Origin of the sequence: Streptomyces fractus (assembly GCF_049844455.1) — a bacterium.
In the GTDB taxonomy this organism is placed as follows: Bacteria; Actinomycetota; Actinomycetes; order Streptomycetales; family Streptomycetaceae; genus Streptomyces; species Streptomyces fractus.
The window spans coordinates 1,250,413-1,364,640 of sequence record NZ_JBMYHI010000002.1 but is presented as its reverse complement, the minus strand read 5'-3'; the positions used below and the strand labels follow the sequence as shown (position 1 = coordinate 1,364,640).

The following is a 114,228-nucleotide window of genomic DNA, read 5'->3' as shown; positions in this document are numbered from 1 at the left end:
GAAGCGTTCCACGGCCGTCGCGACCGCGCGCTCGACGTCCTCGGGACGCGTCACGTCGCCGACGCTGTGGGCCGCCCGCCCGCCGGCCTTCCCGATCTCCTCGGTGAGGGATGCGAGCTGGTCCTCGCGGCGTGCCATGAGGACGACGGCCGCCCCCTCGGAGGCGAACAGTCGCGCCGCGGCCGCGCCGATGCCGCTGGACGCGCCCGTGATCATCACGGTCCTGCCGGTGATCAGGCCGGCGCCGGGCGCTCCGGGCGCTGGAGATGTCGGATGATTCATGTCGCCGAGTAAACCCGAACGACGGCTCCGGACGGTCGGGTTCGGCGGTTTCCCGACCGCTCCCGCGCGATGGCGGTCAGTTCGTGCGGTCGGACCAGCCCTTGGGGAGGTCGCCGGGGGCCACCGAGACCACGGTGTCGTCGTCGGCGCCGACGTACTCGTAGCAGGTGATCTTCGCGAACTCGGGGACCACGTAGATCGGGTAGGTCGGGCCCTCGTCGCGGTACTTGCGCATCTCGTCGAGGTGCTCGTTCTGGAAGAGCACGGTCCGCTCGCCGTGGTCGCGGATCCAGTCCGGGAAGAAGATGACGCCGTGCAGCCGGCGCTTGCCGGGCAGGACGTTGACGGCGACGGACGTGCCGGTCGGCTCGGTCCAGGACACCTTGTACACGTCGTCGTCGAGCTGGACCAGGTCGACCTCCTGGTCCTTCACCCAGCGCCCGCCGACGTGGCCGGTGTGGATCCGGTAGTCGATGGTGTGGTCGTTCTTCACGTACATCTCGTACTGCCAGCCGTTGGCGTACGTGTAGATGAAGCGGTGGCCGACGATCCCGGACAGGTCCTGCGGCGGGACGGGCTGGGCGACGGTGGTCTCGAATGCGTCGGTGACGGTCATGGGGTGCGGCTCCTTGCTGATACTCGGGGCGCCGGTGGGTCGTGGCGTCCGTGCATTTGATTTTGCCACAAAATAGTTTTGCGAGCAAAACGACTGAGCCGTCACAATGGATCCCATGGACTCGCCCGCCCCGCAGCACGCCGCCACCCCGCCGGATCTCGCCACCGAATTCGGCCGCCTCATCGGCCCGCTCCGCCGCGCGGTCCTGCGGTCCCGCCAGAGCGTGGGACTCCCCGACCTCCCCGAGGCGCAGATCGAGCTGCTGCGCGTCCTGGCCGGCGCCGACGAGGAGGGGATCCCCCCGCGCGCCGTCGCCGAGCGACTGCGGGTGGCCCCCTCCACGGTCAGCAACCTCGTCCGCACCATGACCGCGAGCGGCCTGGTCGAGCGCACCCCCTCGACGAAGGACCTGCGCACCGCCAGGCTCACCGCCACGCCCCGCGCCCTCGACATGCTCGACCGCTACGACCGAGCCAGCACGACGGCGCTGAACGAGGCGATCCAGCGCCTGACCCCGCGCGGCCGCGATGCCCTGGAGGCCGCCCTCCCGGCGCTGGACGATCTCCTTACGTTGCTCCAGGAAGCGGACCGGCAGCAGTAGACGCGCCCCGCACCCCGCACCCCCGTGCCACGGGCGGCGACGCGGGGGTGCGAGTCCGCGGCTACGTCACTTGTCCCGGTGCCCGCGCGACGGGTGGCAGCCGCAGGTCCGGTCATCCGCGTGGTCCACGGGTGGGGCCGGTGCTTCTAGCGTCGCAGTGGATCCCGAGCGGGATCCGGCGGTGCGGTCGCGGCGGCGCCGCTGCCGCGGGCGTGCTGCGCCGCGGCCACCCGAGGAAAGGTTCTGCACCGATCATGACGTCCGAGAGTCCGGCGCCGTACGCACCGTCCGCCCGCGACAGCCACCGGAACACGTGATGGCCGTCGTCAGCCCCCGGGGCGCGGAGTCCCGGCCCGGGGCCCGCGCCCGCTCGGCGAAGGCCACTCTGGCCGGCGCGCTGCGCGACATCACCTACGAAGTGCTGCCGTTCAAGAACGCCGAGGACAAGGTGCTCGCGCACGTTCCCACGGACGTGGGGCTCACCGTGACCACCACCGAGGCCAAGGGCCTCGGCCCGACCACCGACCTGGCGGGCCGCCTCACGCGGCAGGGTTACCGGGTCGCCCCGCACATCGCCGCCCGCCTGGTGCGCGACGAGGCACATCTCGCCGACGTCGTCGCGCAGTTGCAGGAGTCCGGGGTCGACCGGCTGTTCGTCATCGGAGGAGACGCCGCCGAGCCCGCGGGGACCTACCCGGACGCCCAGAGCCTGCTCGAGGGGCTGCGAAACCTGGGTCACCCGTTCACATCCGTCGGCATCGGCGGCTACCCCGAGGGCCACGGGAACATCCGGGACGAGCTGATCGAGCGGTCCCTCGAGGCCAAGGCCCCGCACGCGACGGAGATCATCACGCAGCTGTGCTTCGACGCGCGGACGACGGTGCGCTGGGCGTGCGGGGCGGGGGTGCGCGGAACCCGCCTCCCGATCAGGGTCGGCATTCCGGGCGCGGTCGGCCGGCAGAAGCTGATCCGGGTCTCCGCCGGGCTCGGCCTCGGGCAGTCGGCGAGATTCCTGAAGAAGCAGCAGAGCATGCTGTGGCGGTTCTTCCTCCCGGGCGGCTACCGCCCAGGCAAGCTCGTCGAGCGTCTCTCGCCCGCCTTCGCCGAGGCCGACAACAACCTGTACGGCTTCCACGTGTTCACCTTCAACGACCTGGACAGCACCGAGGCGTGGCGCCAGAACCGGCTGGCCCGACTCTGCGAGGAGACGTCATGAACCCGCCCACCGGCGCGGCGCGCGCGGTCCTGCTGCTGTCCTGCCCGGACCGGCCCGGCATCGTGCACGCCGTCACCGAACTTCTCACCCACGAGAAGTGCACCATCGTGCAGAGCCAACAGTTCGGCAGCTCCACCAGCGGAACCTTCTACCTGCGCGTCGAGTTCGCGCACATCGACGGCAGCCCGCTCGACCTCGACGCGCTCCGCCCTCCGATCGATGCCATCGCCCGGGCCTTCGGCATGGCCTGGCGGTTGACCGACGCCGAGCAGCGGCTGCGCGCGGTCATCATGGTGAGCAGGTTCGCGCACTGTCTGAACGATCTGTTGTTCCGCTGCTCGATCGGGGAGCTGAACCTCGACATCGTCGCCGTGGTGTCCAACCATCCCGAACTCGGCCGTATCGCGGACAACTTCGGCGTCCCGTTCCGGCACATCCCCGTCACCCACGACACCAAGCCCCGGGCGGAGGCCGAGCTGCTCGACCTGATGCGCGAGGAGCAGGTCGACCTGGTAGTCCTCGCCCGCTACATGCAGATCCTCTCCCGGGAGCTGTGCGAGCGGCTGGAGGGGCGTGCCATCAACATCCACCACTCGATGCTGCCGAGCTTCAAGGGCGCGAGGCCCTACCACCAGGCTCACGCCCGCGGGGTGAAGTACATCGGCGCGACCGCCCACTACGTGACGCCGGACCTGGATGAGGGGCCGATCATCGAGCAGGAACTCGTCCGCGTCGACCACTCCCTGAGCCCCGGCCAACTCGCCGCGCGCGGTCGCGAGGCCGAGACCCGCGCGCTGGCCCGCGCCGTGCGCTGGCACAGCGAGAACCGCGTCGTCGTCAGCGGCAACCGGACCGTCGTCTTCCAGTGAGGTCACCGGTCCGGACCGGCGAGGTCACCGGCACCGGACATCGGTCCCGACCGGGCACAGGACATTCGACGTAGTTCCGCCCCAGCTCCGAACGGTACGCCTCGGCAGGGGTGACGTGGACGTTTCCGGTGTGCATCCTGGTGATCACAGAAGTGCCGGGGACCGGGAGGTAGGGCCGTATGTCCAGCCGAGTCCGGGAAGCCGTCGACTGGGCCGACGTCGCGCGGCACGCGCCCGACGGACTCGCCGTGATCGACGCTCGCGGGCGCTTCGCCCAACTCAACGACGCCGCGGCGGCCCTGTGCGCCTGCCCGGCCGACGAACTCGTCGGCCGCGCCGCACCCTTCGACCTGGCCCGCACCGCGGCCGCCGACACACCGGCCCTCCTCGACGACGCCGCGGCCGCCCAGGAGCAGGTGTGCACCTGGGCGCCGAAGCCCGGAATCCACCGGGAGTTCGCCTACCGCACCCAGCCACTGCCGGGGAGCCGGGACCGTACCGTGGTGGCGTTCCGCGATGTGAGCGCGGAGCACCACAGACAGCGCCGCGTGGTCGCCATCGCCAGGACCGCGGCGAAACTCGCGTCCGAAGGCTCGATCACGACGATCCTCGACGCGCTCGCCCGCGAGGTGCTGCGCGCCGACATGCTGGCGGCGGTGCAGATCCTCACCCTCGACGAGTCCGGGAGCAGCCTGCAGATCATGGGCTCGGCCGGGTTCAGTCACCAGCCGGACTTCTTCGACAACCTCATGGAGTGCCGCAAGCGCGGAGCCACCCTGCGCATGCTCGAGGCCTTCCGGCGCAGGGAGCCCGTCGTCGTACCGGACCGTGGCGCGGCCATCCAGGCCGACCCCGCGTGGGAGCCGCTGCACGCGCACATGGGCGAGCTGGACTGGGACTGGTTCGCCAGCGTCCCGCTGATGATCCGCGGCCGTGCCACCGGCATCATGAACGCCTATTTCGCCCCCGGTCAGGTCGTCGGCCCGCGCACCCTGGAGTTCCTCGGCGCGATGGCCGACCAGGCCGCCGTCGCCGTGGACTATGTGACGCTGCTGCGCAAGGAGCGTGAGCTGGCCCGGCGCGACGAACGCCAGCGCCTCGCCCGCGACCTGCACGACTCGATCGTGCAGCAGGTGTTCGCCATCGGGATGCAGGCCAAGTCGATGGGGGTGCTCGGCGCACGGACGGGAACCGTGCCCGCGCAGAGCGTGCGGAGGATCGCCGACGAGGTCGGGGGCCTGTCGCGGACGGTCCTGACGGACCTGCGGGCCATGGTGCACGAGCTGCGGCCCGCCTCGTCCGTCGAACTCGGCCTCGAGGAGGCCGTCCGCGCGCTCGTGGACAGCACCGCCCACCGCACGAGCCTGCGCTTCGACGTCGTCACCGGCACGGGTATCGAGGCCGTCGGGGCCGAGATGGCCGAGGACGTCTACCGGATCGTCGCCGAGGCCATCCACAACGTCGTCAAGCACGCAGAGGCCACCCACGTGACGCTGCGCATGGGCGTACGGGACCGCGCGCTCGCCGTGACGGTCGCCGACGACGGCGCGGGCATGGCCGTGTCCGCCGACGAGGAGGCGCTGCCGGCCCGCGGCGGCTACGGGCTGACCAGCATGCGCGAGCGGGCCGAGCGCTGGGGCGGCACCGTGCGCATCGGCCGCCGCCCGGAAGGCGGCACGTCGGTCCGGGCGGCGGTCCCGCTGCCGGCCTCGGGCCCCGGGGCCCTGTCCGGCCGCCCCGAAGGCCCGGCACACCACGGAACCGAGCGAGCGGAGGACGGACAGCTGTGAACAGCGCAGGACGCGAGGACCACATGACCAGGGCACCGATCCGCGTGATGATCGTCGACGACCACGCGGTGGTACGTCGCGGCATCCGCGCCTACCTGGAGGCACTGGACGATCTCCAGGTGGCCGCCGAGGCCGCCAACGGACAGGAGGCCATCGACCGGCTGCGGGAGATGTCCGCACACGGCGAACTGCCCGACGTCGTCCTCCTCGACCTGCTGATGCCGAAGATGGACGGCGCCGCGGCGACCGAACACATCACCCGCACCCACCCGGACGTCAGAGTGGTCGTCCTGACGAGCTTCGGCGAGATGGAACGGGTGCATGTCGCCCTCGCGGGCGGCGCGTCGGGATACCTGCTCAAGGACAGCGAGCCGGAGGAGGTCGTCGCCGCGATCCGCGCGGCGGCCCGCGGCGACGTCTTCCTGCACCCCGCGGTGGCACGCCGACTGACCCAGGAGTTCGTCTCGCCGCCGACCGGTCTGAGCGCCCTGACCGGCCGCGAGCGGGACGTCCTCGTCCTCGTCGCCCAGGGCTGCTCCAACCAGGAGATCGCGGACGAGCTGGTGATCAGCGAGCGCACGGCCCGCACCCACGTCAGCAATGTGCTGCGCAAGCTCCAGCTGACCTCGCGCACCCAGGCGGCGCTCGTCGCGGTCCGCCAGGGGCTCGTGCCTCAACAGCCCTGAGCCGACGGGCTGTCAGGCCTGCGCCACCGCCCTGCGCCAGCCCGGCCGGTACGTGTCGCGGGCCATCGCGGTGTACGGCGCCGGGCTCACCACGGCCCGCACCGCGAACTGCTCGTGCGGCTGCACCGTGGTCTTGCGCGAACCGCCGTCCGGCTCACCCCAGACGACCTTCACCTCGGCGCCCAGCGGGACATCGGGGTTGACGGTCGCGAGGGACAGCGCCTTGCGTTCGTTGGCGCTGTACCCGGTGAACATCGACAGGCCGATGGTGTGGCCGTCCGCGTCTTGGACGTCGTCGAAGTTGGACGAGCCGTAGTTGGCGTTCGGCAGGTCGAAGAACTGGTAGCCGGGCCCCTCTTGGACGGGGGAGGCGAGCAGGGTGGCCACGTCGTCGGTGTTCCACGCCAGGGTGACCTTGCGTCGCTGGGCGGCCGGGTCGATCGCCTCCAGGGCGCTGCGGCCCACGAAGTCGTGGTCGAACTTCACGAAGCTGCCGTAGCCGAGCTCCCACGGGTTGAGGTAGTAGTCCTCGATGCGGTCCGAGACGAAGCTGCCGGCCAAGGCGTTGGACGCCTCGTAGCTGTCCGCGCCGAGCCACTCCCGGTACGGGCGCAGTTCCTCGCCGGTGTAGACGGCGGGCAGCGGCGACGGGATCCACCCCGACTCCAGGGTGTTGCAGGAGTAGGCGCGCGCACCGGCCGGCTCCAGGCCGAACTCGCGGCCCGCCTCCAGAACGGCGTCACGGATCTTGTCGTAGCTCTCGTAGGGACCCCATATCTCCAGGCCCGGCGCACCGGCCATGCCATGGCGCAGCGTACGGACCTGCTCCCCGGCGATGTTCATGTGGCCCATCCGGAAGAACTTCACCTTCTCGACCGGGCCGCCGTTGACCTTCTCGATGACGTCCCAGGCCCGCGGGCCCTGGATCTGGAAGCGCCACACATCACGGGTGACCGGCTTGCCGTACGGGCGGGAGGGGGAGCGGTCGTCCTGGCGGATGTCCACGTTGTAGCCCTTGGAGGCGTTGTACGTCAGCCAATTGGCGACCGGCGCGCGGCCCACGAACACGAACTCCTCGGCGGCCAGGCGGAACAGGATGCCGTCACCGATGACCCCGCCGTCCGGTGCCACGGGCACGAACTGCTTGGCGGAGTCGACCGGGAAATTGGCGGTGCTGTTGATCCCGGTGTCCGTGAACAGCTTCAGGGCGTCCGGCCCAGAGACCCACAGATTGGTCATGTGGTGGGACTGGTCGAACAGGACCGCGGTGTCCTGCCAGGCGGTCACCTCGCGGCGGAAGTTGGTGAACTCGGCCGGGACGACCGGATAGATGTACGCCCCGAGCTGGGAGTTGCGGAGCAGTTCGACGGTGCTGCCCGCCCGGTCCAGTACGTCCTGCAGGTTCTTGGCGCTCATCGCTCACCCGTCCTTGGCTGCGGTTGTCGGCCTCACGCTAGGGATCACCCCGCGCGTGCGGCACCGGGGAATGGCGGGACGGGGGCGGCCGGGTCCGGTCATGGGCGGCGGGTCAAATGACGTAGCCATGACGCGGCCGGCGGCCGATGGTGGGGCGCCCCGCCCGCTCTACGGTTCGGAGACGACTTGAGCCAGGGAGCACGCCATGAACGGCACCCGTAACAGCAACAGCAGCCTGGAGCCGCCGGGGACGTATGTCTTCGACGGGCCCGCCAGCCGTCGCGGCCACAGCATGAACAAGCTGTTCATGTCGCTGCGCAGTGAAGCTGCGCGCCGGGACTTCCTCGGCGACGAGGCCGCCTGCTGCCGCCGCTTCGAGCTGTCCGACCCGCAGACCGACGCCGTGCTGCGGCGCGACTGGCAGGCGATGCTCGATCTCGGCGGCAGCATCTTCTACATCTACAAGCTCGCCATGATGGACGGCCTGTCGATGCAGTACCTCGGCGGTGTGTTCACCGGCATGTCCGAGGCGGAGTTCAAGGCGGCGATGCTGGCGGGAGGACGCGGCGATGGCTGAGGTGATCTGGGGGCTCGGCACGTCACACGTGCCCTCCATCGGGGCGGCGATGGACCGCGACATGACGAAGGAGCCGGTCTGGTCCCCGCTGTTCGAGGGCTACGCGCCCGCCAGGGCCTGGCTCGCGCAGCACACCCCGGACGTCGCGATCCTCGTCTACAACGACCATGCCAACGGCGTCGACATGGACATCGTTCCCACCTTCGCCCTCGGCACCGCCGAGCGCTACCGCGTGGCCGACGAGGGCTTCGGCCGCCGCCCGGTGCCCGACGTCCAGGGCCACCCGGCCTTCTCCTTCCACCTCCTGGAGCACCTGATGGACGAGGGCTTCGACCTCACCGTCTTCCAGGAACTGGACGTCGACCACGGCTTCACCGTCCCGCTGTCGGTCTGGACCCCCGAGCCGGGCGACGCCTGGCCCTGCCCGGTCATCCCGCTCCTGGTCAACGTGATCCAGTACCCGCAGCCGACGGCCGCGCGCTGCTACGCCCTGGGGCAGGCCCTCGGCCGCGCCATCGCCGGATTCGAGGGGGTCCGCACGGTCGGCATCCTCGGCACGGGCGGCATGTCCCACCAACTGGCGGGCGCGCGCGCCGGGTTCATCAACTCCGACTTCGACCACATGTTCCTCGACGCCATCGAGAAGGACCCGCACAGGCTCGCCGCGCTCAGCCGCGAGGACTACATCCGGGCGGCCGGCGCGGAAGGCATCGAGCTGATCATGTGGCTCATCATGCGGGGCGCGCTGAATGAGCGGGTCCGCACGGTGCACACGGCGTACCACGTGCCCGCGTCGAACACGGCCGCCGGCCTCGCGCTGTTCGACAACCGCGCCTGATGAGCGTCAGGGCGGCGGCTGTCGTACGGACAGCTGCCGCCCCGCGCGCTACGTACGGCTGCGAGCGCAGCGGTAGTTGGAGCCGTCGGACGCGCTGCCGCGGCCCGTCCACCTGGCCACCTCGGGGTAGAGGCAGACCGGTCGCGTCGCGGTCACGTCTCCGTCCGAGTCGGTGACGGCCGCGTCCAGGGTCCGTGGCGCCTTGTCGTGTTCGACCCAGTTCACCAACGCGCCCAGCGGGTCCGTGAGTTGAGCGCCCGCGCCGCCGCGGCAGTGTCCGACGCCCGGCGCGAGGAACAGCCGCGCCGTCCGCCGTGCCTGCGCCGGACCGAGCTTCTCGCGGACCTTGTCGTAGTAGTCGACCGTGCCCTGGAACGGCACCCCGAAGTCGGCCTCGCCGTGCCACATCAGCAACTTGCCGCCGGAGCGGGCGTAACCGGTGAGGTCGGGATCGTCGGCGCCGAGCACGTCGTTGTACTGCGCGATCGCCTGGTCGAAGTACTTCTCGAATGAGTGGTACGAGAGCTTGGTCCAGTCCCAGGACCGGTCCTGCGCGAGGAAGAGACCGAACCACCACAGGTCGTACTGGAACGGGGCGCCCTGGAGTTTCCCGTCCTTCTCCACCGTGTCGTTGAGGCCCGCGAACGGCGCACCGGGGACGGTCCCGTACCAGAGGAAGTCGCCGTTCTCGCGGCGCGGCCCCTGACGGATCTTCTTCATGATCGCCACGTCGCCCGCGGTGATGGTGCCGCAGTCCGTCTTCTTGCCGACGAGCGTGGACAGGTCGAACCGGCAGGCGCGCGGGTCGCCGATGACGCCGTCGCGCACCCCGTCGCCGACGGTGTCGCACGCGGCGGTCTCGGCCTTGACCGCGGCCTCGAACTTGCAGGGGGCGACCGGGTTGTGGTCCGCGAGCATCGCGGTCTGGCCCCACATCTGGCCGGTCTGCATCTTCGGGTAGTTGATGACCGGCGCCCCGGAGAGAATCCCGTCGTATTCGTCCGGGTGCCGCTGGGCCTCCATCACGCCCTGACGGCCGCCGGTGGAGCAGCCGTTGAAGTACGAGTACGCGGGGGCGCGCCCGTAGAAGCTGTTCACCATGGCCTTCGCCGTGGTGGTCATGTCCTGGACGCCCTCGTGCCCGAAGTCCCTGATGGCGGGCCAGTTGAGCTTGCCGTCGTCGCCGAGCGCGAAGTCGGCGGTGGCGCCGGTGTGTCCCGCGTCGGTCGCGGCGGTGGCGTATCCCGCCCGGAGCGGGTCGATCAGGTCCTCGGGGTCGCCGCCGCTGAAGCCGCCACCGCCCACGGCCTGGAAACGCCCGTTCCAGGTGTCCAGAGGCAGGTACAGCCAGACCTTCACCCGGCCCGTGTCGGCCGGGTCGCTCACGCGCAGCGTCAGCCGGCAGGACGCCGGGGTGTGCGCGTCGCCGGGGTCCTGCGTGGCGTCGAGGACGTTGGTGCGCGGGGGCGCGGCGCCGGTCATGGCGGAGCACGTGCGTACCGGTGCGGCAGCCGACGGTGCCGCCGCAGCCGCTTGTGCCGCCGCCGGAGCCGTCAGCGGGAGCAGCGACCCGGCGATGAGCGCGGTCGACAGCGCGAGGGCCCGGCGCCGGGCCGGACGTGCGGATGGATGTCTACGCACGGTTGGTTCGCCTCTCTTCAGGTGTTCCGGTGGATCGGTGAGCGGTGGGGTCATGTGCGGCGCCCGCCTGAAGGGTGCGCCGGCCGGCCGCCACGATGGCGACCAGACTGACCAGGCAGACGGCCGCCATCAGCGCGGAGACGGCGGTCGACGAGCCGAACTCCGCGTACAGGGCCGTCGCTAGGAGCGGAGTGACGCCGCCGCCGACGACCGAGGCGGCCATGTAGCTGATCGAGGCGCCGCTGTAGCGCAGGTGAACGGGGAACATGTCGGTGATCAGCGCGGGCTGGACGCCGCCCATGATCGCGTTGCCCGCCGTGATGACGCACAAGGAAAGGACGACGAGCGGCACCGAGGCGGTGTCGATCAGCCAGAACAGCGGGAAGGCCCAGACCACCCCGAGCGCGGCACCGAACACGAAGACGGGCTTACGGGCGAGGCGGTCGCCCGCGATGCCACCGGCGAGCACCATGAGGCACCAGAAGGCGCTGACGCCGACCAGAATCCACAGCATCGTCGTCTGCGGAAGCTTCAGCGTGGCCGTCCCGTAGGTGACCATGTACACGGACGCCAGGTAGCCGATGGCCGGCGCGGCGATCGACATGACGCTGCCGACGAGCAGTTGGAGCGGGCTGCGGCGGAACACCTCGAGCACGGGCAGCCTGGCGACCTCACCCGAGGCGCGGACCCGCGTGAAGTCCGCGGACTCCTCGATACGCAGCCGGACGACGAGGCCGACGATGATCAGCAGCGCGCTGGTGAGGAACGCGAGGCGCCAGCCCCAGGCGACGAACGCCCCCTGCGGCAACACCGAAGTGAGCAGGAGGAACACCAACTGCGACAGCATGATGCCCGAGGGCAGCCCGAGCTGCGGAAAACAGCCGTACAGCGAACGCCGGCCGGGCGGCGCGTGCTCGACGGCCATGAGTACGGCCCCGCCCCACTCGCCGCCGACCCCGACGCCCTGCACGAGCCGCAGCAGGACGAGCAGCACGGGCGCCCAGCCGCCGACGGCCGCGTACGTGGGGACGAAGGCGATCGCGGTCGTCGCGACGCCCATCAGGAGCAGGGAGACGACGAGCATGGACTTGCGGCCGACGCGGTCGCCGAAGTGCCCCATGACGATGCCGCCGAGCGGACGGGCGACGAAGCCCACGGCGAAGGTGCCCAACGAGGCGAGTGTGCCGCCGAGTTCGGAGAACGCGGGAAAGAACTGGCTGCGGAACACGAGCGTCGCCGCGATGCCGTAGATGAAGAAGTCGTACCACTCGATGGTGGTGCCGATGTAGCTGGCGACGGCCACCGTGCGGGCCTTGCGGGCGTCGGTCCGGCGCGCCGGTCTGGAGGCGGACATCGGCTTCACCTCTCCTGTGGGTGGGTGGCGAGCGCCTCGACGGTGACGTCCATCCACTTCCACATGGGGAGCGAGGTGAGGGCGTCGTGGAGTGCGGCCGGGTCATCGGCCTCGTAGAGCCCGATGGTGGCGTTGCGCCCCGGCACGCGCCACAGCCGCTTCAGGACGCCGGCCTCGCGCAGCTCCATCGCGCGCTCGCGTTCGCCCCGGCGCAGCTCCTCGCGGACCTCTTCCGGGGTGTCGTTCGGCAGCAGGTTCTCGGTACGGACCAGGAATTCCACGGTGACCTCTACGTTTGGGGGCTCGGGCTTCGTCCGGGGTGCTCAGGCGGCGGCGATGTCCAGGAGCAGCGCGGCCAGTTCACCGGGCGCGGTGACCATAGCCTCGTGGCCGGTGGCGAGTTCATGGACCGGCCAGCCGCGGGCGGCGGCGCGTTCGGCCTGCGCGGTGAAGACGCGCATCCAGTCCACGCACTCGATGAACGCGGCGGGCACCTGGTCGGCCCCGCCGGTGAGGTGGAGCGGTTCGGTGTACGTCAGCCAGGGGTGCGGGGTGAGCCGGGGCGTGAGCCAGTCGAGGTCGGCCTTGTCGCTCACACCGAGCTTCTCGAGGGACCGGACGGGGACGAGCCAGCCGAATCCGGGGCCCGCGACCGACTCGCGGTAGTGCCCGGCCACCGCCTCAGGCAGCAGGTCGACGGCGGCTTCACCGTCGTCGCCCACGAACGCGTCGAGGTGGACGCGCCGGGCAAGGCGGGACGGCACGCGGTCGGCGACGCCCGTGACGACCTGGCCCGCGTAGCTGTGCCCGACCAGGATCACGTCCCGTGCGTCGTACGCCTCGAGCAGGGCGACGACGTCCTGGACATGCGTGGACAGTCCGACCTGCGGCGTGAGGAGGTGGGCGCGGTCGCTGAGACCTGTGAGGGTGGGAGTGTGCACCTCGTGCCCGGCGGCGCGCAGCGCGGGTGCGACGCGCTGCCAGGCCCAGCCGCCGTGCCAGGCGCCGTGGAGGAGGACGAATGTGCTCATGCGGGTGGGACCCTCCGGTGGGTGGGGCGGACCGCGCCGGAGCTTTGGGCCGGGACGCGGGTCGCCGGGGGCGCGACGGCACCGACGTTAGGGACCGGCGGGAGGTGGGGTAACGCGCGAATGACCGGACCCCGGCGGAGACTTGTCCGGGTCTCCGCTACGTCATCCGTCGCGTCGGCCGGACCGGTCCGCGACATGTGCCTCGACGGTTCGCCGCGCCCACGCCACCTCCAGCTTTCCCGTCGGCGTCCGCGGCAGCCGGCGGAGCACGACGACGGTGCGCGGCACCTTGTAGCCGGCCAGCGAGGCGCGCACCCAGTCCCGTACCTCCTGCTCGGCAAGGGTCGCCGGGTCGTCCGTCGCGACCACCGCGGCGACGCGTTCGCCCCAGGTGTCGTCCGGGACGCCCACGATCGCCGCGTCCGTGATGGCGGGATGCGCGAGGAGTACCTCCTCGACCTCCTGGGGATGCACCTTCTCGCCACCGGTGTTGACGACGCCCGAACCGCGGCCGAGGAACCTCAGCGAACCGTCCGCCTCCACCACCGCGAGATCGCCGGGGATCGCATGACGAACGCCACCGACCGTGCGGAACACCGTGGCGCTCTGCTCGGGGCGAGCCTTGTGATAGCCGAGCGGCATCGGTCCGCTGTACGCCAGTACGCCCGCCTCGCCGCTGCCGGGTACGACCTCCGTGCCGTCCTCGTGGAGCACCTTCGTCGCCGGGACGGGGAAGAAGCGGGCGGGCAGGTCGGCGGTGGACGCGGTGCGGGCGAAGGCGACCGGGCCGCCCTCGCTCGCGGCGATAGCGTCCGTGATCGTCACGTCGGTGCGTTCGTGCAGCGCGCGCTTGAGGTCGTCGCTGAGGGCCGTGCCCGAGCTGAGGATCTGGCGCAGTGAGGCCAAGTCGTAGGGGGAGTCGGCGTGTTCGGCCGCGAGCAGCCCGTCGACCAGGGGGCGGCAGACGGCGTTGCCCGCGACGATGAGCAGGCCGACGTGCCGGTCGGCCACGGTCCGCCAGATGTGGGCGGCGTCGAGCCGGCCGGGGCGGGCGGTGACGACGCGACCGCCGGTGAGCAGCGCGCCCATCGAGTTGAACAGGCCGGTGGCGTGCATGAGGGGGACGGCCGGCATGGTCGTGGGGGAGAGGCCGCGGTGGTGTGCGGACTCGGCGATCCGTACGGCCTCGGCCAGGTCCGCCGGTGGGGTGTCGGCGCCCACCGGCTGGAAGATCGGCACGGTCAAGCAGTGCAGCAGGTCCGACAGTTGCCAGATGACACCCTTCGGCCGGCCGGTGGTGCCCCCGGTGTACATGAAGAGCCGGTCCGTAGCGGGGCGCGGCTCGGCGGGGCGTGGCGCGGTCGCGGCGAGGAGCTCCTCGTACTCGGGCGCATCGTCCGGACCCGGTGTGCCGGCCGGTGCCTGCCCCGCCCTGACGAGCAGCCGCAGGCCCGGGACATGCCGTGCGGCGTGCGTGACCTGGCCGGCGAGGGATCCGCTGAAGACCAGGGCGGCGGCGTCCGCGTCGACGAGCAGGGATGTCAACTCATCCTGCCCGTAACGGTAGTTGACGTTGACCGGGACGGCGCCGAGCTTGAAGGCGGCGAACACCGTCTCCAGGTAGGCGGCCCCGTTGTAGAGGTAGCAGGCGACCTTGTCGCCAGGGCCGACACCGGCTCCTGCGAGCGCGGCCGCGAGGCGGGCGGCGCGGTTCTCGAACTGGGCGTAGGTGAATTCCCGGTCCGGTTCGCAGAGGGCGACGGTGTGGGGCAGGGCGCGGGCGACACCCTCCCAGACGGTGCCGAAGGAGACGTTCATGTCCGGCACCGTAGGAAGCGGACGCAGGGCCGCGCACTCTCCCTTTCATGAGGTGAAAGGCCGGTGGCCGGGTGTCGTGGCGGCCCGCACTCTTGGCAGCGATGCCGTCACGAGCCGGTCGAACGGGACGAGGGGGTCCATCGATGAGTATCACCGCACGTGCCGCGGTCTGTCGTGAGCCGGGCAAGCCGTGGGAGATCACCGAGGTGGAGGTGGACGAGCCCCGCGCGGGCGAGGTCCGCATCCGATTCCATGCGGCCGGCCTGTGCCACTCCGACGACCACATCCAGAAGGGTGCCTCACCGATGCGTCTCCCGGTCGTCGGCGGCCACGAGGGCGCGGGCGTCGTCGAGTCCGTGGGGGACGGGGTGACCCGGGTCGCCGCCGGCGATCACGTCGTCTGCTCCTTCATCCCGGCCTGCGGCTCCTGCCGTTACTGCTCGACGGGCCGGCAGAACCTGTGCGACGAGGGCAAGTACGCCCAGACCGGCCAGTTCGCCGACGGCACCTTCCGCTTCCACGAGGGAGACGAGGACCTCGGCGGCCTGTGCGTCCTCGGCACCTTCGCCCAGTACGCGGTCGTCTCCGAGTTCTCCTGCATCCGCATCCCCGACGACATCCCGTTCGAGGTCGCCTCACTGGTCGGCTGCGCTGTGCCCACCGGCTGGGGATCCGCCGTCCACGCGGCCGGGGTGCGGGCCGGGGACACCGTCGTCGTGTACGGGGCGGGCGGCGTCGGCAGCAACGCCGTGCAGGGGGCCGCCTACGCGGGCGCCAAGAACGTCGTCGTGGTCGACCCGGTGCCGTTCAAGCGGGAGATGGCAGAGGTCTTCGGCGCCACCCGCACCTTCGCCGACGCCGCCGAGGCCCACGAGTACGTCGCGGAGACCACGTGGGGTGAGCTCGCCGACCACGCGATCATCACGGTCGGTGTCCTGGACGACGAGGTGATCGCCCGCGCCGTCGACGTCATCGGCAAGAGCGGACAGGTGACGGTGACCGCCGTCGGCAACGGCTCCCTGCACACCCACCCGGGCCCGCTCATCGGCTACCAACGGCGCGTGCAGGGCGCCATCTTCGGCGGCTGCAACCCGCTCCACGACGTGCCCCGGCTGCTCGGCCTGTACCGGTCGGGACACCTGAAACTCGACGAACTGGTCACACGCACGTACCGGCTCGACGAGGTCAACCAGGGCTACCAGGACATGTGGGACGGCAGGAACATCCGCGGCGTGATCGTCCACGAGCAGGACTGAGGAGTACTTCATGGCGACCCGAATCTTGTCCGGCACGTCCGGCTCCGACACCTCCGCCCTCGTCGCGGACAACACCCACCTCGTCGGCGGCGACTGGATCCCCGCCGCCGGCGGCGAGACCCTCGCCGTCCTCGACCCCGCGACCGGCCAGGAGTTCGCGCGGGTACCCCGTGGGCGCGCCGCGGACATCGACGCCGCGGTCCGCGCAGCCGAGGCGGCCTTCCCCGCCTGGCGCGACACCAGTCCGGCCGATCGAGCCGAACTGCTGCTCCGCTGGGCCCAGTTGATCCGTGAACACGAGGCGGAGATCGACCGCCTCGAATCGCGGGAGGTGGGCCGCCCGCACTGGGGGCCGCTGCCGCTGCCCGGCATGCTCACCTTCATCGCGGGCCAGGCCGACAAGGTACAGGGCCACACCCTGCCCACCCGCAGCCCCGACGTGCTCGGCCTCACGCTGCGCGAACCGTACGGCGTTGTCGGCAGCATCATCCCGTGGAACGCGCCGGGCCCGATGTTCGTCAACGACGTCGGACCGGCCATCGCCGCAGGCAACACCATCGTCGTCAAACCCGCCGAGGACGCCCCGCTCACCCCACTCGCCCTCGCCCGGCTCGCGGAACAGGCGGGCATTCCGGCCGGGGTCGTCAACGTCGTCACCGGTTACGGATCCGAGGCGGGCGCCGCGCTGCCCGCGCACCGCGGCGTGCGCCGCATGAGCTTCACCGGCTCGCCGGCCACCGGCTCCGCCGTCATGGAGGCCTGCGCGAAGCACCTCATCCCGCTGCACCTCGAACTCGGCGGAAAATCCCCGCAGGTGATCCTCCCGGACGCCGACCTGGACGCCGCGATCCCCGCCATAGCGACCGGCATCACCCTCAACACCGGGCAGATCTGCGCCGCGGGCTCCCGCGTCGTCGTCGACCGGTCCGTCCACGCCGAGGTCGTCGAGCGGCTCGCGGCGCAGCTGGGGCAGGTGACGGTCGGGCCGGGACACGAGCAGGTGCAGATGGGCCCGCTGATCAACGCCCGCCAGCACGCCCGCGTCCTCGACTACATCCAGCTCGGGAGCAAGGAGGGCGCCCGGCTCATCACCGGTGGCGGTGTGCCGCGGGGGGACGGGTACGCCGACGGGTTCTTCGTCGAGCCCACCCTCTTCGACCTGGTCGAGCCCGGGATGCGGATCGCCCGGGAGGAGATCTTCGGCCCGGTCCTGTCGGTGATCCCCGTCGACGGCGAGGACGCGGCGCTGGCAGCCGCCAACGACACCGAGTACGGCCTCGTCGCCTCCGTGTGGACCCGCGACCTCGCCCGCGCGGTGCGCTTCTCGCGCGGGCTGCAGGCCGGCCAGGTCGCGGTGAACGCCGCACTCGGCGGCGGCGCCATCGGCGCGCCCTTCGGCGGCTACAAGGGCAGTGGCTTCGGCCGCACGATGGGCGCCGACGCCGTGCGGTCGTACACGCAGGAGAAGGCGGTGTCGCTGCGTGGCGCCGTCTGAGCGGATGGGCGCGGAGCGCGAGCGGGACAGGGCGACCGGCTCCGCACCGGGTACCGTCCCCGCGCCGGGCGTGGAGCCGGCACCCGGTGCCGGTACCGAGCCAGGCGCGGCCCCCGAACCCGTCACCGCCCCCGCCCCGACATCCGGCCTCCGTATGCGGGTGCTCATGGAGCCCAGCCACGGCGCGACCTACGACGACATCCGCGCGCTGGCCCAGGCCGTCGAGGGCGCCGGGTTCGAGGCGTTCTTCCGCAACGACCACCTCATGGGTGTCGACCCCGAGGACTCGACCTACCAGCCCACCGAGGCGTGGACCACGCTCGCCGGTCTCGCCCGCGACACCCGGCGCGTCCGCCTCGGCGCCCTCATGGGCGCGGCCACCTTCCGCGCCCCCGGACTGCTCGCGGCGATCGTCGCCACCGTCGACCAGATGAGCGGCGGCCGCGTCGAACTCGGCCTCGGCACCGGCTGGTACGAGCGCGAGCACGCCGCGTTCGGGCTGCCGTTCCCACCCACCGCCGAACGCTTCGACCGCCTTGAGGAGCAACTAGCGATCATCACGGGACTGTGGTCGACGCCGCCCGGCGACGACAAGGGCTTCACCTTCGACGGCGCCCACTACCGCATCGACGCCAACCGCACCCCGCCCCGCACCGCCCAGACCCCGCACCCGCCGATCCTCATCGGCGGCACGGGCCCCAGACGCACCCCGGCTCTCGCCGCCCGCTACGCCGACGAGTTCAACACCGCGCTCGGCGGCGATCTGCGCCGCCGGTTCGCCGTCTTCGAGCAGGCCTGCGAGGCGATCGGCCGCGACCCGGGCACGGTGCGCCGCTCCTCGGTCCTCCCCGTCGCCTGCGGCAGCTCCCGCGCCGAAGCCGAAAGCCGGGCCGCCGTCATCGGCTCCGACTTCATCTGCCGCGAGGCCGCCATCGGCTCGCCGGACGCGATCATCGAACGCCTCGCAGAGCTGCGCGAGATCGGCGCCGACACCGTCTACCTGCACATCTACGACATCCACGACCTCGACCACATCGCCCTGCTCGGCGCCGAGGTCCTCCCGCACGTCGCGTCGACACCACCAGGGGGCATCCGATGAGCAGCAGCACCCTCACCACCCTCACGACCCGAGCCGCCGTCGCCCGCGAGCCGCACAAGGGCTGGGAGCTGACGGAGCTCACCCTCGACGCACCCAAGGAGCACGAGGTCCGCGTTCGGTTCCACGCGGCGGGCCTGTGCCACTCCGACGACCACATCACCCAGGGCGACGCCCCCGTCCGCTTCCCCCTCGTCGGCGGACACGAAGGCGCGGGCGTCGTCGAGTCGGTCGGCCCGCACGTCCGCCGGGTCAAGCCGGGAGACCGCATCGTCTGCTCGTACATCCCCGCCTGCGGCGCCTGCCGACCCTGCTCGACCGGCCACCAGAACATGTGCGTCCAAGGGCTCAACGCCAGTACCGGCATGTTCCTCGACGGCACCTACCGCTTCCACCAGGGCGACGAAGACCTCGGCGGATTCTGCACCGTCGGCAGCTTCTCGCAGTACGCCGTCGTCTCCGAGTACGCGTGCATCCCACTGCCCGACGACATCCCGTACGAGATCGGCGCCCTGGTCGGCTGCGGCGTGCCGACCGGCTGGGGATCGGCGGTGTACGCGGCCGGAGTGCGGGCCGGGGACACCGTCGTGATCTACGGGGCGGGCGGCGTCGGCAGCAATGCCGTGCAAGGGGCCGCCTACGCGGGCGCCAAGAACGTCGTCGTGGTCGACCCGGTGCCCTTCAAGCGGGAGATGGCCGAGGTCTTCGGCGCCACCCGCACCTTCGCCGACGCCGATGAGGCCCACGAGTACGTCGCCGAGACCACCTGGGGCCAGCTCGCCGACCACGCCATCTGCACGCCCGGCGTGCTCACCGCGGAGATCGTCGACGCCGCCGTACAGGTCGTCGGCAAGGCCGGACAGGTCACCCTGACGGCCATGGGCAAGCTCACCGAGAAGGCCGCACATGTCCACGCCGGACACCTCATCTCCTACCAACGCCAGGTCAGGGGCGCCCTGTTCGGCGACTGCAACCCGATGTACGACGTGCCGCGCCTGCTGCGTCTCTACCGCGACGGCGACCTCAAGCTCGATGAGCTGATCACCCGTACGTACCCGCTCGACGGCCTCGACCAGGCCTGCCAAGATCTCGCCGACGGACGCAACATCCGCGGCGTCATCGTCCACGAACACTGACCGACCGGCTGCCTTCCGCCGAAAGGACCTCTGTGGCCACCCCCAGCTTCGTCGCCGCCGCCGACCGGAACGCCGTCACCGCCGCGCTGCGCGCCCAGCTCACCGCACTGCCCGACCGATCACCGTTCTACGCCGACCTGTTCGCCGAGCACGGCGTCGCGCCCGCCGCCTTCCAGACCCTCGACGACCTGCGCAAATTCCCCTTCACCCACAAACAGGCGCTGCGCGACTCGCAGGCCGCCGCGCCTCCGCTCGGCCGGCACGCGGGCGTCACGATGCGCGATGTCGTCCGGGTGCACGCCTCCACCGGCACCACCGGCAAGCCCAGTTGGATCGGAGTCACCCGGCGCGACGCCGACGCCTGGACCGGGATGGTCGCCCGCGCCTTCACCACCATGGGCGCCACCCGCGAGGACGTCGTCCTGCACGGCTCCGGGCTGACCCTCTTCGTCGGCGGCCTTCCGGTGCGCGACGCCCTGGAACACATCGGCGCGACGATGGTCCCGATCGGCACCGGTGCCTCGCAGAAGGCGCTGCTCGCCCTGGAGACACTCGGCGTCACGGCCCTGCACTCGACGCCCTCGTACGCCCGCTATCTCGCCGAGTACCTGCGCAAACAGGGCCGTGATCCAAGGGAGTTCGGCCTGAAGAAGATCTTCGTGGGGGGTGAGCCGGGCGGCGGGGAGCCCGCCTTCCGGGCGCGGGTCGAGGACGAATGGGGCGCGCCCGTCACCGAGGGCCTCGGCAACGCCGACATGGCACCCGTCCTGTTCGGCGAGGCGCCGGGCAGCGACGGGATGCGGTTCACCGGCGGCCGGCACGTCCTGGTCGAACTCATCGACCCCGACACCGGGGAGAGCGTCGGCGCCGAACCGGGCGCGAGCGGCGAACTCGTCTACACCTCCGTCGACCGCGAGTGCTGCCCGCTGGTGCGCTTCCGCACCCGCGACCGAGTGACGGTCACCGGTCTCGCAGCCGACGGAGCCCCGCTGATCCGCTGCGTGGGGCGCACCGACGACATGCTCATCGTCCTCGGCGTCAATGTCTTCCCGTCCGCTGTCCGGGACTTGGTGCAGACCCTGCACCCGCGCACCGGGGGAGCCGTCCAGATCGTGCTCCCGCAGGCGGGGCCGCGCGTCGAGCCGCCGCTGCGGGTCGAGGCCGAGTGGGGGGAGGCGGCAGTCGATCCGGTGGCGCGCGAGGCGCTGAGCGGCGAGATCGAGGACCTGATCCGCTCCCGGCTCTCGGTGCGGACCCGGGTCACCCTCGTACCGCCCGGCACCCTCGCCCGCTCGGAAATGAAGTCGCAGCTCACGCGGATCGACGACGGACCGTACGGACAGTGAGGAACCGACTGTGCTTTCCCGGGGGATAACCCCCGGACCCCCAGCCGGACAAGCGCGTCGGTCGAGGCCCTCGGCGTGGCATGCGCGAGTAGGCAGCTGAACAGGAAGGAGAGGTGGGTATGGCCGACACGGTACGCGCCGCAGTGCAAGTTGCCCCGCGGAAGCTGGAGATACGGGAGTTCCCGCGGCCGAGAACCGGGCCCGACGACGGACTGCTGCGCGTGGAGGCCAACGGCATCTGCGGCAGCGACCTGGAGATGTACAAGGGCCATCTGCTCATGGGCTCCTTCCCGTTGGTGCCCGGACACGAGCCGCTCGGCATCGTCGAGGAGGTCGGCGAGCGGGCGGCCGAGCGGTGGGGTGTGCGGCCCGGTGACCGGGTGGCCCTCGAGGTGATCGTGCCCTGCCGGGCCTGCCACGACTGCCTCACCGGCCGCTACCAGGCGTGCCGCAACAAGTCCGGCGCGCACGGCGTGACCGGACTCGACAAGCCGCCGGGCCTGTGGGGCGGGCTCGCCGAGTACCTGTATCTGCAGCCGAACGCCGTCCTGCACAAGGTGGACCGGAACATCCCCGCCTCGACCGCCGCCATGTTCAACCCCCTGGGTGCCGGGGTGCGTTGGGCCGCCCACCTCGGCGGCGTCGGCTTCGGGGACACGGTCCTCATTCTCGGCGCGGGGCAGCGCGGCCTCGCCTGCGTGATCGCCGCGCGGGCGGCGGGCGCCGGCACGATCGTCGTCACAGGCCTCGAGTCCGACGCGCACAAGCTCGCGCTGGCCCGGGAGTTCGGCGCCGACCACACCCTCGTCGTCGACGGCGACGCGGCCGAGGACCCGGTCGAGCGGATCCGCGAGATCACGGACGGCGCGATGGCCGACGTCGTACTGGAGCTGACCCCCATGGCGTCCGGACCGGTCGGCGAGGCGCTGCGTGCGGCACGGCACGGCGGCCGCGTCGTGCTCGCCGGACTCAAGGGCAACCGCGAAGTGCCCGTCACCACCGACCTGATCATCAACCGCGCGCTGACCGTCGTCGGCGCGTACGGCGTCGATGCCCGCGCCTACTCCGAGGCCATCGCGCTCATCGAGTCGGGCCGCTTCCCGCTGGAGAAGCTGCACACCCACAGCTTCGGCCTGGACGACACCGACCTCGCGTTGCGCACGCTCGCCGGCGAAGTGCCGGGCGAGGCCGCGGTGCACGTGTCCGTCCACCCGAACGACTGAGCCGACCGAGGAAGTCACGATGCTGATCGACGCCCACGCCCACCTGCTGCCCCGCGACTACCCCGCCGACGCGCCCGCCTGCTTCCCCCGCATGGAGCCCGTCGACGGAGACACCGCCCGCACCCTCCTCTTCGGCGAGATGCGCTTCCGCGCCCGCGACGTGTTCTTCGACGCCGAGCGCCGCATCGCCGCCCAGGACGCCTCCGGCGTGCACGCCGAGGTCCTCAGCCCGATGCCCCCGCTGCTCCGCTACGACCTGCCCGCTGCCGACGGCCTCTCGCTCGCCCGGCACGTCAACGAGTTCACCGCCTCGCTCTGTTCGGCCTTCCCCGACCGGCTGCTCGGCTTCGGCATGGTGCCCATGCAGGACCCCGACGCCGCCACCGCCGAGCTGAAAACCCTGCGCGAACAGGGCCTGTACGGCGTCGAGATCACCTCCAACATCCTGGGATCCTCGATCGGCGACGCGAAGTTCCTGCCGTTCTTCCAGGAGGCCGAGCGTCTCGGTCTGCCCGTCTTCGTCCACGCCATGCCCGCACCCAGCGAGCGGCTCCCCAAGTCGGCGATGGGGACGTACACGGTCGGCGTCGAGGGCGCCTACGCCGCCGCATCACTCGTCACGGGAGGCACCGCCGCCGCCTGCCCCGACCTGCGGATCTCCTTCAGCCACGCGGCGGGCGGCTTCCCGCTGATGATCCCTCGGCACCAGTACTTCTGGGGCGGCTCCTGGAACGAGGAGGAGCCGGTGCCCGAACGCGCCGTCGCCCCGGACGACGGGCCCTCACCCCTCGAGTACGCGCGCCGCTTCTACTACGACTCCCTCGTCTTCGACCGGCGCGCCCTGCGCTTCCTCCTCGAACTCCTCGGCCACGACCGGCTGTTGATCGGATCCGACTTCCCGGCGATGCCCCGGGAGGAGCCGGCCGGGCGTACCCTGCGCTCCATGGACCTGCCCGACACCGTCCTTGAGGACGTCACCTGGCACAACGCGTTCCGGTGGCTGGGTATCGAGCCGACGCGGTAGCCCGGCCGATCATGCGGCCGGGCCGAGCGACCGGGTGATCGACCGCGCGGTGCGGGTGAGCAGCGCCGTCAGCTCGCGCGGCCGTGCGGTCGCCGCGTCCACCACCACGCTGATCGCCGCCGCGGTCCGGCCGTCCGGGTCGGACACCGGCACCGCGACCACCAGGTCCGGCAGGGTGATCCGGCCGCGGGCCACCGCGACCCCGGTCCGTCGGATCTCGGCGAGCTCGGCGCGCAGCGCGGCCGGGTCGGTGAGGGTCATCGGGGTGAGGCGCTGCAACGGGGAGGCGAGCACCTCGTCCTGCACCTCCTGGGCGGCGTACGCGAGGAGCACCAGCCCGGTGCCGGTGACGTGCAGCGGCCTGCGGTCGCCGACCCGGCTGCTGAGCGGATTGCCGACCCGCGCCCGCAACGTCTCGACGTACACGACCTCATGGCCGTCGCGCACCCCGAGATGCACGTTGCCGCGGGTGCGTTCGTGCAGGTCGTCGAGGTAGGGGAAGGCGGCCTCGCGCAGCCGCAGGCCGCGGGGCGCGAGCGCGGAGAGTTCCAGGAGGCGCAGGCCCACGGTGAAGCGCCGGTCGGGCCCGCGTTCCAGGACGCCCCAGGCCACGAGTTCCCGGGTGAGGCGGTACGCGGTCGGCAGCGAAAGCTCCGCCCGCCGGGCGATCTCGCTGAGTGTGAGGCTGCGGTGGCGGGGACCGAAGGCGCTGAGGACGGAGAGCACCCGGCCCGCCGCGGTAAGGCGCGGCTCGTCGGGCGAGGGGGCATCGGGGAGTGCAGGTGTCGCGGCTCGTGCGGGCATGTCGTACTGCACCTCCAGGGGGCGTCGGCTCGTCCGCGGGCACAGTCTCACCAGGGCCCGGTCGCCGCACAAGGCCTCCGGTGACGGGCCGCCGCGATTTTCCCGAACCGCGCAAGAGCGGCACGACATATGACGTAGACCCGAACGGCCCGACCGGGCCATGGACGCGATCGCGCCCCGCCCTCGTCCCCACGCCGCGGCCAACTTCCCTTTCACACGGCGAAAGCCGCCTATTGCGGTCCCGACCCCCTGGCGACGCTGTGGAGCAAGCGGTGACGCACGTCACGCGTCGGTGCGGGAGCAAGTGCGCCGGCACCTCGGTGGGCACGGACGGGAGGTCGCACGTGCGAGGCAGAACTGAGAGGACAGCGTGGCGGGGGAGGGCCGGGCGGCTCAGGCTGTTCGTGGCCCTGGCGACGGCACTCCTGGTCGGCGCGGCCGGTTGCAGCGGAAGCGGCAACACGACCACGGACGCGGCCGCCCCCGCGGGCAACCCGCAGCGCGGCGGTTCGCTGACCGTCCTTGAGGACGCGGCGTTCGCCGGCTCCTGGCCCACAGGGCTCGACCCGGCGACGAACACCACCGGAGGCGCCAACGTCACACAGATGAGCGCCATTTACGGCGGCCTCTTCACGCTGACGGCCACCCACGGCGGCAAGGACGCCAAGATCACCCCGAACCAGGCGGAGAGCTACAAGCTGCTCGACGGCGGCAAGACCGTCAAGATCACCCTGCGCAAGGGCATCACGTTCTCCGACGGCACGGCCTTCGACGCCGACGCGGTCGCCTTCAACCTCCGCCGCGCCCTCACCGCCAACTGCACCTGCAAACCGACCTGGCCGGTGGCGAAGAGGGATGCCGTCACGACGGAGGGGAAGGACACCGTCGTCCTGCACTTCGTCCGCCCCTACGGCGGCGTCATCAACAACTTCCCGATCTCCAACACCAATTGGATCGCCTCGCCGACCGCGCTGAAGAAGGCGGGCAAGGCCAACTTCAAGATCAAGCCGGTGGGTGCGGGCCCGTTCACCGTCGCGTCGAACAAGCTCAGCTCCGAGCTGTCCCTCAAGCGCAACCCCACGTACTTCAAGAAGGGCCTGCCCTACCTCGACAACCTCACCGTCAAGTCAATCGGTGGCGACCAGCCCGCCTACCAGGCACTCCTGGCCGGTCAGGCGCAGGCCTACGAGGGCCTGAACACCACGCCGCTGCTGAAGCAGGCGCAGGCCAACAAGCAGCTCACCACCACGGTGCAGCCCGCGACCTCCCCGTACGTCGTCCAACTGAACACCAAGAAGGCCCCGTTCGACGACAAGCGGGCCCGCGAGGCGATCTACTACGCCTCCGACTTCAAGGCGATCGCCAAGGGCCTGTTCAAGGGCATCTATCCGGTCAGCCAGAACTTCACCGCACCGGGCGGCCTCTTCTACGAGCCCACCGTGCCCGGCTACCGCGAGCACGACCTCGCCAAGGCCAAGAAGCTGGTGAAGCAGGTCGGCGGGATCACCGTGGAGCTCGGCACGCTCGGCAACTACGTCGCCAAGCAGGTCATGACCGCCTTGCAGACGCAGTGGAAGGAGGCCGGCATCAAGGTGACCATCAAGGACTACCCGCTCTCCACGCTGATCCAGCAGTTCAACTCGGGCCAGTGGACGACGGTGTTGCAGACCGCGGGCTCCTGGGACCCGGTCGCCGGCGTCGGCGTCGGTTTCCGCTTCTCCTCGACCTCCCCGTACAGCGGCGTCAAGGACGCGACCCTTGACGCGCTCCTCGACAAGGCCGCCACCAGCACCGACCAGGCCGAGCGCAAGCAGCTCTACAGCCAGGCCGGCAAGCGCATCAGCGACGAGGCGTACGCGCCCTTCGGGCTCGCGTTCGCCCCGACGAACCTGGCTGCGAAGGGCGTGGCGGGACCGGGGCTCACCACCAAGATCCCGCCCATGACCGTCAACACGAACATCCTGTGGGACCAGGTCTGGAGGCAGCAGTGACCGCCTCGGCACCAGAGGCCCCCGAGGCACCCGCACCAGAGGTGGCAGGACCGGCCGCCGCCGGACGGCGGCTCGCGGGCTCGCCCGCCGTGCGGCTCGTCGGGAAGCGCCTGCTGCTCGCGGTGCCGATCCTGCTCGGGGTCAGCGTCCTCACGTTCTGGGTGCTCAACCTCGTGCCCGGTGACACGGCGCAACAGCTCCTCGGCGCCGACGCCACCCCGAAGCAGGTGGCGGCGCTGCGCACCGAACTCGGCCTGGACCGGCCCGCTCCGGCCCGCTACCTCGACTGGCTCGGCGCGGCCGTCCAGGGCGACCTCGGAAAATCGCCGGTCAGCGACCAGTCGGTGACCGGCATGATCGGCGGGCGCCTCGCGCTCTCCGGCGAGCTGGTCGGGCTCGCGTTCGTGATCTCCGTGGTCGCCGCGATCGCCGTGGCGCTGTACGCCGCGCACCGGCCGAACGGCTTCTTCGACCGGCTGTCCATGATCGTGAGCGTGACCGGTCTGTCGGTCGCCAACTACGTGCTGGCGCTGCTCCTTGTGTGGCTGTTCGCCGTGCGGATGGCGGTACTGCCCGCCATCGGGTACGTACCGTGGTCGCACGGCGCAGGACCTCATCTGCGCTCGCTGATCCTGCCCGTGGTGGCCATCGCGTTCCCGATCTTCTGCCTCTACACCCGCTTCCTCCGCGGCGACCTCGTCGACCAACTGCAGGGCGAGGACTACATCGTCACCGCCCGCGCCAAGGGCATCCCGGCCCGGCAGGTGCTGCTGCGGCACGCGTTCCGCAACTCGTCCTTCGGCCTGATCACCCTCGTCGGCCTCAACCTGGGCACACTCATCGGCTCCACCGTGATCATCGAGCAGATCTTCGCGCTGCCGGGCATCGGCCAGCTGATGCTGCAGGCCATCAACACCCGGGACTTCGTGGTCGTGCAGGGCTGCGTCATCGTCTTCGCCGTCGTCGCGGTCCTCGCCAACCTGCTCGCCGACCTCCTCTATGCCGTACTCGACCCGAGGATCCGCTATGGCAGTCGCTGAAGCACCGCAGGCGCTCGCCCCCGCGGCCCGCGGTGACGCCCCGGCGCGTGCGCGGAGTTGGCTCCGCGCCCCTCGTATCGCCGTCCCCGCCGCGGTGCTCGTCCTGATCGCGCTGCTCTGCTACCTGGGGCCGCTGGTGCTCCCACTGCCGTCGCCGATCGGCGGGAAGGTACTGGAGGCGGGGCTGCCCGCCGGCTCACCCGGCCATCTGCTCGGCACCGACCCGAACGGCAACGACGTACTGTCCCGGCTGCTCAACGGCGGCCGAGCCTCGCTGACCGTGGCCGTCACCGTGAACGTGCTCGGGCTGCTGATCGGCGGCACCCTGGGCGCGCTGTCCGGGTATCTCGGCGGGCTCGCCGACACCCTGATCATGCGACTCCTCGACATCCTCATCGCGTTCCCGTCGCTGGTACTGATCCTCGCGGTCGCCCAGGCGCTCGGGCAGAGCCTCACCAACACGATCATGGCCCTGGCCTTCTTCAGCGTCCCCGCCTTCGCCCGGATCGCCCGCGCGGCCACGCTCCGGCTGCGCGAGCAGCCGTTCATGGCCGCGGCGGCGCTGTGCGGCACCTCGGGGCGGCGGATCCTGCTGCGGCACGTCGCGCCCAACATCGCGCCCCAACTGCTCACGTTCGGAATGCTCGGCATGGGCGTGGTCATCGTCATCGAAGGGGCGCTGAGCTTCCTCGGGCTCGGCATCCCGGCGCCCAGGCCCAGCTGGGGGAACATGATCGCGCAAGGGCAGCAGTCCCTGTCGGCGACGCCGATGCTCGTCGTCTGGCCCTGCCTGATCCTGTTCGCCACCGTCTTCGCCTGCAACCTGCTCGGCGAGGCGCTGCGGGAGCGGGAGGGTGCGCGATGACCTCCGACACCCCGCTGCTCGAAGTCACCGACCTGAGGGTCCGCTTCCGGCCCGCCGGCAGCCGGTCGCGGGCCGTGCACGCCGTCAACGGCCTCTCGTACCACGTGCGTCAGGGGCGGATGCTCGCCATCATCGGCGAGTCGGGATCCGGCAAGAGCGTCGCCGCCCGCTCGCTGATGGGGCTGCTGCCGCCGACAGCCGAAGTCACCGGTTCCGCCCGCTTCGACGGCACTGAACTGGTCGGCCTGCCCGAGCGCGCGATGCGCGGGCTGCGCGGCAGCGGCATCGCCATGGTCTTCCAGGACCCGACCCGCTCCCTCAACCCGACCATGCGCATCGGCGCGCAGATAGCCGAGGCGGTACGGGCCCACGCCGACCTCGACAAGCGCGCCGCCGCGGCCCGCGCCGTCGAACTCCTGCGCCTCGTGCGGCTGCCCGCCCCCGAGCGGCGCTTCCACGAATACCCGCACCAGCTCTCCGGCGGCATGCGCCAGCGCGTGATGATCGCCATCGCGATCGCCGCTGAACCGCGGCTGCTCATCGCGGACGAGGCCACCACCGCCCTGGACGTCACGACCCAGGCCCAGATCATGGACCTCCTCGTCGACCTCCAGGACCGGCTCGGCATGGCGGTCGTCCTGATCAGCCACGACCTCGGCCTCGCGGCGAGCTACGCCCAAGAGGTCGTCGTCATGTACGCGGGCCGTGCGGTGGAGTACGCGGAGACCGCCCGGCTCTTCGCCGACGTCCGCATGCCCTACACCAGGGCCCTCCTCGGAGCGGTGCCCCAGCTCGAACGCGAGCCGCACAGCCTGCTGCCGGTGGTGCCCGGACAGCCCCCGGACATGACGGCGCTGCCCGACGAGTGCGCGTTCCGCCCGCGGTGCGCGTCGGCGAGCGAGCAGTGCGCCAAGGTGCCGCCGTTCTCCGAGCACGAACCGGGTCACTGGTGGGCCTGCTGGCATCCGGCGGGGGCCGCGGACAGGCCGGATACCACGGACGGATCGGATCTCCCGGACGGAGCCAAGCCATGACGGCCACACCCCTGCTCCAAGTACGCGACGTCGTACAGGAATTCGCCGTCCGCGGCGCAGGTGGGGTCAAGGGCGGCGTCGTGCACGCCGTGTCCGGCGTCTCCTTCGACATCCACGCCGGGGAAACCCTCGGCGTCGTCGGCGAGACCGGCTCCGGCAAGTCGACCCTGGCCCGCTCCGTCGTCCAGGCCCCGCGGCCCAAGTCCGGCGAAGTGCTCTTCCAGGGCACCGACCTGGTAGGGCTGCGGCGGCGCGCGCTGGTGGCGGCCCGGCGCGATCTGCAGATGGTCTACCAGGACCCGTACGGCTCGCTGAACCCGCGCTGGCGGGTCGGCGAGCTGGTCGAGGAACCCCTGATCGGGTACGGGGCGGGGGCCGCGGCCCGCCGTCGCGAGCGGGTCCGTGAACTGCTCGACCTGGTCGGCCTCGACCCGTCCGTCTACGGCGACCGCCGCCCCCACCAGCTCTCCGGCGGGCAGTGCCAGCGCGTCGCCATCGCCCGCGCCCTCGCTCTGGACCCCGCGCTGATCGTCTGCGACGAGGCGGTCTCCTCGCTCGACGTCCTCATCCAGGCCCAGGTGCTCAACCTGTTCGAGCGCCTGCGCCGCGAATTCGACCTCTCGTATCTGTTCATCAGCCACGACCTCGCCCTGGTCAAACAGATCAGCGACCGGGTCGCGGTGATGCACCTGGGCGAACTGGCCGAGGTCGCGCGCGCCCAGGAGCTGTACCGGCGGCCGCTGCACCCGTACTCCGCCGCCCTGTTGGACTCCATCCCCGGCCTCGACCCGGCCACAGGCCGCACCCGCCGCCCGGCACCTCCACGCGGTGAACCCCCGTCCCCGATCACCCCGCCCAGCGGCTGCCGCTTCCGCACCCGCTGCCCGTACGCACAGCAACGGTGCGCCGACGAACGCCCGCTGCCGCGCGAGGCGGCACCCGGACACCAAGTGGCCTGCCACTTCCCACTGACCCATGAACCCCGCGCCTGAGGAGACGACTTGACGACCACATCCGGCTTCGACGCCCCCAACGACCCCATCGCAGGCGGCGATCCCACCGCGGAGGGCCAGTGGCTGCGCGGCCGCGGCGCCCTCATCACCGGCGCCGGACTCAGCGGCCCGGTCGGCGGTGTCGGCTACGCCATCGCCCGGGTCTGCGCGAGCCACGGCGCGGCGGTCGCCGTCCTGGACCGCGATCCGGCGGCCGCCGACCGCACCGTCGAGGCGATCGTGAAGGACGGCGGCGAGGCCTTCCGCGTCGACGCGGACGTCACCAGGGACGAGGACTGCGAACACGCGGTGGCCGAGACCGCTGAACGCTTCGACGGCCTGGGCCGCAGCCTGGACATCCTGGTCAACAACGTCGCGTCCGGCGAGCGTTCCGGGGTGTTCGACGTCGGCCCCGACGACTGGGACCGGTTGATGGACATCAACCTCAAGACCGCCTGGCTGATGACCCGCCACGCCGAACAACGCATGACGGCGGGCGCCGCCATCGTCAACATCTCCTCCGTCGGCGCCCGCGGCACAGGTCCCGCCATGGTCTACACCGTCGCCAAGGCCGGCCTGGAGAACCTGACCAAGGGCGCCGCGACCACCCTCGGCCCCCGCGGCATCCGCGTCAACGCCGTCCAGGTCGGCGGTATCTGGTCCTCGTTCGCCGCCGCCAACATGACCGAGGACATGCGCGAACCCCGCCGCCGCGCCATCACCCTCGGCACCGAGGGCACCCCCTGGGACATCGCCTACGCCGCCCTCTACTTGGCGAGCGACAAGGCCCGCTGGGTGTCGGGGCATGTGCTCGCGGTCGAGGGTGGCGGGATGGGCCGGCCCTCGCGTTGAGTCCCGCTCACCTCACAGCCGCCACCGCCCCCAGACCGTCCTCGTAGCCGAGCACGGCGGCCACACCACGGATGTCCGGGTCGAACGGGTCGGTACCGAGGGCGGCGCGGGTCCGTTCGGACGGCTCGATGACCACGGCGCGGTCCAGGACCCGCCGCCGCGCCGGGTCCTGGTCGCCGGGCCATTCGGGCATCGGCTGGAGGACGATGACGCGGTCCGCGTCGCGGGCGAGTTCGGCGTTGGTGGGCGAGAGCGTGCCGCCGTCGATGTAGTCCTCGCCGTCGATACGGACCACCGGCCACAGGCCCGGGACGGCGCAGCTGGCGGTGATCGCGTCGACCAGACCGACGCCGGACGCGCTGGTGAAGAGCGCGCGGGTGCCGTCGGAGCGGAGGGCGGTGACGGTGAGGTGGGTGTCCGGCCAGGCGTCCTTCTCCACACGGCGGGCCACCGCGGCCCGGCGGATGTCCGGTGCGACGCCGGAGCGCTCGCGGGACAGGGCGACGAACCGGCGGGTCTTCTCCGCGACGTCGGCCGGGCTCTCATGGATGGCCGTCAACTCCGGCATCACGACGGCGAAGTCCGCCGCCGGGGCCGGCTCGTCATTACGGCGCGACTTGCGGACCATCATGTCGAACTGCGCGCCTGCCGAGCCCGACTGGAGCACGGCGGCCGCCACGGCCGAGCCGGCCGACGTACCGATCACGTGGTCGACGGCGGCCAACCGGAGCGCTCCGGACTCCTCCAGCGCCGCGAGCGCGCCGATGGCCCAGCCGATCCCGGCCAGTCCACCGCCTCCGAGGACCACGGCTGTCGATTCCTGCTCCGACATCAGCAACCTCCAACAGGTCCGTCCGGCCCGCGTCGATCGCGCCCGGCACGATGACCAACCCGCCGACGGGCGCGTGCATTCCACCGGTGTGCGGGACATGCCACTGGCCGAGACGGCTGCGTCTCGGTGGGGTCGGCCTGCCTACGCCCTCAGAACACCGCCCCGCGCAGCCGACGCTCGATGCGTTCCGCCGCCGCGGCCACCTGCGGGGCCAGCGCGCTCGCCTCGCGACCCGTGGTCATGCGGGCTCGTGGGAGGGCGAGCGTCACCGCCGCGCGTGGCTCGCCCGTGCCGGTGTGGACGCAGGCGCCGACCGCCGCCACGCCCCGGTCGCTGTCGCCGAACGCGGCCGCCCAGCCGCGCTTGCGTACCCGTTCCAAGTCGCGCAGCAGGCCCGGCCAGTCCGAGCCGTCCTCGCTCAGCAACGGGCGCGGGATGCGCCGGCGCAGCTCGTCCTCGTCGTAGCAGGCGAGCATCGCCCTGCCGCCGGCCGTGCGGTGCGCGGGGAGCACGATGCCCACCCGCGAGGCCACCCGATCCGGGCAGCGACCCTCCAGGCAGGACACGAATCGGATCCTCGGGCCTTCGAGGACGACAAGACCGGCCGTCTCTCCGGCCTCGTCCGCGAGTTCACGCAGCACGGGATCGGCGGCGTCCCGCAGGGTGATCGCGGCCGTGGTGGCCAGGGACAGCTCCAGGACCGCGGGTCCGGTGATGTAGGGATCGCCCGGCCGGTCCTGGCGTACGAAGCCGGCGTGTTTGCACGTGCTCAGCAGCCGGTGCGCGGTGGACGTGCCGACGCCCAGTTCCGCCGCCACCTCGGTGAGGGTGACCGAGCCGCGCCGGGCCACCAGCAGCACGAGCCGCAGCGCGTGGTCCGCCGACTGCAGGACCCCGGCGGATCGTTCCTGACCCGGTGATTTCCGCATACAGGAATCCTAGGGAGTTTTCTTGCTGCCGCTCGAAATCCGCTGTTTACCTGAATGTGACGGGTCTCACCCCGCCAACTCCCCGCCCCCGCACGTCTCTTGGAGGTGTCGCATGCCCGCGCCCCGATTCCCGGACACTCCGGCGTTCGCAGGTGCCAGTGCCCCGATGCGGGTGGAGGCCGACATCATGGACGTCGAGTGTGTGCAGGGCGAGGTGCCCGCCCAGCTCGACGGCACGTACTACCGGGTGGTCGCGGACCACCAATGGCCGCCACTGGTCGCGAACGACATCAAGTTCAACGGCGACGGCATGGTCATGTCGATGCGCTTCAGCGACGGGCACGTCGACTTCAAGAGCCGGTACGTCCGTACACCGCGCTTCGTCGCCCAACAGGAGGCCAGGCGGGCCCTGTTCGGCGCGTACCGCAACGCCTTCACCGACGACCCGTCCGTGCGCGGCATGAGCCGGGGACTGGCCAACACCAATGTGTTCTGGCACGCGGGCAAGCTCTTCGCGGCCAAGGAGGACAGCCCGCCGATCCGTATCGACCCGGACACCCTGGAGACTCTCGGGGAGGACACCTTCCAGGGAGCGCTGACCTCCGAAACCTGCACGGCACACCCCAAGTTCGACCCGCGCACCGGCGAGATGGTGTTCTTCGGGTACGCGGCGAAGGGCGAGACGACGCCCGACATCGCGTACTACGAGGCCGACGCCAAGGGTCGGATCGTCCACGAGACCTGGCTGAGGGCCCCGTACGCGAGCATGGTCCACGACTTCGCCGTCACCCAGAACTTCGTGATCTTCCCGATCATTCCGCTGGTCAGCGACATGGACCGGTTGCGGGACGGCGGGCCGATCTTCGCCTGGGACCCGTCGAAGGACGTGTACCTGGGGGTGCTGCCGCGCAAGGGTCGCTCGCGGGACGTGCGCTGGTACCGGGCGTCCAACCGATTCTCCAGCCACATCATGGGCGCCTGGGACGACGGTCGGCACATCCACATCGACACACCTGTCTCTGAGTCCAGTTACTTCCCCTTCTTCCCCGACCTGTCCGGCGCCCCGTACGACCCCGAGCGCACCAAGGGCCACCTGTCCCGCTGGACCATTGACACCGCCGCCGACCCCGACGGCGGCTTCACTCAGCGGCGGCTGACGGACACGGCCGGCGAATTCCCGCGCATGGACGACCGTTACGAGACCCTCCCGTACCACTGGGGTGTCATGGCGGCCTACGAGGTGCCGGGGGAGGCGCGGCCGGGCGGCGGGTTCCGCTGGGTCGCGGCCGTCGACCACCGCACCGGCGTCACCACCACGCACTACGCCGGCGACCACACGTCCGTCGCCGAGCCCCTGTTCGTCCCCGCCCACGACGGCGCCGCAGAGGGCGAGGGCTACGTGCTCGCCGTCGTCGGACGCCTCACCGAGAACCGCAGCGACCTGCTCGTCCTCGACGCCCGGGACATCAGCGGCCCGCCCGTCGCCACCCTGCGCTTCCCTCTGCGCATCCCGTATGGCCTGCACGGCAATTGGCTCACCGCCACCGAGCTCAGGACCGTCTGACACCTCACGGAGGAAGCATGACCGTCACCCTCGAGGAACTCGCCCAGCGGCTCGACCGCGTCGAGTCCCTGCTCGCCATCCGCAACCTGCAGCACGCCTACGGCTACTACCTCGACAAGACGCTCTACTCCGAGGTCGTCGAGCTCTTCAGCGAGGACTGCGAGATTGTCTTCATGGGCGGCATCTACCGCGGCCGCGCCGGTGCCGAGCGGCTCTACATACAGCGCTTCCGCACCACGTTCACCGACGGCCGCAACGGTCCGATGCACGGCTTCCTGCTCGACCACCCGCAACTGCAGGACGTCATCACCATCTCGGAGGACGGCAACAGCGCCAAGGTACGGATGCGCACCCTCATGCAGGCCGGCACCCACTACACCGTGAAGGCCGCGGGCGAGCAGCGCAGCCGCCGCGACCAGTGGTGGGAGGGCGGCATCTACGAGAATGAGTACGTGCGCGAGGGCGGCGTCTGGAGAATCCGGCGGCTCAACTACCAGCCGCTGTGGCACGCCGACTTCGAGACGGGATGGGCCCGCAGCGAGCAGCACTTCGTGTCAGAGAACGTCGCCTACCCGGAGAACCCGGTCGGCCCCGACGAACTGGTCGAGAATCCGCACGAGTTGTGGCCGTCCGCCGCCGTCGTCCCCTTCCACTACCCGCACCCGGTCACCGGTGAGGAGTGGAAGCGGTCATGAGTGATCACCTCACACTCGCCACCGGCGGCGGCCGCGGCTACCTGCGCATCGCCACCGAAGAGGCCTTCGCCACCCCCGAACTCCTCGCCGCCTACCGTGAGTTGCTGGCATCCGGCGAGGCCGACGACCCCGGCTTCACCAGCCTCTGGGGCTTCTACGCGGGTGACAGCCCACGCGCCCGCCTACTGCAGGAGCGCCTCGTCGACCTCGGCGAGCGGCGCCTCGCCGACATGGACGCCACCGGCATCGACCGCGCGATCCTCTCCCTCACCTCACCCGGCGTGCAGATCCTCGACGCCGGCCGTGCCACCGCACTCGCCGAACACGCCAACGACGTACTCGCCGAGGCCTGCCGCCGCCACCCCGGCCGGTACTCCGGTCTCACCGCCGTCGCCCCGCAGGACCCGGGCAAGGCCGCCGCGGAGATCGTCCGCGGCCACCGCGACCTCGGTTTCCGCGGTGTCATCGTCAACTCCCACACCCAGGGTGCGTACCTGGACGACCCGCGCTTCGAGCCCATCCTGGCGACGGCCGAGGACCTCGACACCCCGGTGTACCTCCACCCCAACACGCCCTCCAAGGGCCTTATCGGCCCACTCCTGGAGGCCGGTCTCGACGGGGCGATCTACGGCTTCGCCGTCGAGACCGGCATGCACCTGCTGCGTCTCATCACCTCCGGCGTCTTCGACCGCCACCCGCGGCTGCGTGTGGTCGTCGGCCACCTCGGCGAGGCGCTGCCGTTCTGGCTGCCGCGCATCGACTTCATGCACGCCGCCAGCGTCAAGGCGGGGCGCTACGAGGCGATGCCGCCGCTGGAGCTCAAGCCCAGCGAGTACCTGCGCCGCAATGTGTGGGTCACCACCTCCGGCATGGCCTGGCAGCCTGCCATCCGCTTCGTCCACGAAGTGCTCGGCGCGGACCGGGTGATGTACGCGATGGACTACCCGTACCAGTACGTCGCCGACGAGGTCCGCGCCCAGGATGAACTGCCGTTCCCCGCCGGCGAGTTGCGCGCTTTCTTCCAGACCAACGCCGAGCACGTCTTCGGTCTCTCCACTTCCTGAGCCGTGCCCGAGTCGCGAAGGAGCGACGATGACCGCACCGTATTCGGCGCGCCGCATGCAGGCCGTCCTCTTGGTGTTCATCTACGTCACGCTGGGCTACGCCGTCAGTACGAACATGCTCGTCCCGCTGCTGCCGCAGGTGCAGCGGGAGTACGGACTCGACGAGGTGCAGGCCGTGTGGGTGACCATCTCCACCCTCCTGACCGGCGCCCTGTTCATCCCGTCGCTGTGCCGCCTGGCCGATGTGCGCGGCTGGCGCAAGCAGATCCTGCTCACCGCGGTGGCCTGCGTCGTCGTCGGCGGCGCGATCGCCGCGCTCAGCGGCAACCTGCCCACCCTGCTGCTCGGCCGCGGCCTCCAGGGTGTCGGCGCCGCGGCCACCCCGATGACCTCGGCCATCGTCAATGAACACTTCACCCCGGCGCTGCGCCGCATCGGGCTGCCCATCAAGGCGGCATCGCTGTTCGTGGGCGCGGGCGGTGGCGGCATCATGGCGGCGCTGTTGGTGGACGAGCCGAACGGCTTCCGCACCCTGTTCTGGATCTCGGCGGCCGTGCCCGCGCTCGGCTTTCTACTGGTGGCGACGCTTGTACCGGCCACGCCGACCATTCCGGGCAGCCGCATACGGGCGGTCGACGTACCCGGGGCGATCGGCTTCGTCGTCCCGGTGGCCGCGCTGGTCGTCGCGTTCTCGTACGCGTCGCGATGGGGCTGGAGTTCGGCCGAGTTCCTCGGACTGTGCGCGGTCGGCGTCCTCGCGTTCCCGGCGTGGTTGGCGCTCGAACGCCGCACCCGCGAACCGCTGGTGGACCTGAAGGTGTTCTTCTCCCGGCCCATGAACATCGCCAACATCTCGTCCGTCTTTGTGGGCTTCGCCATCTTCGGCTCGATGGCGTCCACGGCCACGTTCCTCCAGATGCCGCCCGTGCCCGGCCTCGGCGGCCTCGGCAGGTCCGGGCTGGTGGCCGCGCTCCTCATCCTCCCCGCCGAACTGCTGATGCTGGGCTTCGGCCCGGTGATCGGCAGGCTCACCGCCCGCTGGGGCAAAGGTGTGTTCCTGCTGGCAGGGCCCGCCGTACAGGTCCTCGGCTATCTGCTCCTCATCGTCTCGCACGGGAGTCCCGCCGCCGTTGTCACCGCGATCGTCGTCATCGGGGCGGGCACCGGCCTGATCGGCCCGGTGTGGGCCCTGATGTACGTCGAAGACATCCCGCCCCAGCACGTGGGCCGCGTCTACGGCATCGCCCCGATCCTGTCCCAGGGCTTGGGCGGCTCCCTCTCGGGCGCACTCTTCGCCGCGCTCCTCGTCGCGAACCGGCTGCCCGGCGGCAAGCTGCCCTCGGCGGAAGGCTTCGTCGCCTTCTGGTGGGTCGCCGCCGGCAGCGCGGTGGTCGCGGGGATGTGCGGCGTGGCCTACCTGAAGAGTTACGGAACGGGCGGCCCGCGCCCGAGCACGGCCGGTCCCGCCGCGATTCCCCGGGACGCCGCCGCACCCGCCACGTGACGCCGTGGTCAAGCCCCCGGCCGCACCGCCACATGCACCGCCCGCTCACCCGCCACCTCGCCCGCCAGCGTGGTCAACGCCTTCACCGTGTCGGCGAGTTCGAAGGTATGGGTGTGCAGCTTCGTGAAGGGGAAGCGGCCGGATTCCAGGAGGCGGATGGCCTCTGCGTAGCCGCGCGAGTCGACGCCGTACGCGCCGACGAGGGTGAGCGCCTTGTTGACGACGAGGTCGGAGTCGAGCGGGATCTTCGTGCCGCCCTTGAGGCCGGCGACGACGATCCGGCCGCCGTGCCGGGCGGCGCGCAGCGCGTCGTCGAGCGGCTGGGCGGCCATCGGTGTCATCTCCAGTACGACGTCGGCCAGTTCACCGTCGGTGATCTCGGCGATCCGGGCGACGGTGTCCTCCTCCTCGTCGACGACGACGGTGTGATCCGCGCCGAACTCCCGGGCCAGCGCCAGCTTGTGCGCGTCGGCGGCGAGCCCGGTGACGACGACGGTGGCCGCGCCCGCCGCCTTCGCCGCGGCCGCGGCGAGGATGCCGCGCTGGCCCGCGCCGAGGATGACGACGGTGTCACCGAGGCCGACCTGACCCAGGTGTGCGGTCCACCGCACGCCCGCGCCCAGCGGGTTGTACATGACCGCGATCTCGGCCGGCAGATCGCGGCGCACCTTGTGCAGCACCGCGTTCGGATGCAGATACATGTACTCGGCGAGCCCGCCCCACAGGCCGGGCGCCCGGTCGAGGGGTGTGTATCCGTGCGTGCCCTTGCGCTGCTTGCAGGACATGTACTGCCCGGACAGGCACAGGCGGCAGGCCCGGCAGGGGACGAGTACCTCCACCGCCACCCGGTCGCCGACCTGCACACCCCAGCGCTCGGCGGCCGCGTCGCCGATCTCCTCGATGACGCCGAGGGGCTCGTGGCCGGGGACGACGGGGTAGCCGGCGCGCATCGGGACCCGGCCGTGGAAGGTCTCCAGGTCGCTGCCGCACAGGCCGTTGGCCTCGATGCGCAGCAGCCCGTCGTCCGCGCCGGTGCGCGGGCGGGGCACGTCGCGGAACTCGATCGCGCCGGGGCCGGTCTGCACCGCCGCGCGTACGGACGTGGACGCGGTCGTGGTCGTGTTCGTGGTGGTCATCGTGCTCCTTGGACGGCGGGGGTGGCCGCGGTGGTGTGCGTGCCGGTGATCCGGGCGGCGGCGTGCTCGGCGGCCATGACGACGGTCAGGTGCGGGTTGGCGCGCGGTGTGTCGGGGAAGACCGACGCGTCGACGACGCGCAGCCCGTCGATGCCCCGCACCCGCAGGTCGGGGTCGACGACCGCGTCCGCCGCGTCCGGGGCGCCCATCCGGCAGGTGCCGGACAGGTGCCGGTTGTCAGTGGCGTCCGGCAGGATGCGATCAGGGCCGGGGATCTCGGCGGGGGCGTCGAGCAGGTTCCGTACGGCCTTGTGGGCGGCGAACCGGGTCATCAGCTCAAGGGAGTGCTTCATGCGCGCGAAGTCACGGGGATCGGTGAACACCCGCTGCTCGATGCGGGGTTCGGCGAGCGGGTCGGCGGAGCGCAGCCGCAACTCGCCGCGGGAGAAGACCTGTTCCTGCTGGGCGACGAGCATGCCGCGCCCCCGCGAGCGGCCCTGGCTGTCGTACATGCCGTTGTTCGGGACCAGGAACATGTCGTTCTCGCCGGCGCCGCCGAGCCCGGAGGAGTAGCGCAGGATGGTGTTGGTGACCGGGCGGTCGGGGTCGGAAGGCAGGTCGGTGCGGGTCGGGATCGGCACCATGAGCATGCCGTGGTCCTGGAGGTGGCGGCCCACGGGCAGATCGGCCAGGACCTCGATGCCGAGGTCGGACAGGTGCGCGGCGGGTCCGATGCCGGAGCGCATGAGTAGGGCGGGGGAGTGCACGGCGCCCGCGCAGAGCACCACCTCGCCGCCGGGCGCGAGCCGGATCTCCTCGCCGCCGACGAGTACGACACCGCGGGCCGTGCGGGTGGCCGGGTCCACGAGGACGGTGGCGGCCTGGGCATGGCCGCGGACGGTGAGGCCCCCGCGGCCACGGAGGGGCTCCACGTAGCCGTCGGCCGGAGTCACCCGTCGGCCGTCGCGCATGTTGAGGGCGAACGGGCCGACGCCGGTGGTGCCCGGCGCGTTGTGGTCCTCGCACCACGCGTACCCGAAGTCCCGGGCGGCCTCGGCGAAGGCCAGGTCGAGCGGGCCCCAGCGGGCTTGTGGCGTGCGGCCGACGGGGATCGGGCCGCCGCTTCCGTGGTAGGGGCGATCCGGGTGATCGAGCTCGTCCTCGAGACGGACGAAGTACGGCAGGACGTCGTCGTACGCCCAGCCCTCGGCGCCGCGCCGCGCCCAGCCGTCGTAGTCGTCGGGCACCCCGCGGATGGCGAACATGGCGTTCACGTTGGAGGTGCCGCCGACGCCCCGGCCGCGGCCGTAACGGCCCTCTGCCTGGGCCGGGTTGCGGACGGTGGTCACGTCCTGCCACCAGAACTCGGGGTGGGCCGTGGGGTCCATGTTCAGCCGTACGGTGCGGAAGGCCTCGGGCAGTGTGTCGGTGCGCCAGTCGGGTCCTGCCTCGAGCAGCAGTACGCGGGCGTCGGTGGTGCCGGCGAGCCGCCCGGCGAGCGTGGCGCCCGCCGATCCGGCTCCGACGACGATGTAGTCGTAGTCGTAGTCCTGGTGCGGGGATTCGGGTGCGGGTGAGGATGCGGCGGTCATGGCGGCTCCAAGGATCGGCACGGGGCGGCGGCTCAGGGGGTCCCGGCTACGGGCGGCTGTTCCCGTTCGCGGTCCGGGACGGCGGACGTGGGGCCGGCCTTGCGGCGGGAGCCGGGGGCGGCGCTGATGGCGCTGAGTGCCCGCCCGGTGGTGGGGATGGCCAGTAGGAAGACGACGAGCGCGGCGAACGCGTAGCCGGAGCCGATAAGCAGCTGGGACGTGGCCGCGCCCGCGCCGGCGACCACCGGGACGAGGACCAACGACTGCACGATGCCGCCCACTTGGCCGAGGCCCCCGGCCAGCGAGGCGCCGGTGGCGCGGGCGTGGGTCGGGAAGATCTCGGCGGCGTAGTTGTAACCGGGCACGAAGATGAGGGAGGCGAAGCCGTGCAGCATGACGGCGGCGACGAGGTAGGCGAAGATGCTGCCGCCGCCCGCGGTGATCACCACCGTGCTCGCGGTCGCGATGAGCAGCCCGGTCACGATCAGCGTGCGTCGCTCAAGGCGGTCGACGACCAGCGGGGTCAGCAGATACCCGACGATGCCCGCCACCTGGCCGACGCTGGTGATGGTGGCGACCGTGGACAGGTTCATCCCGTACTGGCCGAGGATGGTGGGCTGGAACGTCGTCGTGGCGCGGACCGACCACTGCACCCCGAACCAGAACGCGGCCGCGACGAGCAGCCGTTGCAGGTACGGCGGGCGCAGCAGCGCGCTGACGGGGAAGCGGGCGGGGACCGCCTCGCTCGCCTCGACCACCGGCTCGGGCAGCGTGTGCCCGGACCGTCGCAACCGGGACTCCATGGCGGCGACGATCGTGTTCGCCTCGCCGGTACGGCCCTTGAGGGCGAGCCAGCGCGCGGACTCGGGAAGGACGCTGCGCCGGGCGCCGAGCATCAGCACGAAGGCGAGCGCGCCGACGCCGTAGACCCAGCGCCAGCCCTCCGCGTTCAGCGGCACCAGCCAGCCGGAGAGCAGGGCGGCGGCCAGGCCGCCGACGCTGGATGCGAGGACGGTGATGGAGACGTAGCGGCCGCGCCGCTTGGCGGGCGAGGACTCCTGCACGTACGAGGTGCACACGGCCAGGCCGCCGCCCGTGGCGAAGCCCGTGACGACGCGGAGGACGACGAGGGACTCCGCGCTCCAGGCGAACGCGCACAGCAGCGCGGTGGTGCCGAGGGCGGCCATGCCGAGCAGATAGGTGCGGCGGCGGCCGAGGATGTCGCCGAGCGAGCCGAAGAGGAAGGCGCCGAGCGCGGTCGTGATGGCGTTGCCGGTGAGCATGACGGTGACCTCGGCGGTGCTCAGGCCGAAGTGCTTGGTCATGGCCGTGAGCGTGTAGCCGATGATGGTGATGTCGTAGATGTCGATGAAGTAGGCGAGCCCGAGGATCACGAAAGCGACGCGGCTCAGGCCCCAGCGGGGCAGCCGGTCGATGCGGGCGTTGACGAGGTCGGCGGCCGCGGAGCCGCCGGGGCTGGCAGGGCTGTGGGGCACGGGGAAGGTCCCTTCTCAGGCAGTTCCGGGTCGTGCTGCGGAGGGGGACGGCGCCAGGCTCATGGAAGACGTATGCTGTGACGTGTGTCAATCAGTACGTCTTATATTTCTGGTCGAGGACTGTCGCGGAACCGCGGGGGCCGGCCGGATCCGGTCGAGGGGTGGATACGTTGAGAGCCATGACCGACGCAGCCGGAACCGACCCCCTCGACATCCCGTCCGGTGAGGCCGCCGGACGGGCCCGCGGGCCCCAGCACCTGCTGATGATGCTGCTCGGCGACTACTGGTTCGGCCGCCCAGAGGCGCTTCCCTCCGCCGTACTCGTCGCCCTGCTCGGAGAGTTCGGCGTGAGCGAGGTGGCCGCGCGTGCCGCGCTCAGCCGCCAGTCCCGCCGCGGCCTCCTCGACGTCGACAAGCGCGGCCGCCGCACCTACTACCGGCTCAGCGCCCGCTCCGCCGGGCACTTCGCCGACACCGGCCGGCGCATCGCGGCCTTCGGTGTCGGCGAGGGCGCGCCCTGGGACGGGCGGTGGTCCCTCGTGGCGTTCTCGGTCCCCGAGCAGCAGCGCGCCACCCGCCACACGCTGCGCGAACAGCTCCGCTGGCTGGGCTACGCGCCGCTGTACGACGGGGTGTGGGTCGCGCCGCACGGCCGCGAGGAGGAGGTGCGTGACGTCCTGGCGGAACTGGGCGTGACCACCGCGACGCTCTTCGCCGGCGCCGCCTCGCAGCTCACCCCGGCCGCCGGCGACCCGCTCAAGGCCTGGGACCTGGACGCGCAGGCCGCCGCCTTCGAGCGGTTCGCGGAGCGCTGGGGCGTGTGGCGCAAGCGTGCCGAAGGAGGCAGTGTCAGCCCGTCCCGGGCCCTGCTCGCCCGAACCGAACTCATCACCGACTGGCGGCTGTTGATGGCGCACGACCCCGCCCTGCCGGCGCAGCTGCTGCCGCCGCACTGGCCCCTGGCCGCCGCACGGGACGTCTTCGCCGCGGTCTACGACGGGCTCGGCCCGCTCGCCGAGTTCCGGGTGCGCCAGCTGATCGCGACCGAGGACGCGGAGCTCGCGACCCTGGCGAACCACCACACCATCGCGGATCTGGCGCGTCCGGCCCCTTGACGCCGCCGCGATATTGTCGGTGAATTGATGGACGCACGTCGATCTCGATGTCTTCTATTGGGGACGCCGTGACGGCGGCGACCCCTTCCCACCGCGCCCCGACCAGGGAGGTATCGGTGCCGAGCACCATCCTGGATCCCACCGGAGGCAGTTCCCCCGCCAAGCCCGCCAGTGACGACGAGCCCGCCCCGCGCCTCGCGGGCGTGCCGTTGCGCGGCGCACGCGTGGGACTGTTGGAGAACACCAAACACAACGCGGCCCTGCTGCTACGGGAGTTGGGCGCGCGGCTGACCGCCGAGCACGGCGCCGCGGCCCTCGTGCCGTACACCAAGCACGACTTCGCACGTCCCGTCTCCGGCGAACTGCTCCGCGAACTCGTCGACCACTGCGACGTGGTGGTCACCGGCGTGGGGGACTGCGGCTCGTGCAGCGGCTCCGCCGTCGCGGACGGCATCCTCCTCGAACGGCACGGCATCCCCACGGCGGTCATCTGCTCGGACGCCTTCGCCGCCAGCGCCGACGCGATGGCGGAGCTGAACGGCGACGCGGACTTCCCGTACCTGACGACCTCCCACCCGGTGGCCGTCCTCGACCCGGGGCAAGTGGCAGAGCGGGCACGGGTGTTGCTGCCGGAGGTCGCGGACCGGCTGAGTGGAGGCGTCGGCCGATGAGCGCGACGAGCGTGAAGCGCGCGACGCCCACGATCGAGGTCGCCTTCGACGCCGCGGAGGCCCGGAGGGCGGTCGAGTACGCCTACGAGCATGAGTGGTCCGACGGACTGCCACTGGTACCGCCCACACCGGACCTGGTGGACCGCTTCCTGGCGACCACACCCCGCCAACCCTCGGAAATCATCGGCGAGATGGAGCACCTGGGCCGCACCTGCACCGTCGAACTCGCCGCCGTCAACGCCGCGATGGCCGGCTGCGCACCGGACCACTTCCCGGTGGTGCTGGCGGCCTGGGAGGCGCTGATGCTGGAGCGGGCCGCACGCGGCGGCGCCTGGCAGTCGACGTCCGGCCCGTCCCCCCTCATCGTTGTCAACGGGCCCGTACGCGCCGACCTCGGCTTCAACTCCGCCGGCGGCGCCCTCGGCCCCGGCTTCCGCGCCAACGCCACCGTCGCCCGCGCCATCGGCCTGATCGTCCGCAACGCCTTCGGCCTCCGCCCGCACGGCCTCGAACAGTCCACCCAGGGCGTGCCCGGACGCTGGAGCCTGTGCGTCGGCGAGAACGAGGAGGACAGCCCCTGGGAACCCCTCGCCACGAGCACGGGCCTCGCCGCCGACGCGGTGACCGCGACCCTCCTGCGCACCAGCGCCTACGTCGACAACCGCCACACCGGCGACGCCGAACAGGTCCTCTGGGACCTCGCCGACGCCATGTCCGCCACCGGCTCGATCATCTTCCGCACCACGTCCTGCGCCCTGCTGCTCGGCCCCGACCACGCCCGCCAGCTCGCGGACGCCGGCTACGGCCGCGCGGACGTGCAGCGCTGGCTGTACGAGCACGCCGGACGCACCGTGGCGGACCTGCGGCGGGCGGGCAAGGACGGCGTCGGCGAGGACAACGGGGTCCGTTACGCCACCGGCACCGCTCCGGACGCGCCCGGCGGCGAGGAGTTCGTCCGCTTCCTGCCCTCGCCGGAGTCGATCCCGGTCCTCGTCACCGGCGCCCACGGCGCCGCGATGTCGATGGTGGCGCGGATCTTCGGCGCCTGGTCCGGAAAGTCCGTGCCCGTCATACGCACACCGTAGGCAAGGAGTCCCGGCATGCTCGACACCCACGCGCTGGCGAAGGCCGCCGCCCCTCTGGAGGCCGACGGCTTCCACCTCGACGCCCGCGAGGCCGGCGATCGACTCCAGGTCACGGTGACCGCCGACGCCGGCACCTGCGGCGACTGCCTCGTACCCAAGGATGTACTGCGCCACATCCTGCAGGGTGCCCTCGGGGTCCCCACCGATCGCATCGACGTCGTTTATCCAGCCGACGCCGACGCTCTCTGAGTACGCCTCGGCGTGACCGGCACAACCACGATCCATTCGGCGCACACGGCAGTCGGCCGTCCCGTGCTACGACACTTCCGGTGCCCGCCGGTCAGGTCGCGCCCCCCGCCCGCTCCTCCCGCCGGTGCCCGCACGCCAGTTGAGCCAGCGCCTCCCGGTCCACGGTCCGCTCCGGGGCCTCCGCGATACGTATGTCCGTCACGGCCGTGAGTGTGGCGGTGCGCTTGCCGTCGGCGAGGATCGCGTGCTCGCCGAGGACCGCGCCCGGGCCCACCTCGGGCAGCGGCCGGCCGTCCACCTCCACCGCCAGCACCCCGTCGAGGAGCAGGTACAGGGAGTCGCCTGCCTCGCCCTCGCGGCACAGGACCTCTCCCTCCGCGAGCCGGAACACCGCCGGCCGGCAGTCCCCGCGCATGATCAGCGTGGAGAGGCGGCGCTCCAGGCCCGTCTCCGCCGCCGTCACCACGGCCGGCGAGTCCTCGTCGCCCCAGGGGGTGTGCTCGGGCGAGGTCTGCTCGGTCCACTCCTTCCAGCGCGTCAAACCGGCCTTCAGCAGCGGCAGGCCGTCCGGCCCGTACACCCAGTGCCGGGGGAACGGGCTGGCGCCGGCCAGCTCGGTGGTCGACGTGCCGTCGGCGTGCAGGGTGAGTGCCAGGGTCGTCCAGACCAGCGGCGACTGCAGGCGCATGTACGGGGGCCGGGCGATGCGCCGGGGAAGTGGGAAGGCGGTGCGGCCGCCCGCCGTCCGGGTCCAGCGCACCCAGTCGGGGCCGAGCTGCGGCTCGGGACACAGATCGGGCATCGACACAGCGGAGAACGTCACGCCGAGCGGGCCGATCCGCATCGTCGTCGAGCCCATCACTCCGCCGCCGCCCACCCCGTACGCCACCGGGCGGCCGTCCTCGGCGAACTCGGCCCAGCACTCCAGGCGGTTGGCGAACCGGAACCGGTCGGCCTCCCGCAGAAGGTGGAGGTCGGGGACCGTCTCCGGCGGGGGCGGGTCGTAGTGCGAGACACCGGCGGTGAACGCCGATCGGACGTAGCCGGTCACCGCCTCGGACGGGATCCACGACACCGAGGTCGCATGCGAATGTACGTACCCCGGCGGCGACTTGTGCGGTCCAGTCGAGCTCTGTCGATGCGGGCCGTCTGCCGGACTGCCCGGTGTACCGGGGCCGTCCGGGCCTTCCACCTGCGTCGTTCGGTTCTGCTGCACCGTCGGCCTCCTTCACTCAACCTCGGTCGGGCCGCGCCGACTTCCGCGCAGGTCCGGGACCGACGTTAGGGCTCCGGGGCCCCCGGCCCCCAGTGCGGCAGCCGGTGAACCGTCGGGAGGGCAGCCGAGCCGCCGACGGGGTGCCAGTACCCGCCGCCTTGTCGTGGCGACACTCTTGGGCGCGGCGCCGGATGCCGCTTCAATCCGTACATGGCAGACAGGGAAGGCCGGGGCGGCCACGGGGCCCCGGAGGAGAGCGCCAGGATCACAGTGCTGCTCGCGGACGACAACCTCATCGTCCGCGAGGGCGTCCGCGCGCTGCTCGCCCTCGACCCCGCCGTGGAGGTGGTCGGCACCGCCGCGGACCGGCCCCAACTGCTCGCCGAGGCAGAGAGGTTGAGGCCGCGGGTGGTGGTCACGGACATCCGTATGCCGCCGACCTTCTCCGACGAGGGCATCGAGTGTGCCCGGGAGATACGGGCGATGCTGCCGGGCGCGGGCGTCGTCGTGCTCAGCCAGTACGACGACCCGGAGTACGCCGTGGATTTGCTCGCCGACGGCGACGCGCACCACGCCTACCTGCTCAAGGACCGGGTGGCCGAGCCGGGGTTGCTCGGCCGGGCGATCAGGGAGGTGGCGGCCGGCGGGTCGATGCTGGACCCGCAGATCGTCAAGGGCATGCTCGAACCGGCGCGCGCCGAGGGCGAGTTGGCCCCTGACGACGAGGTGCTGCTGCGGATGGTGGCGGAAGGGCGCAGCGTCAAGTCCATGGCCGCGGCCCTCGGCCAGAGCCCGGGGGCCGTGGACACTGCCGTGGACCGGCTGTTCGTGGAGCTGGCGAAGGAGGCGGGTGCGGGCCGGCGCGGCGCCCTCGACCGGCTGCGCCGCCTGCACACCGCGATCGCCTCACGTGAGGAGCAGCGGGAGACCCTCTCGCGGATGCTGCCCGGCGGTGTCGCGGCGCGGCTCGCGGCCGGGCACGGCGCGGGCGGCCCGCTCGACGAGCGCACAGAGCGGCTGATGGTCACGGTGCTGATGTCCGACGTCCGGGGCTACTCCGGCATCGCCGAGCACACGGACCCGGCAGTGCTGGCCGGGCAGTTGAACGCGCACCGGGAGGCGATGAACGAGGCGGTCCTCGGTCTGGGTGGCACCGTCATGCAGTACGTGGGGGACGCCGTGATGGCGGTGTTCGGGGCGCCGGACCCACAGCCGGACCACGCGGCGCGGGCGGCACGTGCGGCGCTGCGGATGCACCGCGGCCAGGAACTCCTGAACCGGCGATGGCAGGCACTCGACCTGGCACTGTTCGGGCTGGGGGTGGGCCTGTCCACCGGTGAGGTGGCGGCGGCGCTGCTCGGCAGCCCGGAACGGCTTGAGTACACGCTCGTCGGGGACACCGTCAATCTCGCGCAACGCATGGAGTCGCTGGCCCGCCCGGCAGGGTCGACGGTGGCCTCGGAGGCGACGGTACGGGCCGCGGGCGCGGACGGCGCGGGTGAGGCGAGTGGTTTGGAGCGCTGGCAATGGCGGCCGATGGGGCCCCGGCTGGTGAAGGGACGGACGGCGCCGGTCGCGGCGTACCGGCTGGAGTCGAGCGGAGGACCGTTGGACGTGGCGGATGACCAACTGAGCCAGGGGATCGAGGAGTTGGGACGGCAACCGGATCAGTAGCCGGATGAGTGGCCGTGGCGGAGGCAAGAGGATCCGGCACACCGCCCGGACGACGGGCCGGGTCGGAGGTGGGACCGGTTCCTGAAACAGTGGCGGACCGACGGGCGGTCCGAGAGCCGGATCAGGAAGTCGTACGTACGCGGGGTCGGGTCCGGAAATCCCGGAGCCGGGCCGGGGCCACGATCGGCCAAGGGGGACGTGACATGAGTGTGGACCATGACGTAGGTGGTGACCTGGTGGTGCGGGTGCGTGGGGCGCGCCGGACGTTCACCGCGGAGCTGGCCCCGGTGCGGGCGCTGCGTGGTGTTCAACTGGAGGTGGCCCGGGGCGAGTTCCTCGCGGTGACGGGGCCTTCCGGCTGCGGCAAGTCCACGTTGCTGAACGCCATCGCCGGGCTCGAACCGCTCGACGAGGGCGAGATCGAGGTGGACGGCCGGCGGATCGACCATCGCGACCAGGACTGGCTGGCCCGGTTCCGGCGCCGGCACATCGGCTTCGTCTTCCAGTTCTTCAACCTGCTCGACGGGGTGTCCGCGCTGGACAACCTGGTGCTGCCGGGCGCCATCGGTGGCCTGCCCCGGAGGGCGGCCGAGGCCAGGGCCCGGGACCTCCTCGACCTGCTCGGCCTGGGTGACCGCGCGCAGGTGGTGCCCGCGGTGCTGTCGGGCGGTCAGCGCCAGCGTCTCGCGATCGCGCGGGCGTTGGTGAACCGGCCGGTGCTGCTCCTTGCCGACGAGCCGACGGGCGCCCTCGACTCCGACGGCGGCCTGGAGGTGCTCGAACTCTTCCGGCGCCTGCACCAGGACGGGCAGACCGTGGTGATGGTGACGCACTCCCAGCAGGTGGCCGCGGGGGCGCAGCGCGCGGTCCGGATGCGCGACGGCCGGCTGGACAACGGGAACGAAGCCACCGCGCGCTCGGCGGGAAGCGTACGGGCCACTGACGAGCAGCCGGGCCGATGACCGCCGTACTGCTGTGGGTGCGCATCGAACTGCGCCGCCGCGCACGGTCGTTGACGGTCCTCGCGCTCCTGGTGGCGCTCGCCTCCGGCACCGTCATGGCGTCGGTGGCCGGGGCGATCCGTGGCTCCACGTCCCTGGACCGGCTCCTTGAGAACAGCCGTCCCGTCGACGCGGTGGCCCTGCCCAACGATCCCAAGTTCGACTGGGAGCCGATCCGGAGACTGCCCGAGGTGGCCGCGCTGGCCACGTTAGCGGTAAGCGGCTTCCAGGTCGACGGCATCTCCATGGACGCGGTCGGATTCCCACCGGCGGACGGCGAGATGCTGCGCACCGTCGAGCGCCCCGCTGTCCTGAAGGGGCGGCTCTACAACCCGCACCGCGTGGACGAGGTAGTCGTCTCCCCAGGTTTCCCCAAGCGGTACGGCAAGGGCGTCGGCGACCATCTGACCCTGCACCTTGCCACTCCCCGGCAGATGGACCGCATCCAAATAGAGGGCACCGACACCAACGCCAGCGCCGGCCGGCTGCGCGGCCCGGTGATCCGGGCGACGATCGTCGGCGTCGTCCGCTCATACTTCCTGGCGGAGCGGCCCGGTCAAGTGCCCAGCGTGCTGGCGACACCCGAGGTGATGCGTCGCTACCCGAAGAACATTCTCGGTGCGAAGCACACCACGTACGTGAATGCGTTGGTCCGGCTGAAGAACGGCGCGGCGGATGTGCCGCGGTTCCGCAAGGACCTCGCCCGAGTGACCGGACGGGACGACATCGACGTGTGGAACATGGCTGAGCGCGTCTCGCACGACCGCCACGTGGTCCGCTTCGAGAGCGTGAGCCTGCTGGCCTTCGGCCTGGCAGCGCTGGTCGCCGCCGTGTTCCTGGTGGGTCAGCTCCTCGCCCGGTACGCGTCCGTAGTGGCGGACGAGCTGCGCGTGCTGCGGGCCATGGGAATGACGCCCCGTCAGGCGGGTGCGGCGGCCGGCGCGACGCCAGGGCTCGCGGCCCTTGCCGGGGCGCTCCTTGGAGCGGTGGCCGCGGTGGTGGCCTCCCGGTGGATGCCGATCGCGGCGGGCGCACGGTTCGAGCCCGCCCCCGGTTTGGACGTGGACTGGCGGGTCTTGGCGCCGGGCGTGGTCCTGGTCGCGGCGGCCGCGTGGGCGGGCACGTCGGCGGCGGCGTGGCTTGCGCTGGCCGCGGATCGGGTGGCGCCCTCGCCGCGGCGGTCGGCGGTGGGGCTTGCCGCCGGGCGAGCGGGACTGCCGGTGCCGGTGGTGGTGGGGGTGCGCTTCGCCCTGGAACCGGGCCGCGGCCGCAGCGCGGTGCCAGTGCGTCCTGCCCTGGTGGGCGCGGTAGTGGGCACGCTGGGGGTGCTGGCGGCGTTCACCTTCTCGGCCGGGGTGAACGACGCGGCCAGGCACCCCGAACGCTTCGGCCTCACCTTCCAACTCGCCATCTACGCGGGCTTCGACGACCACGAGATCGCGGGCAAACCGGAGCGCACCCGGGCCGCGGCGAAGGCGGTGGCGGGCGATCCGAAGGTCGCCTCGGTGACCGACACCTTCGACAGCGTGGCGGTGGTGAACGGCGAGCCGGTGGCCACCTGGAGTTACGGTCCCGTCGGAGCGGGCCGGCTGCCGACGGTGCTTACGGAGGGCCGGATGCCCAGCAACGGACGCGAGGTGGTCCTGGCTCCCTCGAGCGCGGAACGCGCCGGCGCCGGGGTGGGCGACGGGGTGGACGTGGTCGGACGCGACGAGAACCACAAGGGCACCTTCAAGGTGACCGGAATCGGATTCCTCCCGGAGGGGCCGCACAACACCTACCACGAGGGCGCGTGGATCACGCCAGGCGCGAACCGTCAACTCTTCGGCTCCCAGTTCGCTTTCCATGCGTTGATGGTTCAACTCCACCACACACGGCCCGCGTTGGATCGCGCATCCGAGCGAGCTCTGAACAAGGAAGGGGCGAGGCTCGCAGGGGTGGGCTCCAAGGCGATGCACGCCCCGGCCGCCATGGGGGTCACCCTGTTGGAGCCGCCCCAGCAGGCCGCCGAGGTTCGCGAGGTACGGGCGCTGCCCGTCGTTCTGGGCCTGTTCCTGCTGGTGCTCGCGATGGGGGCGGTCGGGCACGAACTGGCGACCGCGGTACGCAGGCGCGGGCACGACGTCGCCGTTCTGCGAGCCCTGGGCATGACCCGCGTCCAGTGTCGGCTTCTGGTGTTCACGCAGGCGACCACGCTCGCCCTGATCGGCCTGGCTTTCGGGGTGCCGCTGGGCGTGGCGACCGGCCGTACTTTGTGGCGGGCGGTGGCGGCCAGCACTCCCCTCGACTACCGGCCACCACTGGCCCTTTGGGCACTGCTGCTGGCCGGCCCGCTGGCCGTGGCCGCAGCCAACCTCCTGGCTACCCGGCCCGGCCGCAGCGCGGCCCGGCTGAAGGTGGGCCAGGTCCTTCGGGCGGAGTAGGCGGGTGATGGCTGTGGGGGACTTGGGCAGTGCGGGTGGGTGGATGCCTGACGGCCGGTTGGTCAATGCCTCGGACAACGGGAACGGGGCCGCCGCGAGCGGAGCCGGGAGCGTAGGGGCGACACGCGAGGAGCCGGGCCGATGACCGCCGTACTGCTGTGGGTGCGCATCGAACTGCGCCGTCGCGCACCGTCGTTGACGGTCCTCGCGCTCCTGGTGGCGCTCGCATCGGGCACCGTCATGGCGTCGGTGGCGGGGGCGATCCGTGGCTCCACGTCCCTGGACCGGCTCCTTGAGAACAGCCGTCCCGTCGACGCGGTGGCCCTGCCCAACGATCCCAAGTTCGACTGGGAGCCAATCCGGAAGCTGCCTGAGGTGGCCGCGCTGGCCACGTTCGCGGTGAGCGGCTTCCAGGTCGACGGCATCCCCGTGGACGCGGTCGGATTCCCGCCGGGCGACGGCGAGATGCTGCGCACCGTCGAGCGCCCGGCGGTCCTGGAGGGACGGGTCTACGACCCGCACCGCGTGGACGAGGTAGTCGTCTCCCCAGGTTTCCCCGAGAAGTACGGCAAAGGCGTTGGTGACCACCTGACCCTGCGCCTCGCCACGCCCGGTCAGTTGGACCGGATCCAGACCGAGGGCAGCGACGGCAGCGACAGTGCCGGCCGGCTGCGCGGCCCGGTGATCCGGGCGACGATCGTCGGCGTCGTCCGCTCCTACTGGCTGTCGGTGGGACCCGGTCAAGGCCCCGGCCTGCTGGCGACACCCGAGGTGATGCGCCGCTACCCGAAGAACATTCTCGGTGCGAAGCACACCACGTACGTGAATGCGTTGGTCCGGCTGAAGAACGGCGCGGCGGATGTGCCGCGGTTCCGCAAGGACCTCGCCCGGGTGACCGGACGGGACGACATCGACGTGTGGAACCGGGCCGAACAGGCGGCCCACGACCGCCACGTGGTCCGCTTCGAGAGCGCGAGCCTGCTGGCCTTCGGCCTGGCCGCGCTGGTCGCCGCCTTGTTCCTGGTGGGTCAGCTCCTCGCCCGATACGCGTCCGTTGCCGCTGAGGAGCTGCGTGTGCTGCGGGCAATGGGGATGACGCCCCGTCAGGCGGGCGCGGGGGCCGGTGCGGCAGCCGGCCTGGCGGCTCTGGTGGGGGCCCTGCTCGGAGCGGTGGCCGCGGTGGTGGCTTCGCAGTGGATGCCGATCGCGGCGGGCGCCCGGTTCGAGCCGAACCCGGGCCTGGACGTGGACTGGCGGGTCCTGGCGCCGGGCGTGGTCCTGGTCGCGGCGGCCGCATGGGCGGGCACGTCGGCGGCGGCGTGGCTTGCGCTGGCCGCGGATCGGGTGGCGCCCTCGCCGCGGCGGTCGGCGGTGGCACGGGCCGCCGGGCGACTCGGCCTGCCGGTGCCGGTGGTCGTGGGCGTGCGGTTCGCCCTGGAACCGGGCCGGGGGCGCAGCGCGGTGCCGGTGCGTCCTGCCCTGGTGGGGGCGGTGGTGGGGCTGCTGGGGGTGCTGGCCGCGTTCACCTTTTCCGCCGGGGTGAACGACGCGGCACAGCACCCCGAACGCTTCGGCGTCACCTTCCAACTCGGTGTCTACGCGGGCTTCAACAGCCACGAGATCGCGGGCAAACCGGAGCGCACCCGGACCGGGGCGAAGGCGGTGGCGGGCGACCCGAAGGTCGCCTCGGTGACAGACACCCTCGACAGTATCGCCGTGGTCAACGGTGAGCCGGTGGCCACCTGGAGTTGCGGTCCCGTCGGAGTGGGCCGGCTGCCGACGGTGCTGACACAGGGCCGGATGCCCCGCAACGCACGGGAGGTGGTCCTGGCTCCGACGAGCGCGGAACGCGCCGGCGCCGGGGTGGGCGACCGGGTGGACGTGGTCGGGCGCGACGAGAACCACAAGGGCGCCTTCAAGGTGACCGGAATCGGATTCGTCCCGGAGGGCCCGCACAACGCGTACCACCAGGGCGCGTGGATCACCCCCGGCGGGCACCGCCAACTCTTCGGCTCCGGCTACAAGTTCCATCTGCTGCTGATCCAACTCGACCACGCCAGGCCCGCCGTGGACCACGCGTCCGAGCAGGCTCTGAACAAGGAGGGAACGCGGCTCGCCAAGGTAGCCTCCAAGGCGATGCACGTCCCGGCGGCCATGGACATCTCCGCGGTGCAGCCGCCCGACGAGGCTGCCGAGGTTCGCGAGGTGCGTGCGCTGCCCGTCGTCCTGGGACTGTTCCTCCTCGTCCTCGCGATCGGGGCGGTAGGACACGCGCTGGCGACCGCGGTTCGCAGGCGAAGGCACGACGTCGCCGTTCTGCGAGCCCTGGGCATGACCCGCGTCCAGTGCCGGCTCCTCGTGTTCACCCAGGCGACCACGCTCGCCCTGATCGGCCTGGCCTTCGGGGTGCCGCTGGGCGTGGCGACCGGCCGCACCTTGTGGCGGGCGGTGGCGGCCAGCACCCCCCTTGACTACCAGCCACCACTGGCCGTTTGGGCACTGCTGCTGGCCGGCCCGCTGGCCGTGGTCGCAGCCAACCTCCTGGCTACCTGGCCCGGTCGCCGCGCGGCCCGGCTGAAGGTGGGCCAGGTCCTTCGGGCGGAGTAGGCGGGTGATGGCCGTGCGTCGTGCGGGCGGTGTCGGTGGGTGGTGGACGTGACGGAGTCGGGTGCGGGGCTCGTGGTGCTCGCCGGCGCGTGGGCGGTGGCGGGCGGGGTGCAGCGGCGGCGACATGGGGTCGCGGTGACCGCGGTGCTGCTGGCCGTGGTGCACCTGGGCGCGGCGCTGGTGCCCGCGCTGGCGCCGCTGGTTCTGTACGGGTGGCTGTATGTGGCGCTCGCCCTGCCGGACGCCCGACTGGGTTCGGCGCCGCGGCGGATCGTCGCCGGGGCCGGGGCGGCGGTCGCGCTCGGATGGTCGGTGGCGCGGCTCGCGGGGGACGGCGTGGCGCTGCTGTGGGCCGGCACCGTGGCGGTGGCCGCGGCCGGCGCCGTCGCGGTGGCGTCGAGGTGTGTCCGAGCCGGGCCGGGGGAGCGGCGTACGCTGCAGTGGGTGGGCGCCGGAGTGCTGGTGGCGGGTGCCGGTGTCGTGCTTGTGGTGACGGTGCGTCTACTGATCGGCGTGCCCCATCACTTGGCGGCCGTGCTGCCGCTGGTGCTCATCGCCGTCGTGGCGGGCGTCGCGGCGGGCGGCACCGGTGCGGGCGAGCGGGGCGCCGAACGCGCCGTGGTGGAGGCCGTGGTGGTGGCGGGCCTCGCGCTCCTTGTGTGCGGTGTGTACGTGGTGGTGGTGCTGGGGCTCGGGCGGGCGCCGTCGAACGGGGAACGCGAGGTGCTGGCCTTCGGGGTGGTCGCCGCCGTGCTGGTCGCCCTCCTCGCGCTGCCCGTACGGGCACGGCTGGTCGCGTTCGCGCAGCGGCTCCTCGGTCGGGCCGGTCCGTCCGCGCACGAGATGTTGGGCTCCTTCGCCGCCCGGATGAGCCGGGCCGTGCCTTTCGACGAGCTACTGCTCCAACTCGTCGAATCGCTGCGGGAGGCGATGGGCCCGGGCGGCGCCGAGGCGTGGGTGGACGCCGGTGCCGTCCCGCCTGGGACCACCGCGGCGGCCGCGCTGACCCGCACCGTGTCCGTGCCGGAACTGCCCCCACGGCGGCTGGAGTTGACCGACCGCGAGCGGGCCGTCGCCGGGCGGACCCGCCTCGGCGGGGAGCCATGGGCGGAGATGTGGCTGCCCGGCCTCCTCGAGCCGGACCTGCTGCCGGACGGCAGCCCCGCGTCCGCACCGGCCGGCGCCGGGACGCTGCGGGTGGCTCCCGCCACGCACCTCGGCGAACTCCTCGGCCTGCTGGTGGTGCGGCGCACCCCGCTGGACGAACCGTTCACCGAGGAGGACGAGCGAGTGCTGGTGGAGCTGGCCCGGCAGGTGGGCCTGGCGCTGCACAACGTACGCCTGGACTCCGCGTTGCAGGCGTCGCTGGCCGAACTCCAGGAACGCAACGCCCAGTTGCAGGCCTCGCGGCTGCGGATCGTCGCCGCGGCGGACGCCTCGCGGCGGGCAATCGAGCGGAACCTGCACGACGGGGCGCAACAACACCTCGTGGCGCTGTCGGTGAAGCTGGGCCTCGCCGAGCACCTGCTGGGCAACGGGACGTCGCCGTCCGACCTGATGGCGGACCTGCGGACCGATGTCACCGCGACGATCACCGCGGTACGCGAGCTGGCCCACGGCATCTACCCGCCGCTGCTGCGTAACCACGGCCTGGAACGCGCCCTGCTCTCGGCGGCGCGCCGCTGCGCGCTCCCGTGCACGGTGCAGGTGGAGCCGCCGGCGGCCCGGTACGGGGAGGAGGTGGAGGCGGCGGTCTACTTCTGCTGCCTGGAGGCCATGCAGAACGCGTGCAAGCACGCGGGCGGGGACGCGGAGATCGACGTGGTGGTGGCGGCCCACCCCGGCGGACTCCGGTTCACGGTCACGGACACCGGACAGGGCTTCGCCGGCGCCGAGGAGGGCGCCGGCTTCGTGAACATGACGGACCGCCTGGGAGCCGTCGGCGGAACGATGGAGGTGGTGTCCGCGCCGGGCCGGGGGACATCGGTGCGGGGGACGGTGCCGGCGTGTGGGCGGTGAGGGTGCGGCGGCCGTGCCGCCGTGGACCTCGTCCCCGGTGGTCGCCGCGCGAGGCGGACGGCCGGGTCGGCAACCACCTCGGACAGTGCAGTGCCCGAGCGTCCGGCAAAGGGTGTGTCCGCTGAACGGTTGATCTTCTGCAGCACGTTCAAGATCCGCTGATCGTCCAGAGAGAGGCCGGACACCTCCGGACCCTCCCGCCGCGGCCGTTCTACCCCGCGAACTCCCGCAGCACCTGCGGCGACAGCCGGTCCTTGCGCACGTACCCGGCCGCCCCGCAGGACGACGCCCCGGACGGGAGGTCCTCGTCGGCGTACGTGGACACCAGTACCACGACCGCCGCCTCGTCCCGCGCGGTGATCCTGCGCGCCGCCTCGATGCCGTTGATGCCCGGCAGGTGGACGTCCATCAGGACCAGGTCGGGCCGCTCCCGCAGGGCGAGTTCGACACCCTCTTCGCCGCTGGCGGCCTCGCCGACCACGCGCCACCCGGAGATCAAGCCCACCAGGGTTCTGGCCACCGTCCGGAACGGGGCCTGGTCGTCCACCACCAGAACATCCACTCCTCCAGCGTGCGGTGAACTGCCCTCGTAACCAAGGGTGTTGGCCTCACCGGGTAGTGAGGCCAACACCCTTGGTCGGCGGCGCGTCCTCAGGTCTTCGGGCCGCCCTGCTCCGTGAGGAACATCAGGACGGCCGCGACCCGGCGGTTGATGTCCGGCTGCGCCCCGAGGCCCAGCTTGGCGAAGATCGTGTTGATGTGCTTCTCCACCGCGCGCTCGGTCAGAAACAGCTCCCTGGCCACCCCCGCGTTCGACCGCCCGCGGGCGATCTCCGCGAGCACGTCCCGCTCCCGGGCGGTGAGCCCGCTCAGCGGGGAGGAGCGGCGCGCCGCCGACTCTGCGACGAGGGCCTCCACCACCACTGGGTCGATCACCGACCCGCCCGCTGCGACCGCCCGCACCGCGGCGAGCAGCTCCCGCGGCTCCCCGACCCGTTGCTTCAGCAGGTAGGCGCGCCCGGCGCTGCCCTGCTCCAACAGGGCGGAAGCGTAGGCCGGTTCGGCGTACTGTGAGAGCACGACGACCCCGGTACGCGGATGTGACGCCCACAGTTCGGCGGCCGCACGAAGGCCCTCGTCGGTGCCGGTCGGCGGCATCCGGATGTCCGTCACCACCACGTCCGGCCGGTGCTCGGCTACGGCGGCCAGCAGGCCGGGCAGGTCGCCGCAGGCGGCGGCGACGGCCATCTGCGCGTCGGACTCCAGCACCCGTCGCACGCCCTCGCGCACCAGGAGCGAGTCCTCGGCCACCACGATCCGCAGCCCCGTCATGAGCGGAGTCTAAGCTCCGCGTCCCGCCGCCGGGGCGTGCGTGCGCGGCACATGGCATGGCGCGGCGCGCTCAAGGTGCCCTGCCTCTTTGAGTGCGTCCCACGGGTTCGCGAATCTGGGACTGCGCGGGTGGGGCAGGGATGGTTCTCATGCCGGCTGCCCACGATGGCTCCGGAGGCTGATCCCCTGCCCCGCCACTTCGGCGCTTCTCCCTGGTAGGTGGACACGGGTTCATAGCGTTATGCGCTGTGTTGTACCTGGCGGGCCAACGGAACACGCTGCGACGGCAGGTGACGGTCCCGTGCCAGCCGCGGCGCCCTTGAGGATCTCGCGTTTCAGTGAGGAGTGAAGACTCTCGCAGGCGGCGTCGTCCGCGCTCGTTCCGACCGCACGACGAGATCGCCGCACGCCGAGCTTCTCGCACAGCTTGGCGAAGTCTTTCGAGGCGTATCGCGTTCCGATATCGCCGTGAAAGACCGCTCCGTCGAGGATGCCGCGGGTGGCGGCGGCCATCTTCAGGGCGTCCTCGACGAGTTCGGTGCGCATGTGGGAGGCGATCGACCAGCCTGCCACGCGGCGGCTGAAGCAGTCGGTGGCCGTTGCCAGACAGCGGAACTTCCCATCACCGACCGGGAGATACGTGATGTCGCCCATGTACTTCACGTTCGGCGCGGGCGCGGTGAAGTCCCGCTGGGACAGGTCGGGCACCGGGGCCGCACAGGATTCAGGCACGGTCGTGCGAACCTTCTTGCGCAGGTGGGTGCCCACGATGCGGAACTCCCGGGTGTCGGCCCACTTGTAGTAGCCCGAGCGGTTCACGTCGAGCACATCACACAGCCGCTTGACCTCGTGGGTCGCGCGCAGATCCTCGATGAACTGATAGCGGCTGGTCACCAGCTCATCTCCTGCGCGAAAAACTTCGTCGCCTTGCGTACGACGTCTCTCTCCTCGGCGACCGTCGCGGTCTCCTTGCGGGCCGCTCGCAGCGATTCGATCTCTGCCTCGAGCTCGGCGGCCGTCCGGCCCCGCTCGGAGCCTTGCGGACTGTCTGTGATGGTCATGCGCTTCCTCGTGCCGCCGCCCGTGCCCGTCGCTTTACGCCCGCGGACCCGATTCCGCAGGGTCTCGGCGTTCACCCGAGATCGCGGGCGACCTACGACGTTCATCGACCACGAACCGGCGGAGGTGCCGGGCATTGTGAAGGCCGGCGGGGACGTCATGCCCACCGAGCCGCGCCGCTACTGGCTCGACCGGTGCCGCGACGCGGGTCCGGGGGAGTTCCGTCCGCCGGTGCTACCGTGAACGTGGCTGTGGGGCAAGCGTGAAGGTGGCTGCGGGCCAGTGAGGACAGTGCAGCTCATCGGGCAGTGGTCCCGGCCGGCCCGGCCCCGACCTGTGCGTGCCGGGCGCGCTCACCCGGCGGGACGATGTCCCTTGTCCGGCACCGACACGGTCGCCGCCGCCACCCGTACCGCGAGATCCAGCAGATGCCGGTCGCTGCCCCGCGGCCCGACGAGGCACAGGCCCACCGGGGCGGTGCGGCTGCGGACGGGGATGCTTATGGCGCAGCGGCCGGACAGGCCCGCCAGGCAGGTGAGTTGGAAGGTCTGGGCCCTGGTCTCCTCGATCGCCGGGCCGCCGATGGAGGCCTCTTCCCGGGTGGGGGCCACGGAGGACGCGGACGGCAGGAGGAGGATCCGGTCGCCGAGCAGGTCGTCGACGCGGGCCCGGGCCTCGCGCAGCACGCGTTCGGCGGCGGCAAGGTCGGCGGAGGTGTAGGCCGAAGCGGTCTCGAAGCGCGCACGGACATCGGGGTTGAGCGAGTCCCAGTGCCGAGACACCCACGGGCCCCACTGCCGCCAGGCCTCCACGCCCTGCTTGGTCTGGAAGGCGCGCACCCAGCCGGGCAGCACGCCCGCGTCGAACCGTACGGTGCGCGGCCGCGGCAGATCCGAGGCGCCGCGCCAGCCGGCCACCGCCCGCCGCACCGAGGCGGCGACCTCCGCCGAGGCCACGTCGACGATCTCCTGGGAGAGCACCGCGCCCGACGGCACGGGCCCGTCCGCGCGGGGGAGCAGGACCCGGCCGGCTGCGCGCAGCGTGTCCGCGTCGCGGGCGATCCAGCCGACCGTGTCGAAGGACGGTGCGAGCGGCAGCAGCCCCGCGGTGGACACCGCGCCGTGGCTCGGGCGGATGCCGTACAGGCCCTGGTAGGAGGAGGGGATGCGGATCGACCCGCCGGTGTCGGTGCCGAGGCCGATGTCTGCCTGCCCGAGCGCGACGGCGCTGGACGGGCCGGAGGTCGAGCCGCCCGAAATGCGGTCGGGGGCCGCGGGGTTGGGCGGCGTACCGTAGTGGCCGTTGGTGCCGGCCAGGCTGTACGCGAACTCGTCGGTGCGGGCGATGCCTGCGACGTCGGCGCCTGCCGAGAGGAGCGCGGCGACCGCCGCGGCCGTGGAGTCCTGCGGGCGGCTCTCGGCGAGCCACGCGGGGTTGCCCGCGCCGACCCGGTGCCCGGCGACCGCGAACAGGTCCTTGACGGCGACACTGAGCCCGGACAGCGGGCCGTGCCCGGTTCCTGACACCAGCGGCGTGCCGTACTCCCGCCAAACGGTGGGGTCGGGGGTGGCGGGGCGGGGCACCGCGGTGGCCGGGGGTGCGCCGAGCGGCAGCACCGTTCCGGCGCCGGCCGCGGCCGCGAGAGCGAGGAAACCCCTTCGATTGACTGCCTGCATGCGTACGAAACTCCTCAACTGGTGTGTCATCGTGCGGTGGTGGAAGGAGGAGGTGCGGCCTACCGTCCGAAGTCCCGCTTCCTGATGACCGCGTGCACCCCGGTGGTCCGGTCGACGACCTGGGACACCTCGAAGTCGGCCGCCGCCGACAGGTACGCGTACGCGACCGGGCGACTCATGCCGAGGTCGGACTGGAGGAAGTCGAGGGCGTTGACGACCGCGCGGCGCATCGCGACGTCCAGGTCGGAGAGTTGGCCCTTGGCTCCGGCCGCGCCGTCCGGGTCGGAGAGGCCGATCGGCAGCCACGCCTCGTCGGTCTCGCCGAACGGGTAGTGGTACGCGACCGAAGGGGCGTCGCCGGATCCGGCCTTGCAGACGGTGAGCCGGAACGTCGTGCGCAGTGAGCCCTCGAGCGCGGTCAGTGCCACCTCGCCGTTGCCCATCGCGAAGTGCGGGTCGCCGGTGTGGAAGAGGGCGCCCTCGGCGTGTACGGGGAGGTAGAAGGTCGAGCCCGACCCGAGGTGGCGGATGTCGATGTTGCCGCCGCCGAGGGTGGGCGGGATCGAGTTCAGGAGCGGGTCGGTGAGTGTGTCGGCGTCGGCGTACGCGGTGCCCATCAGACCCATGTGCGGGTTGAGCGGGAAGGTGACCTCGCCCGGTCCGTCGAGGGGCAGTATGCCGTGTCCGTCCCCGTTGCCGCCGCCGCTGCGGATGGGGGTGAACACCGAGACGTTTCCGTAGTGTTCGGGGTCCTCGGCCGATGACCTTCCGTCCGTGGCGACGGGCGGCATGACCTCGTCGAGCGTGATGCCGTCGGGGGCGCCGCCGTCCTTGGCGCGAGCGAGCGCGCCCTTGCCGTGCCGGCTCGATACGACGCCGTAGGGTACGCGCGGCAACAGCGACAGCGTCTCCACCTTCAGTACGTCACCGGGCTCGGCGCCCGCGACATGCACCGGGCCGAGGACGACGTGCGGGCCGTCGGTGTCGAAGGAGCGGGGCGTACGTGTGTAGTCGCGGGCGAGGTCGACCGCGTCCCGCAACACCTGTTCCTCGCCGACACCGTGCTCCGCGAACCAGGCGACCGGGTCGCGGCCCTGGTCCTCGAGCAGCCCTTCGTGCGAGAGGGCGTCGACGGTCAGTGTCTCGCCGGACCGTATGCGCAGGGCGGGTTCGGCGTCGCGGGCGGGGACGTAGCCCCAGCGGACGGTGTCCGGCGTGGCACGCAGATAGTGCTGACCGTGGATGGGGCCCTTGCCGGGCTGCAGGATGCGCTGCGGGCGGGAGACGGCTGCGGGCCGGGAGGGTGCCGCCGCGGCGGACTGCGCTCCAGCTGCCACCATCCCGCCGGCCGCGCCGAGCCCCGCCGCGATGCGCAACAGCCCGCGCCGCCCGAGCTGGGACGCCAACGCTTCGTACACGATGGGCAGTTGCGCGGACTCGGCGTCGGGCGTACCGGGAAGGTGGTTCGGCACGCGCGGCTCGTGTGACATCAGGGCCCCTCGTCGTATCTCGGTATACACATGCCACGTGGTGACACGTGGTGTGCGCGGGTGATGTGCCCTTCCTACGCAGCACCTGTTACCGGGAGGGGGCGCGTCCGGTTTCCCGTGCGTTACGTGCCGGGGCCGGAGCCTCGGCCTTGACCCCACGGAGCCGTCGGCGCCGGTGGGGGTCGTCACCACCGAGTGTGTCGATTCCGAGGTGGTGGAGGGCGGGCGCTGGAAGCGGTCAAGTGGTGGTGTGCTGTGTGCCGTTGGACACCTCGACCGGATACGGGAGGTCCCGGTCCACCTGGTGGTCGGCGCGGAGGACACCGAGACCTGGGAGATCAACAACCCCGGAGACTCCAACTGGATGGACGGCGCGGACGCCGCCGGCCGCACCCGGGTCGAGCGCATCAAGGCGCTCCGTGAGAACTACCGCTCACTGGGGATCGGAACGACCCTGGACATAGTCCCCGGCCTGGCCCACGACGGGATGGGCGTCCTGGACGAGGTCCGTGCCTTCGCCGCGGGGGTGTTCGGCGGACGCGGATGAGATCGATGCGTATCAGCGGGGGTGGGTGAACTTTCCTGCGGGCGTGGGCGGTTCAGCGGGGGAGTGGCACCCACGTGCCGTGGTCGGCGACCGCGAGACGGGGCGACAGGCCGGCCTCGTAGAAGGCGTGCTCGATGTCGGACCGGCCTTCGGAGAAGTGCGCCCAGCCGTCGTAGTGGGCCGGGACGACGAGGTCCGCGCCGAGGACGGCGGCCGCCGCGGCGGTGCTGCGGCTGTCCAGGGACAGCGGTCGGCCGTCGAACTTCGCCGGGACGCGTGCCGCGCCCGCGTGCAGAACGGCCACGTCGATGCCCGGCACCTCGCGGGAGATCTCCGCGACCGTACGGATCGAGGCGTTGTCCCCGCTCACGTAGACGGTGGGAAGCCCCTGCCCGGTGATCACGAACCCGGTGACCTCGCAGTTGATGTTGCCGTCGGCGTCGCGTTCGCCGTCCTCTGGGCCGTGGACCGCGGGGACCGCCGTCACGGTCAGATCGCCGCAGCCGTCGGGGCGCGGCAGGGCGTGGGCGGCCCAGGGGCGGAGTCCGATGGCCGACGATCCCAGGCGGCTCGCGGACTTGGGGCCGGTGAGCAACACAGGGGCGGCCTCGGCGAATTCGCGGCCTCGGTCGTCGAGGTTGTCGGCGTGTGCGTCGTGGCTGACCAGAACCAGGTCGACGGGTCCCACCGCGTCCTCGTCGGCAGCTGGGCCGGTGGTCTTGACGAGGTACCCGTAGTCGCCCGGCTCGTCGAAGGTCGGGTCGCTGACGATGCGCAGCCCGCCGAGGTCGATGACGGCGGTGGGGCCGCCCAGGATGGTGATCGCGCATTCCTGCCGGGGCAGGCTCGTGGTGCTCATCGGTGTCCTCGCAGTGTGGTTCGGTTCTGGTGGGTCGTATGCGGCGAGTCGGTCACGACGAGGAGTGGGCGCCCCCGTCGACCTCGGGCTGTTCCGCGCTGAGGTAGTACACGCGCGTCTGCTTGGTGTGTGGCAGGAGCAGGCCGTGGAGTTCCTCGGCGGCGGTAGTGAGGAGGTGACCGTCGCGGGTGGCGTGGAGGGTTTCCATCAAGAAGGCGACGTGGGTGGAGTCCTCGGTGACGCGCGTGCGGTGCGCGTCGCGGTGGTTCCAGTGCCGGGTCAGGACGCCGGTGGTGTCGGTGTAGATGATCTCGCCCGCCTTGGGGTTCTCGATCGTCTCGGGCTCGCCGAGCGGGGTGAACTCCTCGGCGCCGTCCGCGTATCGGATCTCGACGTCACCCGTGACATGGTCCAGGTCGAAGGCGCCGGCGGGCAGGCCGTGACGGACGGAGACGGCGTTGTAGGAGTCGACGGCCGGGTTGATGCGCGGCAGCGTGCCCTTCTTGGCGAAGCGGCGGCCGAGCGCGTCCACGCTGGGGCGAATGCGGCGCGGGTTGGTGCCGAAGGAACGGTACGCGGTGTGCCACGCCTCGATCCGCGGGTCGTGCTCGTCAGCGGGTGCCCACGTGCCGTCGGCGACGCGCTGTTCGAGGTCGTCGAGTGCCGCGGCGGTGTCGGGCCAGGGCTCGTGGCCGCGCATGCCGGAGGCGATGACGACGGCGATGAGGGTGTCGGGGAAGGCTTCGGCGACGGCGGGGGCGATACGGAAGGTGGTCACGGGCGGGGCTCCGTTCCGGGTGGGGAGAGCGATGGTGGGGGTGATGGTGGGGATGGGGATCGGTAGTGGTGGGGATGGGGATCAGGGTGCGGCGTCGTTCAGGTGAGGGCGAGGAGGCTGACCGCGACCGCTGCCGTGCCGAGGCCGACGAGCTGCATCTTGTGGATGCGTTCGGCGAGCACACCGCGGGCCAGCAGCACCGTCCCGGCCGGATACAGGGCGGTGATCACGGCTACGACCGTGAGGTCGCCGCTGCGCGCGGCGAGCAGGAACAGCAGGTTCGCCAGCGAATCCAGCACACCGGCGGTGGCCGACAGGGCGTAGGCGGGCTTCTCGGGGCCGAGCCTGCGGTGCATGAGCCCTGCCGCGGCCAGGGTCACCGCCGACGAGACCGCCCTGCCGATGATCAGCGGCGCCACCCCGCTGTCGGACGGTGCCTGGTGCAGGAAGACCAGTTGCAGTGCGATGGCGGCGCCCGCTCCGAAGGCCAGCAGCAGCGCCGTGCGCGACGGGCGGGCGGCGCCCGCGCCATGTCCGGCGCTGACCAGTACGACGGCGACCAGCGCGAGCGGGAGGCCGAGCAGTCCGATCAGGCCCAGGTGCTCCCCCTGCAGCAGGCCCACCGCGACCGGAAGCGCGGCCGACACCAGCGCGGTCACCGGCGAGAGTACGTTCATCGGGCCGATGGCGAGGGTCCTGTAGAGCAGGGCGAAGGCGGCGGCCGAGGCCACCCCGGAGGCTGCGCCCCAGCCGACGGTGGCCGGGCTGAAGGAGGCGCCGAGCACGGGCCACAGCATCAGCTCGACCGCCAGGCTGGCCGGGGCCGCGACCATCACGGTGCGCAGCACGTGCGCCTTCCTGGCACCCAGGCCGCCGAGGAAATCGGCGCATCCATAGGCCAGTGAGCTGCCCAGGGCCAGCAGTAGAGCTATCACGTGACGCTTCCTTGCCGTTACAGTAGAACGACTCAACGGTACAATGAACCGACCAAGTGTTGTCAACCAAACGACCGGGTGGTGTACTCCACCGACCGGTGGCGGGGAAGGAGGGTGATCAGTGGCCGAGACAGAGGAAGCCCTGCGCACGCTCGCACACAATGTCCGCTCGGCCCGGACCCGCGCGGGTCTGTCCTTGGACGAACTCGGCCGCCGGGCCAAGGTCAGCAAGGGGGCCCTGGTCGGCCTGGAGAAGGCCCAGGGCAACCCGAACTTCGCGACCCTCGTCCGGCTGGCCGACACGCTCGGCGTCTCGGTGTCCGCCCTGATGGAGGGGCCGGCCCAGGGGCGGGTGCGCGTGGTGTCGGCGGACGCCGTCATGCCGCTGTGGGCCGGGGAGCGGGGCGGCGAGGCCCGGCTGATGCTGACCACATCGGGCCCCGCCCCGGTCGAGGTCTGGCGGTGGCGCCTCAACCCCGGCGAGGAATACCCGAGCCATCCCCACCAGGCCGGTGTCGTCGAGACCGTCAGTGTCACCAGCGGGCGCATGGTCCTGGTGGTCGACGGCGCGGAGCATCCCGTCGAGGCCGGACAGACCGCCACGTTCGACGGCGACGTGTCCCACGGCTACCGCGGCGACGGCGACACGGCCTGCCACCTGATCATGACCGTCCACCTGCCGCCCAGTTCTACGGTCATCGCCTGAGCACTGTCACTGCCTGAATGGGCTGCCGTGTCGCGCTTGCCGCGTGCCGACGGACGGGTGCCACCCCAGGCTGCGGGACACCGCGAGGCCGCAGGCGATCACGGCCGGGCGGACCGTCCGCAGGTCGACCGTCCCGGCGCTGACGACGACCGATAGAGCGGCGACCACCTCCCCCTCGGCGTTGAGGACCCGGGTGGCCACCGAGTCCACGCCGGGTGACGTCTCCCCGCGGACGTAGGCGACACCCGTCTCCCGGCAATCCGCCAACTCGGCCCGCAGCCGGGCGGGTTCGGTGACGGTGTGGTCGGTGACGCGAGCGAGGCCCGCCCCGACGATCCGGTCGGTGAGGTCCGGCGCTGCGTGGGCGAGCAGGACCTTGCCGACGCCCGAACTGTGCAGCGGAAGGTGTCCGCCGGGCTGTGAGGTGACATCGACGGCGTGTCCGGCGGAGAGTCGCTCGACGAGTACGGCTGATGTCCCTTCCAGGACGGCGAGTTGCACGTGCTGGCGCAGTGCCGCGTGCAGGTCGTCCATGTACGGCAGCGCGACCGTGCGCAGTGGGACGCTGAGCGGCGCCAGCGTTCCCAGTTGCCACAGGCGGATTCCGACGGTGAAACCGCCGTCGGGAGCCCGGTCCAGGGCACCCGCGTCCACGAGTTCCAGGGCGAGACGCCGCACGGTCGCGTGCGGCAGACCGGTCGCCCGGGTGAGATCCGAGAGAGTGAGCCGGGAGCGGCCGGTGCGGAACGCGAAGAGGACCTCGAACAATCGCGAACTGACGCTGCGCCCGGGCTGGTTCGAGTACGGCATCACACCATCACGACTCCGTTTCCCTGTGCCGACCCTACGGCGTTGTCCGTTCAATGAACATAGCCGTTCCCGGTGTGCGGGGTGTCCGTGAGGATCAGGCCATCGCCATCGCCATCGCCATCGCCATCGCCACGTTCACGTTGAGACGAAGGAGTCTTCGATGTACGTCACCGAGCGCGCTTCCCGATCCGGTCCGCGCATCGCGGTCGTCGGCGGCGGAATCGGGGGCCTCGCCGCTGCCGCCTTCCTGCGCCGCGCGGGCCTCGCCGCCACCGTCCACGAGCAGGCCTCCGCGCTCACCGAAGTAGGCGCCGGAATCGTCCTCGCGCCGAACGCCGCACGGCTGCTGCGCCGCCTCGGAGTCCTGGAACGGGCACTGCGTCGGGCGGTACCTCTCGACTGGGGCTGGGAGTTCCGGCGCTGGGCAGACGGGCAGGTGCTCTCCGTGGAGCGGCTGACCGGTGTCTGCGAAGACCTCTACGGCGAGCGCACGTACACCATTCACCGGGCCGACCTGCTCGATGCCATCAAGTCCGCCGTGCCGAGCGAGCACATCCGGCTGGGTGCCAAGTGCACCGCCGTCGAGGAGCAACAGGGCGGCTTGCGCCTGCACTTCGCCGACGGCGCCACGGCCGACGCCGACATCGTCATAGGTGCCGACGGCGTGCACTCCGTCGTCCGAGACCTGGTGGCCGAGCCCCAGCCGCCTTCGTACTCCGGTGTCTGCGCCTTCCGCGCCGTCGTACCCGCGGGCGCCGCACCGGAGTTCGCGCTGCGCCCGGCCCAGACACTGTGGCTCGGCCCCGGCCGGCACTTCGTGCACTATCCGATCGCGGGCGGGCAAGCGGTCAACGTGGTCGCGTTCGCTCCTGCCGGGGACTACACCGACGAATCCTGGACCGCGACGGCGTCCGTCGAGGAGTTCGCGGCGGAGTTCACGGGCTGGGATCCCCGCGTCACGGACCTGATCGCGGCGGGCGGTGTTCCCGGGCGCTGGGCGCTCCTCGACCGCGCGCCGCTGCCGCGCTGGAGCCGGGGCCCGGTCACCCTGCTCGGCGACGCGGCACACCCCATGTACCCGTTCTTCGCCCAGGGCGCGGCCCAGTCCCTGGAGGACGCCGCCGCGCTCGCGCAGTGTCTCGCCGCCGCGCCCGACGATCCCGGCCGCGCGCTGGCCGACTACGAGGCCGTACGCATCGCCCGTACGGCCCGGCTCCAGGAGATCAGCCACGCCCGCAGGGACATCAACCACCTGCCGGACGGCCCCGAACAGGCCGCCCGCGACGCGTCCCTGGCCGAGGCGGACCCCCTCGTGGCCAACGGCTGGATCTACGGGCACGACGCCGATCAGGTCCCTGCCCCATGACCGACGAGGGCCGCCGGCGGCCGGCCGACGACACCACCTTCGACAACACCTCCGACACCAGCCTTGACACCACTCTCGACACCGTCGTCGACAGGAGGAGCACCCCCCATGACCCCAGCCACGCCCCACGCCGTCCCGGACCAGCAACGCCAGGTGGAGGACGAGCTCGTACGGACCGTGCTCGCGTCGTTCCAGGACACCGAGGACCCCCGCCTCAAGGAACTCATGCAGTCCCTGGTCCGGCATCTGCACTCCTTCATACGAGAGGTACGCCTGACGGAGTCGGAGTGGCAGCAGGCGATCGACTTCCTCACCGCGGCCGGACACATCACCACCGACCGCCGTCAGGAGTTCGTGCTGCTGTCCGACGTCCTCGGTGCCTCGATGCAGACCATCAACGTCAACCACGAGGCGGGCGGCGGCGCCACCGAGGCAACGGTCGTCGGCCCCTTCTTCGTCGAGGGATCGCCCGAGATCCCCATCGGCGGCGACCTGGCGGCCGACGCCCCGGGAGAGCCCTGCTGGGTCGAGGGCACGGTCACCGACACCGAGGGAAATCCCGTACCAGGAGCGCGACTTGAGGTCTGGGAAGCGGACGACGACGGCTTCTACGACGTGCAGTACGACGGCGGCCGGGTGGCCGGGCGCGCGCACCTCTTCACCGACGACCAGGGCGCGTACGCCTTCTGGGGGCTGACGCCCACCCCGTACCCCATTCCGCACGACGGCCCGGTGGGCAGGCTGCTCGACCATGCTGGGCGCTCGCCGCTGCGCGCGCCCCATCTGCACTTCATGGCCACGGCGCCCGGACTGCGCACGCTCATCACGCACATCTTCGTCGAGGGCGACGAACTGCTCGCCCGGGACGCGGTGTTCGGCGTCAAGGAGTCCCTCGTCAAGAAGTTCACCCGGCACGAGGGCGGCACGCCGACCCCGGACGGTCGCGCGTTGTCCGACCGCACATGGTCCCGCGTGCGGTTCGACATCGTGTTGCAACAGGCTTAGGAGGCAGGGGACATGAGGTTCGAGCACGAGACCCTCGCCCAGCGCGTGTGCTTCGCGACCGGCGAGGCGCGGGCGACGGTACGGGCCGAGGTGGAACGCCTCGGCGGTGCGCGCGTGATGGTGATCTCGTCGGCGTACGAGGCTCACCTCGCCAAGGCCGTCACCTCCGACGTTCCTGTGGTGCTGCACCACGACGAGGTGGTGATGCACGTGCCGGTCGATACGGCCGAGCGGGCCCGCGCCGCCGCTGCCTCGCACGACGTGGACCTGGTGGTCAGCGTCGGCGGCGGCTCGACGACCGGCCTGGCCAAGGCGGTCGCGCTGACCACAGGTCTGCCGATCGTGGCCGTCCCCACGACGTACGCGGGATCCGAGGCGACCAGTGTCTGGGGCCTCACCGAAGGGGCCCGGAAGGCGACCGGCGTCGACGCCCGCGTCCTGCCCCGCACGATCGTGTACGACGCCGAGCTGACCCTGTCGCTGCCCGTCGCGATGAGCGTCGCCTCGGGGCTCAACGCCCTTGCCCACTGCGGCGATTCGATGTGGGCGCCGCGCACCGACCCGGTGGACCAGGCGCTCGCGGGGGAGGGGATCCGTGCCCTCGACGCCGGACTGCCCGCGGTGGTGGACGACCCGTCGGGGCACGCGGGGCGCGAGCAGATGCTCTACGGGGCGTACCTGTCGGCCGTCGCGTTCTCGTCCGCCGGATCGGGGCTGCACCACAAGATCTGCCATGTGCTGGGCGGCCGGTACGGACTGCCGCACGCCGAGACGCACGCGGTGGTGCTGCCGTACGTGCTCGCCTTCAACGCCCCGGCCGCTCCGTCGGCCGAGCGGCGGATCGCGGAGGCCTTCGGGGCGGCAACTGCCCTGGAAGGTCTCCAGCGGCTGCGGCGCGCGGTGGACGCGCCGACCGCGCTGTGTGATCACGGGTTCGCGGAGTCCGACGTCGACGACGCCGTTGCGGCGATCCTCGAAGCGGCCCCGCCGAGCAACCCGCGCCCGGTGACGGCCGAGGGCGTACGCCGACTGCTGCGGGCCGCGTGGGAGGGTGCGGACCCGTCGGAGGCGGCGAGCTGAACAACGTAGGAGAGGGCCGGCGTACCGAAGCGGTGTGCCGGCCCTCTCTTGTGCGTGAACTCGCTTTGTTCCTACGGGCGTTGCCGGGGTCCCCGATGCGGACGGTCACCGGCGGCGAGAGTGGCCGTGGCGAGCAGGCCGCCCGCCAGTGCCACGTTCTTGAGGAACTCGCCCTTCTGCTTCGCGCGCCCGGGCCCCTCCGGCTGCTTCCAGAAGGGGAACGCGGCCAGGGTGGTCGGCACGAGCGAGCCCACGAGCGCCGTCGCGCACACGCCGGAGGCGCGGCCCGTGGCGAGCCCGGCCCCGGCGGCGACGTGAACGGCCGCGTTCAGGCGTACCAGTTGGCGGTCGGTCACCCGGTCGAGGAGCGGTGTCGAGGCCCGGAGTCGCTGGAGAAGGGGGCCCGCGGCCTGGGCCGGGCCGTCAGGATGGCGCCACACATGGCGGCCGCCGGAGACGAACACCGCCGCCAGGGCGAGTCGGGACGCGACCCGTCCCACGGCGTGGGGGCGCAGTGACACCAACTCATGCATTCCATGGGTCCGTTCGCAGATGTCGGTCGAAGAAGCGCTCGACGAGCGCGGGGGAGAGGGACACCGGACGTTCGGTGCCCGGGGCGCGGGAGGAGTGCAGCGTGCCCGGCAGCGGGCACCGCTCCCAGTCACCCGAGTTGAGGAAGCCGTGGTCGGCGCCGTGGACCAGGATGAGATGGGACTCGGCGCCGGCCGCGAGCAGTGTGTCGTACAGGCGGCGACTCTGTGCCGGACCGATCAGCAGGTCGGCGTCACCGTGCAGCAGAAGCACGGGCGGTACGTGCGCGTGGACCTGCCGGGCCGGGCTCGCGTCGGCGGCGGCGCTGGACCTGGATGCCGGGGCACCGCCGAGCAGGTTCCAGGCCGGGTCGGAGAGGTCCACACCGAGGACGCCGCCCGGCAAGGCGTCGTCGTCCAAGTGCGCCAAGTCCGTAGGGGGATAACCCGCCACCACGGCGCGTACCGAACCCGCGGCGGGTTCCGCTGAGGAGTCGGAGAACGCGGCGAGCAGTGCCAGGTGTCCGCCCGCCGAACTGCCCCACAGGCCGATCGCACCCGCGTCCAGGCCGTGGTCGTCGGCGATGGCACGCAGATGGCCGAGCGCGGCGAGCACGTCGTCCCGTTGCGCGGGCCAGCGGTCGACGTCGGACGAGCGGTACTCGATGTCGGCCATGGCGTAGCCGCGCTCGGCGAACAGGCGGGTCAACCGCGGCCCCACGCCCCGCCGTTGGCCGCGCCAGCCGCCGCCCGGCAGCCACACGACGACCGGTGTCGGGGCGGGCGAACCCTGCGGGAGGTAGAGGTCCATGCGCAGTTCCGCCCGGCCCCCGTCGGTCGTGCGCGGCGTGCTGAAGACGAGGTCGCGCATGACGCGCACGGGTGGCGGATCCAGTCGCTCCGGGGGCCTGGGCGCGCGGCTGAGGCCCTCCATGTAGCGGCCCATGACGGCGGCGTTGCGCGCGGTGATCCCAGCATGCCCGGTCGTCGTGGTGTCATCGCTCACCGGTGTGTCCCTCCGGGGGAGTGGCGATGAGGGGCAGTCGGCGGCGTGCGCCCGCGCGGTGTTCGGTGAGCCGCTGGCGGTACTCGGGCGCGAGTCTCTCCTCGGACCAGTCCAGGCCCTCGTCGAGTGACACCTCGACCGCGCGGACGTCGGGGAGCGCCGCGAGCCTGGCCTCCGCCTCGCTCGCGAACGAGCCGATCAGGAGGCAGCTCGGCTCGGTGACCCCGACGGTCACCGCGATACGGGTGCCGCCGGAGGGCTCGTCGTCGACGCGGATGTCCCGGACGAGACCCATGTCGACGAGGCCCGCCGGAACTCCGGCGGTGATGCTGCACGGATCGATGATCTCGTTGAGCGCGGCCCGGACGTCCGCCTCCGTGGCCGTCACCGGGCACCCGCGACGTCCGCCGCCGGCTCGATGCGGCCTCCCCACGGCGGCGCCAGCTCGGTGGTGTCGAACTCGTCGCCCCGGATGCGCGAGCGCAGGCCGGCCTCGTCGATGCCGTGCATCCGGAGGAAGTTGCGGCCGAGGATGTCGGCCTTGACGTCCTTGGTCAGTTCGGGGACGCCGTACCCCTCGACCAGTTCGCGGGGCATCTCGAAGTCCCAGAACGCCTCGATGACCGGCCGCGGGTGGACGGCGTCGCAGCCCGTCGCCCAGATGATCCGGTCGCCCGCCCCGGCCGCAAGGAACGCGCCCATGGCCTGCGCGAACCGCTGTGGCGCGTACACCGCCATGAACGACGTCGCCTCCAGGTTCACCCAGATGTTGCGGAACGACTCCAGCTGGAGCGCCGTCTCCTCGACGAAGGCCATGCCGCCGTGCACGACCTCGAAGGTCAGGTCGGGGAAGGCGAGCGCCGCTGCCTCGACGTCGGCCATGCCGAGCGCCGAGGACGGGCCAGGGCCCACCGGGAGCGCCTTGTGGATGGCCACGACCTTGATGCCGTGGTGCCTGGCCCGCTCGAACACCGGGAAACAGACCTCGGGGTCGCCCATGTCCAGGGCGGTGACTCGGCCTTCGACGACATCGATCGGGTACAGCTTGAGGGCGTTCACCCGGTGTTTCTCGACCAGTTCGTCCACTCGGTCCACGGCGCCGGGACGCAGCGGGGACACCGCTCCGTAGATCAGCACGCGCTCCGGCCACTTCTCGCGCATCTCCAGGCCGTGGACCAGCGCGGACCCGCCGTCGCGGAAGTGCCCGTAAATGGGGGTCTCGTGGAAGGCGATGACATCGGTCTGGCTCTCGGCGAGCAGCGCCCGGCCGATGATGTCCGAGCCCGCGCCCTGCATGTAGGTGGAGCGTTCGAGGGTGTACGCGGGGCCGCTGGTGCGCCGGTGCAGGTGGTAGAGGTGTTCGCCGATGGCGGCGCCGACGTGCTCGTTCACGCAGTTCTCGGGCCGGAAGTTGTAGTTGTGGGCCACGCCCTCGACGACGAGGTTGCCTTCGATCATGGTGTGTTCTTCTCCGGGAGTCGGTTCCGTACGGGGTCGGGTCGGGCCGTCAGGTGCGCGACGGCCTCCAGGGCGCGGGCCGCGCACCTCTCGTCGCTGTCGCCGTCCGCTCCTCCGACGCCGATCGCGCCGATGACCTCGCCGTCTTCGACGGTGATGGGCAACCCGCCGATGACGGGCAGGAGTTGGGGGTCGGTGAGGTGGGCGGGCGCCGCGGCCATCGCGGGGGAGGCCGCGAGAGCCGCGAACTCGGCCGTCGGCACCCCGGTCACGGCGGCCGTGTACGCCTTGCGGCGCGCGGTCTCGACGCCGATCGGGCCCACGCCGTCGTCGGTGAGGACCACCTTCGTGATCCCGCTGCGGTTGACGACGGCGGCGCTGACGCGCAGCCCCTCGGCCCGCGCCGCCTCCAGGGCCGCCTCGGCTGCGGTGCGGGCGATGTCGTACGACAGGGGTTCTCTCATGCCGGTGGCCTTTCGCGGATCATGCCGGTGTCCTCTCGCGGATCAGGTCGGCCGCCTTCTCGGCGACGGCGATGACGGTGGCGTTGATGTTGGCGCCCGGCACGCTCGGCAGCACCGACGCGTCCACGACGCGCAGCCCGCGCACACCGCGGACGCGCAGTTCGGGATCGACCACGGCGTCCTCGGACGTGCCGATGGCGCAGGTGCCGCAGGCGTGGTTGGCGGACCCGGCATGCTCGCGCAGGTAGGCGTCGAGGTCGTCGTCGGTACGCACGTCAGGGCCCGGCGCGAGCTCGGCCCGGATCATCGGCGCGACCTCGGGGCTGCGCAGGATCGCGCGGGTCGTACGGACGCATGCGCGCAGCGCTGCCACGTCCGCGGCCTCGGTGAGCAGGTTGAACGTGATGCGCGGGGCGTCGGCAGGATCGGCCGAGCGCAGCCGCACCTCGCCCCTGCTGAGCGGTGTGCCGACGGCGTTGAGCGCGAGGCAGTTCCGGTCGCGCAGCGGGCGGATGCCGGGGAACCAGGGCCGGGCCGCGAAGCCGCCGGCGATGATGCCGAGGAACGCGTCGGGCCGGTCGAGTTCGGGGCGGGTGCGGATGTACGCGGACAGAAACTCCGGCATCCGCGCCAGGGGCCCCGTGCCCGTCACGAGCCAGCGCAGGGCATGCCGGGCGAGACGGTCGGCGCGCAGTCGCTCGTGGAAGGTCACCGGGTCGAGGACGTCGAACAGGACCGGCACGGCCGGGTGTTCCTGGAGGTTCTTGCCGACGCCCGGCAGGTCGATGACCGGGGTGATGCCGTGGCCGGTCAGGTCGTCGGCCGCTCCGACACCCGAACGCATGAGCAGTTGCGGCGAGTTGAAGGTGCCCGCGGACAGGACGACCTCCCGGTCGGCACGGATCACACGACTTCGCGTGCCCTTGAGGACGCGTACGCCGACGGCCTGCCCGTCCTTGAGGACGACCGTGTCGACGAGTACGCCGGTGAGCAGCGTGAGGTTGGGGTGGCGGCGCAGCGCGGGGCGCAGATAGGCGGCCGCCGTGCTGTGGCGGCGGCCCCGGTGGATCGCGGTCTCGTTCTGCCCGGCGCCCGTGGGATCGCCGCCCTGCGTCTGGTCCGGGAAGCCGATTCCGAGGGACCGCGCGCCCTGATCGAGGCGGCGCGCGAAGGGGCCGCGCTCCACGACCGACGACACGCCCACCGGCCCGTACCCGCCGTGGTGCTCGGTGTCGCCGCGCCAACTCCGCTCGGAACGGCGGAAGTACGGCAGCAGGTCGTCCCAACCCCAGCCGATGGCACCGGCCTTGGCCCAGTCGTCGTAGTCGAGGCGGTGCGCGCGGACGTGGGTGTTCCCGTTGATGGACCCCGTGCCGCCGACGAGCCGGCCGCGGGGGACCGGGACGCGTCGCCCGTTCAGGCTGGGCTCGGGCTCCGACTCGTAACCCCAGCTGATGGATTCGCGGCCGGACAACAGGCCGACCCCGACAGGGAGTTGGACCAGTAGGCCACGGTCTGCGGGTGGACCGGCCTCGATGAGCAGGACGCGCGTGTCGGCATCGGCGGCCAGGCGTGCGGCCAGGACGCAGCCCGCCGACCCGGCGCCGACGACGACGTAGTCGTACGTAGTGCGGGTGTCGCTGTCGTTTGCGGCGGTCATGTGGAAGGTCCGGGCATCGTCGTCTCCTTCGGCTGGGGAGGGAACGCGCGGGAGACGCTGAACTGCGGTGCTCGCGAGGCGCGTTCTCGGTTCGGGGCGTGCGGCGGCCGGGGCCCTCGACGGGGCCTGGTGCGGCGGCGCGGCGCCAACGTAACAGGACGGGGAGCGTCTCCGTCAGGGGTCTGCAAGTAATTCATCAAAGCAGGTCAGGGTCATTGACAGGATTTCATCAGGCTCGTACAAACGGCAGAGGCGCTTCTGGGGCCGCGCGATCCGCCGGTGCGGCCCGTCGCCTCAACGCCCCCTGCCCTGTCCTGCCTCAACGCCGAGGAGATGGTTCACGATGACCGAACCCACCGCGCCCGACACGGGCACCGGCTACGGCCGCAAGCCCTCCTCCCACGACGCCCGGCTGACCGAGACCGGTCCGGGCACCCCGATGGGCGAGGCGCTGCGCCGCTACTGGCAGCCGGTCGCCAGCTCCACCGCCCTCACCAGTGAAGTCCCGCACCGTACGCGGGTGTTGGGTGAGAACCTGGTCGTCTTCCGTGACGGCCAGGGCCGGCCCGGCGTCGTCTTCGAACGGTGCGCACACCGCGGCAGCAGCCTCTTCTACGGCCGCGTCGAAGAGGACGGCATCCGCTGCTGTTACCACGGCTGGAAGTTCGACGTACAGGGCCACTGCCTGGAGCAGGCCTGCGAACTCGACGGCGGCCGCCGCCGCGGCCTTGCCCGCCAGCCCTGGTACCCGGTCGAGGAACGCTACGGCCTTGTCTTCGCCTACATGGGCCCGCCCGACCGCAAACCGCCGCTGCCGCGCTACGACTGCCTCGAACCGCTGGGCGAGGGCGAGGAGTACTTCAGCTCCTGGCCGGTGCCCGGCTGCGAGGTCACCGGCATGGAACAGGACTACAACTGGCTCCAGTTGTTCGAGAACGCCGTGGATCCCGTCCACGCGTCCTGGCTGCACTCCACTCACAGCGGCTTTCAGTTCCAGGGCACCGGCACCACCGGCTTCCCGGAGAGCTACTACGACCCGGCAACCGTCGCGGAACGCGTCACGTACCACCGCACCGATCTCGGCGTGAAGTACGTGCAGCGCTACCAGGACAAGAAGGGTGACGACGGCGCGCTCATCGACCTGAACTGGTCGGTGGAGCTCCAACTGCCGAACATCATCGTGCTGCCCGACTTCATCAGGGTCACCCCCGACGCCCGCCACGACATGCTGGCCTGGGTGGTGCCCTCCGACGACACCCACCACCGGATGTTCTTCGCGATCCGCGCCGCCGACCCCGGCCGCATGGAGGCGTTCGCCTTCGGCATCAAGCAGAACGGCAAGAACAACTGGGAGTTGACCGAGGAGGAGAAGCAGCGCTTCCCCGGCGACTACGAGGCCCAGCGCTCCCAGGGTGACATCACCCGGCACTCCGAGGAGACCCTCGCCCCCTCCGACCGCGGCGTCGTCATGCTCCGCCGCATGCTGCGCACGATGATGGACGACGTCGAGGCGGGCCGCGACCCCCTCGGCGTCGGCGCGCCCGGCGAGCCCCTGCGGCAGGTCGAGTCCGGAGTCACCACGGCGGCCAGGACGTGAGCGTTCCCTGGATCGACGTGATCGTCGTGGCGCGGCACGACGCGACACCGAGGATCGCGGTCTTCGATCTGGCCAGGACCGACGGTGAGGAGCTGTGGGCCTACGAGCCGGGGGCCCACATCGACGTACAGGTCGGTGAGGCGGGAATCGTGCGGCAGTACTCGCTGTGCGGCCCGCCCGGTGTGCGCAAGCAGTACCGGATCGCCGTGCTCAACGACCCTGCGTCGCGCGGCGGTTCACGCGCCATGCACACCCTCGCCGAGGGCGACACACTGCGGATCGGCGCGCCCCGCAACCGGTTCGGACTCGCCCCCGTGCGCCGACACCTGCTCCTCGCGGGCGGTATCGGCGTCACCCCGCTGCTCTCGATGGCGCAGGCGCTCGACGCCGCCGGGGGCGACTACCACCTGCACTACTGCGCCCGCGGTCGCGCGGACGCGGCCTTCGCGGCGGACCTGGAGCGCCACCCGTGCGCCAGCCTCCACTACGACGACGGGGCCCAGCAGCAGCGCCTCGACCTGGCCCGGGACGTCGGCCCGCCGGACCCCGACACCGCGGTCTATGTCTGCGGGCCCGGCGGCTTCATGGACCATGTCCTCGCCGGGGCAGCCGAGTTGGGCTGGCCGCCGTCCGCCCTGCACAAGGAGCGCTTCAGCGCCTCGCCGCCGGAGCCGGTCGCCGGTGACGGCGGCAGCTTCACCGTGCGCCTGGCCACTACGGGCGCCGAGTACGAGGTGCCCGAGGACCAGAGCGTCCTCGACGTCCTGCTCGCGAACGGCGTCGACGCCCCCTTCTCTTGCGGACAGGGCATCTGCGGCGAGTGCGTCGTGCGCGTCCGGGCCGGCGAACCGGACCACCAGGACGACGTCCTGACCGACGACGAACACGCGCAGGGCCTCTTCACGCCCTGCTCGTCCCGGTCCCGAACTCCCCTTCTGGAGCTGGAACTTTGACCACGACAGCACCTCTCACGGTGGAAGAGGCCGAGCAGGCCTGGCTCGCCGCACAGACGGCGACCGACCCGGAAAAGCAGCTGCGGGCTCTCATGCACCCCGACTGCGTGGTCGTGCATGCCGCCGTCGGCCACCAGCACGGCGTCGACGACTATCTCGACTACGCGGGTCGCCTCGGCCGGACCGGCCGGGTGGACACCTACGACGTCACCGTCCGCCGCTTCGGCGCCACGGCGATCGTCAGCTGCCTCCAGGAGATGAGGATCGCGTTCGTTCCGGACACGACGCCGTTCGTCATCCAGGCCGCCGTGACCCGGGTCTGGGTGATGGACGAACAGGGCGCCTGGCACCTCGCCCACCAGCAACTGTCCCGGCGACTTCCGCCCGGCTGAGTCGCTACTCCTCCGTGCGACCGCTGTCGTTCGTCACGTCGCCGAGCGCCGCGATGATCCGCCCGATCTGCTCGGCGTAATGGTCGACGAACTCCGGTGACGCGGGGTCCTGCCCGGTGAACTCACGGGCGATCCACGGCAGTGCCACCGGCGCCACCGACGCGGCGAAGAACGCGAGGGACAGCACCCCCACGTCGATGTCGTCGCGGATCTCCCCGCGGGCCTGCCGTGCGCGCAGGTCCTCGACGCTCTTGAGCAGCTCGGTGGCGCGGTCGTCCTCGGCGGGCGGCCGCATCCCGGGTTCCTCGCGCGTGAGCGTGTGCACCCAGCCCGGATCCTCCTGGGCCATGCGCACGAAGCGGCCCACGGCCTCGGCGAAGGGCAGGTCGTGACTGACCGGCATCGCGGTCGACAGCCACCGCTCGCTCAGCGCCTCGTAGAGCCCCCGCTTGCCGCCGAAATAGTAGGTGATGAGTTGGTGACTCACGCCGGCTGCCCGCGCGATCCGGACGACCCGGGCCCCGTCGAACCCGTGCGTGCCGAACTCCGCGCCGGCCGCGGTCAGGATCGCCCGGCGCGTGCCCACGGGGTCGCGCTGTCGACCGGGGTCGCTGGGCTGCCTGCGCTGCCGCCGCTTCCCGGAACCGGCCGCCGGCCCGCCCGCTGTCGTCTCCTCCTCTGTCACGCCGACGACCCTACGCCAGCGCGGGAACCGTCGGGCCGCCGGAGCCTCACGTCATCGTCCGGTCGAACTCGTGCTGGTCGAGCGCCCGGTGGCCCAACGGGGTGGGGCGGTCCCGGTCGTTGCGGAGACCGTCCAGGAGCAGGATGACGTAGCGCTTCCACAGCTCGGGGGCGACGTCCCGGCTCGCCTGGGTGACGGCCCCGAGCATGAGCTGGATGAGAGGGAAGTCGGTCGGCTCGATGTCGTCGCGGAGCCGGCCGTCCCGCTGGGCGCGGGTGATGAGGGCGCTGACGGCCGGGGTGAGGCGTTCGCGTACGGCGGCCACCCGGGTCCTGCCGTGCGCGCTGTGCAGCAGGACGTCCCGCAGCCCCCGGTTGTCGGCGAACGCCTGCGCGGAGCCCAGGAAGAAGTGCACGAGGGCCTCCCAGGCGTCCTGGTGGGTCAGCGCCTCCTCCGCCTCGTCGAGCATCCGCCGCACCTCGTTCTCGAGGACGGACTCGACGAGCTCCTCGCGGTTGGCGAAGCGGCGGTAGGCGGTGCCGACGCCCACGCCCGCGTGGTGGGCGATGTCGTCGAGGGTGACCTCGAGGCCGCGTTGGGCGAAGACCTCCCGGGCGGCGGCGATCAGGCGCTGCCGGTTGCGTTCCGCGTCCGCCCGCAGCGGGCGCGCCGGGGTCTCGGGGTGCGGGGCGGGCGTGGTGCGTCGGCTCATGGTCCCACTGTACCGAGTTATGTGGAGATGGTTTCTCCACTTGGCTGGTATGGTGGGGTCCGTAATCGGAGATGGCTTCTCCACTTACTTGAGGGTTGCCTGAGAGTGGCCCGAAAGGGGACACGATCGCCATGGAGACACCCCGCGCCCTGATCGTCGGCATGGGCATCGGTGGCCTGGCCACGGCCATGCGCCTGCGAGAGATCGGCTGGGAACCGGTACTCGTCGAGCGCGCCCCGGCGCGGCGCCCCGCCGGCTACTTCGTCGGCCTCTTCGAGACCGGTCGTGCCACCGCACAGCGGATGGGCGTGCTCGACGCCATCGGCAACCGCGCCGACCCCGACGGCGTCACCTACGAAACCGACCGGTCCGGCCGCCGCCGCCCCGGCATGGGCTACGGCGACCTGCCCGGAGACCCGCGCCTCATCCTGCGCGGCGACATCGAGGCCGCGCTGTACGACACCGTCGTGCCCCGCACCGAGATCCGTTACGGCACCACACCCATAGCCGTCGACGAGCATCCCGAGGGCGTGGACGTCACCCTGCGCACCACCACCGATGGCGACATCGTCACCGAGACAACGGAGCGCTTCGACCTCGTCGTAGGGGCGGACGGCCTGCGCTCCACCGTGCGCCGCCTCGTCTTCGGGCCCGACCAGAAGTTCATGCGGTCGCTCCACCACATCATCGGCGCCACCGTCATCAAGGAGCCCGTGCCCGGCTACCGGCAGGGCGACGGCCTCATCCTGGCCGAACCCGGCCGCTCCGTATGGACGTTCCCCTTCCGCGACCACGAACCCGGCGTCCTCTTCAACTACCGCACCGACGACGAGGACGCCCAATTCCGCCGGCCGCCCATCGAGTCGCTGCGCCGCGCCTTCGGCCCCGAACCCGCGGGGCCCGTACTGGCCAACCTCCTCGACCAGTTCGAGCAGGCCGACGACCACCTCTTCGACTCCGTCCACCAGGTCGAGATGGGCACCTGGCACACCGACCGTGTCGTCCTGCTCGGCGACTCCGCGTGGTGCCTCACCCTCTACTCCGGCATGGGCGCGTCCACCGCCCTGGCCGGCGCCGACCTCCTGGGCACCCTGCTCCAGCGCAACCCGGGCAACACACCCCGCGCGCTGCGCGAGTGGGACCAGAAGCTGCGCCCCTTCATGAACATCCAGCAGAAGTCCGGCCGCACGCGGGGCCTTGCGATGTTCGTGCCCCAGACCCGCAAGGACGTCACCATGCGCGCCGTCACCGGGAAACTCACGGGCAATCCGGTGGGCAAGCGCGTCATGAAGCGCCTGATCGCCCAGGGGTTCAAGGAGAAGTCCATCGACATCGCCGCCGTCTGATGAACCGTTCTGAGAGGAGGCGCGAACCCGGGCCGGACGACAGTGTCCGGCCCGGGCCTCGTCACTCGCCGGGGTGGGCGAGTTCGATGTCGTGGCCGTCGACCCCGTGGCCCTGTACGGACAGGTGGGTGGCCTTCGGCGGGTAGCCGGTCGCGATGAGCGTGTACGCGCCGCCGTCCAGGTCCGCGAAGGCGTAGACACCGTCGCGGCCGGTGGCCATGGAGGCGACGACGTTGCCCGCGGTGTCGACGAGGGTCACCCGGGCGTCGGCCAGCGGCCCGCCCGCCGCCTCCACCACACCGCTCAGCCGAGAGCCGGCGGGCAGCTCGATCTCGGTCCTGGTGACGCCCTGCGCGCCGACCTCGACCGGTTGCGCGACCGGCCGGTACCCCGTCGCGGTCACCGCCAACGTCAGCTGCCCGGGGACGAGTTCGGTGAAGGAGAAGGTGCCGTCCGGTTCGGTGACACCGGCCGCGAGCACGTCGCCGCGCACATCTGCCGCGACCACCATGGCGCTGCCGACCGGCTGCCCGCCCTCGGCCGAAGTCACCGTGCCGACCAGGCCGCTGGTGCCGGAGAGCAGGATGTCGTACGAGATCGGCGCCTCGCCGACCACGACGGTGGAGGCCTGCGGCTGGGAGCCGTCGGCGGAGGCGATGAGGACGTAGCTGCCCGCGCCCGGCGCGTCGAGCCGGTACGAGCCGTCGGCGCGGACCACCGTGCGGCCCAACTGCCGCCCGCCCAGCGAGATCAAGGTGACGGCGGCCCCCGCCACGGGGGCGGCATCGGCCCCGCGGACGTGGCCGCTGATCGGCGTACCGACGGAGAGCGGGACCGTCTCGGCCCGGACCTCGGCGGCAGGTGTGTCGGCCGGCTCCGGCCCGGCGTGGCCCGCGGCCTTGCCGCGGATGCCGAGCACGGCGAGCACCGCGCCGATGACGGCGAGGACGCCCGTGACGAGGACGGCGGTGTGCACACCGTTCATGAACGCCGCCTGACTGCCCTCCGTCACCGCGGACTTGAGCTGCGCGGGCATCGCGTCGCTGACGGGCGAGACACCCATCGAGACCGCGTCCTTCGCCTCGTCGAGACGCGTGGCGACCGGCCCGGGCACCCCCGCGTCCGTCAGCTCACCGGTGAGTGTGGAGCCGACGCGACTGCTGATGAGCGAGACGAGCACCGATGTGCCGAGCGCGCCACCGATCTGCAGCGCGGTGGCCTGAAGGCCACCGGCGACCCCGCCGTCGCGGACGGGCGCGTTGCCGACGATGGCGTCGGAGGACGCGGACATCACCATGCCGACACCGAGTCCGAGCATGACGAACGGCACCCACATCGTGGTGTACGACGAGTCGGCGCTCCACGACAGCATCGTGAACGCGGCGGCCGCTTCGAGCGCCATGCCGACCGGCATGGAAAGACGCGGACCGTACTTGTCCGTCAGCTTGGCCCCGAGCGGCGCGGCCACCATGGACAGCAGGCTGAGCGGCAGGGTGCGGACACCGGACTCGACGGGTGAGTATCCGCGTACGTTCTGCAGATACAGCATCACGAAGAAGATCATGCCGAGCAGGATGAAGAAGTTCAGCGCGGTGACGATCGTTCCGATCGTCAGGGCCGGATTGCGGAAGAGCCGCATCGGCAGCAGCGGGTTCGTGACCCGGGTCTCGTACCAGCCGAACAGGACCAGGACGACGAGACCGGCGATGATCGAGCCGAGCGTGCCGCCCGAAGTCCAGCCCCACGTCTCGCCCTTGACGACGCCGAAGACGACGGCGAGGAGGCCGAGCGCGAGCAGCACGACGCCGGGCACGTCGAACTTCTCGCTCGCCGCCGCCTCGTTCTTGGACTGCGGCAGCACCAGGATGCTGAAGACGAACGCGATGACGCCGATGGGGGCGTTGATGTAGAAGACGGACTCCCAGTTGACGTGCTCGACGAGCAGTCCGCCGACGATCGGGCCGAGCGCGGTCGCGACGGACGAGATCATCGCCCAGATGCCGACCGCCATGCCGAACTTCTTCGGCGGGAACACCGCGCGCAGCAGCGCGAGTGTGTTGGGCATGAGCATCGCGCCGAAGACACCCTGCACGGCGCGGAAGGCGATGACACCCTCCACCGACCCGGCGAGACCGATGGCGACGGACGCGAGCGTGAACCCGACGACGCCGATCAGGTAGAGGGTGTGGCGGCCGAAGCGGTCGCCGAGCTTGCCGCCGAGGATGAGGGTGGCGGCGAGGGCCAGCAGATAGGAGTTGGTGACCCACTGCAGTTCGGCGGTGGTGGCGTTCAGGTCCTCGGCGATCGCGGAGTTGGCGATCGACACGACGGAGCCGTCGAGGCCCACCATGAACAGACCGAAGGCGACGGCGACCAGGGTCAGCCAGGGATTGGCGCGTCGGTCGCGGGGCGTGGTGGCCGACGTGGGCGCTGCGGGAGCAGCGGCAGCAGACATGGGCGAGGAATCCTCAAGACGTGTGGTGTGCGCCTGTGCGCGCGTGAATCGTGAATACGGGGGAGCACGCCCGGCCCCTTCCGTGGCAGCGGAAGGGGCGGTACGCGTACGGGAGTTGGCCGGGCCGGGTCAGGCCGAGCGGTCGCGCAGTTGCCGGCCGAGAGCCTCGAGGGCGCCGAGCGCGGAGCCCAGAGCGGCGCGGTCGCCCTCGGTGAGACACCCCAGCGCGTCCGCGATCTGCCGCGCGGCGACTCCCTGGGCCTCGCCGATCCGCTCGGCGGTCAGGCCGGTGGCCCGCAGGTGCACGACGCGCTTGTCCGCGGGGTCCGGGTGCCGCTCGAGGAGACCGGCCTCGCTGAGGCGGGTGACCAGGGCGCTGACATTGTTCGGCTTCATGAGCAGCGCGTCGGCCGCCTGGCGCACGGTGACACCGTCGTGCCCGGCGACGTACTGGAGCAGCGCCAGCTGGGCCTCGGGCGGCTTGGAGTACGGCAGCAGGCTCTCGACGTGCCGCTCGACGCACCGGTGCAGCACAGGCAGAGCGGCCGCGAGGCCCTCGGCCACGCGGTCGACGCTCTGGCTCTGACGAACCCTGCTGCTCTCCGGCACGGCGTCAGCCTATGTATGCGGTGATACCTATGTCAACATAGGTAAATCCGGGACGCCGCAACCCCGTGCCCAATACGGTCCCGTGACCCATGCGGCTGCGTCGCCACGCAACCCCGTCACCCGCCCACCCCCCGCGTGGACTCCCGTACGACCAGCCGCGTGGCCAGTTCGACGTGGTGGGAGTCGATCCGGTCCCCGGCGGCCAGCTGAAGCGCGGTGCGCAGCGCGACCGCGCCCATTTCGTGGACCGGGCCGTGGATGGTGGTCAGGGGTGGCGAAGTCACCTGCGCCAGCGGGGTGTTGTCGAAGCCGACGACGCTCAGGTCGTCCGGTACGCGCAGGCCGCGCCGGCGGGCGGCCTCGATGAGGCCCGCGGCCAGTTCGTCGGAGGCGGCGAACACCGCGGTGGGTGCGGGGCTCTCCCCGAGCAGGCGTTCCCCGTGCGCGAGGCCCTCGGCCGCGTGGAACGTGCCTGCGTGGCGGACCAGTTCGGCCGGCACCCGTGCGCCGGCCGCCTCCATCGCGCTGCGGAAGCCGTGCAGCCGGGCCTGGTTGGAACCGGCGCGCTCCGGGCCGCCGAGGTAGGCGATGCGGCGGTGGCCGAGCGAGAGCAGGTGCGCGGCCGCGGCGTGGCCCCCGGAGAAGTTGGTGGCGCCGACGCTGACGACGGAGTCGTCGGGCAGGGACTCCGGGTCGAGCAGCACCAGCGGCATCCGGTACCGGCTCAGGGCCTCGCGGGCCGGGGGCGAGAGGGTGTTCGCGGTGACCGCGATGACGGCGCGCCGCCCCGCGGCGGCCAGGCCGCGGGCCCATGCGACCGGGTCGGCCGTCGGGTCGTGCTCCTGGTCGCCGCGCCTGCCGACCACCACGGCGACGCCCTCGCGGGCCCCGGCGTCCACCACGCTCTGAATGATCTCCGTGTGGTAGATGCTCAGCCGCTCGACCCCGAAGAACAGTTCCACGGTCGGGTGCGAACGCAAATTGTCCTTGTTCCCGCCGTAGTTGTAGCGGCGCAGCAGTTCCAGGACCCTGTCGCGCGTCTGCTGCGCCACGTCGGGGCGGCCGTTGATGACCTTGGAGACGGTGGCCACCGAGACGCCGGCGGACTCGGCGACCTTGGCCAGGGTGACGCGTTGCGGGTCCGATGCCATGGCTCCCCCGGGGGCGTGGTGGCGGGGCGGCCGCCCGCGCCGCGCAGCACCGTAACACCGAAACTTTTTTCGGCGCCCGACTCGGTCAACTCCCTTGCCGTCCGCGAAAACTGACCGTGTGGTGAGGGTTGACGGGTCCGTGTCGCCCGCCTTACGTTCACCGCCAGTGCGGCCGACAGCAATTTGTTTCGACGATCCTGGGGCCCTTCTTTCGGTCCATCGTGGCCGGCGGCTCCTCGTGCGATGTCTTCGCCACCAACCCGGCTACCAACCCAAAGGGGAGACCCGAGATGACGCGATTCCACACGGCGGGCTCGACAGGTACAGGTCCGATCTCCGCCGGCCCGGGTCCCTCCCGACGCGGCTTCCTCGTCGGTGCGATCGGCACCGCGCTCGCAGCCACCTCGCTCACGGCATGTGGTTCCGGTGACTCGGACAGCTCGGGCGGCGGTTCGGAGCTGGTGTTCATGAACCAGTCCCGTGGCCAGGCCGCGACGCTGAAGGCGCTGGCCAAGCAGTACACGAAGCAGACCGGCGTGAAGATCAGGATCGATGACGTCGGTCCCACCGACTTCCTGACCAAGCTCCAGTCGAGCTCCCAGTCCCGCCACATGCCGGACATGTACTCGGTGGTGGACGGGCACTCCATGGCGCCCTATTACAAGGCCGGTTGGGCCATGGACCTGACCGAGAAGATGCAGGGCGGCTGGGGTGACAGCTTCCTGCCCGCCACGCTCAAGACGACGACGTTCGGGGCGGACAATCCCCAGCACGTGAAGCCGGGCATCTACAGCGCCCACTGGGAGACCCCGGCCCTGGGCGTCTTCGTCAACGCCGGGCTCTACAAGGCCGCCGATCTCGACCCGGACAAGGCGCCCGCATCGATGAGCGAGTTCATCGACCAGCTGCGAAAGATCAAGAAGTCCGGGAAGGGCCCCTTCTGGTTCGCGGCCAGCCTCTCCAACCAGGTGATCCAGACGTACGCGTCCAACTACATGACCGATGAGGAGCTGAACGACACCTTCCTGGGCAAGAACAGCTGGAAGAGCGCGGGCTGGCGAAAGACCTTGCAGGTCGTGGTGGATCTGCGGGACGCCGGCGTGATCGCCAACGGTTCGATACCGAGCGGCACCACCGACAACCCCACCGTCGAGAAGGCCTTCTTCAACACCCAGGGCGTCGCGGCGATCTTCGACGGCACCTCGGCCGTCGGCGTGGCCCGCGCGACCGCCCCGGACTTCACCGACTTCCGCTCCTTCCCGCTCCCCAAGGCCGACGACGGCACCCGGACGCCGCGCCTGGTCGGCGGCGCCGCCAAGGGGGCCGCGGTCAATCCCCGCAGCAAGAACGCGGCCCAGGCCCTGAAGTTCCTCAAGTGGCTGACCGCCGCCGACCAGCAGCGGGACTGGGCGAAGGGGGTCCCGCTGATCCCCTCCGCGCGCGCCGTGTCCGACAAGAACATCCCGAAGCAGCTGACCGGCATCGCCGCGGACATCTCCCACATCCAGCTCGTCCAGAACCAGATCCTGGAACAGGTCAACACCGCGCTCCAGAAGGGCGTTCAGGCCCTCGTCCTCAAGGAGCGCACGGTCGACCAGGTCCTCGGGGACCTCGACGCGGCGCAGAAGAGCGCGTAATGGGGCGCCGCAATCGGCTGCTTGCCGCCGGTGTCTTCCTGGCGCCGGCGCTGGCCGTGATCGGTGTGTTCACGGTGGTCCCGTTCATCCAGGGCATCCTGCTCAGCTTCCAGTCCTGGGACGGGGTGAGCCTGGACACCCCGTTCGTCGGGCTCACCAACTACCGCTACGTGCTGCACGACGCCCAGTTCTGGGGCTCGATGAAGAACGCCGTCCTCTACGGTGTCGTCGGCCTGGTCGTCGCCAACGCGGTGTCGATGGTCATGGCGCTCGCCGTGCACCGCGCCCGCCGCGGCGCGGCGTTCTTCCGCACCGTGTACTACCTGCCCGGGGTGTTCTCCACGGTGGTGGTGGGTGTGATGTTCGCGTGGTTCCTCGACCCGAACATCGGGGTCGTCAACCAGACACTCAAGGCCCTCGGCCTCGACGGCCTGTCGCACAACTGGCTGGGGGACCCCAAGACGGCGCTGATCGCGGTCGCCGTCGTCTTCGTCTGGTACCACTGGGGCTTCGGCTTCATCCTCTTCCTCGCCGGCCGACAGGACGTACCGCAGGAGCTGTACGAGGCGGCGTCCCTCGACGGGGCGCGGGGCTGGGCCCAGTTCCGCTACGTCACCTGGCCCGGGATGGCCCATGTGACCGGCATCGTCAGCGTGTTGACCCTGCTGAGCGGACTGCAGATCTTCGGCACCGTCCAGGTCCTCACCAACGGCGGCCCCGCCGGTCACACCGAGGTCCCCACTCTGCACATCTACCAACAGGCGTTCCAGTACAGCGAGTTCGGCCGCGCGGCCGCCATGTCCGTCATCTTCGGGCTGTGCCTGGTCGTCCTCGCCTGCGTCCAGCTGTGGGCCTCCCGCAGGCTCGGCGGTGCCGCCGATTCCCGGACGGAGAAGGGACGTTGACCGTGAGTGCGCTTCTCGACCGGGTACGCGGATCCGATACGGCGAAGGTGTCGACGCCGGCGTCGGGCCCGCGGCGCCCCGGCAGCCGCCTGCGCGGACCACGCGTGGCGTTGTACGCCCTGCTGATCGCCGGAGCGCTCGAGGCGCTCGTGCCGGTGCTGTGGGTGGTGAGCGGATCCCTGCAGAGTTCGAAGCAGCTCTACAAGGGCACCAACCCGATTCCGCGCCCCTTTGAGTGGGGGAACTTCGCCGCCGCGTGGAACGAGGGCGGCTTCAGCCAGTACCTGCCCAACAGCCTCCTCTACACCACGGCCGCGGTCCTCGGGATCCTGGTCATCGCGAGCATGGCCGGGTACGCCCTCGCACGCATCGAGTTCCCCGGCCGCGGCGCCCTGGTGGGGGCCATCCTCGTCATCATGATCATTCCGCTGCCGGCCTCGTTCATCGCCCAGTACAAGCTGATGATCGCGCTCGGGCTCGCCAACACCCGCATCGGCTACATCCTCGTCCTCATCGCGGGCGGGCTGCCGATCTCCATCCTGATCATGCGCGGGTTCTTCGCGAGCCAGCCCAAGGAACTGGAGGAGGCCGCCGCCATCGACGGCGCCTCGCTGCTCGGCACGTTCTGGCGGATCATCCTGCCGCTGGCCCGGCCGGGCCTCGTCGCGGTGGCCGTCATCCAGGCCATGCAGGTCTGGAACGAGTACCTGATGGGTCTGGTGCTGTTCAACGACAGCTCGCTGATGCCGGTGCAGCGCGGACTCACCAACTTCGTCTCCGCGGACTCCCCGCAACAGCAGATCCTCCTCGCCGCCTCGCTCATCGCGGTGCTGCCGATCGTCATCTTCTACGCGGTCGCCCAGCGCAACATCGTCAGCGGGCTCTCGGCGGGGGCGCTCAAGTGACCGGGGGCCCCACGTGACCAGCCCTCAAGTGACCAGGCAACGACCAGTGAGGAAGCTGCAATGATCATGAGAGTTCGAAGCGCACGGTCCCTCCTCGCGAGAGGTACCGCGGCCGCCTTACTGGCGCTCGCCGCAGTCCTCTCCTGTACGCAGACCCCGGCCCCCGTCGCTCACACATCCCCGGCCGCGGACGCGTCGCCCCCAGGCCAACCCCGGGCCGAAATCGCCCAGTTGCCCGTGCCCCCGACCGTCCCCGAGGACGGGACATGCGCCCACCCGACCGGCTGCGTCTCGGCCGACTGGAGCGGGATCGGAACGCCCGGACCCACCAGGGACCCGAAGTACGTGTTCGTGGGCATCACCTACGCCGGAGCGCCGGACTCGGGACCCGCGAGCGTCTACCGCGGCAATCAGGTCCTGGTGGTCCACACCGACGGACGCACCTTCCCGAACGGCGAGGCGTGGAAGTGCGTCACATGCGGGGTGTCGTACGGATCGGAGATCGACACCAGCCAGCTCGTCTACCCGCCCGCGAACGAGTTCCCCGACCACAAGCGCGTCCTGGTGAGCAACGGCATCCTCCAATGCGGCGACGACGGGGCCTCCTACGCGGTCACCGACCCGCGCTGCACCCCGGCCAACACCCGTATCACTCCCATCTATTGGAACGGCAGGCCGCTGTTCGAGCCCGACAAGGACGGCATCAACAACGGCCGGGAGTGGCGGCTGAGCCCCGACGGTGTGCACCTGGTGTGGGACGTGCTCGACTTCAGGGCCCTCGACGAGATCCCCTACGTCGGCCGGATCGCCTACGACAAGCAGCAGCGACGCTACGAGCTCACCAAGGTGTCCGTCCTCACCAACCCGTCGTCGGCCTACCAGCCCCTGGTCGTCGAGGACGGCAAGCGGCTGCGCCTCAACCACGCCGGGATGGTCGGCGAACCGCGCGGCTTCACCGCCGACGGGCGGGCCACCCTCGGCATCCAGAGCGTCAACTCCGACAGCATGGACGGCTGGGCCACCGACCTGGCCACCGGTGCCTCCCGGCCGGTGACGCGCCAGGCCCACTACACCGACCCCATGGCGATGTCACCGAACGGCAAGTGGCTGCTCGCCGAGGAGGTCAACGGCTCGGGACGACTCGACTTCATCTCCGGAATGCCGGGCATCCCGCCGCTCACCACCCAGACGGGCACCGCCTCGTACGTCGCCGGGATCCGCAACGAGGGAAACCGTCGCTACTTCTCGCCGTGGCTCGTCGACCCCAAGACCGGCCACGGCTTCCGGATCAACGCCGGATCCGACCGGAACTGGAACATCGCGGCCGACCCGGCTTGGCTCGCCGACAGCACAGCCGTCGTCTACACCGAGAACCTGGCCTTCGGCGCCAACCCGAAACCGCACCGCTGCGCCGACTCGACGGAGCCCGGTGGCCGCAACAGCCGGCTGATGATCGCCCGCTTCCCGGACTTCAAGCCCACCGCGCCGGTGGCCACCGCGCCGGTCTCCGACAAGACCTGGGGTCAGCCCTACGACCCGGACAAGGCCCCTGAGCGCGTCAAGCCGGTGCCGGCCGGCACGTACACCCTGCGCGGAAAGGCCCAGGGCTCGGCCACCGTACGGATCACCAACGACAGCGCCGGCGCCCAGACGCTGAGCACCGCCGTCGACTACCGCGACTACAGCGACGACGGCACGAACATCATCAACGGCACCGAAAAGGTCGAGCGCGTCTCCAACGCGTCGCTCGGCTGCACACCGGGCACCGCCTCGGCCCTCGCCTGCGTCACCTGGACCGAGGACCTGAAGCTGTCCGGCCGGCACACCGGCACCAAGCGGACCGGCCCCGACGGCTTCACGCTCGGCCCGTCCGTGATGCTCAGGAACGACTTCCAGGCCGTCGGCACGCTCACGACGACCATCGACGGAACCACCTACCGGCAGCCGGCCAACGGCAGTTGAACCGGACGGTTCCGGAGGGGCGTGTCCCTCCGGAACCGTCACCCCTCGTAGTGCTGGAGCATCTGCTCCACGAACGCGAGGGCCTCCTTGTGCCGGGTCGTCATGCCCATCGCCTCCTCCATCATCAGGTTCCGGCCGAGCGCGTTCGTGAGGACGAGGAGCACCGCGGGGGAGAGCTCGGCGGGCAGCTCCGTGCCCTGTTCCGCGAGCCCGCGCGTGAGCGCCTCCAGTTGGGCCTCGCGGTAGCGCTCGGCGGTCGCGGCCAGCTCGGCGCGGATCGTCTTGCGGTGATTGGCGAGAGCGGCGAACTCCGTGGTCAGCGCGTTGCCGGGGTGGCTGCTCAGGCGCCACAGCGCCCGCAGCGGCTGCGGTCCCGAGAGCGCCTGCGCCTGCCGCTTCAGCTCCGCGTCGCCGCGCCGCCGCAGCACGGCGAGGAACAGGTCGTCGAGCGTGCGGAAGTAGTAGAGGACGAGCGCCGGGGCCACCTCGGCCTCGCGCGCCACCCTGCGTACGCCGACGGCGGCGTACCCCTCCTCCAGCATCAGCCGCTCCGTGATGTCGAGCAGGAGCAGGCGCGTCTTGGAGGTCTCGGTACCCATGCGTCGCGGTGCGGTCATGCCCGTCATTGTGCTTGACGCTCCGCGCGGGCGGGTGTTAAACAGTTGTTCAGCGCATTGGTTAAACACTCGTTCAGCACTCCTTCAGCACTCAAGTGTGAGCGGAGGCACGGCCGATGGCACCACCCGCAGGCGGCACCGACACCGACAGCGGCACGCGCACCGCCTATGCAGGGACGCGCGTTCCGCGCGTCGAGGATCTGCGACTTCTGACCGGCACGGGCACGTACGTCGACGACGTCGTGCGGCCCGGCATGCTGCACGCGTGCTTCGTCCGCAGCCCGATGGCGCGGGCCCGGATCATCGATGTGGACGCGTCCGAGGCACTCCAACTCGACGGCGTGCAGGCCGTGTTCGTCGCCTCCGACCTCAACCCGGACGTGCGAGAACAGTGGTACACACTGAACGGGCGCGACGACCCGGACACGCCACGCCCGCCCCTCGCCGAGGGCGAGGTCCGGTTCGTGGGCGATCCGGTGGCGATGGTCGTGGCGAGCGACCGGTATGTCGCCGAGGACGCCGCCGAGTTGGTGCTCGTCGACTACGAACCGCTCACCCCGGTCGTCGACTACACGACGGCCCTCGACTGCGCCGAATCCGTGCACGCCATACACCCCGACAATCTCGTCGGGCAGCTCGGCGGGCGGCCCATGGCCGGCCTGGACCCCGTGTTCGCGGGCGCGCCGCACGTCGTGAGCCAGACGCTGTACCAGCAGTCGCACGGCCCCGTCCCGATGGAGACGCGTGGCATCGTCGCCGAACGGGCCGCGGCCGGCGGTGAGATGACGGTCTGGGCAGCGACCCAGTCACCCCACGAGGTGCGCGCCTTCTGTGCCCGGCTGCTCGGTATCGACGAACACCGGGTGCGGGTCGTCATGCGCGACACCGGCGGCGGCTTCGGGCAGAAGGTGCTGCCGCAGCGCGAGGACATGTGTGTGATGCTTGCCGCCGCCCGGTTGCCCGCCGCCGTCAAGTGGATCGAGGACCGGCAGGAACATCTGCTCGCGGCGGGTCAGGCCCGCCACGAGCACGGCGAGGCCCGCATCGCCCTCGACGACGACGGCCGGATCCTCGCCGCGACCCTCGACCACGTCCAGGACGCGGGCGCCTACCCGACCCCCTCGCCCGTGCAGAGCGGCATCGCCGTCGGCATGCTGTTCCCCGGCCCGTACCGGATCCCGGAGGGCACGTTCTCCTCGCGGTTCGTGTTCTCCAACACGAGCGGGCGGGTGGCCTACCGGGGGCCGTGGCAGTACGAGTCGATGGCCCGCGAAACCCTCCTCGACACGGCCGCGCGCCAACTCGGCATGGATCCGGTCGAGTTGAGGCGGCGCAACATGCTGCGCCGGGACGAGCTGCCCACCGCCAACTTCAACGGCATGCCCTACGACCACATCTCCCCGCGCGAGACCTTCGAGCAGGCCCTGACGATGCTCGACTACGAGGCGTTCCGCAAGAAGCAGGCGCGGGCCCGTGCGGCCGGACGTTACCTGGGTGTCGGCACCTGCACGTACGTCGAACCCACCGCGGGTGCGACACCTTTCCACGCCACCGAGGGTTCGACCATCCGCATCGAACCGTCCGGAAAGGTCAACGTGTACGTCGCCGGCGGCTCCTGCGGCAACAGCCTGGAGACCACCGTCGTACAGCTGACGGCCGACGCGCTCGGCGTGGCCATCGAGGACGTCGGCACCATTCAGGGCGACACCGCCGTCACGCCGTACGGGGCGGGCACGGGCGGCAGCCGCTCGGGCCCCATGACGGCTGGCGCCATCGCGCAGACGGCAGGCGTGCTGCGTGAGCGGATCCTCGCCATCGCCGCCCACCGGCTCGAAGTCCCCTTGGAGGACGTCGAGTTCGTGCGCGGACGGGCGACGGCCAAGGGCGGCGAAGCCTCACTCACGCTCGCCGAGATCGCCGACATCGCGTACTACCAGGTCCACGCCCTGCCACCCGGAGTCCCCGCGGGCCTTGAGGCGAGCGGTCGCTACCACACGCCGCACCTCATGATCTGGGCGAACGCGACTCACGTGTGCACCTGCGAGGTCGACGTGGTGACCGGAGAGGTGCGGCTGCTGCGGTACATCGTCAGCGAGGACTGCGGCCCGATGATCAACCCGAGCGTGGTGGAGGGCCAGATCGCCGGCGGCACCGTGCAGGGGATCGGCGGCGCGCTGTACGAGGAACTGGCCTACGACGAGGACGGCAACCCCCTCTCGTCCACGTTCATGGACTACTTACTGCCCACCGCCACCGAGGTCCCGCTGATCGAGGTGGGGCATGTGGACACGCCTGGGCCGGGGCCCGGCGGATACAAGGGAGTGGGGGAAGGCGGCGCGATCGGCTCCGCACCCGCCGTCGTGAACGCGGTCGCCGACGCACTCGCACCCCTGGGCGTACGCATCAGCCGGCTGCCCCTCACCCCGTCGTCGCTCGTCGCCCTCATCGAGGAGCAGCAGCAGGAGGTGACGGCCGAATGAAGCCCGCACCGTTCACCTATCACGCACCCGACGATGCGGCCGAAGTAGTCGGCCTGCTGGCCGAATTGGGCGACGACGCCAAGGTCGTCGCCGGCGGGCAGAGCCTCGTCCCCATGCTGGCCCTGCGCCTCGCTGCCTTCGGACACCTCGTCGACCTGCGCCGCCTCCACGAACTGCGCGGCATAGAGCGCCGCGGTGACTCCGTGTGGATCGGGGCAGGCACCACGCAGGCCGCCGTGGAGCACTCCGACGAGGTGCGCGCCGCCGTGCCGCTGCTCGCCCGCGCGACGCCCCTCATCGGCCACTTCCAGATCCGCAACCGCGGCACCGTGGGCGGCTCGCTCGCACACGCCGACGCCGCTGCCGAATACCCCGCGGTGGCCCTGACGCTGGATGTCGAGATGGAGACGCTGTCGCCGCGCGGCCGGCGCACCATCCCGGCGGAGCGCTTCCTCTCCGGGATGTGGAGCACGGCACTGGCCGAGGACGAACTCCTCACCGGCGTCAACATCCCCGTCTGGGAAGGGCGTTGCGGCTTCGCCGTCGAGGAGTTCGCCCGCAGGAGCGGCGACTTCGCCATCGCCGGGGCGACCGTCGCGCTCCGCGTCGACGACGAAGGGCGCCTGGACCGGTGCGCCATCGGCCTGTTCGGTCTCGGCCCCACCGCCGTCCGCGCACGCGCCGCCGAGGCGGCCCTCCTCGGCACCGACGCGTTCGCCGTCTCCGCCGAGGACGTCGGCAGAACCGCCACCGAGGGCCTTACGTCCGTACCCGCCGATCTGCACGGATCGGCCGACTACCGCATCCGCGTGGGCGCCGCCATGGTCGCCCGCGCCTGGCATCGCGCCGTACAGGAAGCAGTGCACGGCGCGGCGCACGAAGCGGAACAGGAGGCAGCCCATGGCTGACGAGCCCACCGTCGACATCCGCGTCGTCGTCAACGGCACACCCCGGCGCGCCGCCGTACGCGCCCGGCTCACCCTCGCCGACTTCCTCCGCGTGGACTGCGGCCTCACCGGCACCCACCTCGGCTGCGAACACGGTGTGTGCGGCGCGTGCACCGTCCTGCTCGACGGGGAGGCGGTCCGCGCCTGCCTCATGTTCGCCGTGCAGGCCGACGGCACGGAGGTCACGACCGTCGAGGGCATCGCGGGACCCGACGGCCAACTCTCCACGGTCCAGGCGGCGTTCCGTGAACACCACGGACTTCAGTGCGGATTCTGCACCCCGGGGATCGTCGTGTCGGTCACCGCCTTCCTCGCCGAGAACCCCAAACCCACCGACGACGAGATCCGCGAGGCGCTCACCGGGAACCTGTGCCGCTGCACCGGCTACCAGGGAATCGTCGACGCCGTACGCGCGGCGGCAGAGGAAGGGACGTCGGCATGAAACTGGAGCACACCCTCGACATTCCCGTGCCGGTCGCCGAGGCGTGGAAGATCCTCCTCGACGTCGAGCGCGTCGCACCCTGCGTCCCCGGAGCGGAGCTGACCGCCAGTGACGGCGACGAACACCGCGGCCGGATCAAGGTCAAGCTGGGCCCCATCGCGCTCACATACACCGGCACCGTCACCTTCGTGGTGCGCGACGAGCAGGCCAGGGTCGTGGTGCTTGAGGCGGGCGGCCGGGAGGCGCGCGGCAACGGCACCGCCAAGGCAGTCGTGACCTGCCGCCTCACCGAATTCGAAGGCCTAGCCGACGACCGTGCGACGCACCTCCACGTCGAGACCGAGTTGACCATCACCGGTAAGCCCGCCCAGTTCGGCCGCGGCACCCTCGCCGAGGTGTCCGGGGCGCTGATGGACCGCTTCGCGGAGAACCTGGCCGCTGAGCTGACCGCCTCGAACTCGCAGCTCAGCGAGCCGAGTTCGGTCGAGCCTGCCGTCGCGGCGCCGCTCGACCTGGTCGCGTCGTCGGGCGTCCTCAAGCGCATCGCCCCGTTCGCGGTGGGCGCCGCGCTCCTGCTGCTCGCCTTTCGCGCCCTGCGCCGCCGCTAGACCCGTTTCCACCTTCCCGATCCCACTCCAGAATTGAGGTACCCCATGCCCGGACGAGTCGAAGGAAAGGTCGCCTTCATCACCGGCGCGGCCCGCGGTCAAGGCCGTAGTCACGCGATCCGCCTCGCCGAGGAGGGCGCCGACATCATCGCCGTCGACGTCTGCAAGCAGCTCGACGGCGTCAAGTTCGCCATGTCGACACCGGAAGACCTGAAGGAGACGGTCAACCAGGTACAGAAGCTGGGCCGCCGCATCCACGCCGTGCAGGCCGACGTCCGCGACCACGACGCGCTCAAGGCCGCCGTGGACGAGGGTGTCGAGCAGTTCGGCCGCCTCGACATCGTGTGCGCCAACGCCGGCCTCGGCAGTGACGGCGCCCGCATGCACCTCATGGACGAGAAGACCTGGCGCGACATGATCGACGTCAACCTCACCGGTGTGTGGCTGACCACCAAGGTATCCGTCCCGCACATCATCGCGGGCGGCCGCGGCGGCTCCGTCATCCTGACCAGCTCGGTGGGCGGGCTGCGCGGCCACGCCAACATCGGCCACTACATCGCCGCCAAGCACGGCGTCGTAGGCCTGATGCGCACCCTGGCCTGGGAGCTCGGCGAGCACAACATTCGGGTGAACTCGCTGCACCCCTCGCAGGTCAACACCCCGATGGTCATGCACGACGGCACGTACAAGATGTTCCGGCCCGACCTGGAGAACCCCACGGTCGACGACTTCGCCCAGGCCTCGCAGGTGATGCACCTGCTGCCCACCCCCTGGGTCGAGGCACGTGACATCAGCAACGCCGTCCTCTACCTGGCGTCGGAGGACGGCCGATTCGTCACCGGAACCACGCACACCGTCGACGCGGGAGCCATGCTCAAATGACCACCACCACCGAACCCGTCTACTGGGACCCCTTCGACGCCTCGCTCGTCCAGGACCCCTACCCGATCTATGCCCGCCTGCGCGAGGAAGCCCCGCTCTACCGCAACGAGGCCCACGACTTCTACGCGGTCAGCCAGTACGCCGACTGCCAGAGCGGGCTCGCGGACTGGCAGACCTTTTCGTCGGGGCGGGGCGACATCCTGGAGATCATCCAGGCGAACGTCGACATCCCGCCCGGCACCCTGATCTTCGAGGACCCGCCCGTCCACGACCTCCACCGCCGCCTGCTCGCCCGCGTCTTCACCCCGCGCCGCATCGCCCAACTGGAGCCAAAAATACGGGCGTTCTGCGAGAAGGTCCTCGATCCCGTCACCGGAGCCGGACGCTTCGACCTCGTCGAGGCCGTCGGCGCCGAGATGCCGATGCGGGTCATCGGGATGCTGCTCGGCATCCCGGAGGCCGACCAGCCCGCCTTCCGCGACCGTACCGACGCCACGCTCGACACAACCGGCCGCGGCCGGCTCGACCCCTCCGAGATGCTGAGCACCGAGGGCTTCCAGGAGTACATCGACTGGCGCAAGAAGCACCCCTCCGACGACCTGATGACCGAGCTGATCACCGCCGAGTTCGAGGACGAGAAGGGGGTCAGGCGCACCCTCACCGACGAGGAGGTCCTCACCTACTGCACGGTGGTCGCGGGCGCGGGCAACGAGACCACGGGGCGGCTCATCGGCTGGTTCGGCGCGGTGATGGCCCGCTACCCCGAGGCCCGGCGCGAGCTGGTCGCCGACCCGTCGCTCATCCCGAACGCCATCGAGGAGATCCTGCGCTTCGAGCCGACCGGGCCATTCACCGCCCGCTATGTCACCAAGGACGTCGAGTTCCACGGCTCGACGGTGCCGGCCGGCAGCGCGATCCTGTTCATCCAGGCGGCGGCCAACCGCGACCCGCGGCGCTTCCCCGACCCCGACCGCTTCGACATCCACCGGGTCTCCCAGCACATGTCGTTCGGCGTCGGCGCGCACTACTGCCTGGGCGCCGCGCTCGCCCGCCTCGAGGGGCGGGTTGCGGCGGAGGAGATCCTGCGGCGCTTCCCCGAGTGGGAGGTCGACTGGGACGGCGCGGAACTCGCCCAGACCTCGACCGTGCGCGGCTGGAAGACACTGCCGCTCCTCATCCCGGGGGCGTGACCATGGGGGAGCGCTGGAAGGTGACCGTCGACCCGCGGACGTGTGTCCGTACGGGACTGTGCGCGGCGTCGGCGCCGAACGAGTTCCGGCTCGACGAGAACGGTCAGGGCCGCGCGGCGGCCGACACACTGCCTGCGTCCGAGGACGTGCTCGACGTCGCCGAGTCCTGCCCGATCGAGGCGATCTCGATCGTCGACGCGGACAGCGGGGAAGCGGTGTTCCCGCCGGAGACGTGAGAACAGGCCAGGGGCGGCACGGGAATTCCCGTGCCGCCCCTGGCTCTTGCGGCGTCTCCTCCTACGCTTCGGTGGGCATGGCCGCCCACGCAGTCTCCACCGCTTCGGCGAGCGCCTCGCCCTTCGCGAATCCGTAGTAGGCGGCGAACTGCAGCACGATCTCGTCCATCTCCGCCTTCGTGACATCACCGGAGTGCAGCGCCGCGGTGACGTGCGAGCGCAACGGGACCGGCGAGTCGTCGAGCGCGACACTGGCGACCGTGATGACGCGGCGGTCCCTGCGGGCGAGGCCGGGGCGCTGCCAGACGTGCCCGAACACGAAGTTCAGGATGCCGGCGTGCCGGTAGGGGGAGTTCGACGGGGGCGCGGGCGTCAGATTGACGTCGACGAACTCCTCGACGCCGCGCGCGATCCGCTTGTCCATGTCGGTCGGGCCGAGCGTCGAATGGTCCAACTCGGGCCAGGGCGGGGCCTCTTCGCCGCGCTCATGATGGATGCGGGTCCACTGGCGGCCGATCGCGCCTTCGAGGTGCGAGGCCTTGGGCCACCCGCAGTAGACGGCGAAGTGGAGCACGAACTCCAGCATCTCCGTGAGCGTGATGTCACCGCTCACGAGTGCCGCGTGGACCTGCTCCTCGATCGGCCCGGGTGCGTCAGCCGCGGCGACACATGTGAGAGTCACCCAGCGGCGGTCACGGCGGCTCAGACCGGGCCGCGCCCACACCTGCTCGTTCAGGAAGTCATGTGACGCGCGGCTGAAGGGTGTGTCGTTCATCGGTTCCTCCTGGCGGCCCGCTGTGGCTCTACGCACGAATGAAGACGTTCTTGGTCTGGAGGAACTCGTACAGCCCTTCCTTGCCGCCCTCCCGGCCGTGACCGCTCTGCTTGTACCCGCCGAACGGGGCGCCCGGCGGCTGCCCGGACGCGCCGTTGACGTGCACCGTCCCCGCCCGGAGCCGCGGCACCAACCGCTGCACCCGTGTCACGTCCGCCGAGTAGAGGACGGCGCCGAGCCCGTACGGGGTGGCGTTCGCGAGCTCGACGGCCTGCTCCTCCGTGTCGAACGGGATGACCGACAGCACCGGCCCGAACACCTCGTGCTGTGCCACCTCGCTGTCCGGTTCGACGTCGGCGAGGACCGTCGGCTCGACGAAGTAGCCGTCACGGTTGTGGGGCGCGAGCGCCTCCGGGGCGACGGCGTGCCCTCCGACCACGAGGCGGCTGCTCCCGGCCGACTTCTCGATCACCCCGAGGATGCGGTCGCGGGCGGCGGCCCCGACCACGGGGCCGAGCGCGGTCGTCTGCTGGAACGGGTCGCCGACCGTGAACGCCGCTGCCGCCTTGGCCGCGGCCTCGACCACACCCTCGTACACGTCGCGGTGGGCAAGGAGGCGCGTGGTGAGGTTGCAGCCCTGGCCGGAGAGGTTGAAGCAGGAGCGGACCGTCTCGGCGACGGCCGCGTCGAGGTCGGCGTCGGGGAACAGGATGCTCGCCGTCTTGCCGCCGAGTTCGAGCAGCACCGGCTTGAGCGTGTGCCGTGCGGCGTCGAGGATCTTCCGCGCGGTCGGGATGCCGCCCGTGAACGAGATCATGTCGACGTCCGGGTGGCGCACGAGGTGGTCGCCGGCCTCGGGGCCGCCCGGCAGGATGTGCAGCACCCCGGGCGGAACTCCGGCCTCGAGCGCTATCTCGGCGAACCGGGCGACCGTGAACGGCGCGAGATCGGGTGACTTGACGACGACGCAGTTCCCGGCCGCGAGGGCAGGGGCGATCTTCATGCCGACCGACATGATCGGCCCGTTCCAGGTCAGGATGATCCCGACGACGCCGTACGGCTCCGGGACCGTGTAGTCCAGGCCCGGCACCATGAGCGGGCTCGGCGGGATCGTCGCGCCCTCGATCTTGTCGGCCCACCCGGCGTAGTACCCGAACCAGCCCGCGCACAGGTGGGCGAGCGCGGACGACATCATGATCGGCGCGCCGAGTTCGAGGGTCATGAGGCGGCCGAGTTCGGGCACGCGGGTGAGCATCAGCTCTTCCACGCGCTGGAGGATGCGCCGCCGCTGGTCCGGTGACATGGCCCGCCACCCGGGTTCTGCGGCGCGCGCGGCGGCCACGGCGGCGTCGACCTCGTTCGGCCCGCACAGTAGGACCGAGCCGTTGGCCTGCGCGGTCGCGGGGTTGATGTGGTCGACCGCTCCGAGGGACGTGGTGTCGAGCCACGTGCCGTCGATGAGCGGACCGGTGACACCGAGGCTGTCGGGGGAGGTGGTCGTCGAGTGTGTCACAGCCGGGTCACCCATCCTCCGTCGACGCTGATCGTCTGCCCGTTGATCCACTCACCGGCCGGCGATGCCAGCAGGAGAAGCGTGCCGAGCAGGTCCTCGGCGGGCGCGGATTTCTTGCCGGGGATGGCGGAGGCGAGGGCCGCGCGGGCGGGGTGGTCGGCGGGCAGGCTCTTGAACCCGGGTTCGTTCTCGACGAGTCCGGGTGCGATGGCGTTGACGTTGATGCCGAGCGGGCCGAGTGAACGGGCAAGCCCCACAGTCACGTTGACCAGTGCGAGCTTGCTGACCCCGTAGACACCGCCGCCCATGAAGGCCCCGGCCGACACCTGGTTGATGATGCGTCCGCCGCCGCGCTCGACCATCGACGCCTTGACCGCGCTCGCGCACACCACGGCGCCGAACACGTTGACGCGCATGACGCGGTCGAACCAGTCGCCGGGCAGGTCGAGCAGATCCACCTGCGGGATGTCGGCCATCAACGCGGCGTTGTTGACCAGGATGTCGACCCCGCCGAAGGCGTCGACGACCTGCTGGACCATGGCCGCCGCCGAGTCGCGGTCGGTGATGTCGACGCGTACCCCGAGGGCGTGGAAACCGTCCGCCGCAAGGGACTTGGCCGCGCGTTCGGCGCCCTCCGCGTCGAGGTCGGCCAGGGCGACCGACGCTCCGGCCTCCGCCAGGGCGCGGGCGTAGACCTGCCCGATGGCCCCGGCGCCGCCCGTGACGACGGCGACCTTCCCTTCCAGGCTCATCCGGTCCAGCGTGCGGTTCGCGTTGCCGTTCGCTTTGCTGCTCATGGTGTGTCCTTGAGGAGTCGGGACAGGTAGAGGTCGACGTCGGTGCCGAGTTCGCGCAGCTCGTCGGCTGCTTCTTGAGCGGTGAGGAGGAGGAAGCGGCCCTCGCTGACGCCGTCGGCGACGAGCTCACCGACCGACTCGGCGTCCACGATGGGGAATTGGGGCCCTTTGGGCTGCGCAGGCTCCCCGTAGAACGTGATCTGTTCGACGATGTTCGTGGCCACCCCCGCCGGGCACAGGCACGAGACCCCGATGCCGCGAGGCCGCAGATACAGCGCGAGCGACTCGGACAGGCCGACGACGGCGTGCTTCGTCGCCGTGTACGGCAGCCGGTCGAAGCCGTAGGGCAGCAGGCCTGCGGTGGACGCGGTGTTGACGATGTGCCCGGACCCCTGTTTCAGGAGTAGCGGCAGGAACACGTGATTGCTGCGGACGACGCTCATCAGATTCACGTCGATCACGCGCTGCCACGCCTCGACCGGGATCTCCTCGACCGGCCCGACCGCCAGCATCCCTACGTTGTTCATCACCAGGTCGACGCGGCCGAACCGGTCGAGGGCCAGGTCACGGACGGCCGGCAGGTCGTCGGGAGCGGTGACGTCACAGACGGCGGCGACCGCCTCATCCCCGAGTTCGGCCGCGACCGTCCGGGCGCGCTCGCCGTCGCGGTCGGTGACCACCACCCGGGCGCCACGCCGGGCGAAGGCGTGCGCGCACGCGCGCCCGATGCCGCTGCCAGCGCCGGTGACGACGGTGACGGCACCGTGCAGATCGAAACTCATCGAACGAGCCCTCCTCGAAACGGAGTTACGGGTGGATGAGAGGCGGGTGCAGCTCCTGACGCGCGGGCGCCTCCGCCGCGTCGAGCGCGGCCCGCGTCTCCGCGGACACCGGCGCCTCAAGGAAGCCGACCAGGCCGTCGAGCAGATCGCCCACGTGCACGGCGAACGGCAGCACCTGTTCGTCGCGGGCGCGGCTCTGCTCCCGTTCCGACCCCGCCTGCACCGCGTGCACGACGGCGTGGCCGAGACGGTGACCGCGCAGCGGTTCGGGCAGGTGCGGCAGCAGCGCCCCGACCTCTTCCCGGAACTGCCGGGTGGGGGCGAGCAGTTCGGGGGAGAGGCGTCCGAGCACGTCGCTGCGGCCGTGCTGGTGCAGCTTCGCGACGAACGTCAGGTAGTGGCTGCCGGCGCGCTCGCCCTGCTCCAGAACGGGGACGATGTGACACTGCACCCAGGTGCGCAGCGCGTGCGGTCGCAGCTCGGCGACCAGGGCCTCGCGCCGCTCGTTGAGGTCCCGCAGCCGGTACTCGAAGATCGCCTGAACGAGGCGGTCCTTCGTGCCGAAGTGGTACTGCACCGCGGTGTTGTTGCCGTTCCCGGCGGCCGCGCTGATCTGACGCAGCGAGGCGCCGTCGAGACCGCGCTCGGCGAAGAGGCGTTCCGCGGCCAGGATGATGTGTGTCTTCACGGACGGTTGCACCATGACACCGCACCCCTTAGAGAGGGCTATTGTGCGCTGGCGAGAATCATGTTTCCAACTGACGGAAATCGAATCAGGGTTGGCCGGGGAAGTCAACTGCCTTAACTTAAAACTGAGGCAGCTCTAACATTTCGCTCATCGTGAGGAGCCGCATGATCCGCACATCGTTCAACGACGATTGGCAGTTCCGCTCGAAGGTCAGCCCCTTCGCCGAACTGGCGGGACGGACGGCGCCGTTCGAGCCGGTGGCCGTGCCGCACGACGCCATGCTCACCCGTGACCGCGAGGACACCCCGGACGGCGGCGCGAGCGGCTACTTCCCCGGTGGGGCGTACGAGTACCGCAAGACCTTCTTCGTGCCAGAGGAGCACCAGGGCAAGCGGATCCAGCTGGAGTTCGAAGGCGTCTACCGGGACGCCGTCGTGTTCCTCAACGGGGACTTCGCGGGGCAACGCCCGTACGGCTACTCGCAGTTCTACGTCGACGCGGACCCGTTCCTGCGGTTCGGTGCGGAGAACGAGATCCGCGTGGAGTGCCGCACCCATCAGGACTCCCGCTGGTACACCGGCGCGGGCATCTACCGCGACACCTGGATGTTCGTCGGCGACGCCGTGCGCATCGGGCCGGAAGGCGTCCGTGTCACCACCCCGGACATCGATCCGGAGCGGGCGGTGGTCGAGGTCGCCGCCACCGTCGAGAACGATGCGATCGAGGCCCGCACCGTCGACCTGGTCACCGAGATCCGTGACGCGACGGGGACTGTCGTGGCGTCGGACACCGCGCCGCTCACCCTGCGGCCCGGCGAACCGGCCACCGCCCGCCCGCGCCTCTATGTCCGTACCCCCTCCCTGTGGGGACCCGACTCGCCCACGCTGTACACCTGCCGGGTGTCCGTACCGGGCGTCGACTCCGTGGAGGTCACCTTCGGTATCCGCTCGCTGCGCCTGGACCCCGGGCACGGGCTGCGCGTCAACGGCGAGACGGTCAAGCTGCGCGGCGCGTGCGTGCACCACGACAACGGGCCGCTGGGCGCCGCGACGTACGCCCGCGCCGAGGAGCGCCGCGTGCGGTTGCTCAAGGACGCCGGGTTCAACGCGATCCGCATGTCGCACCACCCCATGAGTACGGCCATGCTCGACGCCTGCGACCGCCTCGGCATGCTCGTGGTGGACGAGGCGTTCGACATGTGGACCTGGGGCAAGAGCCCGTTCGACTACAGCCTGAACTTCGCCGACTGGTGGGAACGCGACATCGAGGCGATGGTGGCCAAGGACCGCAATCATCCGAGCGTCGTCCTCTACTCCATCGGAAACGAGATCCCCGAGACCGGCACCCCGGCCGGTGCCGCCCGGGGCCGCGAACTCGCCGCGAAGGTACGGGCGTTGGACGACACCCGCTTCGTGACCAACGCCGTCAACAACCTGCTGGCCCTGCTGTCAGACATCACCGGCCGGTCCGGGGACGACGACGGCACCGGTGTCAACACCCTCATGGCCGACAGCGGCTTCGACGTGAACGCCGTCGCCGCCTCCGAGTTGGTGACCGCCCGCACCGCCGAGTCCTACAGCGTGCTCGACGTGGCCGGCATGAACTACTCGGAGATCCGGTACGAGACCGACCGCGACCTGTTCCCCAACCGGATCATCCTGGGCACCGAGACCTTCCCGACCCGCATCGACGACCTGTGGCGTCTTGTCACCTCGCACAGCCATGTCATTGGCGACTTCACCTGGACCGGCTGGGACTATCTCGGGGAGGCCGGCATCGGCCGACCCCAGTACGCCACATCGGACGCCTCGCGGCCCACGTTCATCGCGCCGTATCCGTACCTCCTGGCCGGCTGCGGTGACATCGACATCACCGGCCACCGCCGTCCCGCGTCCTACTACCGCGAGATCGTCTTCGGCCTGCGCGAACAGCCGTACCTCGCGGTGCGCAAGCCGCAGCACCACGGAAGGACGGTGCTGAGCAGCCGATGGGCGTGGAGCGACGCGGTCGCCGCATGGACCTGGCCCGGTCACGAGGGTGCCCCGGTCACCGTCGAGGTCTACAGCGCGGCGGACGAGGTCGAGCTCCTGGTCGACGGCGACTCCCTCGGCCGCAGGCCGGTCGGCGAACACCACCGTTTCCGCGCCGAGTTCGAGACGGTCTACCGGCCCGGCGAACTGCTCGCCATCGCCTACGAGGACGGCCGCGAAACCGGCCGGGACGTCCTGCGCACCGCGACCACCGCCGTCGCGCTGCGCGCGGAGGCCGACCGGTCGGTCGTCACCGCGTGTGTCGGCGAACTCGCCTACGTCACCCTCACCTTGGTCGACGCGACCGGAACGGTGCACACCGCGGCGGACCGTCCCGTCCGGGTGGGTGTCTCGGGCGAGGGTGTACTGGCCGGTTTCGGCAGCGCGCAGCCGTCGACCGAGGAACGCTTCGACGGCCCGGAGCACTTCACGTACGAGGGCCGCGCACTCGCCGTCCTGCGGCCGACCGGGCCCGGCACCATCCGGCTGACCGCCACCGCGCCGGAGTGCGAGCCGGCCGAGGTGGTGATCACTGTGGAGAAGGCGGGCCGGTAGTCGGCGGCGCCGGAGCCTTGAGCGCGTCCGGGCCCAGGAGGGTCCGGACGTGCCACTCCAGATGGGCGCGGATGTCGAACTCGGGACCGTGCTGCCACTGGAACTGCAGGCCCTCCCACGTGGCGAGCAGAATTCGCGCCGCGACGTCCGCGTCGATGCCGGCCGACACCGCGCCCTCGTCCTGGAGTCGGCGGATGTCGGTGGCGACGACCTGCCGTGAACGCGCCCAGCGTTCCTGGAAGTAGGCGTTCGCCGGGTGTGCCGGGTCGACCGCCGCGCCCGCCATCTCCGCGTAGAGCGCCGGGATGTGGGCGCGGCGCACCCCGATCTCGGCGCGCTCGCCCATGTCCGCGATCGCGCCGGCCTCCGCGCCCTCCTCGCGGATGTTCTCGTCGTCGAACTGCTGGAGCGCGGCGAGGAGCAGCGTCTCCTTCGAGGGGAAGTGGTAGAAGACCGTCGGCTCGCTCGCCTCGGCCGACTTCGCGACCTCGGACACCGTGACGTTCCGGTGTCCCTTCTCCTTGACGAGCCTGAGCGCCGCCCGGCTCAGCTCCTGGCGCCGCCTGCCCGTCTTCGCGTACACGCCGCGTTTGCGCGTCACTCGCACCCCTTTTGGATCACCCATTGACCGTCGCGTCGGGCCAAGGTTATGTTCACCCGCAGATTTTATAGCCGACTCAGTATTCGCGCCATGCCGCTCAGCGGTACGGCGCGAAGGAGGCACGGATGCCCGCACAACCCGCCGCGCCCGCCCGGCCGATGGGCCCGCACCGCACATGCCCTTCAACCAACGCCCCTACGGAAGCGCTCTCGTGACACTCGACCGCACCCAACTCGTGCGCCGGCACAACCCCGTGCTCACCACGCCGCACCCCACCGACACCCTGACCGTCGGCAACGGTGACATCGCGATGACGGTCGACCTGTCGGGCCTCCAGACCTTTCCCGGCTTCCACGAACTGCGGCCCGATCCGCACCGGGTGCCCGACGACGGCGCCGGCGGACTGCCCGAGCAGCGCCCGCGGCCCTTCGACCGCGACAACTACCAGATCCCGCTGCGCACGCAGTCGACGTGGGGCTGGTACCGCACCCGCACCGACCGCCCGTTCCGCCGCGAGGAGACGGAGACGCAGCACGGCACGGCGCCGTACGCCGACCGCATGGGGCTGCTGCGCGCCGGTGACACCATCCCGGACGAGCTCGCGGCCGGCGCCTGGTTCGCCTACAACCCCCGCCGCATGCACTTCGGACGCCTCACGCTCGACGCGGCGCCCGGCGGCCCCGACCTCGACACCCCGCACCGGCTCACCGACGCCCGCACCGAACTCGACCTCTGGACGGGGACGACCCACGCCACGTACCGGCTCGACGCGGCCCCCGTCGAGGTGACGACGGTGGCACACCCCGTCCACCACCGCTTCGCGGTCCGGGTGCGCTCCGAACTCCTGGCCAGCGGCCTCGGTGTCGCCTGGGTCTTCGACCCCCAGCCCGACGACCTCGCCGCCTTCGAACTGCCCCTGACCGAGCGCGGCGCCTGGGAGGAACTCGGACCGGGGCGCTGGCGTGGACACCGCACCGTGGAGTCCTCGTACTACACGGTCGACGTCGAGACGACCGGGCACCTCGGCGTACGCGACACCGACGGGCGCGTCGTGGCCACCACCGACGGTGACGAACTGGAGGTGGTGGTCACCCTCGCCCCCGCGCGGGACGCAGACACATCACCGCCCGGAGCCGCCGACTTCGCCTCCGTCCGCGAAGCCTCCGCCAACTGGTGGGAGAACCACTGGAGTCGGGGCGCCGCCGTGAGCTTCGCGGGCAGCACGGACCAGCGGGCCGAGGAACTGGAGCGCCGCGTCGTGCTGTCCCAGTACCTCACCGTGGTCAACGGGGCCGGCTCCACACCACCCGCCGAGACCGGACTCACGTACAACACCTGGACGGGCAAGTTCCACCTGGAGATGCACTGGTGGCACGCCGCACACTTCCCGCTGTGGGGCCGCGGCGATCTCCTGGAGCGCAGCCTCGACTGGTACCACGGCGCGTTGCCCGCCGCGCGCGAAACCGCACGGCGGCAAGGGTTTCGCGGAGCGCGCTGGCCCAAGCAGACCGACAACTCCGCACACGAGTCACCGAGCCACATCGGCGCCTTCCTGATCTGGCAGCAGCCGCACCTGATCCACCTCCTCGAACTCCTGCGCCACGAGGGCCGCTCGGACGACTTCCTTGCCGCGCACTACCCGCTGATCGAGGCCACCGCCGACTTCATGGCCGACTTCGCCGAGGAGCGCGACGGCGTCTTCGAACTGCCGCCGCCGCTCATCCCGGCGCAGGAGAGCTACCTCGTCGACCGGCTCACCAACGCCAACCCGACCTTCGAACTCGCCTACTGGGTATGGGCACTTGACGTCGCCGGGGAGTGGCGCACACGGCTCGGCCTTCCACCCCGTACGGACTGGGAGCGCGTCGCACGCGGCATGCGCCGCCCCACCGTCCTCCCGGACGGCACCTACGCGGCGCTCGCGACACCGCCCCACCTGCTGCGCAAGGACCACCCCTCGATGCTCATGGCGCTCGGCTGGCTCCCTGACACGGGCTTCGTCGACGCCGACATCATGGCCGCGACTCTCGACGCGGTGTGGAACGGCTGGGATCTACAGACGAGTTGGGGATGGGACTACCCCGTCATGGCGATGACCGCCGCACACCTCGGTGACGCGGGCCGTGCCCTCGACGCGCTGCTGTACCCCTCACCCAAGAACCAGTTCCTGGCCAACGGCCACAACCCGCAGATGCCCGGCTTCCTCACCCTCTACCTCCCCGCCAACGGAGGCCTGCTCGCCGCGGTCGCCCACCTCGTCGCCGCGGTCGAGGGCGGAGCGCGACTCCCGCAGGGATGGTGTCTCACGGCCGAGGGCTTCCACCGATCCGAAAGGCACTGATGCGTTCCGCGTTCTCCGCCACCCCCTGGTACGGCGGCGACTACAACCCCGAGCAGTGGCCCGAGGACACCTGGGCCGAGGACATCCGCCTGATGAATCGGGCCGGGGTCACCCTCGCCACGGTCGGCGTGTTCTCCTGGGCGCTGCTCGAACCGCGCGAGGGCGCGTACGACTTCGACTGGCTCGACTCCGTGATCGACGGGCTGCACGCGGGCGGCATACGCGTCGACCTCGCCACCGCCACCGCGTCACCGCCCCCGTGGTTCTCGCACACGTACCCCGAATCCCTGCCGGTCACCGCCGACGGTGTGCGCCTCACGTACGGGTCACGGCAGGCGTACTGCCCGAGCTCACCGACGTACCGTGCCGCGTGTCGACGGCTCGTCCGGGCACTCGCCGAACGCTACGGCGACCACCCCGCGCTCGCGCTCTGGCACATCAACAACGAGTACGGCTGCCATGTCGCGCGCTGCTACTGCGACACCTCCGCGGCCGCGTTCCGACGCTGGCTGGAGCGGAAGTACGGGGACGTCGACGGCCTCAACCGGGCCTGGGGCACGGCATTCTGGTCGCAGCGCTACACGGCCTTCGCCGAAGTACTGCCGCCGCGCGCCACACCCGCGTACGGGAACCCCGCGCAGCTCCTCGACTTCGACCGCTTCAGCTCGGACGAACTCCTCGCGTGCTTCCTCGCCGAGAAGGAGATCCTGCGCGAGGTGACACCCGACGTGCCCGTCACCACCAACTTCATGGGGCTCTTCCGCGGCGCCGACTACTGGAGTTGGGCCCCGCACGTCGACGTCGTGTCCGACGACCTCTATCCGGACCCGGCGGACCCGGACGCCGCGCGGACCGCCGCGATGGCGCGCGACCTGATGCGCTCGCTCGGGCGTGGCCGACCCTGGATCCTCATGGAACAGTCCACGAGCGCCGTCAACTCCCGCACGCACAACGCTCCGAAGGCGCCCGGCCAGATGCGCGCCCTGTCCTACCAGGCGCTCGCGCGCGGCGCCGACGGCATCCTGTTCTTCCAGTGGCGGCAATCGGCGGTGGGCGCCGAGAAGTTCCACTCGGGCATGCTGCCCCACGCCGGTACCGACACCCGCGTATGGCGCGAAGTCGAGTCACTGGGACGGGAGTTGAGCGGTCTCGGCCGGATGATGGGAGAGCGGGTCGAGGCGCGGGCCGCGATCGTCTTCGACTGGGACAGCTGGTGGGCCGTCGAGCAGCGCGGCCTCCCGGCGCGATCCAGCTACCCGGCGCTGGTCGCGCCCTGGCACGCCACACTGAGCGAGGCGGGTGTCACCGTGGACTTCGTCCGGGGCGACGAGGACCTCACCGGCTACCCGCTGATCGTCGTACCGAGCCTGTTCGTCGCCACCGATGCCCAGACAGCCGCGCTCGACGACGCCGCGACCGCCGGATCCACGGTGCTGGTGACCGCTCAGTCGGCCGTCGTCGACGAATCGCTGCACGTGCGGCTCGGCGGGTATCTCGGCGGGCTTCAGAAGACCTTGGGCATCTGGATCGAGGAGTTCGCACCCCTCGCGGGCGCCGAGGCCCGCCCGGGGCGCGCGCCCGTCAGACCGGAGGCGACCGTTCCGCCGACCATCGACGTACGCGGTGACATCCTGCCCGGCGGCCGGGCCACCGGCGTCGAATGGAGCGAGAGCGTACGCAACCGGGACGCCGAGGTGAAGGCGACGTTCGTGTCGGGCCCCCTGGCCGGATCACCCGCCCTCACCCGGCGCACCACCGGCACGGGCGCGGCGTGGTACCTCGCGACACGCTTCACACCGGACACCGTCGCCGCCCTCACCCGCACCCTGATCGCGGAGGCCGGCCTCACCACCGAACCGGCCCACCGCGGAGACACGGCGGGCTGGGTCGAGACCGTACGCCGCGGCGACCTCACCTTCGTGATCAACCACGGCACCGAGCCGGTCGAACTCACCCTTGAGGGCACCGAACTCCTCAGCGGAACACGGGCGCCGGGCCTCGCCCTCGCACCCCAGGATGTCGCGATCGTCGACCCGCACACGCACACGCACACGCACACCCAAACGGAGCCCCTCTCGCACACGCCCTGACGGCTCCCGTCCCGTACACATTTCCCGCGTCTTTCAAAGGTGAAGGCCATGCGTAGGAAAACCACGCCCAATCCGCCGCCCCATCCACCGTCCCGGCCCGCGCGCCACCGTCGCTACGCGACCGCAGCCGCCGCCACGGCCGTCGCGGCGTCACTCCTCCTCCAGGGGTGCGCGTCCACCGACGACACCACGGCAGGCGCCGGACACATCAAGCTGACGTTCCTCAACCAGTCACGCGGACAGCAGACGGCCCTCGAACACCTCGCGCGGCAGTACTGGCGGGAGACCGGGGTCGCCGTCGCGATCGACTCGCCCGGACCGGCGGACTTCCTCCCGAAACTCCAGGTCAAATCGCAGTCAGGCACGATGCCCGACATCTACTCGTCGTTCAACGCGTCCTCCATGGCCCCCTACTACAAGGCCGGCTGGGCCATGAACCTCGCACCGGAACTCAAGGGCAAGTGGGGCAGGAACTTCAGCCCCGGTGTCATCAAGATGTCGACCTTCGCCAAGGGCAACGGCCTCGGTGTCCCTCCGGGCATCTACACCGTGCATTGGGAGACCCAGGCGTACGGCCTGCTCGTCGACCCCAAGGCGACGGGCACCGACGCCCAGGCGCCGCCCAGGACGACCGGCGAATTCGTCGACGCGCTGACGGCCTCCGCGAAGCGCGCCCAAGACAACAAGGGCAACAAGGGTGGCAAGGGCGCCCTCGGCGGCCAGGGAAAGATGACGATTCCCGCATCGCTGACACCTCAGCTCATTCAGGCGCTCGCCTCCAACTGGCTCTCCGACAAGCAGATCTCCGCGACCCTCGGCGGCAGGGCCAGTTGGAAGGCGGAGGGCTGGCGCAAGGCGTTCGGCGTCCTCCGCGACCTGAAGAAGGCCGGTGTCCTGGCGAACGGTGTCGTCCCCGGCGGCCAGGACGACACACCGAAGGCCGAGACCTCCTTCTTCAACACCCATGACGTCGGGGCCATCTTCGACGCCTCGCCCGGCATCTCGGTCGGCTACAAGACCGCACCCGACTACGACGACTATTACTCCCTGCCCGTCCCCGCGGTCCCCGACGGGACACGGACACCTCGCTCACCGGGTGTCCCCGGCAAGGGTGCCGTGATCAACCCCCGGGGCGAGCACCCCAGGGCGGCGCTCGCCTTCGTCAAGTGGCTCACCGAGCCGGCCCAGCAGAAGGTCTTCGCCGAGCAGGGCCGCATCCTGCCCACCAACCCCGAACTCCTGGCCGGCGCCCGCGTTCCGCGGCAGCTGGCCGGCTTCAGCAAGTCACTCAAGAACATGCAGATCCTCCCGGAGACCTTCACGCCGGACGTCACCGCCGCGATCACCCGCGACTCCCAGAGCCTCGTCCTCGGCGAACTCACCGTCGACCAGGTCCTGGACGACGTACAGAAAGCACAGGAGCGCGGCTGATGACAGCACACGTACACACCACACGGAAGCCGCCCGCCGCCCGCGGCCGTCGCCACCACCTCATCGGCCTGACGTTCCTCGCTCCCGCGATCGTGCTCATCGGCGTCTTCACCATCACACCGTTCGCCCAGTCGATCCTCCTGAGCTTCCGGAACTGGGACGGCGTCAGCCCCGACACACCCTTCGTCGGCCTGGACAACTACCGGATGGTTTTCGAGGACAACGCGTTCTGGGCGTCGATGAAGAACGTGGCGCTCTTCGGTGTCATCGGCTTCTTCGTCGGCAACGGTGTCGCCCTGGCGATGGCGACGGCGGTCAACCGGATCAAACGTGGGCGGACCTTCTTCCGCACCGTGTTCTACCTGCCCGGCGTGCTCTCCGTCGTGGTCGTCGGACTGATCTTCTCGTTCGTGCTCAATCCGAGCTCGGGCATCCTCAACCGGCTGCTCGGCGACGCCGGACTGGAATCCCTTCAGCAGAACTGGCTGGGCGACCCCGCCATCGCCCTGCCCGTCGTCGCCGCCGTCTTCGTCTGGCTCCACTGGGGCTTCGGGTTCCTGCTCTTCCTCGCGGGACTTCAGGACATCCCGGCGGAAGTCTACGAAGCCGCCGACCTCGACGGCGCCGGCCCCTGGGCGAAGTTCCGGTCCATCACCTGGCCGCATCTCGCCCCGGTGACGTCGATCGTCAGCCTGCTGACCCTCCTCGCCGCGCTGCAGATCTTCGGCACCGTCCAGGTCCTCACCAACGGCGGCCCCGGCGCCCACACGATGGTGCCGACCTTGTACATCTACAACGAGGCGTTCACCAACAATCGGCACGGCACGGCGGCGGCGATGTCGGTGCTCTACGGAGGGGGCCTGTTGCTCCTCTCCCTCCTCCAACTCGCCCTCTCGCGACGGCGGTCCCGCGCATGACGACGCACAGGACGACGCACGTGACGACACGCATGACGACGACAGGAAGTGGACGGACATGGTGACGTCACTCACGCCGGCACCCCGCAGCGAGCGGGCGACCGGACCCTCCAAAACCGCCTCCGGGCGCGGCAGTTCCGGCCCCGGTCGACGCCGTCGGCTGCGGCCGGACCTGATCGGCCTGTACGGACTGCTGGTCGTCGCGGCACTGATCGCCCTCCTCCCGCTCCTCTGGATGCTCTCGGGATCGTTGCAGTCCCTCGACCAACTGCTCTCGGGCGACAGCCTCCTGCCGACCTCTTTCCACTGGGACAACTACGTCACGGCCTGGGCCCAGGGACACCTGGGGACGTACCTGTTCAACAGCGTGCTCTACACGCTGTCCGCGGTCGTCGGCATCCTCGTGGTGTCGAGCATGGCCGGGTACGTCCTCGCGCGCCTGGAGTTCTGGGGCAAGAACTTCTTCACCGTCGTGATCCTCGCCGTGATGGTCATCCCCGCGCCCGCGATGTTCCTCGCGCAGTACCGGCTGCTGATCTCCCTCGGCCTGGCGAACAGCAGACTCGGCTACGTCCTGATCCTCATCACCTCGGGCATCCCCATGGCGACCCTCATCATGCGGAGCTTCTTCGCGAGCCAGCCCGCGGAACTGGAGGAGGCCGCGGCGATCGACGGCGCGTCCCCGCTGCGCACCTTCGCGAGCGTCATCCTGCCGCTGGCCCGCCCGGGCCTCGCGGCCGTCGCGGTGATCCAGGGACTGGCCGCCTGGAACGAGTACCTGATGGCCCTCGTCATCTTCGACGACAACAAGCTCATGCCGGTCCAGCGTGGGCTGACCAGCTTCTCCTCGGCGGAGACGCCGCAGCAGCAGATCATGCTCGCGGCCACCGCGATCTCCATCGTGCCCGTCATCGCCTTCTACCTGCTCGCGCAGCGGCACATCGTGAAGGGGATCGGGGCCGGGGCGATCAAGTGAAGAGGCTGGCCAGGCGTGCAAGCGGGCAGCAGGTGAACGAGGATTCTCGGAGGCGGGGCGACCGAGCGAACCGCCCGCAGTACACATCCGGACACCGCAAGGACAGGAGGCACTGGATGGCCCTCGCGCCCGGTGACCGATTCGCCCAGCTCGCGCAGGAGACACGATGACCGCCGCGGGCGACCGGTTGCAGGAGACCGCGCGGAACACCGCTCTCGCCCTTCCCGGCGTCACCCACGGCCGGCCCTTCGTGGAGAAGCTCGATGTCTACAAGGTGGCGGGCAAGGTGTTCCTCATCGTCACCGACGACCCGAACGACCAGATCGTCACGGTCAAATGCGAGCCCGACCACGGACACACGCTCCGGAACCAGTATTCGACGGTCACACCGGGCCGCTACCTCGACAAGAGGCACTGGATCTCCGTCGGGGCGGGCCGGGGCATCACCCGGGAGTTCGTGGCCGAGGGAGTGCGGCACTCCTACGAGCTGGTCCTGGACACCCTGCCGCGCCGGGACCGGCCGGTGCCGACGGTCGGTGACGGTCCCGCGTAGCCACCCTCGATGTCAGTGGTGGGTGCGAGAGTGGACGGGTAAGGACACCGCTGCCCGACACTCCTCGCGAGAGGCTCATGGAACCGACTGAACCAACGCTGCCGCTGTTCGACGACGAGCCGCACCGGCCGCTCGCCGACCGCCTGCGGCCCCGGACGCTGAAGGACGTCGTCGGCCAGGACCACCTGCTCGCCGACGACGCCCCGCTGGGCAGCATGGTCGCGCAGCAGCGCCTGACCTCGTCGATCCTGTGGGGCCCGCCAGGGGTCGGGAAGACGACCATCGCGCGGCTGCTGGCCGACCGAAGCGACCTGGTCTTCGAGCCGCTGTCGGCCACCTTCGCCGGCGTCGCCGACCTGCGGAAGGTCTTCACCGCCGCCCAGCGCCGCCGCGACATCGGCCAGGGCACGCTGCTGTTCATCGACGAGATCCACCGCTTCAACCGCTCCCAGCAGGACAGCTTCCTGCCGTACGTCGAGGACGGCACGATCGTCCTCATCGGCGCCACGACGGAGAACCCCAGCTTCGAACTCAACGGCGCCCTCCTGTCCCGCAGCCGGGTCTTCGTCCTCAAGCGGCTCGACGAGACCGCGCTGTCCACCCTCGCGGACCGCGCCGAACAGCTCACCGGACGGCCGCTGCCCCTGGACGACGAGGCCCGCCACGCCCTGATCGCCATGGCGGACGGCGACGGCCGCTACCTCTTCAACATCGTGGAACAGCTCCAGGCGCTGCCCGACACCGACCGCCCCCTGGACACCGCCGAGCTGGCCCGCCACGTACAGCAGCGCGCACCGCTGTACGACAAGGCGCAGGAGGGCCACTACAACCTGATCTCCGCCCTGCACAAGTCCCTGCGCGGCTCGGACCCGGACGCCGCCCTGTACTGGCTGGCGCGCATGCTGACCGGCGGGGAGGACCCGCTCTTCGTGGCGCGCCGGCTGGT

104 protein-coding genes (2 of these 104 cut by a window edge) are annotated in these 114,228 nt (G+C 71.3%); 61 read left to right on the top strand and 43 right to left on the bottom strand.

What is annotated here, in order from left to right; translation table 11 throughout:
• Positions 1–282: the 5' portion of an SDR family NAD(P)-dependent oxidoreductase gene (locus ACP4E5_RS08235; protein WP_425826443.1), read on the bottom strand. Its footprint begins 519 nt before the window's first position; only the first 282 of its 801 coding nucleotides appear in the window; the start codon lies at positions 280–282; the stop codon falls past the left edge of the window.
• A 76-nt stretch (positions 283–358) separates the two neighbouring features.
• Entirely contained in the window at positions 359–898 is a 540-nt protein-coding gene (locus ACP4E5_RS08230) for a phenolic acid decarboxylase (protein WP_425826441.1), read from the bottom strand.
• Between the two features lie 115 nt (positions 899–1,013).
• Here ACP4E5_RS08230 and ACP4E5_RS08225 point away from each other — a divergent pair, with 115 nt between their 5' ends.
• From ACP4E5_RS08225 to ACP4E5_RS08205, 5 genes are all read left to right on the top strand, one after another.
• A complete protein-coding gene (locus ACP4E5_RS08225) occupies positions 1,014–1,499 on the top strand; it encodes a MarR family winged helix-turn-helix transcriptional regulator (protein ID WP_425826439.1) in 486 nt (161 codons plus the stop codon).
• A 316-nt stretch (positions 1,500–1,815) separates the two neighbouring features.
• The gene (locus ACP4E5_RS08220; protein WP_425826437.1) at positions 1,816–2,715 is read left to right on the top strand and encodes a methylenetetrahydrofolate reductase; all 900 of its coding nucleotides are present in this window, start codon (positions 1,816–1,818) and stop codon (positions 2,713–2,715) included.
• A complete protein-coding gene (gene purU / locus ACP4E5_RS08215) occupies positions 2,712–3,584 on the top strand; it encodes a formyltetrahydrofolate deformylase (RefSeq protein ID WP_425826435.1) in 873 nt (290 codons plus the stop codon). Before ACP4E5_RS08220 ends, purU begins: the two co-directional genes overlap by 4 nt.
• Positions 3,585–3,763: 179 nt before the next feature.
• Positions 3,764–5,374 carry a GAF domain-containing sensor histidine kinase gene (locus tag ACP4E5_RS08210; protein ID WP_425826433.1) on the top strand — a complete coding sequence of 537 codons (1,611 nt, stop codon included), beginning with the start codon at positions 3,764–3,766 and terminating at the stop codon, positions 5,372–5,374.
• A gap of 23 nt (positions 5,375–5,397) precedes the next feature.
• Positions 5,398–6,060 carry a response regulator gene (locus tag ACP4E5_RS08205; protein ID WP_425826431.1) on the top strand — a complete coding sequence of 221 codons (663 nt, stop codon included), beginning with the start codon at positions 5,398–5,400 and terminating at the stop codon, positions 6,058–6,060.
• A gap of 12 nt (positions 6,061–6,072) precedes the next feature.
• Here ACP4E5_RS08205 and ligM read toward each other — a convergent pair whose 3' ends face one another.
• Positions 6,073–7,476: a vanillate/3-O-methylgallate O-demethylase gene (gene ligM, locus ACP4E5_RS08200; RefSeq protein ID WP_425826429.1), complete on the bottom strand. Its 1,404-nt coding sequence runs from the start codon at positions 7,474–7,476 to the stop codon at positions 6,073–6,075.
• Positions 7,477–7,681: 205 nt separating this feature from the next.
• Here ligM and ACP4E5_RS08195 point away from each other — a divergent pair, with 205 nt between their 5' ends.
• Positions 7,682–8,053 carry a protocatechuate 3,4-dioxygenase gene (locus tag ACP4E5_RS08195; protein ID WP_425826427.1) on the top strand — a complete coding sequence of 124 codons (372 nt, stop codon included), beginning with the start codon at positions 7,682–7,684 and terminating at the stop codon, positions 8,051–8,053.
• Positions 8,046–8,891, top strand: coding sequence for a class III extradiol dioxygenase subunit beta (locus tag ACP4E5_RS08190; protein WP_425826425.1), 846 nt, complete (start codon positions 8,046–8,048; stop codon positions 8,889–8,891). The genes ACP4E5_RS08195 and ACP4E5_RS08190 overlap by 8 nt, the downstream gene beginning before the upstream one ends.
• Positions 8,892–8,939: 48 nt before the next feature.
• Here ACP4E5_RS08190 and ACP4E5_RS08185 read toward each other — a convergent pair whose 3' ends face one another.
• From ACP4E5_RS08185 to ACP4E5_RS08165, 5 genes are all read right to left on the bottom strand, one after another.
• Complete coding sequence (locus tag ACP4E5_RS08185) at positions 8,940–10,532, bottom strand: tannase/feruloyl esterase family alpha/beta hydrolase (protein WP_425826423.1); 1,593 nt, start codon at positions 10,530–10,532, stop codon at positions 8,940–8,942.
• Positions 10,525–11,886: an MFS transporter gene (locus ACP4E5_RS08180; protein ID WP_425826421.1), complete on the bottom strand. Its 1,362-nt coding sequence runs from the start codon at positions 11,884–11,886 to the stop codon at positions 10,525–10,527. Before ACP4E5_RS08180 ends, ACP4E5_RS08185 begins: the two co-directional genes overlap by 8 nt.
• Positions 11,887–11,891: 5 nt before the next feature.
• Positions 11,892–12,167 (bottom strand): muconolactone Delta-isomerase family protein, encoded by a 276-nt coding sequence (locus ACP4E5_RS08175; protein ID WP_425826419.1) that lies wholly within the window; start codon positions 12,165–12,167, stop codon positions 11,892–11,894.
• 42 nt (positions 12,168–12,209) lie between these two features.
• Positions 12,210–12,917 (bottom strand): alpha/beta fold hydrolase, encoded by a 708-nt coding sequence (locus ACP4E5_RS08170; RefSeq protein WP_425826417.1) that lies wholly within the window; start codon positions 12,915–12,917, stop codon positions 12,210–12,212.
• A gap of 162 nt (positions 12,918–13,079) precedes the next feature.
• Positions 13,080–14,735, bottom strand: coding sequence for an AMP-binding protein (locus ACP4E5_RS08165; RefSeq protein ID WP_425826415.1), 1,656 nt, complete (start codon positions 14,733–14,735; stop codon positions 13,080–13,082).
• A gap of 143 nt (positions 14,736–14,878) precedes the next feature.
• Between ACP4E5_RS08165 and ACP4E5_RS08160 the strand changes: the two genes are divergently transcribed.
• The 7 genes from ACP4E5_RS08160 (at position 14,879) to ACP4E5_RS08130 (ending at position 23,311) form a co-directional block, all read left to right on the top strand.
• The gene (locus ACP4E5_RS08160; RefSeq protein ID WP_425826413.1) at positions 14,879–15,991 is read left to right on the top strand and encodes an NDMA-dependent alcohol dehydrogenase; all 1,113 of its coding nucleotides are present in this window, start codon (positions 14,879–14,881) and stop codon (positions 15,989–15,991) included.
• Positions 15,992–16,001: 10 nt separating this feature from the next.
• Positions 16,002–17,486, top strand: a complete 1,485-nt coding sequence (locus ACP4E5_RS08155) for an aldehyde dehydrogenase family protein (RefSeq protein ID WP_425826411.1) — start codon at positions 16,002–16,004, stop codon at positions 17,484–17,486.
• Positions 17,473–18,585 (top strand): LLM class F420-dependent oxidoreductase, encoded by a 1,113-nt coding sequence (locus ACP4E5_RS08150; protein WP_425826409.1) that lies wholly within the window; start codon positions 17,473–17,475, stop codon positions 18,583–18,585. The genes ACP4E5_RS08155 and ACP4E5_RS08150 overlap by 14 nt, the downstream gene beginning before the upstream one ends.
• Positions 18,582–19,718 carry an NDMA-dependent alcohol dehydrogenase gene (locus ACP4E5_RS08145; protein WP_425826407.1) on the top strand — a complete coding sequence of 379 codons (1,137 nt, stop codon included), beginning with the start codon at positions 18,582–18,584 and terminating at the stop codon, positions 19,716–19,718. Before ACP4E5_RS08150 ends, ACP4E5_RS08145 begins: the two co-directional genes overlap by 4 nt.
• A 32-nt stretch (positions 19,719–19,750) precedes the next feature.
• Positions 19,751–21,064 carry a phenylacetate--CoA ligase family protein gene (locus ACP4E5_RS08140; protein WP_425826405.1) on the top strand — a complete coding sequence of 438 codons (1,314 nt, stop codon included), beginning with the start codon at positions 19,751–19,753 and terminating at the stop codon, positions 21,062–21,064.
• A 119-nt stretch (positions 21,065–21,183) separates the two neighbouring features.
• Positions 21,184–22,287 (top strand): zinc-dependent alcohol dehydrogenase, encoded by a 1,104-nt coding sequence (locus ACP4E5_RS08135; protein ID WP_425826403.1) that lies wholly within the window; start codon positions 21,184–21,186, stop codon positions 22,285–22,287.
• Between the two features lie 19 nt (positions 22,288–22,306).
• The gene (locus tag ACP4E5_RS08130; RefSeq protein WP_425826401.1) at positions 22,307–23,311 is read left to right on the top strand and encodes an amidohydrolase family protein; all 1,005 of its coding nucleotides are present in this window, start codon (positions 22,307–22,309) and stop codon (positions 23,309–23,311) included.
• 9 nt (positions 23,312–23,320) lie between these two features.
• On the opposite strand, the gene ACP4E5_RS08125 is transcribed toward ACP4E5_RS08130, so the two are convergent.
• Entirely contained in the window at positions 23,321–24,115 is a 795-nt protein-coding gene (locus ACP4E5_RS08125; RefSeq protein WP_425826399.1) for an IclR family transcriptional regulator, read from the bottom strand.
• A 404-nt stretch (positions 24,116–24,519) separates the two neighbouring features.
• Here ACP4E5_RS08125 and ACP4E5_RS08120 point away from each other — a divergent pair, with 404 nt between their 5' ends.
• The 6 genes from ACP4E5_RS08120 to ACP4E5_RS08095 are packed head-to-tail and all read left to right on the top strand — an operon-like array spanning position 24,520 to position 30,889.
• Complete coding sequence (locus ACP4E5_RS08120; protein WP_425826397.1) at positions 24,520–26,106, top strand: ABC transporter substrate-binding protein; 1,587 nt, start codon at positions 24,520–24,522, stop codon at positions 26,104–26,106.
• The gene (locus tag ACP4E5_RS08115; protein WP_425826395.1) at positions 26,103–27,146 is read left to right on the top strand and encodes an ABC transporter permease; all 1,044 of its coding nucleotides are present in this window, start codon (positions 26,103–26,105) and stop codon (positions 27,144–27,146) included. Before ACP4E5_RS08120 ends, ACP4E5_RS08115 begins: the two co-directional genes overlap by 4 nt.
• The gene (locus ACP4E5_RS08110; RefSeq protein WP_425826393.1) at positions 27,133–28,011 is read left to right on the top strand and encodes an ABC transporter permease; all 879 of its coding nucleotides are present in this window, start codon (positions 27,133–27,135) and stop codon (positions 28,009–28,011) included. The genes ACP4E5_RS08115 and ACP4E5_RS08110 overlap by 14 nt, the downstream gene beginning before the upstream one ends.
• Complete coding sequence (locus tag ACP4E5_RS08105; protein WP_425826391.1) at positions 28,008–29,045, top strand: ABC transporter ATP-binding protein; 1,038 nt, start codon at positions 28,008–28,010, stop codon at positions 29,043–29,045. The genes ACP4E5_RS08110 and ACP4E5_RS08105 overlap by 4 nt, the downstream gene beginning before the upstream one ends.
• A complete protein-coding gene (locus ACP4E5_RS08100; RefSeq protein WP_425826389.1) occupies positions 29,042–30,037 on the top strand; it encodes an ABC transporter ATP-binding protein in 996 nt (331 codons plus the stop codon). The genes ACP4E5_RS08105 and ACP4E5_RS08100 overlap by 4 nt, the downstream gene beginning before the upstream one ends.
• 9 nt (positions 30,038–30,046) lie before the next feature.
• A complete protein-coding gene (locus tag ACP4E5_RS08095; RefSeq protein WP_425826387.1) occupies positions 30,047–30,889 on the top strand; it encodes an SDR family NAD(P)-dependent oxidoreductase in 843 nt (280 codons plus the stop codon).
• A 7-nt stretch (positions 30,890–30,896) separates the two neighbouring features.
• Here the strand turns inward: ACP4E5_RS08095 and ACP4E5_RS08090 are convergent, their stop codons facing one another.
• Entirely contained in the window at positions 30,897–31,721 is an 825-nt protein-coding gene (locus ACP4E5_RS08090; RefSeq protein WP_425826385.1) for a patatin-like phospholipase family protein, read from the bottom strand.
• A gap of 149 nt (positions 31,722–31,870) precedes the next feature.
• A complete protein-coding gene (locus ACP4E5_RS08085; protein ID WP_425826383.1) occupies positions 31,871–32,650 on the bottom strand; it encodes an IclR family transcriptional regulator in 780 nt (259 codons plus the stop codon).
• Between the two features lie 112 nt (positions 32,651–32,762).
• On the opposite strand from ACP4E5_RS08085, the gene ACP4E5_RS08080 reads away from it, so the two are divergent.
• The 4 genes from ACP4E5_RS08080 to ACP4E5_RS08065 are packed head-to-tail and all read left to right on the top strand — an operon-like array spanning position 32,763 to position 37,477.
• The gene (locus tag ACP4E5_RS08080; protein WP_425826381.1) at positions 32,763–34,214 is read left to right on the top strand and encodes a carotenoid oxygenase family protein; all 1,452 of its coding nucleotides are present in this window, start codon (positions 32,763–32,765) and stop codon (positions 34,212–34,214) included.
• A gap of 17 nt (positions 34,215–34,231) precedes the next feature.
• Positions 34,232–34,909, top strand: a complete 678-nt coding sequence (locus ACP4E5_RS08075; RefSeq protein ID WP_425826379.1) for a nuclear transport factor 2 family protein — start codon at positions 34,232–34,234, stop codon at positions 34,907–34,909.
• A complete protein-coding gene (locus tag ACP4E5_RS08070; RefSeq protein ID WP_425826378.1) occupies positions 34,906–35,973 on the top strand; it encodes an amidohydrolase family protein in 1,068 nt (355 codons plus the stop codon). The genes ACP4E5_RS08075 and ACP4E5_RS08070 overlap by 4 nt, the downstream gene beginning before the upstream one ends.
• Positions 35,974–36,001: 28 nt before the next feature.
• Positions 36,002–37,477 carry an MFS transporter gene (locus ACP4E5_RS08065; protein ID WP_425826376.1) on the top strand — a complete coding sequence of 492 codons (1,476 nt, stop codon included), beginning with the start codon at positions 36,002–36,004 and terminating at the stop codon, positions 37,475–37,477.
• 8 nt (positions 37,478–37,485) lie between these two features.
• Here the strand turns inward: ACP4E5_RS08065 and ACP4E5_RS08060 are convergent, their stop codons facing one another.
• The 3 genes from ACP4E5_RS08060 to ACP4E5_RS08050 are packed head-to-tail and all read right to left on the bottom strand — an operon-like array spanning position 37,486 to position 41,701.
• Positions 37,486–38,613 (bottom strand): zinc-dependent alcohol dehydrogenase, encoded by a 1,128-nt coding sequence (locus tag ACP4E5_RS08060; protein ID WP_425826374.1) that lies wholly within the window; start codon positions 38,611–38,613, stop codon positions 37,486–37,488.
• Positions 38,610–40,205, bottom strand: a complete 1,596-nt coding sequence (locus ACP4E5_RS08055; RefSeq protein ID WP_425826372.1) for a GMC family oxidoreductase — start codon at positions 40,203–40,205, stop codon at positions 38,610–38,612. The genes ACP4E5_RS08060 and ACP4E5_RS08055 overlap by 4 nt, the downstream gene beginning before the upstream one ends.
• A 32-nt stretch (positions 40,206–40,237) precedes the next feature.
• Positions 40,238–41,701, bottom strand: coding sequence for an MFS transporter (locus tag ACP4E5_RS08050; protein WP_425826370.1), 1,464 nt, complete (start codon positions 41,699–41,701; stop codon positions 40,238–40,240).
• Positions 41,702–41,880: 179 nt separating this feature from the next.
• On the opposite strand from ACP4E5_RS08050, the gene ACP4E5_RS08045 reads away from it, so the two are divergent.
• From ACP4E5_RS08045 to ACP4E5_RS08030, 4 genes are all read left to right on the top strand, one after another.
• Positions 41,881–42,816 (top strand): PaaX family transcriptional regulator, encoded by a 936-nt coding sequence (locus tag ACP4E5_RS08045; RefSeq protein ID WP_425826368.1) that lies wholly within the window; start codon positions 41,881–41,883, stop codon positions 42,814–42,816.
• 116 nt (positions 42,817–42,932) lie between these two features.
• Positions 42,933–43,487 carry a UGSC family (seleno)protein gene (locus ACP4E5_RS08040; protein WP_425826366.1) on the top strand — a complete coding sequence of 185 codons (555 nt, stop codon included), beginning with the start codon at positions 42,933–42,935 and terminating at the stop codon, positions 43,485–43,487.
• Positions 43,484–44,572, top strand: coding sequence for a hypothetical protein (locus tag ACP4E5_RS08035; RefSeq protein WP_425826364.1), 1,089 nt, complete (start codon positions 43,484–43,486; stop codon positions 44,570–44,572). Before ACP4E5_RS08040 ends, ACP4E5_RS08035 begins: the two co-directional genes overlap by 4 nt.
• Before the next feature lie 15 nt (positions 44,573–44,587).
• The gene (locus ACP4E5_RS08030; RefSeq protein WP_425826362.1) at positions 44,588–44,821 is read left to right on the top strand and encodes a hypothetical protein; all 234 of its coding nucleotides are present in this window, start codon (positions 44,588–44,590) and stop codon (positions 44,819–44,821) included.
• Between the two features lie 91 nt (positions 44,822–44,912).
• Here the strand turns inward: ACP4E5_RS08030 and ACP4E5_RS08025 are convergent, their stop codons facing one another.
• On the bottom strand, positions 44,913–45,896 hold the full coding sequence (locus tag ACP4E5_RS08025) for a cyclic nucleotide-binding domain-containing protein (RefSeq protein WP_425826360.1): 984 nt from the start codon (positions 45,894–45,896) through the stop codon (positions 44,913–44,915).
• Between the two features lie 351 nt (positions 45,897–46,247).
• Here ACP4E5_RS08025 and ACP4E5_RS08020 point away from each other — a divergent pair, with 351 nt between their 5' ends.
• The 5 genes from ACP4E5_RS08020 to ACP4E5_RS08000 all read left to right on the top strand — a co-directional run bounded on the left by ACP4E5_RS08020 (position 46,248) and on the right by ACP4E5_RS08000 (position 55,761).
• On the top strand, positions 46,248–47,711 hold the full coding sequence (locus ACP4E5_RS08020) for an adenylate/guanylate cyclase domain-containing protein (protein ID WP_425826358.1): 1,464 nt from the start codon (positions 46,248–46,250) through the stop codon (positions 47,709–47,711).
• Positions 47,712–47,914: 203 nt separating this feature from the next.
• Positions 47,915–48,673, top strand: coding sequence for an ABC transporter ATP-binding protein (locus tag ACP4E5_RS08015; protein WP_425826356.1), 759 nt, complete (start codon positions 47,915–47,917; stop codon positions 48,671–48,673).
• Positions 48,670–51,135, top strand: coding sequence for an FtsX-like permease family protein (locus tag ACP4E5_RS08010; RefSeq protein ID WP_425826354.1), 2,466 nt, complete (start codon positions 48,670–48,672; stop codon positions 51,133–51,135). The genes ACP4E5_RS08015 and ACP4E5_RS08010 overlap by 4 nt, the downstream gene beginning before the upstream one ends.
• Positions 51,136–51,276: 141 nt before the next feature.
• Positions 51,277–53,742, top strand: coding sequence for an ABC transporter permease (locus ACP4E5_RS08005; RefSeq protein ID WP_425826352.1), 2,466 nt, complete (start codon positions 51,277–51,279; stop codon positions 53,740–53,742).
• 48 nt (positions 53,743–53,790) lie between these two features.
• Positions 53,791–55,761: a sensor histidine kinase gene (locus ACP4E5_RS08000; RefSeq protein ID WP_425826350.1), complete on the top strand. Its 1,971-nt coding sequence runs from the start codon at positions 53,791–53,793 to the stop codon at positions 55,759–55,761.
• A gap of 211 nt (positions 55,762–55,972) precedes the next feature.
• Here ACP4E5_RS08000 and ACP4E5_RS07995 read toward each other — a convergent pair whose 3' ends face one another.
• From ACP4E5_RS07995 to ACP4E5_RS07970, 6 genes are all read right to left on the bottom strand, one after another.
• Entirely contained in the window at positions 55,973–56,311 is a 339-nt protein-coding gene (locus ACP4E5_RS07995) for a response regulator (RefSeq protein ID WP_425826348.1), read from the bottom strand.
• Between the two features lie 101 nt (positions 56,312–56,412).
• Positions 56,413–57,084, bottom strand: coding sequence for a response regulator (locus tag ACP4E5_RS07990; protein WP_425841140.1), 672 nt, complete (start codon positions 57,082–57,084; stop codon positions 56,413–56,415).
• A gap of 240 nt (positions 57,085–57,324) precedes the next feature.
• Positions 57,325–57,987: a DDE-type integrase/transposase/recombinase gene (locus ACP4E5_RS07985; RefSeq protein ID WP_425826346.1), complete on the bottom strand. Its 663-nt coding sequence runs from the start codon at positions 57,985–57,987 to the stop codon at positions 57,325–57,327.
• Positions 57,984–58,154 (bottom strand): hypothetical protein, encoded by a 171-nt coding sequence (locus ACP4E5_RS07980; RefSeq protein ID WP_425826344.1) that lies wholly within the window; start codon positions 58,152–58,154, stop codon positions 57,984–57,986. The genes ACP4E5_RS07985 and ACP4E5_RS07980 overlap by 4 nt, the downstream gene beginning before the upstream one ends.
• A 351-nt stretch (positions 58,155–58,505) precedes the next feature.
• Positions 58,506–59,828, bottom strand: a complete 1,323-nt coding sequence (locus tag ACP4E5_RS07975; protein WP_425826342.1) for an amidase family protein — start codon at positions 59,826–59,828, stop codon at positions 58,506–58,508.
• A gap of 59 nt (positions 59,829–59,887) precedes the next feature.
• Positions 59,888–61,318, bottom strand: a complete 1,431-nt coding sequence (locus tag ACP4E5_RS07970) for an acetamidase/formamidase family protein (RefSeq protein ID WP_425826340.1) — start codon at positions 61,316–61,318, stop codon at positions 59,888–59,890.
• A 250-nt stretch (positions 61,319–61,568) separates the two neighbouring features.
• Between ACP4E5_RS07970 and ACP4E5_RS07965 the strand changes: the two genes are divergently transcribed.
• On the top strand, positions 61,569–61,865 hold the full coding sequence (locus ACP4E5_RS07965) for a hypothetical protein (protein WP_425826338.1): 297 nt from the start codon (positions 61,569–61,571) through the stop codon (positions 61,863–61,865).
• A 52-nt stretch (positions 61,866–61,917) separates the two neighbouring features.
• Here ACP4E5_RS07965 and ACP4E5_RS07960 read toward each other — a convergent pair whose 3' ends face one another.
• The 3 genes from ACP4E5_RS07960 to ACP4E5_RS07950 all read right to left on the bottom strand — a co-directional run bounded on the left by ACP4E5_RS07960 (position 61,918) and on the right by ACP4E5_RS07950 (position 64,437).
• Complete coding sequence (locus ACP4E5_RS07960; RefSeq protein ID WP_425826336.1) at positions 61,918–62,724, bottom strand: MBL fold metallo-hydrolase; 807 nt, start codon at positions 62,722–62,724, stop codon at positions 61,918–61,920.
• Between the two features lie 52 nt (positions 62,725–62,776).
• Entirely contained in the window at positions 62,777–63,502 is a 726-nt protein-coding gene (locus ACP4E5_RS07955; protein WP_425826334.1) for a B3/B4 domain-containing protein, read from the bottom strand.
• A 98-nt stretch (positions 63,503–63,600) separates the two neighbouring features.
• Positions 63,601–64,437: an EamA family transporter gene (locus ACP4E5_RS07950; RefSeq protein WP_425826332.1), complete on the bottom strand. Its 837-nt coding sequence runs from the start codon at positions 64,435–64,437 to the stop codon at positions 63,601–63,603.
• Between the two features lie 121 nt (positions 64,438–64,558).
• Here ACP4E5_RS07950 and ACP4E5_RS07945 point away from each other — a divergent pair, with 121 nt between their 5' ends.
• Entirely contained in the window at positions 64,559–65,143 is a 585-nt protein-coding gene (locus ACP4E5_RS07945) for a helix-turn-helix domain-containing protein (protein ID WP_425826330.1), read from the top strand.
• A 6-nt stretch (positions 65,144–65,149) separates the two neighbouring features.
• Here the strand turns inward: ACP4E5_RS07945 and ACP4E5_RS07940 are convergent, their stop codons facing one another.
• A complete protein-coding gene (locus ACP4E5_RS07940) occupies positions 65,150–65,953 on the bottom strand; it encodes an IclR family transcriptional regulator (protein WP_425826328.1) in 804 nt (267 codons plus the stop codon).
• A 160-nt stretch (positions 65,954–66,113) separates the two neighbouring features.
• Here ACP4E5_RS07940 and ACP4E5_RS07935 point away from each other — a divergent pair, with 160 nt between their 5' ends.
• From ACP4E5_RS07935 to ACP4E5_RS07925, 3 genes are all read left to right on the top strand, one after another.
• Positions 66,114–67,319 carry an FAD-dependent monooxygenase gene (locus tag ACP4E5_RS07935; protein ID WP_425826326.1) on the top strand — a complete coding sequence of 402 codons (1,206 nt, stop codon included), beginning with the start codon at positions 66,114–66,116 and terminating at the stop codon, positions 67,317–67,319.
• Positions 67,320–67,427: 108 nt separating this feature from the next.
• Positions 67,428–68,324 (top strand): dioxygenase family protein, encoded by an 897-nt coding sequence (locus ACP4E5_RS07930; RefSeq protein WP_425826324.1) that lies wholly within the window; start codon positions 67,428–67,430, stop codon positions 68,322–68,324.
• A 12-nt stretch (positions 68,325–68,336) separates the two neighbouring features.
• Positions 68,337–69,404 (top strand): maleylacetate reductase, encoded by a 1,068-nt coding sequence (locus tag ACP4E5_RS07925; protein ID WP_425826322.1) that lies wholly within the window; start codon positions 68,337–68,339, stop codon positions 69,402–69,404.
• Between the two features lie 71 nt (positions 69,405–69,475).
• Here ACP4E5_RS07925 and ACP4E5_RS07920 read toward each other — a convergent pair whose 3' ends face one another.
• From ACP4E5_RS07920 to ACP4E5_RS07895, 6 genes are read right to left on the bottom strand one after another with little or no spacing between them, the layout of a single operon-like run.
• Positions 69,476–69,925, bottom strand: coding sequence for a hypothetical protein (locus tag ACP4E5_RS07920; RefSeq protein ID WP_425826320.1), 450 nt, complete (start codon positions 69,923–69,925; stop codon positions 69,476–69,478).
• 4 nt (positions 69,926–69,929) lie between these two features.
• Positions 69,930–70,940, bottom strand: coding sequence for an alpha/beta hydrolase fold domain-containing protein (locus tag ACP4E5_RS07915; RefSeq protein ID WP_425826318.1), 1,011 nt, complete (start codon positions 70,938–70,940; stop codon positions 69,930–69,932).
• Entirely contained in the window at positions 70,930–71,328 is a 399-nt protein-coding gene (locus tag ACP4E5_RS07910) for a metal-sulfur cluster assembly factor (RefSeq protein WP_425826316.1), read from the bottom strand. The genes ACP4E5_RS07915 and ACP4E5_RS07910 overlap by 11 nt, the downstream gene beginning before the upstream one ends.
• Positions 71,325–72,398: an amidohydrolase family protein gene (locus ACP4E5_RS07905; RefSeq protein WP_425826314.1), complete on the bottom strand. Its 1,074-nt coding sequence runs from the start codon at positions 72,396–72,398 to the stop codon at positions 71,325–71,327. The genes ACP4E5_RS07910 and ACP4E5_RS07905 overlap by 4 nt, the downstream gene beginning before the upstream one ends.
• On the bottom strand, positions 72,395–72,862 hold the full coding sequence (locus ACP4E5_RS07900; RefSeq protein ID WP_425826312.1) for a GlcG/HbpS family heme-binding protein: 468 nt from the start codon (positions 72,860–72,862) through the stop codon (positions 72,395–72,397). Before ACP4E5_RS07900 ends, ACP4E5_RS07905 begins: the two co-directional genes overlap by 4 nt.
• Before the next feature lie 19 nt (positions 72,863–72,881).
• Complete coding sequence (locus ACP4E5_RS07895; RefSeq protein WP_425826310.1) at positions 72,882–74,522, bottom strand: GMC family oxidoreductase; 1,641 nt, start codon at positions 74,520–74,522, stop codon at positions 72,882–72,884.
• Positions 74,523–74,865: 343 nt separating this feature from the next.
• Here ACP4E5_RS07895 and ACP4E5_RS07890 point away from each other — a divergent pair, with 343 nt between their 5' ends.
• Genes ACP4E5_RS07890 through ACP4E5_RS07880 form a run of 3 tightly spaced genes read left to right on the top strand, consistent with a single transcriptional unit; the run spans position 74,866 to position 77,464 of the window.
• A complete protein-coding gene (locus ACP4E5_RS07890) occupies positions 74,866–76,119 on the top strand; it encodes a Rieske 2Fe-2S domain-containing protein (RefSeq protein WP_425826308.1) in 1,254 nt (417 codons plus the stop codon).
• Positions 76,116–77,072 (top strand): PDR/VanB family oxidoreductase, encoded by a 957-nt coding sequence (locus tag ACP4E5_RS07885; RefSeq protein WP_425826306.1) that lies wholly within the window; start codon positions 76,116–76,118, stop codon positions 77,070–77,072. The genes ACP4E5_RS07890 and ACP4E5_RS07885 overlap by 4 nt, the downstream gene beginning before the upstream one ends.
• The gene (locus tag ACP4E5_RS07880; protein WP_425826304.1) at positions 77,069–77,464 is read left to right on the top strand and encodes a nuclear transport factor 2 family protein; all 396 of its coding nucleotides are present in this window, start codon (positions 77,069–77,071) and stop codon (positions 77,462–77,464) included. The genes ACP4E5_RS07885 and ACP4E5_RS07880 overlap by 4 nt, the downstream gene beginning before the upstream one ends.
• A gap of 4 nt (positions 77,465–77,468) precedes the next feature.
• Here ACP4E5_RS07880 and ACP4E5_RS07875 read toward each other — a convergent pair whose 3' ends face one another.
• Together ACP4E5_RS07875 and ACP4E5_RS07870 are read right to left on the bottom strand one after the other, a co-directional pair.
• Positions 77,469–78,149, bottom strand: a complete 681-nt coding sequence (locus ACP4E5_RS07875) for a TetR/AcrR family transcriptional regulator (protein WP_425826302.1) — start codon at positions 78,147–78,149, stop codon at positions 77,469–77,471.
• A 46-nt stretch (positions 78,150–78,195) separates the two neighbouring features.
• Positions 78,196–78,861, bottom strand: a complete 666-nt coding sequence (locus ACP4E5_RS07870; RefSeq protein WP_425826300.1) for a TetR/AcrR family transcriptional regulator — start codon at positions 78,859–78,861, stop codon at positions 78,196–78,198.
• A gap of 131 nt (positions 78,862–78,992) precedes the next feature.
• Between ACP4E5_RS07870 and ACP4E5_RS07865 the strand changes: the two genes are divergently transcribed.
• On the top strand, positions 78,993–80,207 hold the full coding sequence (locus tag ACP4E5_RS07865; protein ID WP_425826298.1) for an FAD-dependent monooxygenase: 1,215 nt from the start codon (positions 78,993–78,995) through the stop codon (positions 80,205–80,207).
• 61 nt (positions 80,208–80,268) lie between these two features.
• Here ACP4E5_RS07865 and ACP4E5_RS07860 read toward each other — a convergent pair whose 3' ends face one another.
• The 3 genes from ACP4E5_RS07860 to ACP4E5_RS07850 form a co-directional block, all read right to left on the bottom strand.
• Positions 80,269–82,662 (bottom strand): MFS transporter, encoded by a 2,394-nt coding sequence (locus tag ACP4E5_RS07860; RefSeq protein WP_425826296.1) that lies wholly within the window; start codon positions 82,660–82,662, stop codon positions 80,269–80,271.
• Between the two features lie 129 nt (positions 82,663–82,791).
• Positions 82,792–83,271, bottom strand: coding sequence for a MarR family winged helix-turn-helix transcriptional regulator (locus tag ACP4E5_RS07855; RefSeq protein WP_425826294.1), 480 nt, complete (start codon positions 83,269–83,271; stop codon positions 82,792–82,794).
• Positions 83,272–83,387: 116 nt separating this feature from the next.
• Positions 83,388–84,422 carry a LacI family DNA-binding transcriptional regulator gene (locus tag ACP4E5_RS07850; RefSeq protein WP_425826292.1) on the bottom strand — a complete coding sequence of 345 codons (1,035 nt, stop codon included), beginning with the start codon at positions 84,420–84,422 and terminating at the stop codon, positions 83,388–83,390.
• Positions 84,423–84,712: 290 nt separating this feature from the next.
• On the opposite strand from ACP4E5_RS07850, the gene ACP4E5_RS07845 reads away from it, so the two are divergent.
• From ACP4E5_RS07845 to ACP4E5_RS07830, 4 genes are all read left to right on the top strand, one after another.
• Positions 84,713–86,059 (top strand): ABC transporter substrate-binding protein, encoded by a 1,347-nt coding sequence (locus ACP4E5_RS07845; protein WP_425826290.1) that lies wholly within the window; start codon positions 84,713–84,715, stop codon positions 86,057–86,059.
• Positions 86,059–86,964, top strand: a complete 906-nt coding sequence (locus tag ACP4E5_RS07840; RefSeq protein ID WP_425826288.1) for a carbohydrate ABC transporter permease — start codon at positions 86,059–86,061, stop codon at positions 86,962–86,964. The genes ACP4E5_RS07845 and ACP4E5_RS07840 overlap by 1 nt, the downstream gene beginning before the upstream one ends.
• 2 nt (positions 86,965–86,966) lie before the next feature.
• The gene (locus tag ACP4E5_RS07835) at positions 86,967–87,869 is read left to right on the top strand and encodes a carbohydrate ABC transporter permease (RefSeq protein ID WP_425826286.1); all 903 of its coding nucleotides are present in this window, start codon (positions 86,967–86,969) and stop codon (positions 87,867–87,869) included.
• 237 nt (positions 87,870–88,106) lie between these two features.
• Complete coding sequence (locus ACP4E5_RS07830; protein ID WP_425826284.1) at positions 88,107–89,831, top strand: TolB-like translocation protein; 1,725 nt, start codon at positions 88,107–88,109, stop codon at positions 89,829–89,831.
• A 38-nt stretch (positions 89,832–89,869) separates the two neighbouring features.
• On the opposite strand, the gene ACP4E5_RS07825 is transcribed toward ACP4E5_RS07830, so the two are convergent.
• The gene (locus tag ACP4E5_RS07825; protein ID WP_425826282.1) at positions 89,870–90,448 is read right to left on the bottom strand and encodes a TetR family transcriptional regulator; all 579 of its coding nucleotides are present in this window, start codon (positions 90,446–90,448) and stop codon (positions 89,870–89,872) included.
• Positions 90,449–90,564: 116 nt separating this feature from the next.
• Here ACP4E5_RS07825 and ACP4E5_RS07820 point away from each other — a divergent pair, with 116 nt between their 5' ends.
• The 7 genes from ACP4E5_RS07820 to ACP4E5_RS07790 are packed head-to-tail and all read left to right on the top strand — an operon-like array spanning position 90,565 to position 97,233.
• On the top strand, positions 90,565–92,928 hold the full coding sequence (locus tag ACP4E5_RS07820; RefSeq protein WP_425826280.1) for a xanthine dehydrogenase family protein molybdopterin-binding subunit: 2,364 nt from the start codon (positions 90,565–90,567) through the stop codon (positions 92,926–92,928).
• Entirely contained in the window at positions 92,925–93,836 is a 912-nt protein-coding gene (locus tag ACP4E5_RS07815) for an FAD binding domain-containing protein (protein ID WP_425826278.1), read from the top strand. Before ACP4E5_RS07820 ends, ACP4E5_RS07815 begins: the two co-directional genes overlap by 4 nt.
• On the top strand, positions 93,829–94,317 hold the full coding sequence (locus ACP4E5_RS07810) for a (2Fe-2S)-binding protein (RefSeq protein ID WP_425826276.1): 489 nt from the start codon (positions 93,829–93,831) through the stop codon (positions 94,315–94,317). Before ACP4E5_RS07815 ends, ACP4E5_RS07810 begins: the two co-directional genes overlap by 8 nt.
• Positions 94,314–94,925 (top strand): SRPBCC family protein, encoded by a 612-nt coding sequence (locus tag ACP4E5_RS07805; protein WP_425826274.1) that lies wholly within the window; start codon positions 94,314–94,316, stop codon positions 94,923–94,925. Before ACP4E5_RS07810 ends, ACP4E5_RS07805 begins: the two co-directional genes overlap by 4 nt.
• 45 nt (positions 94,926–94,970) lie before the next feature.
• Positions 94,971–95,807 (top strand): mycofactocin-coupled SDR family oxidoreductase, encoded by an 837-nt coding sequence (locus ACP4E5_RS07800; protein WP_425826272.1) that lies wholly within the window; start codon positions 94,971–94,973, stop codon positions 95,805–95,807.
• Positions 95,804–96,997, top strand: a complete 1,194-nt coding sequence (locus tag ACP4E5_RS07795; RefSeq protein WP_425826270.1) for a cytochrome P450 — start codon at positions 95,804–95,806, stop codon at positions 96,995–96,997. Before ACP4E5_RS07800 ends, ACP4E5_RS07795 begins: the two co-directional genes overlap by 4 nt.
• A gap of 2 nt (positions 96,998–96,999) precedes the next feature.
• Complete coding sequence (locus ACP4E5_RS07790) at positions 97,000–97,233, top strand: ferredoxin (RefSeq protein ID WP_425826268.1); 234 nt, start codon at positions 97,000–97,002, stop codon at positions 97,231–97,233.
• A 61-nt stretch (positions 97,234–97,294) separates the two neighbouring features.
• Here ACP4E5_RS07790 and ACP4E5_RS07785 read toward each other — a convergent pair whose 3' ends face one another.
• Genes ACP4E5_RS07785 through ACP4E5_RS07765 form a run of 5 tightly spaced genes read right to left on the bottom strand, consistent with a single transcriptional unit; the run spans position 97,295 to position 101,788 of the window.
• On the bottom strand, positions 97,295–98,008 hold the full coding sequence (locus tag ACP4E5_RS07785; RefSeq protein WP_425826266.1) for a carboxymuconolactone decarboxylase family protein: 714 nt from the start codon (positions 98,006–98,008) through the stop codon (positions 97,295–97,297).
• A 28-nt stretch (positions 98,009–98,036) separates the two neighbouring features.
• The gene (locus ACP4E5_RS07780) at positions 98,037–99,521 is read right to left on the bottom strand and encodes an aldehyde dehydrogenase family protein (protein WP_425826264.1); all 1,485 of its coding nucleotides are present in this window, start codon (positions 99,519–99,521) and stop codon (positions 98,037–98,039) included.
• Positions 99,518–100,318 carry an SDR family oxidoreductase gene (locus ACP4E5_RS07775; protein WP_425826262.1) on the bottom strand — a complete coding sequence of 267 codons (801 nt, stop codon included), beginning with the start codon at positions 100,316–100,318 and terminating at the stop codon, positions 99,518–99,520. The genes ACP4E5_RS07780 and ACP4E5_RS07775 overlap by 4 nt, the downstream gene beginning before the upstream one ends.
• The gene (locus ACP4E5_RS07770; protein ID WP_425826260.1) at positions 100,315–101,100 is read right to left on the bottom strand and encodes an SDR family oxidoreductase; all 786 of its coding nucleotides are present in this window, start codon (positions 101,098–101,100) and stop codon (positions 100,315–100,317) included. The genes ACP4E5_RS07775 and ACP4E5_RS07770 overlap by 4 nt, the downstream gene beginning before the upstream one ends.
• A 25-nt stretch (positions 101,101–101,125) precedes the next feature.
• Positions 101,126–101,788, bottom strand: a complete 663-nt coding sequence (locus tag ACP4E5_RS07765) for a TetR/AcrR family transcriptional regulator (RefSeq protein WP_425826258.1) — start codon at positions 101,786–101,788, stop codon at positions 101,126–101,128.
• Between the two features lie 164 nt (positions 101,789–101,952).
• On the opposite strand from ACP4E5_RS07765, the gene ACP4E5_RS07760 reads away from it, so the two are divergent.
• A complete protein-coding gene (locus ACP4E5_RS07760; protein WP_425826256.1) occupies positions 101,953–104,373 on the top strand; it encodes a glycoside hydrolase family 2 TIM barrel-domain containing protein in 2,421 nt (806 codons plus the stop codon).
• Here ACP4E5_RS07760 and ACP4E5_RS07755 read toward each other — a convergent pair.
• Positions 104,348–104,974 (bottom strand): TetR/AcrR family transcriptional regulator, encoded by a 627-nt coding sequence (locus tag ACP4E5_RS07755; protein WP_425826254.1) that lies wholly within the window; start codon positions 104,972–104,974, stop codon positions 104,348–104,350. The genes ACP4E5_RS07760 and ACP4E5_RS07755 overlap by 26 nt on opposite strands.
• Positions 104,975–105,185: 211 nt before the next feature.
• Between ACP4E5_RS07755 and ACP4E5_RS07750 the strand changes: the two genes are divergently transcribed.
• The 7 genes from ACP4E5_RS07750 to ACP4E5_RS07720 all read left to right on the top strand — a co-directional run.
• On the top strand, positions 105,186–107,315 hold the full coding sequence (locus ACP4E5_RS07750) for a hypothetical protein (protein WP_425826252.1): 2,130 nt from the start codon (positions 105,186–105,188) through the stop codon (positions 107,313–107,315).
• Positions 107,315–109,405 (top strand): beta-galactosidase, encoded by a 2,091-nt coding sequence (locus ACP4E5_RS07745; RefSeq protein WP_425826250.1) that lies wholly within the window; start codon positions 107,315–107,317, stop codon positions 109,403–109,405. The genes ACP4E5_RS07750 and ACP4E5_RS07745 overlap by 1 nt, the downstream gene beginning before the upstream one ends.
• Before the next feature lie 48 nt (positions 109,406–109,453).
• Positions 109,454–110,836 (top strand): ABC transporter substrate-binding protein, encoded by a 1,383-nt coding sequence (locus tag ACP4E5_RS07740; RefSeq protein WP_425826248.1) that lies wholly within the window; start codon positions 109,454–109,456, stop codon positions 110,834–110,836.
• Positions 110,836–111,753 carry a carbohydrate ABC transporter permease gene (locus ACP4E5_RS07735; RefSeq protein WP_425826246.1) on the top strand — a complete coding sequence of 306 codons (918 nt, stop codon included), beginning with the start codon at positions 110,836–110,838 and terminating at the stop codon, positions 111,751–111,753. Before ACP4E5_RS07740 ends, ACP4E5_RS07735 begins: the two co-directional genes overlap by 1 nt.
• Before the next feature lie 58 nt (positions 111,754–111,811).
• Positions 111,812–112,729, top strand: a complete 918-nt coding sequence (locus ACP4E5_RS07730; RefSeq protein WP_425826244.1) for a carbohydrate ABC transporter permease — start codon at positions 111,812–111,814, stop codon at positions 112,727–112,729.
• Positions 112,730–112,895: 166 nt separating this feature from the next.
• Positions 112,896–113,282, top strand: coding sequence for an MmcQ/YjbR family DNA-binding protein (locus ACP4E5_RS07725; protein WP_425826242.1), 387 nt, complete (start codon positions 112,896–112,898; stop codon positions 113,280–113,282).
• A 77-nt stretch (positions 113,283–113,359) separates the two neighbouring features.
• Positions 113,360–114,228, top strand: the 5' portion of a protein-coding gene (locus ACP4E5_RS07720; RefSeq protein WP_425826240.1) for a replication-associated recombination protein A. It continues 457 nt past the right edge of the window; the window shows 869 of its 1,326 coding nt (coding positions 1–869); it begins with the start codon at positions 113,360–113,362; its stop codon lies off the right edge, out of view.

Bases quoted from the DNA above. Each gene is read 5' to 3' on its own strand.
- ACP4E5_RS07895 (WP_425826310.1), bottom strand. From the start codon at position 74,522: ATGACCGCCGCAAACGACAGCGACACCCGCACTACGTACGACTACGTC.
- ACP4E5_RS07850 (WP_425826292.1), bottom strand. From the start codon at position 84,422: ATGGCATCGGACCCGCAACGCGTCACCCTGGCCAAGGTCGCCGAGTCC.
- ACP4E5_RS08180 (WP_425826421.1), bottom strand. From the start codon at position 11,886: ATGTCCGCCTCCAGACCGGCGCGCCGGACCGACGCCCGCAAGGCCCGC.
- ACP4E5_RS08065 (WP_425826376.1), top strand. From the start codon at position 36,002: ATGACCGCACCGTATTCGGCGCGCCGCATGCAGGCCGTCCTCTTGGTG.
- ACP4E5_RS08210 (WP_425826433.1), top strand. From the start codon at position 3,764: ATGTCCAGCCGAGTCCGGGAAGCCGTCGACTGGGCCGACGTCGCGCGG.
- ACP4E5_RS07725 (WP_425826242.1), top strand. From the start codon at position 112,896: ATGACCGCCGCGGGCGACCGGTTGCAGGAGACCGCGCGGAACACCGCT.
- ACP4E5_RS07860 (WP_425826296.1), bottom strand. From the start codon at position 82,662: ATGTCTGCTGCCGCTGCTCCCGCAGCGCCCACGTCGGCCACCACGCCC.
- ACP4E5_RS07925 (WP_425826322.1), top strand. From the start codon at position 68,337: ATGAGGTTCGAGCACGAGACCCTCGCCCAGCGCGTGTGCTTCGCGACC.
- ACP4E5_RS08035 (WP_425826364.1), top strand. From the start codon at position 43,484: ATGAGCGCGACGAGCGTGAAGCGCGCGACGCCCACGATCGAGGTCGCC.
- ACP4E5_RS07900 (WP_425826312.1), bottom strand. From the start codon at position 72,862: ATGAGAGAACCCCTGTCGTACGACATCGCCCGCACCGCAGCCGAGGCG.
- ACP4E5_RS08135 (WP_425826403.1), top strand. From the start codon at position 21,184: ATGGCCGACACGGTACGCGCCGCAGTGCAAGTTGCCCCGCGGAAGCTG.
- ACP4E5_RS07795 (WP_425826270.1), top strand. From the start codon at position 95,804: ATGACCACCACCACCGAACCCGTCTACTGGGACCCCTTCGACGCCTCG.
- ACP4E5_RS08130 (WP_425826401.1), top strand. From the start codon at position 22,307: ATGCTGATCGACGCCCACGCCCACCTGCTGCCCCGCGACTACCCCGCC.
- ACP4E5_RS07825 (WP_425826282.1), bottom strand. From the start codon at position 90,448: ATGACCGCACCGCGACGCATGGGTACCGAGACCTCCAAGACGCGCCTG.
- ACP4E5_RS07805 (WP_425826274.1), top strand. From the start codon at position 94,314: ATGAAACTGGAGCACACCCTCGACATTCCCGTGCCGGTCGCCGAGGCG.
- ACP4E5_RS08060 (WP_425826374.1), bottom strand. From the start codon at position 38,613: ATGACCACCACGAACACGACCACGACCGCGTCCACGTCCGTACGCGCG.
- ACP4E5_RS07840 (WP_425826288.1), top strand. From the start codon at position 86,059: ATGGGGCGCCGCAATCGGCTGCTTGCCGCCGGTGTCTTCCTGGCGCCG.
- ACP4E5_RS07815 (WP_425826278.1), top strand. From the start codon at position 92,925: ATGAAGCCCGCACCGTTCACCTATCACGCACCCGACGATGCGGCCGAA.
- ACP4E5_RS07785 (WP_425826266.1), bottom strand. From the start codon at position 98,008: ATGAACGACACACCCTTCAGCCGCGCGTCACATGACTTCCTGAACGAG.
- ACP4E5_RS08070 (WP_425826378.1), top strand. From the start codon at position 34,906: ATGAGTGATCACCTCACACTCGCCACCGGCGGCGGCCGCGGCTACCTG.
- ACP4E5_RS07775 (WP_425826262.1), bottom strand. From the start codon at position 100,318: ATGAGCAGCAAAGCGAACGGCAACGCGAACCGCACGCTGGACCGGATG.
- ACP4E5_RS08105 (WP_425826391.1), top strand. From the start codon at position 28,008: ATGACCTCCGACACCCCGCTGCTCGAAGTCACCGACCTGAGGGTCCGC.
- ACP4E5_RS07810 (WP_425826276.1), top strand. From the start codon at position 93,829: ATGGCTGACGAGCCCACCGTCGACATCCGCGTCGTCGTCAACGGCACA.
- ACP4E5_RS08030 (WP_425826362.1), top strand. From the start codon at position 44,588: ATGCTCGACACCCACGCGCTGGCGAAGGCCGCCGCCCCTCTGGAGGCC.
- ACP4E5_RS08015 (WP_425826356.1), top strand. From the start codon at position 47,915: ATGAGTGTGGACCATGACGTAGGTGGTGACCTGGTGGTGCGGGTGCGT.
- ACP4E5_RS08230 (WP_425826441.1), bottom strand. From the start codon at position 898: ATGACCGTCACCGACGCATTCGAGACCACCGTCGCCCAGCCCGTCCCG.
- ACP4E5_RS07905 (WP_425826314.1), bottom strand. From the start codon at position 72,398: ATGATCGAAGGCAACCTCGTCGTCGAGGGCGTGGCCCACAACTACAAC.
- ACP4E5_RS07800 (WP_425826272.1), top strand. From the start codon at position 94,971: ATGCCCGGACGAGTCGAAGGAAAGGTCGCCTTCATCACCGGCGCGGCC.
- ACP4E5_RS08020 (WP_425826358.1), top strand. From the start codon at position 46,248: ATGGCAGACAGGGAAGGCCGGGGCGGCCACGGGGCCCCGGAGGAGAGC.
- ACP4E5_RS07740 (WP_425826248.1), top strand. From the start codon at position 109,454: ATGCGTAGGAAAACCACGCCCAATCCGCCGCCCCATCCACCGTCCCGG.
- ACP4E5_RS07845 (WP_425826290.1), top strand. From the start codon at position 84,713: ATGACGCGATTCCACACGGCGGGCTCGACAGGTACAGGTCCGATCTCC.
- ACP4E5_RS08155 (WP_425826411.1), top strand. From the start codon at position 16,002: ATGGCGACCCGAATCTTGTCCGGCACGTCCGGCTCCGACACCTCCGCC.
- ACP4E5_RS08195 (WP_425826427.1), top strand. From the start codon at position 7,682: ATGAACGGCACCCGTAACAGCAACAGCAGCCTGGAGCCGCCGGGGACG.
- ACP4E5_RS08075 (WP_425826379.1), top strand. From the start codon at position 34,232: ATGACCGTCACCCTCGAGGAACTCGCCCAGCGGCTCGACCGCGTCGAG.
- ACP4E5_RS07870 (WP_425826300.1), bottom strand. From the start codon at position 78,861: ATGAGCCGACGCACCACGCCCGCCCCGCACCCCGAGACCCCGGCGCGC.
- ACP4E5_RS07980 (WP_425826344.1), bottom strand. From the start codon at position 58,154: ATGACCATCACAGACAGTCCGCAAGGCTCCGAGCGGGGCCGGACGGCC.
- ACP4E5_RS08045 (WP_425826368.1), top strand. From the start codon at position 41,881: ATGACCGACGCAGCCGGAACCGACCCCCTCGACATCCCGTCCGGTGAG.
- ACP4E5_RS07735 (WP_425826246.1), top strand. From the start codon at position 110,836: ATGACAGCACACGTACACACCACACGGAAGCCGCCCGCCGCCCGCGGC.
- ACP4E5_RS08090 (WP_425826385.1), bottom strand. From the start codon at position 31,721: ATGTCGGAGCAGGAATCGACAGCCGTGGTCCTCGGAGGCGGTGGACTG.
- ACP4E5_RS07770 (WP_425826260.1), bottom strand. From the start codon at position 101,100: ATGAGTTTCGATCTGCACGGTGCCGTCACCGTCGTCACCGGCGCTGGC.
- purU (WP_425826435.1), top strand. From the start codon at position 2,712: ATGAACCCGCCCACCGGCGCGGCGCGCGCGGTCCTGCTGCTGTCCTGC.
- ACP4E5_RS08220 (WP_425826437.1), top strand. From the start codon at position 1,816: ATGGCCGTCGTCAGCCCCCGGGGCGCGGAGTCCCGGCCCGGGGCCCGC.
- ACP4E5_RS08165 (WP_425826415.1), bottom strand. From the start codon at position 14,735: ATGAACGTCTCCTTCGGCACCGTCTGGGAGGGTGTCGCCCGCGCCCTG.
- ACP4E5_RS07970 (WP_425826340.1), bottom strand. From the start codon at position 61,318: ATGTCACACGAGCCGCGCGTGCCGAACCACCTTCCCGGTACGCCCGAC.
- ACP4E5_RS08080 (WP_425826381.1), top strand. From the start codon at position 32,763: ATGCCCGCGCCCCGATTCCCGGACACTCCGGCGTTCGCAGGTGCCAGT.
- ACP4E5_RS07820 (WP_425826280.1), top strand. From the start codon at position 90,565: ATGGCACCACCCGCAGGCGGCACCGACACCGACAGCGGCACGCGCACC.
- ACP4E5_RS08225 (WP_425826439.1), top strand. From the start codon at position 1,014: ATGGACTCGCCCGCCCCGCAGCACGCCGCCACCCCGCCGGATCTCGCC.
- ACP4E5_RS07960 (WP_425826336.1), bottom strand. From the start codon at position 62,724: ATGAGCACCACGAGCCTGCCCCGGCAGGAATGCGCGATCACCATCCTG.
- ACP4E5_RS08010 (WP_425826354.1), top strand. From the start codon at position 48,670: ATGACCGCCGTACTGCTGTGGGTGCGCATCGAACTGCGCCGCCGCGCA.
- ligM (WP_425826429.1), bottom strand. From the start codon at position 7,476: ATGAGCGCCAAGAACCTGCAGGACGTACTGGACCGGGCGGGCAGCACC.
- ACP4E5_RS08085 (WP_425826383.1), bottom strand. From the start codon at position 32,650: ATGCGGAAATCACCGGGTCAGGAACGATCCGCCGGGGTCCTGCAGTCG.
- ACP4E5_RS08110 (WP_425826393.1), top strand. From the start codon at position 27,133: ATGGCAGTCGCTGAAGCACCGCAGGCGCTCGCCCCCGCGGCCCGCGGT.
- ACP4E5_RS08160 (WP_425826413.1), top strand. From the start codon at position 14,879: ATGAGTATCACCGCACGTGCCGCGGTCTGTCGTGAGCCGGGCAAGCCG.
- ACP4E5_RS08055 (WP_425826372.1), bottom strand. From the start codon at position 40,205: ATGACCGCCGCATCCTCACCCGCACCCGAATCCCCGCACCAGGACTAC.
- ACP4E5_RS07930 (WP_425826324.1), top strand. From the start codon at position 67,428: ATGACCCCAGCCACGCCCCACGCCGTCCCGGACCAGCAACGCCAGGTG.
- ACP4E5_RS07940 (WP_425826328.1), bottom strand. From the start codon at position 65,953: ATGCCGTACTCGAACCAGCCCGGGCGCAGCGTCAGTTCGCGATTGTTC.
- ACP4E5_RS08100 (WP_425826389.1), top strand. From the start codon at position 29,042: ATGACGGCCACACCCCTGCTCCAAGTACGCGACGTCGTACAGGAATTC.
- ACP4E5_RS08005 (WP_425826352.1), top strand. From the start codon at position 51,277: ATGACCGCCGTACTGCTGTGGGTGCGCATCGAACTGCGCCGTCGCGCA.
- ACP4E5_RS08125 (WP_425826399.1), bottom strand. From the start codon at position 24,115: ATGCCCGCACGAGCCGCGACACCTGCACTCCCCGATGCCCCCTCGCCC.
- ACP4E5_RS08205 (WP_425826431.1), top strand. From the start codon at position 5,398: ATGACCAGGGCACCGATCCGCGTGATGATCGTCGACGACCACGCGGTG.
- ACP4E5_RS07790 (WP_425826268.1), top strand. From the start codon at position 97,000: ATGGGGGAGCGCTGGAAGGTGACCGTCGACCCGCGGACGTGTGTCCGT.
- ACP4E5_RS08170 (WP_425826417.1), bottom strand. From the start codon at position 12,917: ATGAGCACATTCGTCCTCCTCCACGGCGCCTGGCACGGCGGCTGGGCC.
- ACP4E5_RS07865 (WP_425826298.1), top strand. From the start codon at position 78,993: ATGGAGACACCCCGCGCCCTGATCGTCGGCATGGGCATCGGTGGCCTG.
- ACP4E5_RS07760 (WP_425826256.1), top strand. From the start codon at position 101,953: ATGATCCGCACATCGTTCAACGACGATTGGCAGTTCCGCTCGAAGGTC.
- ACP4E5_RS08190 (WP_425826425.1), top strand. From the start codon at position 8,046: ATGGCTGAGGTGATCTGGGGGCTCGGCACGTCACACGTGCCCTCCATC.
- ACP4E5_RS07890 (WP_425826308.1), top strand. From the start codon at position 74,866: ATGACCGAACCCACCGCGCCCGACACGGGCACCGGCTACGGCCGCAAG.
- ACP4E5_RS08145 (WP_425826407.1), top strand. From the start codon at position 18,582: ATGAGCAGCAGCACCCTCACCACCCTCACGACCCGAGCCGCCGTCGCC.
- ACP4E5_RS07730 (WP_425826244.1), top strand. From the start codon at position 111,812: ATGGTGACGTCACTCACGCCGGCACCCCGCAGCGAGCGGGCGACCGGA.
- ACP4E5_RS07935 (WP_425826326.1), top strand. From the start codon at position 66,114: ATGTACGTCACCGAGCGCGCTTCCCGATCCGGTCCGCGCATCGCGGTC.
- ACP4E5_RS07975 (WP_425826342.1), bottom strand. From the start codon at position 59,828: ATGCAGGCAGTCAATCGAAGGGGTTTCCTCGCTCTCGCGGCCGCGGCC.
- ACP4E5_RS07745 (WP_425826250.1), top strand. From the start codon at position 107,315: ATGCGTTCCGCGTTCTCCGCCACCCCCTGGTACGGCGGCGACTACAAC.